Below are 87467 nucleotides of genomic sequence, written 5' to 3' on the forward strand. Positions count from 1 at the left end.
CCTCCTGCACCACGTCGCCCTGCAACGCCAGCTCCAGCACCAACCCGGCGGGCCAGTCGACCAGCACCGGCCCCAGCACGACGTGCAGCCGGTCGAGCGCGAGCCCATCCCGATCCGGCGCCCGCTCCGCCATCGCCAACCCGGCCACCACCCCGCCGTGGTGCTCGTGCCCCCCGCCGTGACCGCCGCCGTGGTCGGTGCCGTGGTCGTCGTGGTCGGTGCCGTGGTCGTCGTGCTGGTCACCGGTCCCCTGCTGCGCACCCGACAACGCCTCACCCCCGATCGCCAACCGCGCCACCGCATCGGAGAGCACGTCAGGAACGGCACCGGGATCGTCGACCACCACCCGGACCCGAGGCGCGGGCACCTGCCCCCACACCAGCTCGACGGCCTCGGCGGGCACCGAATCCCCGGGCCCGGCCAGCACCACCAGGTCGGCATCAGCGGGGCTCAACGCGGGGACCCACCCGCGGACGAGCACGAGATCCTCCACGGCCCACCGCACAGCGGCCCCACCCGGCACCTCGACGACGAACACGTGCGGCGCGCCGGCGGCGAAGCGGAGCAACCACCCGCTCACGTCCATTCGAACGCCCCCTCGCGCCAGGCGTAGAGGACACCCACCACCAGCACCCCGAGGAAGAGGAACATCTCCACCACGGCAGCCGCCCCCATCGAGGTCACGACCAGCGCCCACGGGTACATGAACACCATCTCCACCTCGAACGCGAGGTAGATCATCGACACCACGTACCACCGCACGTGGAACCGCGAAAAGGCGTGCTCCCCAGGCGCGGCACCCCCCTGGAAAGCAGCCACCGGCGACCCCCCGGACCCCACCGCGACCACCCGGGCGACCGCGTACAACCCCACCACCACGGCCACGCCCACCAGCAACAACGCCCCAGCAGCCGCGAACCCGCTCACGGTCACCTCCGGGATCGACTGACGGACCACCCTCCAGCCTGACCCACTACCCCACACCCCGCCCGCCCACACCCGGCGGCGGAAGGGCGGGCGGCCGTAGCCCGACTTTCCACGGAGAGCGACCGATGCACCCGCCGTTCACCCGCGTGTTCTCACACTTTCGGTCAGGCATGTCACCTAAAGTCAGACACCGTGAGCCTCGCCGACATCACAGGAGCCAGCGTCCACGCGGTCCTCTACGAGCCACCGGAGCGCGATCCGAGGGAGGTGCGGGCTCAGCTAGGCCTTCCAATGAACAAGGCCAAGTACTTCGTCAAGGGCCTGGGCCGGAAGTACCTCGACATCGTGGTGGTCGCGGACACTGCTCATCGGCTCGCTACGGGCTCGCCGCTGAGCGCGCACACGCAGGCAGAGGGCGACATCGCACGACAGCTCGCCGCGCTTGGGGTCGACGTCCGCAGCAAGGAGGCGGACCGAAAGACGGTCGCGGCCAACCTCGGAAGCGTGCCCGGCATTCGTGTTGGCGAGGTATTCGCAGGTCGAGAAGCCGTACGTGTCGCAGGCCTGCATCGCCACAACCAAGCCGGCATCTCTGGCAACGGTGGCACCGGAGCCGAAGCAATCGTGATCTCCGGCGGTTACGTAGATGATGAGGACCACGGATGGCTTGTCGTCTACACCGGCGAAGGTGGGCGCGATCAGAACACCAAGCGCCAAATCGCGGATCAAACCTTCAGCTCATCGGGGAACGCGGCGCTGAAGAAGAGCTGCCTCGAAGGGCTTCCCGTACGAGTGATTCGAAAAACCAAGGCGAAGCACGATACGCAGAACGAGTACCGGTACGACGGCCTGTACTCGGTTGAACGATACTGGCGTGAGAAGGGGCGGGACGGCTTCCTCATCTGTCGGTTCCGGATGGTTGCGCTTCCCGGCGCCGAGTTCGAACCACCGGCTGACGGCGAACGCAATCCTGATACCGCCGCGACGGAGCAGCCAACAGACCAAGTTCCCGCAGGTGTTCAGGAACCACGGCGGAGCCCGACCACAGCTGACCGTGTCCAGCGGTCAGCCAAGGTCGTCGCCCATGTCAAAGCGCTCTACAACAACGAGTGCCAGGCGTGCCGGACCAGGCTCGTAGTAGGCGACAGAGCGCACTCCGAAGGGGCGCACATCCGGCCTTTGGGGCGCCCGCACGATGGGCCCGACACACCCAACAACATGTTGTGCCTGTGCCCGAACTGCCACATCCAGTTCGATGGCGGCGCGTTGCTCGTCGACGACGACCTCGCCATGTGGCGCAACGGCTTGCGCGAAGACGAGCTCCACCTGCGCGAGGACCACCTCGTGAACACGGACTACTTCGCCTACCACCGGTCCATCCACCGCTGATCCCTCAACCCGCGGTGCCGAGGAAGGTGAGGGCTCCGAGGGCTGCGAGGGTCGCCACCGTCGCGGCGGCGAGGCGGCTGGGTGGGGGCCAGGGGACGGTGCGGAGGAGGGTGGTGCCGAACGGGACGAGGGCCGCGGCGAGGGCTGCCGCGGCGAGGATCGAGGTGGGGTCGGTGCCTTTGAGGACGCCGATCATGAGGATCGACGTGGTGGCGAGGGCGAGGGCGCGGAGGGGGCCGAGGACGCCTGCGCGGAACGCGCCGACCGCCAGGACGATCCAGCCCGCCAGGCACAGCGGTGCGGCCGGCGCGAGCGGGTGGGGGACGGCGTAGGTGTCGGCGATCGCCTGGTGGGCCGCTTCCGGTCCCAGGGCGTCGACCATGCGGAACGCCAGGTGGTCCTGGCCTGCGTGGAAGAGCCGGACGCCGAGGCCGGCGGTGGTGAGCAGGGCGCCCCAGCGGGCCCACCGGGGGTGGCTCGGGGCGATCGCCGCGGCCAGTGCGAGGACCGCGGGCACGAGCAGCAGGACGCCGAGCGCGAACGCGCCGTAGGACACCGACCACCGCACCGGGTGCCGGGCGTAGGCGGCGAGCTGCTCGGGGAAGAAGAAGTCGACGTCGGCGCGGAGCAGGATGCCGGCGAGCAGGGTCGACGGTCCGAGGAGGCAGCTCAGGCCGCCGATCCAGCGGCCGGGGAGGGCAGTGCGCATGGCGGCGACGCTAGGGCTCGCCGCCACCTCCGGTCTTGGACGAAACGCCCGCTCCCGGTAGGCCGGGGACCCGGGCGCGCAGCCACTCGGTCGGGGTGCGGCCCGCGTAGCGGCGGAAGGCCCGGTTGAGGTGCGCCTGGTCGTAGTAGCCGCTGGTGGCGGCGATCTCGGTGAGCGGTGCCGCGCCGAGCAGCCGGGTCGCGCGGTGGAAGCGCAGCAGGCCCGCGGCGGCCTTGGGGGTGAAGCCGGTCTGCACCGCGAAGCGCCGCACCAGCCGGTTCCGGCTCCAGCCGGTTTCGGCGACGACCTCGGCGACCGGGGTTCCCGCGCGCAGCATGGTCCAGGCGTGGCGGACTTCCGGGTCGGGTTCGGGGCCGCGGTGCGCCGCCTCGGTGAGCGCGGCGGCGAGCGTGGCGAGCCGGTCCGGTGCTTCGGCGAGCCGGTCCGGCAGCCCCGGCGGGAGGATCGCGTCGAGCGGCACCGGATGCCCGGCCAGGTCGTCGAGCGGGCCGACGAGGCGGTAGGCCGTGGTCGGGGGCAGGCGGGCCTGGACGTGGTGGGTGCTGCCGCGATGCGCGAGCACCACGGGCGCCCTCGGGCTGAGCACGGCGGCCGGCGGCAGGTCGTCGTCCGGCGGGTCGCCGAGCCGGACGAGCACCACCACGTGCGGGACCGGGAGTTCCCGGCGCACCACCGGGAATCCCGGGTCCTCGCGGTATTCGGCGCAGCGCAGCCCGCCGCGCACCAGGGTCGTGGACCGCCAGCTCATCCGGTGAACGGTCGGGCGGGCTGCACCGGGGTGCTGAGCAGGTCCTTGAGGTAGCCGAAGAACCCGGGGGCGTCGACGTCCTCCACGACGGTGGCGTTGGGCGCCTGGCCGTGGACGCCCCAGGACATCGCGGCGTAGCCGCGGGTGATCCGGCCTTCGGTCTCGACGTCGACGTGGTAGTCGGCGCTGCGCAGCACCAGTTCGGGGTGCAGCACCAGCGCCGCGGTGAGCGAGTCGGGGTGGGTGGTGCCGTCGATGCCGACGCTGCGGTCGAATTCGAGGGTCTGCGCGCAGATCCGGTCGAAGAAGCGGGACACCGGGGTGCCCAGGGCGGCGATCTCGTCGAGCCGGGCCGGGCCGAACACGGCGCGTTCCAGGGTGACCGGCGCCCAGGGCACCACGGTGACGCGGAATCCGGCGTCGAAGACGATCCGCGCGGCTTCGGGGTCGACCCAGAAGTTGAACTCGGCGGCGGCGGTGATGTTGCCGCGCCCGTTGTTGGACCCGCCCATCACGTGCAGCCCCCCGACGTTGCGCGCGAACGACGGGTCGCGGCGCACCGCGGTGGCGATGTTGGTGAGCGGGCCGATCGCGACGACGGTGAGTTCGCCGGGGTTCTCGGCCGCGAGCCGGATCAGCGCGTCCACCGCGTGCTCGTCCTCCGGCGCGCATCCGGTGAGGTCCATCCGCAGCCCGCCGACGCCGTCGCCGTGCACGTCCTGGGCGCCCTGCCACGGCCGCTCCAGCGGCTGCCTGCACCCGAGGTGCAGCGGGACCTCGCCGAGGCGCCCGGCGACGTTGCAGGTGAGGAAGGCGTTGTGCACCTGGTCGTCGAAGCCGACGTTGCCCGCGACCATGGTGATCGCGCGCAGGTCGGCGCGGGGGTCGAGCAGGCCGATCAGCAGCGCGACGCAGTCGTCCTGGGCGGTGTCGGTGTCGATCACGAGCGGGGTCATGGCCCTCCTGCCCTCGGCGGTGCCGCCGAACCTAGCCCAACGCCGCGGGGCTCCGGTAGAAGCCGGCCGGGTCGAGGTCGGCGAGCGGGATGCGGTCCGGGGGTGGCGCGGCGACGGGCGGGTGCGCCAGCCGCAGTTCCACGGCGAGCAGCGGGCGTTCGTCGACGTGCTGGGCGAGCGCGTACAGGGTGGCCAGCACGTGCGCGCAGCGCGGGGCGCGGGTGCGGCAGGTGCAGGTGGGGTGCTGCTGGTCCGGCGGCGGGGCGATGCCGTGCTCGGGGCGCAACCGGTCGGCGAGCTCGTCGGGCAGGTCGCCCGCGGCCAGCCCGGCGGTGTCGGCCTCGGCGACGAGCCGGTCCGCGCCGGGCTCCCACAGCGGGAATCCCACGGCGACGCGATGCCCGGCGACCTCGGCGCTGACCCGGCCCGGCTCGGTGGTGAGGCCGGTGACGGCGCCCTTGCGGGCGAGGCTGCGCGCCCGGGGCAGCGCCGGGTCGGGGCGCGAGATCGCGGTGGTCTCGACGGTGCGGACCCACGCCGCGCCCCACGCGGTCGCGCCGAACGTCGGGATCACACGTCACCTCCGAGGTCGAGCACGGCGTGCAGTTCGTCGTCGGAGAGCTCGGCCAGCGCCGTCGCCGGATCACCGGAGACGACGTCGGCCAGCGCCCGCTTGGTCTCGTGCATCCGGGCGATGTGGTCCTCGATCGTGCCGCCGGTGACGAGGGTGTGGACGGTGAGCGCGCGGTGCTGGCCGATCCGGTGGGCGCGGTCGGTGGCCTGGTCCTCGACCGCCGGGTTCCACCAGCGGTCGTAGTGCACGACGTGCCCGGCGCGGGTGAGGTTCAGGCCGAACCCGGCGGCGCGCAGGCTCAGCACCAGCACCGGGTGCTCGTCGCGCTGGAACTCCTCGACGAGCCGGTCGCGCCGGGCGCCGGTCAGCCCGCCGTGCAGGAACGGCACCGGCCGCCCGAGCACTTCGCCGAGGTGCCGCACCAGCAGGTCGCCCATCGCGCGGTACTGGGTGAACACCAGCGCGCGGTCGTCGTCGGCGGCGATCTCGGCGAGCATCTCGGCGGCGCGGTCGAACTTGCCGGAGCGCCCGGTCAGCGGACCGTCGTCGCCGAGCCGCTGGGCCGGGTGGTTGCAGATCTGCTTGAGCGCGGTCACCAGCGCCAGCACCTTGCCGCGCCGTTCCCGACCGCTCCCGAAGCCGGTGTCGAAGGCGTCCCGCACCGCCTCCCGGTAGAGCCGGGTCTGCTCGGCGGTGACGGTGCAGGCGACGGTGGCGTGCTGCTTGGCCGGGAGTTCGGCGGTGACCTCGGCTTTCGTCCGACGCAGCAGGTGCGGGGCGACGAGCTGGTGGAGGCGGGCCGCGGCGGTGGCGGACCCGCGCTGCTCGATCGGGACGGCGAACCGCTGCCGGAACCGGGCGCGACCGCCCAGCAGGCCCGGGTTGGTCACGCGCAGGATCGACCACAGCTCGTCGAGCCGGTTCTCCACCGGGGTGCCGGTCATCGCGATGCGGGTGGCGGCGGTGACCCGGGCGGCGGCCTTGGCCACGCGCGCGTCCGGGTTCTTGATCTGCTGCGCTTCGTCGAACACGACGATGTCCCAGTGGCGGGCGGCCAGCGCGGTGGTGTCGGAGCGCAGCACGCCGTAGCTGGTCAGCACCACGCCCGGTTCGTCGGGCAGGGCGCGGCGCGGACCGTGGTAGCCGTGCACCGGCAGGTCGGGGGCGAACCGGGCGAGTTCGCGGCGCCAGTTGCCGACCAGCGACGTCGGGCAGACCACCAGGTGCGGGCCGGGGCGGGTGGCGAACGCGCAGATCGCCTGGACCGTCTTGCCCAGCCCCATGTCGTCGGCGAGGACGCCGCCGTCGCGCGAGCACAGCCAGGCCACGCCGTCGGCCTGGTAGGGGCGCAGCGACACGTCGAGCCGGGCGTCGCGCAGGGCGTCGCGGGTGGCGAGCACCTCGCGGAACCGGCTCAGCAGGGCCGGCGCGGCGACGATCGCGTCGCCGTCGAGGACGGCGTGCGCGGCGGGCGGCATGGTCCGGGCGAGCGCGGCGAACGCGTCGTCCCCGGCCCGGTCGCGGGCGAGCCCGGCCGCGGTGCGCCAGGCGCGGACCGAGGCGTCGCCGTCGGCGTCGAGGGCGCTGTCCGGGTCGAGCAGCCGGGCGGGGACCTCGGCGGGCACCACCCGGTCGTCGACGACGGCGGCCAGCGCGCAGGTCCCGGCGCGGCCTTCGGGCAGTCCCCGGGCGCGCAACGCGGCGGGCACGTCGTCGACGCCCCACCACGCCAGCGCGCCTTCGGCGGGCACGAAGGTCGCCTGCAGGCGTCCGGGCAGCGCCGCCGGGGGCAGCGGTTCGGGCACAGCGGTCCTCCAGTCGCGATTCGGTGGCTTTTCGACGCTACCCGCGGCGAATCGTTTCCGCCAATTCCGCAAAACCGCTTGACAAATTCCGGGGCACCGAGTCCACGGTTCGCTGACCTGCTGGTTCGTCGATTTTCGGGTATTTCTGCTCATGTGCCTCGGAGCGCTGTCGGGAACAGTGGTTCCATGCAGAATTCGCCGATGTCGACCGCGTTCTTCGTGCAATCCGTGCTGTCGTTCGCGATCGCGCTGGGAGCGGCGGCGCTCAGCGTGGTGTTCCTCCCGGTGGGCGGCTGGGTCCGCGCGTTCCTGGCCCTGGCGCTGCTCTACGTGGTCACCTCCACGTTCTCGTTGGCCAAGTGCGTGCGGGACCGGCAGGAGGCGGCGAGCGTGGTCAGCCGGGTGGACCAGGCGCGGCTGGACCGCTTCCTCGCCGAGCACGACCTGCTGATCGGTGCCAAGACCGACGGTTAGTCGTTTTCCGGAAACTTCAGGCGGTTCCTGCGCGTTGCGAACGAATATCGCTGCGCCCCAGGCGTTTCCGCACGACCGCGCACCACGGTAGCGGGACGGGCGACGCCGGGACGAGTGGCCGCGGTGCGGGGAAAGGGTGATCGGGCACCGGGACCGTTGATCGATCCAGCGCCACCCCGCGACAGTAGCGGTGCGGGTCGCACGGGCCCGCGAACCCCGAAGGATCAAGGAGAACACGATGCAGGACTACATCGTTCCGGAGCTGACCGAGGTCGGCGAGTTCAGCGACGACACCCTCGGCGGCTGGGGCCACGGCTGGGACTGGAGCCACCGCCAGTGGCTGTGACCGGCCTCGGCTGACGCTTCGACGTCGGCGCGGTGCCGCCGGGAGGCGGACCCCGGCGGCACCGCCCGTCCCGACCAAGAACCACCCTCGACGAAGAGGAGAGCACCATGCAGGACTACATCGTTCCGGAGCTGACCGAGGTCGGCGCGTTCAGCGACGACACCCTGGGCCACAACGGCCACGGCTGGGACCACAACCACCGCTTCGGCTGGTGGTGACCTCCGCGAACGCCGTCCAGCGGTGCTCGCCCGGGCCGGGGTTCACCCCGTCCGGGGCCTGGAAACGAGGAGTGCACCGTGCACCACTACATCGAGCCGCGGCTCGCCGCAGTCGGTGATTTCGCGGCCAGCACGGAGGGGATCGGCCGGATCGCCTTCGATCTCGGGTTCCCGTTCCTCTCCTGAGCACGCGAACGAAAGGACATCCATGAACGACTACATCGCGCCGACGCTCGCCGAGGTGGGCGAGTTCACCGAAGACACGCTGGGCTGGGGCAACACCTACTGGGACAACGCCACGGAACAGATCTGATCCCGGCTCCGAGCACGTCGGCTTCCGCGTCGGCGTGCTCGGTTCCGCCGCGGGGCAACGCCGCCGGGTCCGGACACCCGCAAGCGTCCGGACCCGTTGCTGCAGTGGGTCGATCAGTTGAGGAAGTAGCCGTACCAGTCCCGCCAGAGCGGCAGGAGTCCGCCGAGGGTGTCGGCGCTGAACTCGCCGACCTCCACCAGCTCAGGAGCCGTGTACTGGGTGTCCATCACAACCTCCTTCGGTGTCTCTCCGGGTTCGCAGCGAATCGCTACGAGTCCAGTTTGACCGATTGTTTCCGCTGGTCAACGGCACTGTTCGGCGACCACCCGCCTTTCGCAGCACCCTCACCCGAACCAGCTACAACGGGGGTCACCAGGTCAGCGCGGCGAGCGCATCCCGTTGCCACAGCGGGGGAATCGTCCCCACGCTGATTCCGGAGGATCCGGCATCGGCGACGATTCCCCCGCACCGGCGCCGAATTCCCGTCGTGCGGCGCGAAGTCACCCGGACGCCCACCGCAGCCTTCAGAGCCGGTGGAGTCCGTCGAGCACCCGGACCAGCAATTCGGGGTCGGGCGCGCGGGGCGCCGGGACGCGCGGCAGCACGCGGGTGGGCTCGTCGGCGAGCGCGTCGGCGAGATCGCCGCGCATCGTGATCCAGCGCGGCGGCCGGGGCGCCGACGCGGGACGGCACTGCTCGATGACCTGCCAGGCCGAGGTCGCCCCGACCCCCGCGCCGCCGTGGCGTCCGCCGGAGCAGCGGCGCAGGGCCCACATCCCGGTCAGCGCGGCCACCGCCAACCCGGCGGTGAGCCAGCCCGCCGCGTTCACCAGGCACCGGCCTTGCGCTGCCGGACGATCTTGTGCGCCTCGGTGTTGCACGGCGCGCAGGTGCGCCACAGCCAGGCGAGCTCCGAGCGGTCGGTCTTGACGACGACCCCGCACAGCGTCTCGACCTCGGTCTGCTCCCCGCACTCGCAGCACCGAGGAGCGGTGGTGGCGTGCCGGGCACCGTCCCCGGGCACCCACCGGAACGGATGTGGTTGGTACGTCATGGTTCTCGCCCTTCGTTCGCTGTGGCGGAGCACGACGAGAATTGCGCAGGAACGTTCCTATTAACAACGTTCCTACTGCTGTTGAGCGTCCAATACGCTCGTTCCGGTTAAGAACATTCCTCTTCCGGGCGGCCCGTGCCAGACTCCGCCGCATGACGAAACCGATCGGCCCGAGCGTCCGGCGCCGCCAACTCGGTGCGATGCTTCGCCAGCTCCGCCACGGTGCCAACACATCCCGCAAGGAAGCCGCCGAGTGGATCGGTGTGGGCGAACCGACGCTGAGCAAGATCGAACTCGGCCGCCAGGCGATCAAGCAGCCGCACGTGCGGCTGCTCTGCCAGCTCTACGAGCTCGACGCGGGCACGCTCGACAACCTGCTGCGCCTCGCTCGCGAATCGGAACAGCGCGGGTGGTGGGCGGCGTACCGGGACACGGTGCCCGACTGGTTCCGGCAATTCGTCAGCCTCGAAGCCGACGCCACCGACATCTGGGAGTACGAGAACGAATTCGTCCCCGGCCAGTTGCAAACCGCCCGCTACGTCGAGGCGATCACTCGGGCAGCCCGGCCGGAGGCGACCGACGCGGACGTGACGCGCTCGGTCGAACTCCGCCGGGAACGCCAGCTGCGCAACAGCGACGGCGTTCCACCTCGGCTGCACGTCTACCTCGGCGAAGCGGTGATCCGGCACGTCATCGGTTCCGCCGAGGTGATGGCCGAGCAGCTCGATGCCCTCGTCGAGGCTTCCGACCTCGACCACGTGTCGCTGCGAGTGGTGCCGTTCTCCGCCGGGGCCTACGCGGCGATGTCCGGCGCGTTCGCCATGATGCAGTTCCCGGACGAAGACGCCCCGGCCTTCGTCTACCAGGACTACGAGCGAGGAGCCCTCTACCAAGAAGAACCCGGGGACATCGCTCGCTATACCCTGATGGTGCGACAGCTCGGTGAGCTCGCGCTAGACGAGAACAAGACCCGCGACCTCATCAAGCGTGTGCGCAAGGACCTGTGAGGCGAGCACACGAAAGGGGCGAGGGATGACCTTCCCCGCGGCCACCTGGCGCAAGAGCACCCGCAGCAACGGCAACAACGGCAACTGCGTCGAGGTCGGGTTCGGCCGCGACGGTGCGCGAGCCGTCCGCGACACCAAGGACCGCGCCGCCGGGCACTTCACCACCACCGGCGCGCAGTGGACCTCGTTCCTCACCGCCGTCAAGACCGGACGCTACGACACCTGAGCATCACCCATCGGGGACCTGAGTGAGGGGCACCCTGTACCGCGTTACGTGGTACAGGGTGCCCCTCACTCAGATCAACTTCACCCGGAAAGCGCAGCGGGCTCCGTGTCGCATGAGACGCCGATCACAGGCACAGTGGGTGGAACCGCGCAACCCGAGGGGAGCCCCATGGCGCAACTGATGTCGGAGCCGGTGAGCATCGCGTTCGACGGACACGCCCTGGCCGGTGATCTGGTCATCCCGGAGGCGGCGAGATCGGTGGTGCTGTTCGCGCACGGTTCGGGCAGTTCCCGGCACAGCGGCCGGAACCGCTCGGTGGCCGAGGCCCTGCAAGGTGCCGGGTTCGGCACCCTGCTGATGGACCTGCTCACCGAGGACGAAGCCCACCTCGACCAGCGCACCCAGCACCTGCGCTTCGACATCGACCTGCTCGCCGGGCGGCTCGGCGCCGCGCTCGACGCCCTGGGCGAGTGGGACGCCACCCGGTCGATGGGCGTCGGGCTGTTCGGGGCCAGCACCGGGGCCGCCGCGGCGCTCAAGGTCGCCGCGCGCCGGGACGGGCGGATCGGCGCCCTGGTGTCCCGAGGCGGCCGGCCCGACCTCGGCGGCGCGGAGCTCTCCGACGTGCGGGCCCCGACGCTACTCATCGTCGGCGGCTCCGACCGCGAGGTGCTGAACCTGAACCGGCAGGCCGCCGAGATGCTGACCTCCGCGCGGGTCGAGATCGTGCCCCGCGCGACGCACCTGTTCGAGGAGCCCGGGGCCCTGGAGCAGGTCTCCTCGCTGGCCGCCGGATTCTTCAAGGAGCACCTGGGCGCGAGCGTGCCGCGCCCCACCGGCCCGGACGGCGGCCACTTCAAGCCGCCCGAACCGCGCCGCCGCCCACCCCGCTGAGCAGGTCCTCGCGGCACACCGCCGGACGTACCGCGCACCGACGAGCGGGGGTGGGCGAAGCCACCGGAGCCCGGACCACCGCGACCCGAGAATGCGCGAACGCCGAGCTCCGGGCATCGACGGGCGAGCCGCCGCGGGGCCGGATCACCGCGATCCGAGGATGCGTCCGGGCATCGACGGACCGCCGCGCGGCGGGATCGGCGGACGTTGCCCGACGACGCGGCGACCTACCGGGGCATCCGCCGCCAGATCGGTTGCGGGACGAAGCGCATCGCGGCGAACACCCAGCGCAGGATGCCCGGCACCCACACCTCGCGGCGCCCGCGTTCGATGGCCCGCACCGCGGCGTCGGCCACCTGGTCCGGCGTGCTCGACCACGGCGCGGGGTCCATCCCGGTGGTCATCCGGCCGATCACGAAGCCCGGCCGCACGGTGACCAACCGGACCCCGCTGCCGACCAGCGCGTCGGCCAGCCCGCTGGCGAACCCGTCCAGCCCCGCCTTCGCCGAGCCGTAGACGTAGTTCGCCCGGCGCACCCGCACGCCCGCCACCGAGGAGAACACCAGCAGGGTGCCGCTGCCGCGCTCCCGCATCCGCTGGGCGAGCAGGGTGAGCACGTTGACGTGCGCGAGATAGTCGGTGTGCACGATCCGCACCGCGTGCGCCGCGTCGGATTCCGCGCGCGCCTGGTCGCCGAGGATGCCGAACGCGGTCACCGCGACGTCGACCGGTCCCGCCTCGTCCAGCACCCGCGCGTGGTCGTCGAGGTCGTCGGCGTCGAACTCGACCCGCGACACCTCGGTCGCCCCCGCCGCCCGCAGCCGCTCCGCGGGCTCGTCGAGCTCACCGCTGCGGCGCGCCGCCAGCACCACCTTCCGGTGCCCGCGCCGCACCAACCGCAGCGCCACCTCCAGGCCGATCTCGCTCCGGCCGCCCAGCACCAGCACCGTCCCGCTCATCCCGACAGTGTCCCAAGCCGCGACCACCGCGCCCGACGCAGCCCGCACACCCAGCCACGACCAGGCGTCACCCGTCGTAGCACCAGGTGAGGGGCACCCTTGTCCAACATACTTGGGCAAGGGTGCCCCTCACTCCGGGAAGAACCACCCGGGCGAGTGCCCCGTCGGCATGTCGGATCGGAAGCGCGGGCCGGTCGTCCGCCCGGCTGGTGCCGCGCTGGGGAAACCATCTGAAAACCATGATCAAGACGGCTCTTCCTCTGCGCCGCGGCGGCATCTAACCTTGTTGCCGACTTCCCTCCCGACCCGAACGGACCACGATGGCACGCACCGAGCCGACGATCGACACGACCAAACCCAGCATCGCCCGCGTCTACGACGCGTTCGTCGGCGGCAAGGACAACTTCGAGGCCGACCGGGAGGTCTACCACCAGGTCCTGCGCCTCGCGCCGGAGGCCGCGGAGGTCGGGCGGGAGTGCCGCGCCTGGTTGATCCGGGTGGTGCGGTTCCTGGCCGGGCACGCGGAGATCGACCAGTTCCTCGACCTCGGCTCGGGGCTGCCCACCGCGGAGAACACCCACCAGGCGGCGCAGCGGCTCAACTGCGAGGCGCGGGTGGTCTACGTGGACAACGACCCGTCGGTGGCCGCGCACGGCCGGGCGCTGCTGGAGGAGAACGAGAACACCCGCTTCGCGGTGGCCGACTTGCGCAACCCGGAGGAGATCCTCGCCGACCCCGTGGTGACCCGGCACCTGGACTTCGACCGGCCCATCGGCCTGATCCAGTGCAACACGCTGCACCACGTCACCGATGACGAGCGGCCGGCCGACCTCATGCGCACCTACGTCGACGCGCTGGCGCCGGGATCGTTCGTGGCGATCTCGCACCTGCACAACCCGGGCGACGGCAGCAGGCGCGCCGAGCTCGCCGCGGAATCGCAGGAGAAGTTCAACGCGCTGATGGGCAGCTGCTACTACCGCAGCCGCGAGGCGATCGAGGCGATGTTCCACGAGCTCGAACTGATCGAGCCCGGCTTGGTGCACCCGTTCCAGTGGTGGCCGGACGGTCCCCGGCTGACCCCGGCCTCCGACGGCGCGCACCTGCTCCTGGGCGGGGTCGCCGTCAAGCGCTGAGCACCGTCGGGCGGGGCCTCGGCGAACGGGCCCCCGCCCGACGGGAGGTCACTGCGGCTGCCTGCTGGTCCACACCCGCATCGCGTGCTCGACGAGCCCGATCAGCGTCCGCTTGGTCGATTCCCGGTCCCGCGCGTCGCACGGACCGATCGGCACCTCCGGCCCGATCGCCATCGCCTCGCGGATCTGCTCCACCGAGTGCAGCATCTGGCCGTCGAAGCAGTTCACGCCGACCAGGTAGGGCAGCCCGCGGTCCTCGAAGAAGTCGATGGCCGAGAAGGAATCGGCCAGCCGCCGGGTGTCCACCAGCACGACCGCGCCGATCGCGCCCTTGACCAGGTCGTCCCACATGAACCAGAACCGCTGCTGCCCGGGGGTGCCGAACAGGTACAGGATGAGGTCCGAGGCCAGCGAGATGCGGCCGAAGTCCATCGCGACGGTCGTCGTCTGCTTGTCCGGTGTCGCGTCGAGGTTGTCCACGCCCCGGCTCGCCTCGGTCATCACCGCTTCGGTGGTCAACGGCACGATCTCCGAGACGGAGCCGACGAACGTCGTCTTGCCGACGCCAAAACCACCGGCGATCACGATCTTCGCCGAGGTGGTGCCACCCCGACTTTCCGCCTGCGGCGGCACCGGGCCACCGCGCGACGCGCTAAAGCCGACGGAGTCCACTCAACACCCTTTCCATCAACACCATGTGTGGTGCGCTGCCGCTTTCGCTCACGGTCTGGTGCACGATCACCAGACCCAGTTCGGCCATGTCCGCCAAGACCACCCGCGCGACGCCGATCGGAACCGACAGCAGCGCCGCCACCTCGGCCACCGAGCGCGGCTGCCTGCACAGCTCGGCGATCGACTGGTGCTCCAGCCGGACCGCGGCCCCGTGCCAGTAGGCGTCGCCGGTGCTGACCAGGGTTTCGATTTCCAGCGCGTAGTTCGAGCGGGTCCGGCCGCCGGTCCAGGTGTAGGACCGGATGCTGGAGGCGACTTCGACCTCGTCCTGGCGCGGATCGGTCTCGGACCGGTCGGCCGGAGCGGACTCCGCGCTCCGGTGGCGGTCGTCCGCCTGGTCCTCCCTCCGCTTCCTGCGTTTGCTGCCGAACGTGAAGCCGTTGAGCACTTCGGCGAAAGCGTCGTCCCCGGATCTGTCCGAGTCACCACGCCCCGATGGATTCGCGCGTCTGCTCATGGTGGCCTCACACCAGATGGCTCTGCAGGTGCGAGCGGAGCTCTGGGGTGAGCATTTGCCCGACCCGCTCGACCAGCATGGTCATCTCGTAGGCGATCAACCCCATATCGCACTGCGGCGCGGCGAGGACCGTGAGGCACGAACCGTCGCTGATGCCCATCTGCAGCAGGGTACCCCGGTCCATTTCGACGACCGTCTGCACGACCTCCCCCGCCTCGAAGCAGGTCGCCGAGCCCTGGGTGAGGCTCAGCAGACCCGAGGCCACGGCCGCGAGCTGATCGGCGCGATCACCGGGCAGCCGCGCCGAGGAGGTCAGCAGCAGGCCGTCGGCGGAGACCACGACCGCGTGCGCCACGCCTGCCACGCGCTCGGTGAAGTCGGTGATCAGCCAGCCGAACCGGCGGGACATCATCTCCTGGGCAGTCATGCAACCTCCTGTTCATCGCCGGGACGGCCGAGGTCGTGCTCATTCGGCATCGGTCGCCCGGTGTCGGCCTCGGCTGGAGCCGCTCTGGAAATCCGCCAGCCGCCCCCGCATCTGCTCCGGATCGCGCTGGAAGAGGCTGCCGGAACCGCCGCCGGAGCCCGTGCCCGAGCCCCCGCCGACGCTGCCGGGCACCAGGTGCGCCTTGGGAACCCGGCGGGGCAGCCCCGCGTTGGTGAACTCCTCGGGCTGCGGATTGGCCGCCGCCTCCGCCGCCTGCCGCGCGTCGTCGGCGGCGAAGTTCCACGCGTCCAGCCCGGACGAGGCGGGTTCCTCCGCGGCGGGCTGCTCGGCGCCGTTGAGCCGTCCGAAGTGGACGCCGTTGTTGGCTTCGGCGATCTGCTTGCTGATGTCCCCGGGACTGCGGGAGTCGCGCGGTTCCCGTTGCGGCAGGCCCGACTCGGTGCGCTGCTCGTCGGGCTGGTCGGTCGGCCACTGGAAGTCGCCCTCGGACGCCGGCATCGCGGGCTGGAACCACTCCGAGGTGCTGGCCGGCGGGGCCGGGGCGCGCGGCGGCTCAGGCCGCGGCTCCGGCTCGGGCTGCGGCTCCGGTTGCGCGCTGGGCCACGCGGGCGCCGCGTCGATGGGGGCGTCGAACAGGTGCGCCGTCGGGCTGTCCTGCACGTCCGGGCGCACCGACGGCGCGAAGAGGTCGTTCCTGGGCTCGGGCTCCCGCCACGGCGACTCGACGCCGTCGTAGCCGTTCTTCCGCCCCTGGTGCGTCGGTTCCGGCGACGACACCTGCGGGAACGCCGGGAACGCGGGCTCCGGCGACTGCTGCGTCGGGACCGACGGCGTGCTGAACAACCCGAGCCCCGGCATCGACGGGATCGAGCGCTCGGCCGCCCCGGCAGGCGGGTTCTGGGACATCACGTGCTCGGCGGGGATGACCACGGTGGCCCGCACGCCTTCGACGTCGCTCCCGCCGTGCAGCTCGATGGCGACGCCGTGCCGGGCGGCCAACCGGCCGGCCACGAACAGCCCCATCCGGCGCGAGGACGCGATGTCGTCCTCGTCCACGTCGGCGAGCCGCTGGTTGGCCGAGTCGATGGCCTCGTAGGTCATGCCGATGCCCTCGTCGAGCACGTCGAGCACGACGCTGCCGTCCCCGGCCTGGTAGCCCGACACCGTCACGGAGGTCTCCGGCGAGGAGAAGTTCGCCGCGTTGTCGAGCAGTTCGGCGACCAGCCGCACCAGGTCGCTGGCGGTGTTGCCGCGCAGCAGGATCGACGGCGGCGGCTGCACCACCACCCGCGGGTACTGCTCGATCTCCGAGACCGCGGCCCGCAGCACGTCGGCCAGCTCGGTGGGCCGGGTGAACCGCCGGGCCAGGTCGCTGCCGGAGAGCACCATCAGGTTCTCGTTGTTGCGCCGCATCCGGGTCGCGAGGTGGTCGAGCTGGAACAACCGGCCGAGCTGGTCGGGGTCCTGCTCGTCCTGCTCCAGCTCCTCGAACAACCGGAGCTGGCGTTCCAGCAGGCTCTGGCTCCGCCGGGAGACGCCGACGAACACGTCGCTGTAACCGCGGCGCAGCTCCGCCTGCTCCGAGGCGAGCCGCAGCGCCTGCGCGTTGACCTGGTCGAACGCCCGCGCCACCTGGCCGACCTCTTCGCTGGTGGTGACCGGCACCGGGGTGACCGCCGCGGTGCCGGAGCCGCCGTGCCGGATCGCGATGACGGCGTCGGGCAGCTCGTGCTCGGCCGCGTCCAGCGCGCTGCGCCGCAGTTGGCGCAGCGAGCCGAGCAGCTGCCTGCTGATCAGGACGATCATCGCGGTGGCGGCCAGCAGCGCCGCGAGCAGCCACACGGAGTCCCACCCGGCCGCGTCGCTGGCCTCGTCCTCGAACTGCGCGGCCAGCGCCCGGACCTCGGCGGCCAGGTCGTCGTGACCGTCGTCGATGAGCGCGACCGAGTCCTCCGAGCGCTGGTTCCACTGGTCCCGGGTGACCGAGAAACCACCGGTGAACTCGCCGTCGGAGCTCTCCCCGATGATGCGGGCCAGCATCGCGTTGCGGTCGGCGATGGCGGGACCGGCCACCGTGGCGTCCAGCCGCTCCTGCCAGCGCGCGGCGACGGTGGCGCGGGCCTCGCTGATCTTGTTCAGCAGCCGGGCGCGCGAGCCGAGCAGGGCGTTGAGCGCGTCCGGGCGCATCGTGCCGTCGGTGAGGCCGGTCAGCACCCAGGCCTGCTGGATGCGGACCTCCTCCATCATGGCCAGCACGTCCTGCAGCGCGGTCGCCGAGCTCGACAGCCGCGGGTCGGCCACGGTGCTGGTCAGCGCCCGGTCCAGGGACATCACGCCGGTGACCACCGCGCTGTACTGGCCGATCACCTGCCCGGGGTCGATCTGCCGCTGCGCCACCCGCTCGCGCAGCGCGTCCAGCCCGTCGAGCATCGGCCGCAGTTCCTCGTAGCGGTCGCCGACCACCGGGCTGAACTCCGTCGGGCCCGCGAAGACCTGGTGCAGTTCGGCTTCCGCGCGATCGGATGCGGCCACCAGCTGCTGCGCCGAGGGGGCGTCACCGACCAGGTACTCGACCGACCGGGTGCGCTCGCGCTGCAACGCGAGCAGCATCGGTTCGATCCGGTCGACCGCGTCGAGCACCTGGGCCACCCGGTCGAATTCGGCGGCCCGGTCGACCTGCCACCGGATCTGCCCGATGCCGAGGCTGATCGCGAAGATCACCGGCACCAGCACCACGGCGGCCAACTTCGTCGGCAACGACCAGTTCCGCCATTGCAGCAGCGCATCCCGGCGACGAGCGCTCACCGGCGGCCTCCCCACCGCACCGACGGCGCGGTGCTCGGCCGGTGCCTCCTCGTCGGGCTCATGGTCAACGAACGGCGCATGCGTGCGATCCCGCAATCGTCGTCTGGGTTGGTCTGGAACGAAATCCAGTCGCGATCGAGCCCCACAGCGCGGACTCGCCAGACGCGCCGCCGCGGCGCGGACGGGCATTCCGGACACACACGGTTGCCGTCGCCGGCCCTTCTCGATCCACCGACTGTCTTTCAGTGCCCACGCACTATAGAGGCCCGGCCCGCGGAAAGCACCGGGGGCTTTTTCGTCATTCGCTTCCCCCGAACAGCCCACGTCACCATGTGTGGTCGGCCCGCGCGGTGTCGATCCGCCCCATTTTCACCCTTTCAGCCGCGCTACGGCCATTCGGACCAATGGCGGACCTGCGGAGATTCCGGCGGGAGCCGGGTCCCGCCCCGTGCCACGCTGCTGACCTGCCAGTACCGCACAGTAACCGAACGCGTTCGACGTTTCCGAATCGTGACCGACCCGGGCGCCCGCGACGACCGAGCGGGAGGCAAAATCGGCGTGCGCTGGTGGCGATCACCACACTGTCGTGACAGCTCGCGAGGTGGTTAGAATTCCCCGCCGGCGGTCACCACCCTGTTGGTCAACCGTTCACTTCCAGGAAGGATGCATGAGCAACGCAACGCAATCTGCGCTGCGCGGCAAGCCCCGTGACCAGGCCGGAAAAACGCGGACGACCTTCGGCGGAATCGACAAGAGCTCGGTGCGGCAGAGCGACGCACCGGTCGATTTCACCGCGATCCAGCAGAGCGCTGAATTCCAGGCGCTCCGGCGCCGGGTGAAATGGTTCGTTTTCCCCGCGACGGCGTTTTTCCTGATCTGGTACCTCAGCTACGTCGCGCTGGCCGCCTACGCTCCGGAATTCATGGCCACCCCGGTCTTCGGCGAGGTCAACGCCGGGCTGCTGCTCGGCATCGGCCAGTTCGTCACCACCGTGGCCCTGACCTCGCTCTACGTGGCCTTCGCCCAGCGCCGCGTCGACCCCGCGGTGGACGAGATCCGCCGCAACGCCGGTGGTGCCGACCGATGACCGAAACCACCGTCCTCCCCGAGGACAGCACGCTGCTCAACACCGTGATCTTCGCGGGCTTCGTGCTGGTCACGCTCTTCGTCGTCTACCGGGTGAGCAGTCAGCGCACCTCCAGCGACTACTTCGCCGCCGGCGGCCGGTTCACCGGTGCGCAGAACGGCATCGCGCTGTCCGGCGACTTCCTGTCCGCCGCCTCGTTCCTCGGCATCGCCGGGGCGATCGCGGTGCACGGCTACGACGGCTTCCTGTACTCCATCGGCTTCCTGGTGGCCTGGCTGGTCAACCTGCTGCTCATCGCCGAACGGGTCCGCAACACCGGCCGCTTCACGATGGGCGACGTGCTCAGCTTCCGGATGCGCCAGCGCCCGGTGCGGGCCGCCGCGGCGGTGTCCACGCTGGCCATCACCTTCGTCTACCTGATCGCCCAGATGGCGGGCGCGGGCGGGCTCGTCGCGCTGCTGCTCGGCGTGCACAGCGCGGGCGGGCAGGCGATCGTGATCGCCGTCGTGGGCCTGGTGATGATGGCCTACGTGCTCATCGGCGGGATGAAGGGCACCACCTGGGTGCAGATCATCAAGGCCACCATGCTGCTGCTGGCGGTCGCGCTGATCACGATCTTCCTGTTCGGCAAGTTCGGCTACGACTTCACCGCCCTGCTCACCGAGGCCGCCGCGAACAACCCGAACGGGCGGGACATCCTCGGCCCCGGCCTGCTCTACGGCGGATCGGACCTGGAGCACCTCGACTTCCTGTCGCTGTCGCTGGCCCTGGTGCTCGGCGTCGGCGGGCTGCCGCACGTGCTGATGCGCTTCTACACCGTGCCCAACGCCCGCGAGGCCCGCCGATCGGTCGTGTGGGCGACCTGGTCGATGGCGGGGTTCTACCTGTGCACCCTGGTCATCGGCTTCGGCGCCGCCGCGCTGGTGGGCTCCGAGGCGATCGTGAGCGCCCCGGGCGGCGAGAACTCCGCCGCCCCGCTGCTGGCCTACGAGATCGGCGGCACCGTGATGCTGGGCGTCATCTCCGCGGTGGCGTTCGCGACGATCCTCGCCGTGGTCGCCGGGCTGACGCTGACCGCCTCGGCCTCCTTCGCCCACGACATCTACGCCAACGTGCTGCGCCGCGGCAAGACCGACTCGGACCAGACGGTCAAGGTGGCGCGGATGACCGCGCTGGTCATCGGGGGCATCTCGATCCTCGGCGGAATCCTGGTCAACGGGCAGAACATCGCGTTCCTGGTCGGGCTCGCCTTCGCCTTCGCCGCCTCGGCGAACCTGTCGACCCTGCTGTTCGCGCTGTTCTGGCGGCGGTTCAACACCACCGGAACGCTGTGGGGCATCTACGGCGGGCTCGGCGCGTGCCTGCTGCTCGTGGTGTTCTCCCCGGTGGTCTCCGGCGCACCGGAGGCGATCCTGCCCGATGTGGACTTCGCCTTCTTCCCGCTGAAGAACCCCGGCATCGTGTCCATCCCGCTGTCGTTCCTGTTCGCGATCATCGGCACGTTCGTCGGCAAGGAGCGGCCCGACCCCGAGCGGCTGGACGAGATGGAGGTCCGCTCGCTCACCGGGATCGGCTCGCGCGGCGCCTGACCCGACCAGGGCCGGTGGCCTCCCGCGCCACCGGCCCTGTTCGGAGCGGGTCGATGTTGGCCGCGCTCCCCCACAGGAGCACCGCGTTCCCCCGCGCGGCGCGATTCCCCGTCGCGGCCGGTCACCACCGCGCCACCCACAAGCGCATTACCCTTCGGCGCACTGCGCGCGTTTCACCCCCCGAATAACATCGGAAACACGCCCGAAACGGATCAACGCGATACCCGCGGAATTCACTTCCGCGATCCACCGGGCACTGGGGGGTTCATAAAATGATACGTGCCATTCGGAACGGGTTGATCGCCGTCGCCATCGCCGCGGCACTGCCCACGACGGGCCTGGGCACGCAGGCGTTCACGCTGGCCATGGAGCTGAAGGAAGACATCGCCGCCGCGGCTGACCGGGTGGCGAGCAATTGGATCACGGACTTCACCGCACCCGGGGTGCGCCTTCGCGAAGCAGCCGGGACCGGCTCGGCTATCGTCGGCCACGGCAATCCGGGAGACGGCCTCACCACGCACCAGAAGGTCATCGGTGAGCCGGTGCGGTGCCCGGACGGAACCACCAATTCGGAATGGTTCGAAATCACCAATGCCCGCACGTCGGCGAAGGGATTCGCCTCGGCCTGCCACCTCGGCTAGAAGTCCTGCTCGGCGGCGTTCGGCCGGAACCGGCGCAGGTGCACGTGCCTGGCCAGCCGGATCACCGGCCGGATCGCCAGCTCCACGCTGCCCAGCAGGAACAGCACGGTCCCGGCGGTCGCGGTGGACTCGTCGAAGAACAGGACGCTGCCCGCCGCGAACCACAGCGCGATGAGGAAGTCGTTGATGATGCTCAGCACTTCGTAGCGGCGCCGGATCAGCAGCTCCTCGTGGCCGATCCGGATCGTCAGCGAGTTCGCGGGCTCAGGCATCCACCGAGTGTCGGTGCGGGCCGGACCGCGCGCACGACGCACGTCGGCGCAGGTGGCGGGGTCAGGCTACGGAGCGGGCCACCGCGCGCCCGACCTGGCGGCCGGAGAACAGGCAACCACCGAGGAAGGTGCCCTCCAAGGCCCGGTACCCGTGCAGCCCGCCACCGCCGAACCCGGCGACCTCACCCGCGGCGTGCACGCCCGGCAGCGGCGTGCCGTCGGCGCGGAGCACGCGCCCGTCCAGGTCGGTCTCCAGCCCGCCGAGGGTCTTGCGGGTCAGCAGCGACAACCGCACCGCCACCAGCGGTCCGGCGGCCGGGTCGAGCAGCTCGTGCGGCTCGGCCACCCGGATCAACCGGTCCACCGCGTACCGCCGGGCCGCGCGGATCGCGTTGACCTGCTCGTCCTTGCCGAGCCCCGAGGCGACCTGGCGGTCCCGCGCGCGGATCTGCCGCTCCAGCGCCGCCGGGTCGATCAGCTCCGAGCCGGCCAGCTCGTTCATCCCGCGCGCCAGCGCCGCCGGGGTGCGCCGGACGACGAAATCGGGCCCCTTGCGGAGGAACTCGGCGATCGGGCCGGGCGTACCGCCGCCTGCGCGCTGGGCCAGCAACCGCAGGCTGCGCCCGGTGAGGTCGGGGTTCTGCTCGGAACCCGACAGGGCGAACTCCCGGCTGATGATCCTGCGGTTGAGCACGAACCAGGTGTGGTCGTGGCCGGTCCCGACGATGTGCCGCATGGTGCCGAGGGTGTCGAAGCCCGGGAACAGCGGTGCCGGCAGCCGCCGGCCGGTCGCGTCCAGCCACAGCGACGACGGACCGGGCAGGATGCGGATGCCGTGCTCGCTCCACACCGGGGAGTGGTTGTGGATGCCCTCGGTGTAGTGCCACATCCGGTCCGGGTTGATCACCCGGCCACCCGCCTCCGACACCACCTCCAGCATCCGCCCGTCGACGTGGTCGGGCACCCCGGAGATCATCCGGCCCGGCGCCGGACCGGCCTCGGTCGGCCAGTTCCGCCGCACCAGGTCGAGGTTGCCGCCGATGCCGCCGGAGGTCACCACCACGGCCTGCGCGCCCAGCTCGAAGTCCCCGACCACCTCGCGCGAACTCCGCTCACCGCGCGCGGCACCGCTGGGCGCCAGCACCTCACCGCGCACGCCGGTGACCACGCCACCGGAGGTCGTCACACCGCTGACCCGGTGCCGGAAGCGCAGCTCGACGAGCCCGCTCTCCTGCGCCGCGCGGACCCGGCGCAGGAACGGTTCCAGCACGCCCGGGCCGGTGCCCCAGGTGATGTGGAAGCGCGGCACCGAGTTGCCGTGCCCGGTGGCCAGGTACCCGCCGCGTTCGGCCCACTGCACCAGCGGGAAGAACCGCACGCCCTGCCCGGACAGCCAGGCGCGCTTCTCCCCGGCGGCGAAGTCCACGTACGCCTCCGCCCACCGCCGCGGCCAGTGGTCCTCGGGGCGGTCGAAACCGGCCGAGCCGAGCCAGTCCTGCCACGCCAGCTCGACGGAGTCGTCGACCCCGAGCCGCCGCTGCTCCGGGGAATCGACGAAGAACAGCCCGCCGAACGACCAGTGCGCCTGCCCGCCCAGGGAGGACTCCGGCTCCTGGTCGAGCACCACGACGCGGCGTCCCGCATCGGCCAGCTCCGCCGCGGCGACCAGGCCCGCGAGCCCGGCGCCCACCACGATGACATCAGCGATCCGCGCCATTGCCGACCCTCCGTCCTCGGTGACCAGGATCGACTGTACCCGGCGCGCACGCGCCGTTCCGAGGGCTTTTTCGTGCGGTTTTCGCGGTTTTTTCGAGGAATTGCACCCGGTCGGGGTGTATCCGATGAATGTGCTGGCGCCGCGATCACGTCTTCGGGAATCTTGCCCCATCGGGCCCGTTCCGGTCCGTTCCGCGAAATCCCCGCTAGGGAAGGAGTTCCCGCATGTCCACGTGCGCCACGAACCAGGAGACCACCCGCCGCGCCGCGATCCGGTCGCACCGCTCGCCCGGTCCCGCGACCGGCCTGCGGCAGTTGCTCACCGCCCTGGTGCTCGCCCTCGCCGCCGTGCTGATCAGCAGTCCGACCGTCCACGCAGGACAACCGGAGAACCCCTGTCCCGCGCAGACGTTCTGCGCGTGGTCCGGGACCGGGCACGTCGGGCGCAGCCATCACGCGGAGGTACCGGGCACGGTGCTGGAGCGGTGCGTCGCGCTGCCGAAGGAGCTCGAAGCCCAGTCGTTCATCAACAACACAGGTCGCCCAGTCACCGTCTACCAGGACCCCACCTGCGCGACGGAAGCGGAGTTCGCCACGTTCCCGACGGGCTCGCACGTGCCCGAAGCGGCGTACGTGGCCAGGGCGATCCAGATCTGGACGCACTGAGGACTCGGCCGGACCCGAACCGCTCGCGCGGGCCGCGCGTCGTTCCGGCGGTCCGGCGGACCGGGGCCGGTGCTCAGCCGACGAGTCGGCGCATCAGCTCCAGCAGGCGGGCGGCGGACGACGCCCAGGTGAACTCCGCCGCCTGCCCGCGGGCCGACTCGACGAGCTGGTCCCGGACCTGCGGATCGACGACCTCGCGCACGGCGGCGGCGAAGCCCTCCGCCGAACCAGGATCGAAGAACGCCGCGTGACCGCCGGTCACCTCGTGGAAGATCGCCAGGTCGCTGCACACCACCGGGGTGCCCGCGTTCATCGCCTCGATGATCGGCAGGCCGAAGCCCTCGTCCCGGGAGGCCGTGACCAAGGCCGCGGCCCCGCCGAGCAGCTCCAGGTAGTCGGCCTCGCTGATCCCGCGCCAGAACACCACATCCGCACCGGCGGGCAGCATCGCGCGCAGTTCCGCTTCCCGCCGGGGCACGATCCGGCTCACCAGGTGCAGCCGGTGGCCAGGAAGGAGAGCCATGCCCTCGATCAGGGTTTCCACGTTCTTGTACGGCATGAACGACCCCATGTACACGAGGTCGCACCGCTGCCCCGGCGCCGCGGCCTGGTCGGTCCGCTCGGCCGGACCGCGGTCCACCGCCGCCGCGCCGGAACCGCCGCCACCGGCGGTCCGGGAACGCGCCCCGCCCCCGGACGACGGCGGGACGGCAGCGGTCGGCCCGGCGTCCTCCGCTCGGGGTTCGGTCCCCGGCCCGGTGCGGGACGGCTCGGCGTCCGTCGGCTCGGCGTCCGTCGGCTCGGCGACTGCGGGGGCCTCGATCCCGGCCGGCGCGGCGGCGGTCAGGTCGTCGGCGTCCGGTGCCACGACCGAGGTCGCGTCGTCGTCCGATGTGGACGGCGGACTGGGTGCGTTGGGGACGACGGTGATCGGGCGGCGGGTGAGCCGGTGCTCGGCCATCAGCGTCCGGGTCGTCTCGCTCACCGTCACCACGGCGTCGGCGCGGTCGAGCATCACGCGCTGCGGCCAGAACGCCTTGTGGTACAGCCGCCAGGCCAACCGCACCGGAGCGGGGAGGAAGCCCGGCGGGTCGGGATGCCGGTAGTAGATCAGGTCGTGGAGGGTGAGGATGAGCCGGTACCGGCGGCGGAAACCGCCGATGATCTGCAACGGGCTGAACACCACGTCGGCCCCGAGCCGGTTGAGCGTGCGGGACAACCAGAGCTCGCGCGGGGAGAACGGGCTGTTCACCTTGACGTGCGGCACCCCGCTGGGCAGCAGCGCGAGCTGGCGCTCGTCGTGGATCAGCATCGTCACGGGATGGAGGTGGTGCAGTGCCTCGATCAGGCTGGCGCCGTAGCGGCTGATGCCGTCGTGGGTGTCGGTGCGGGTCCAGCGCGCGTCGACCACCACCGTCATCGTGTCGGTGCGGTCGGACGCCCCGTCATCGGGAGCCGTGTCGTAGCCCGACGCTCCCTCGGACGCCGTGCCCTCGGACGCCGTACCACCGACGGCCGTGTCGCCGGGCGCCGTGCCATCGGCAGGTGTGCGGTCAGCTCCCGGGTGGCCGACCGACGCATCACCGGACGCCGTGCCACCGACGGCCGCATCACCGGACGCCGTGCCGCCGGGGGTCGTGTCGCCGGGCGCCGTGTCGCCGGGCGCCGGGTGCTCGGGCGGGGTTCCGCCGGGGGCAGCGCGGTTCATGCTTCTCCGAGGAATTCGGTGATGGCTCCGGCCGCCGCCTCGGGGGTCTCGTAGTGCACGAGGTGCCCGACGTCGGGCAGCACGACGAGCTTCCCGCGCGGGATGCGGGCGGTGAGCACCCGCTGCCCGTCCACCGGGGCGATGTCGTCGGTGGCCCCGGCGATCAGCAGCACGGGCATCCGCAGCGCGGCGGCGTGGTCGGCGACGGTGTACGACACGGACGCGTGGAAGGTCTCGCTGAGCACCTCCGGGCTGTGGAAGCTGCTGAAGTGCTGGAGGTGGCTGCTGTCGATGAAGGCGCGCAGCCGCGCGTCCTTCGTCCGCGTCATGGCGCGGCTGGCGCCGAGCACGATCAGCCGGTGGGACAGCAGGGCGGTACCCAGCCGGTCCGGCAGCGCCTTGCCCACCGCGTAGTAGCCCGCGGTGAGCTTGGACAGCAGCACCCGCGGTCCGCGCAGCGCGGGCGTCGCGATCGGGTTGACCAGCACCAGCCGGTGCACCAGCTCCGGGTGCTCGGCGGCCACCCGGGCGGCGACGATCGAGCCGAAGGAATGGCCCAGCAGCACCACGGGCCGTTCCCGCCCGCCGAGGTGCTCGATCAGCTCGGCGATCACCCGCGCGTACCCGGCCACGTCGTGCCGCCCGGTGGTCAGCGGGCCGGAGGCGCCGTAGCCGGGCAGGTCCGGGATCACCACGTTGCGGTCCGGCAGGCCGTCCGCGATCAGCTCGAGGCCGTGGTGGGTGCCGCGCAGGCCGTGCACCATCACGACCGGGGCCCCGTCCGCGCCCGGCGGGAGGTCGACGTCCGTTCGGGAGCCGACGTCCGGTGCCGCCGGAGCGGCGTCGCCGCCCGGGCGGCCGGGCTCGGTCGCCGCACCGGCCGCGGTCACCCCGCCCGCAGCCCCGGGCGCCGTGACCGCACCGGACGGCGCGGCGGGCTCCGCGGGGCGCGGTGCCGTGACCTCGGTGTCGTGCCGGCGCACGTCGGTCGCCGGGCCGCCGGCCGCGAGCGCATCGCGGTAGCTCCAGTAGTGCACGTCCGCACCGCCGAGACGGCAGGTGCGCTCCACGGGATCGGAGGTGGTCATCTCAGCTCGCCAGTTCGGTGCGCAGCTCGTCGAGCTCGGCCATGTCGTCGGGGTCGATCGCGTGCCGGTAGATCGACTCGAACCGGCCGAGCACGACGTCGATGTCGTGCTGGGAGACGAGGTGCTGGCTCGCCGCGCCCATCCGGTCGATGGTCTCCCGGTCGTCGAGCACGTCGTCGATGGCGCTGGCCAGCGCGTGGACGTCGCGCGGCGGGTAGAGCCACCCGTTCTTGCCGGGCTTGACCAGGTGCGGCAGCGCCATCGCGTTGGCCAGCACCACGGGCGTGCCCGCGGACATCGCCTCCATGGTGGCCAGGCTCTGCAGCTCGGCGATGCTGGGCATGCAGAACAGGTCCGCGCGCGCGTAGGCGTCCAGCAGCTCGTCCTCGTCGACGTACCCGGCGAAGTGGACCCGGTCGGCGACGCCGAGTTCGGCCGCGAGCTCCTCGAACGCGGCCCGCCGCGGACCGTCGCCGACGATCTCCAGCCGGGTCGGGGCCTCGGTGCGCAGCAGCGACATCGCCCGCAGCAGGTCGTCGATGTGCTTCTCCTCGTCGAGGCGCCCGACGAACAGCACGGTGCGGGTGGCACCGTCGGGCTGCTGCGCGCGGTAGGCCTCGGCGCGGCGCCGGTACAGCTCGACGTCCATGCCGCAGGACACCGGCACCGCCCGGTCGGTGAAGCCGTTGTCCTGCAGCAGCTGCACCGCGCGCGGCGTGGGCGCGGTGACCAGGTGCGCCTTGCGGTAGTGCTTGACCAGGTGATCCCACAGCAACCGGGCGGCGGCCTTCTGCAGCATGCCGGGCACCTTGAAGTACCCGAAGATGTTCTCCGGCATGAAGTGGTTGGTGGCCACCAGCCCGATGCCCCGCTTGCGGGCCGCGTTGATCAGACCGCGGCAGATGAAGAAGTGCGACTGCACGTGCACCACGTCGGGCTGCAGGTCCTCGAGGAGCTGGTCGGCCTCGGCGGCCGCGCGCCACGGCGGGCAGAACCGGATCGCGGGGTGGACCGGCGTCCGGTACGAACCGACGCGGTGCACCGTGACCCCGTCCTCCACCTGCGTCGTGCTCTCACCGGTCGCCGAGTGGCAGATGACGTGCACGTCGTGGCCGCGCCGCGCCATGCCCACGGCGAGGCGGTGCCCGAAGTTCGCTGCCCCGTTCACGTCGGGCGGGTAGGTCACCGCGCCGACCACGATGCGGAGCGAGCGCCGGCTGAACGGTTGCGAAGTCAAGGGGAACTCCCGTCAGGACGATCTGTCGAACTCGGTCCGGACAGCCCACTGCTGCCGGCCACGGTGGCGGGTACTCGTCGTTCCTTGGTCTCGGGGTGGTACCTGGCCAGGGCGAACACGCCCAGGCAGGCCACCACCGCGCAGCCGATCTCGCCGACGGCGGTCCAGGTGCCGACCTCGTCGGCCTCCCCGAGCAGGCCGATGCCCAGGCCGACGGCCACCAGCGGATCGATCACGGTCAGGCAGGCCACCACCAGCTCGGGCGGCCCGCTGGCGTAGGCGTGCTGCAACAGCCAGCCGCCCAGCACCACCGCCACCGGGATGCCCAGCAGCGGGAGCGGGTTGATGTCCAGCAGCTCGACGGTCCGCAACTGCTGGCTGACCGCGCGCACCAGCAGCGACACGTACGCGTAGGCCACCGCGCACGCCGCCGCGAACAGGACGCAGCGGATCTTGGATCGGGTCAGCGCCGCCAGCACGCCCAGCACGAGGACGGCGCCCGCCACCAGTTGGGTCGCCGTCATCTGGGCGTCCTGCGACACCGCGGTCGCCTTCGCGCTGCCCGCCGCGAGGAACACGAACGCGGCGACCCCGCTCGTGGCGGCCGCCACGGAGAAGATCACCTGGGCGTCCAGGTCGCGCACCCGGGTGCCGGAACTCCGCAGGCTGAGCAGCACGGTGATCGGCAGCGCCAGCACGCCCACCGGTTGCACCACCGACAGCGGCGCCAGCCCCAGCGCGACCGCGTGCAGCAGGGTGCCGCTGCCCAGCGCGAGCAGCCCGAGCAGCCAGCGCGAGTTGCGCACCAACCGCGCCTGCGAGCGCAGGCCGAAGCCCTGGTCGCCGATGGTGTCGTGGACCGCTCCGTGCTGCATGCGGGCGCCCGCTGCCTGCCCGATGGCGCCGAGCGCGGCGAGCAGCACCGCCAGCGCGGTCATCGCGGACCACGCCCGGCGTCGGGCGATCGGTGGAGCACGGTGGGGTCAGCCCTCTTCGGCGTACGGCGGAATCGTCCGGCTGCCGAACACCCTAGTGCGTGGATCACGGCGCTCGTCGAAACCGAACCCGATCGCGGGCCGCCCCGCCCGGGTCGGCGACGCGCTTCTGGGCCGTTCACCGGCGTCACTCGCCTTCGCTGCTCGTCCACACACATCAATCTCGCGTCTCGTACGGGGTACCCACATCCGGGGATCGACCCCTGATTACCCCGAGACGTTCCAGGGGCCGCCCCGGGACTACCCGGGCTCGCGCTGACCGGCGACCACGGCACGACCGCACCGCGCTCACCTCCCGGCACCGGGCACCGACCCGGCACGCGGGCCAGGGTGACCCCGCTCGATGAACAGGAGCCGACGTCCCGCCGAATCGGCGCGGAAGACCCCGCGCTGGACCACCGCGTCGACGCACGGCGCGCCGGACGCCACCGCGCGTGCGTGCGCGCTGCCCGCCGGATACACGTGCCCGACTCTAGAACAACGGTGCCGCCTGCTTTTCACGGAATGCACAAACGCCACTCCCGGTCTCTCCACCCCGAGGATATGCGGAGCGCGGCTTTCCCCGGCCCTTTCCGGCGAAACCGCTCCGAACAGCGGTATGGGCGAAAATGAAGATCAACTCGATGCGGTGACTGAAACGACATTCGTCGGGAACATCACCCGCCGGACTTCCTCGCCGAGCGGAACACCCCGACTACGACAGGTGAGCCGCCGCGCGGAACGACCGGCCCGCCGCGCCCGGCAGCGCATCCGCCGGTGGGACCATGCCCGGGTGGCCACCGACTCCGACGCAGCTCGGCGCACGTCCGCGCGCAGCCCGAAGGCGCTCGCCGTGGTCGCGCTGCTGGGCGGCGCGCTGCTGGCCGCGCTGCTCGCGACGCCGTCCGCCGGGACGGTCCCCGGCCTCGCCTCGCCGGACCCCGCCGTGCGGCTCGGCCTGCCGGTGGCCAGGGTGCTGCTCGACGTCGCGGCCCTGGCCACCGCCGGGCTGAGCCTGCTGCCCCGGCTGCTCACCGGCGCCCGGCCGTCCCGGACGGGCCCGGTGCTGCTCGCCGCCCGGCGGACCGCCGCGGGCACCGCCCTGGCCTGGATGCTGTTCGCGCTGCTGTCGCTGGTGCTGCAGGCCGCCGAGCTCAGCCCCGGCCGACCGGTGAGCGCCGAGCTGATCGCCGACTACGTCGGCACCGTGCCCGCCGGGGCGGGGCTGCTGGCCAGCGCGATCGCCGGGCTGCTGTGCGCGGGGCTGGCGCTCGCGGCGGTGCACCGCCCCACCTGGGTCTCCGCCGACCTGGCGCTGGTCGTCGCGCTGCTCGGGCACCTGCCGATCCCGCTGACCGGCCACGCGACCGACGCGCGGCTGCACCAGCTCGGCACGCTCGCGGTGGAGCTGCACGTGCTCGGCGCGGCCGTCTGGACCGGTGGGCTGCTGGCGGTGGTGCTGTTCGTCGCGCCCCGGCGCGGGCTGCTGGCCGAGGCGATGCCCCGGTTCTCCCGCATCGCCACCGCCGCGCTGCTGGTCGTCGGCGCCTCGGGGCTGGTCAACGCGCTGCTGGAACTGCTCGCCGTGCCGGGCGCGGGGCTCACCGGGCTGGTCACGACCGGCTACGGGCGGATCGCGCTGGTCAAGGTCGGCTGCCTGCTGGTGCTGGCGGCGATCGCGGCGCGGCTGCGGTTCCGGCTGCTCCCGCGGATCGCCCGGCACCGGCCGACCGCGCTGGTCGGCTGGGCCACCGCCGAGATCGCGGTGATGGGCGTCGCCTACGGCCTCGGCTCCGTCCTCGCCCGGTCGCCGGTCGTCCTCTGAGCGCGGCGGGGCGTCCCGTCAGCGCGGGATGCGCAGCACCTGCCCCACGTAGATGAGGTTCGGGTCGGTGATGCCGTTGAACTCCGCGATGGCGCGCCAGTCGACGCCGAGCCGCTGCCCGATCTCGCTGAGGGTGTCGCCGGGCTGGACGACGTAGGTCTCGACGGGCGGCGGCGGTGGTGGCGGTGGCGGCGCGGGCGCCCCACCGGTGAGGACGGCGAGGTCGACCATCGAGACGTTGAGGTCGGTGTTGCCCGCGATCCCCGGCACCTGCCCCTCGGAGGAGTGCTGGTGCATCACCACGCGGTCGGTGAGGTAACCGGGTTCGCCGGGGGCGCGGCCGTAGTGGGCGACCCACAGCGACACGCCGGGATCGATCCACGAGTCGGTGCCGAGCTTGCCGCTGAACCACGACGTCGAGGCGTAGACGACGACCTCGTGCCTGCCGGTGTGGCCCCGGATGGCGTCGATGAACCCCTTGACCCAGCCCGCCAGGTTCGGCGCGTCGGTCTCGATGTCCAGGCACGGCGGGAGGTTCCCCGGTGCGCTGGAGCCGAGCCGGTGGAGCTGCGCGGCGAAGTCGGCGGCGTCCTGCTGCGGGGTGTTGGTGTCCGGGCGGGCGTAGTGGTAGAGCCCGGTGACCATTCCGGCGCCCCGCGCACCGGCGAGCTGGGCGTCGAGCGTCGGGCTGACGTAGCCGATGCCCTCGGTCGCCTTGATGTAGGTGAAGGCGTATCCGGCCCCGCGCACCGCACCCCAGTCCGGCTCGCCCTGGTACCGCGCCACGTCGATTCCCGGAATGCGCACTGCCATGTGGTACCCCCTGTGAACGGCGTCGTGCTGAGCCAAACTATCGAAGCCGAACAGTTCCGGACTCCCGCCGTTCAGGTCAAGATCCCCACCCGGTCGGTCGATTTCCGCGCGTTTTCGGTGTGTCTTCTTCATTTTCGTTCCCGGTTGATCCGCCGCGTCCGCTATGCCCGCCTCCCCACGGACGGCCCAGGGTTGACCACTCGTTCGGTGGGCAACCCCGGTGCTGGTCGCGCGTCTCCCGAACAGCAGAACCGCACAGGATCCCCGCGGGAGCGGGGAAGTGGAGGTGGTCCCGATGACCTCGCGACGTCCGACGATCTCGCGCCGACCGTTCCGGGCCGGCTGGTGCACGACGGGAGCGCTGCTGCTGGCCGCCGCGGTGTCCGGGTGCGGCGCCTCGTCCGGGGAGCTGAGCGGGATGAGCATCCCGCCCGCCGAACCCCCGCCCGCGCCGGAACCGGTGTCGGCGACCGCTCAGCAGCCGGAGATCGGGAGCACCCCGGTCACCGAGGACGACTCGGAGCAGCCGGCCCGCCCCACCGACGAGACCACCCGCTGCCACACCTCGATGCTCAGCGGCACGGTCGAGGAGGGCGACGCGGGCGCCGGTCAGCGCTACGCCGAACTGGTGCTGCGCAACTCCAGCGGGCAGACCTGCACGCTCTACGGCTACGGCGGGCTGGAGCTGATCGGCCAGGACGGCGCGCCGCTGCCGACCGACCTGGAGCGGGTGCCGAACCCGGGCCCGGCGCTGATCACCCTGTCCCCCGGCGAGACCGCCAGCGCCACGCTGCACTGGACGGCCGTGCCGCACGGGGGCGAACCGGTCGACCAGCCGTGCCAGCCCACCCCGGCGCGGCTCGCGGTGATCCCGCCGGACGAGACCGACTCCCTGCGGGTCGACTGGCCGTTCGGCCCGGTCTGCGGCTTCGGCTCGATGGACGGCACCGCCTACCACCAGTGACGGGCGCGGCCCGGTCGGCGGGGAGTGCTGGCCGGGCCGGGCGCGGTGTGCTGGGGTGGACGCCATGAGCGAGGCGACCGAGCAGGAGTTCAGCGTGCCCAGCGGCGAGCTGCGGGTGCGCACCTGGGAGCCGCACGACCCCGCGTGGATCGCGCTGGTCGTGCACGGGTACGGCGAGCACTCCGGCCGGTACGGGTGGGTGGCCGACCAGCTCGTGGCCGCACGCGCGGTGGTGTGCGCGCCGGACCACGTCGGGCACGGGCACTCGCCGGGCGAGCGGGCGCTGATCGAGCACCCGGGGACCGTGCTCGCCGACCTCGACGCGGTGCTCGACCAGGTCGCCGCGCGGCACCCGGGGCTGCCCCTGGTGCTCATCGGGCACTCGATGGGCGGCATGTTCGCGGTCCGCTACGCCCAGCTTCACCGGGACAAGCTGGCCGCCCTGGTGCTGTCGGCCCCGGTGCTGGGCACCTGGCACGTGCTGGACCTGCTGGAGCTGGAGATCATCCCGGAGACGCCGATCGACCCGACCAGCCTGTCCCGCGACCCGCGGGTGGGCGTCGACTACGCGGAGGACCCGCTGGTCTGGCACGGCCCGTTCAAGCGGCCGACGCTGGAGACCGTCGACCGGTGCCTGGAGGACATCGGCATCAGCCCGGCGCTGGGGGTGCCGACGCTGTGGCTGCACGGCGAGGACGACGACCTGGTCCCGGAGGCCGACACCCGGCACGGCATCGACCAGGTGCGCGGCGAGGACTTCTTCGAGCACATCTACCCGGGCGCCCGGCACGAGCTGTTCAACGAGACCAACCGGGCCGAGGTGCTCGAAGACGTAGTGACCTTCGTCGGCAGGGCCCTGAGTAGTTGAGGGTGTCCGTGGTCCCGTTGCTTGGGGGTGCGGGTGGCGGAACCTCAGCGGCCTTCTCGCTCCGGGAGCCGCTCCTCATGTACAAGCGCGTACACAGCGTCGCGGCTGTCCTCGCGAGAAGACCGCTGAGAACCCGCGGCGGTGCAAGCTGCGAGGGTGGGGCAAAGCGGAAGCGGCTCGCGCCGCTTGCCTGACGGTGGTTCTGTTCGGCGCGTGCGTGGGTGCTTCGGCCTTGCCGCTTGCCTGACTGCGGTTCCGCCCTGGCGCGTGCGGGGGCGTGCGGCTTTCCCCTCCGGCTTTCCGCCCTGGAAGCTGAACGGAGCCTGCGGGGGTGGTCAAGGAATACCTCTTCGGGTGAGGCGTGTCGCTTGCGGACTTGCAGGTCAGCGACCTGGGGGGCACGTTGGGGCCAGCGGCGGCTGGTCCGCGACCACGGCGAGCGAACGGGGGGGCCATGAAGGATGTCGAGCGCGCCCAGGACCTGATCGGCACACCGGTCTTCGACCGGGACGGTGACCGGATCGGCCGGGTCGGCAACGTCTACGTCGACGACGTCACCCAGCAGCCCGAATGGGTGACGGTGCGGATGGGGTTGCTCGGCATCCGGGAGACCTTCGTCCCGCTCAACGGTGCCGCCGCCAGCGAGGACCGGCTGGACGTGGGGGTGTCCAAGGCGCGGGTGAAGAGCGCGCCGCGGGTCGACGCCGAGCACGGGCACCTCTCCGACCGGGAGGGCACCAGCCTGTTCGCGCACTACGGCCTCGACGACGCCGACGAGCCGCGCACCGCGGACGCGTAGGGATCACCTGATCAACCCTTCGTGTTCCGGGCTCCGTGCGGGACAATGCTCGCGCGATGGTTGCCCACTCCGAACTCGAACTGCTGATCACCGTCGTCGCCGCGGCCGACGACGAGCGATCCGCGCACGCCGCGTGCGGTCCCCTGGTGGAGCGCGTCGGCGGCCGGATCGTGCAGTCCGGCGACTGCTCCGACGAGGAACCCGGCTGCTGGTCGGTCACGATCGCGCGGGACTGCGCGGGCACCGGCGGGCACGTCGCCGGGCTGTCCCGGGCGGTGCGCAACTTCCTGCGCGAACTCGGTCCCGAGTACGCCCGGCACCACGTGGCCTGCGAGCCGCCGACGGCGTGGACGGTGGTGGAGCACCCGGAGCTCGTCACCGCGCTGGTCCCCGGCGGTGAGCGGATCCTGGTCGAGGCGTGGTCGGACGGGCCGCTGCTGACGCCCGCGCGGCGCGCCGAGCCCGAACCACCCGCCGCTGCGGAATCCGCTCCGGTGCTCGGCGAGCACGACGAGTCCGGCCGACCGCACCCCCGGCTGCGGCTGCGGGTGGAGGTGCGCACCGACCGGCCCGCCGGTGCCGAGTGGCCGGCCCGCGCGCTGGCCGCCCGGTTGTCCCGGACCGCCGAGCTGCTGAGCTCCCGCAGCGCCCCACCGGTGGTCCGGGTGGAGCTGGACCTGGGCCCGGCGGCGGGGGAACCGGCGGAGATCGCGGGCTCGGCCGCGGTGGTGCTGGGCGGCGAGGGCTGGTCGACGCCGGAGCTCGACGAGCGCGGCGCCGTCGTGCGGTGGTCCGCGCGACCGGTTCCGGCCGGCGGGGTGAGCGCCGTCGAGATCGTCGCCGCACGTTCCACAGTGGACGCACCAGCGGTCGCGGCGGGCGGCTCGCCGTGATCGGCCAGCCCGCACCGCCCTGGCTGCGAGCACGGGCGCCGCAGGCGCTAACTTGTTGATCGTTGCACCACCCGTCCCGCGAGCAGCCGGAGGGCCCAGAGACATGGCAGGCGTGGAAGAGGTTCGCGCAGGCATCGCGCTGGCCAACCAGAAGACGACCGAGAGCATCGCCGCGCTGCAACAGGCCGCGATGGGCCTGGAGGAGGCGCAGCAAGCCCTCGCCGAAGCGACCCAGGGCAGCGCGCAGGAGGAGATGCAGCACGCGCACGGATCGCTGGCCGAGGTGATCCAGACCCTCGTCGGCGCGCAGAGCATCCTCAACGCCACGATCGCCTCCACCGAGGGCTACGCGGGGCGGCTGTAACCGGTGTCGGCGCTGGGTGATGTCCTCGAAGCGCTGCGGCTGGTCGAGGAGCGCCTCGACGAGGCCCGCGGCCAGCTCGCCGGGAGCCGGGAACTGCTGGGGCAGGCGGTCACCGCGCTGACCCGGCTGGACCCGGAGAACCCGGAGTCCGTCGTGCCGCCGGGCTACGGCCGCGCGGACGACCAGATCGAGCGATCGCAGGCGGCGATCGAGCAGATCATGGGCACCCTGCGCGATTTCGCCGCCCGTCTGTAACCACCGGAAATCCCGTCAGGTGGCCAGCGGACTGCTCGGACGATCTCCTGGTGGTACTTTGCTCACGGTCCGTGACGAAAAGTCCCCGAGGTGAGGTGTGCGCAAACGCAACGAGCGGCGGGTCCGCATCGAGGCAGCCTTCGACCGCCTGCGCACGAGCATCGCCGCCGCGCTCGGTGCCGCCGAGAACGAGCACGCCCGCGTCGTCGCCGATCGCGCCGAGCAGGAGTTCGCGCTGCGGATCGCCCAGCACGGGGTGGCCGCGGTGCGGCGCGATCCGGCGCAGGTCACCGAGCGGCCCGACGACCCGGCGTTCCGCGCCGCGCTGAACACCGCGCTGCGGGAACGCGAGGAGAACTACGCCGAGTGGACCGAACGGGGCCCGGACGGGATCGGCGCGCTCGTCGACGCCGAAGCCCCCGGCTCGGCGGGCGAGCCGTGGCCGGACTGGCTCGGTCGGGTCGGCTCCGCGCAGACCCCGCCCGGGCTGTGGCGGATCGGCACCGCGACCGTGCCCGACGCCCCCGCCGCGCGCCCGTTCCCCGCCGCCGTCCCGCTGCTCGACGAGTCGCACCTGCGGATCAGCACCGGCGGCGCCTCCGCCGACGTCGCCGAGACCCTGGTGCAGAACCTGCTGCTGCGGCTGCTCAGCCACTTCCAGCCCGGCATGGTCCGGGTCCACGTCTGGGACGTCGCGCAGCTCACCGGCACCTTCCCCGGGCTCTACCCGCTCACCGGCGCCGGCCTGCTCACCGTGCACGACCCGACCCGGCTCGACGAGATGCTGGAAGTGCTGTCCGACCACATCCGGCGCATCCACACCGGGTCACTGCTGGGCGGGCACACCTCGCTGCGGTCGCTGGCCGCCGAGACCGGGCACCGCAGCGAACCGTGGCGGATCGCGGTGCTGCTCGGCAACGGCGAGGCGCTGCGGGAGGAACAGCAGCAGCAGCTCCAGCGGATCGCCCGCAACGGCCTGGCCTGCGGCATCCAGCTCATCGCGGTGGACCTGACGATGACGGTGAACAGCGCCGTCGAATCCATCACGCTGCTCGACGGCGAGCACGCCCGCGCCAGCACGACCGGCCCGGACGCGCTGGTCCGGCTGGACGACGCGCCGCCCGGGCCCGAGATCAGCAAGGCGTCCTCGGCGATCGCGGAGGTCTTCGAGGCCCGGCGCGCCCGGGTCCGCACCTTCGCCGACCTGGTGCCCGACCGGTTGTGGACGCAGCGCTCGACGGCCGGGCTGCACGCGCCGGTCGGCTTCGCCGAAGGCGAGCCGGTGTGGATCGGCCTCGGCGACGCCAGCCCGCACACCCTCATCGGCGGCCCCAGCGGCTCCGGCAAGACGAACTTCCTCTACGGGATGCTGGGCAGCCTCGCCGCCCGGTACTCGCCCGACGAGCTGGAGCTGTACCTGCTCGACTTCAAGGAAGGCGTGTCCTTCGCCCAGTTCACCCCGGGCCGCCGCGACCCGACCTGGCTGCCGCACGCCCAGCTCGTCGGGGTCAACGTCAACGCCGACCGCGAGTTCGGCCTGGCGCTGCTGCGGTTCCTGTCCGCCGAGATGCGCCGGCGCGCCGACATCGCCAAGGAGCACGAGGTCACCAAGCTGGAGGAGCTGCGCGCCGAGGACCCCGACGGGCGCTGGCCCCGGATCGTCGCGGTCATCGACGAGTTCCAGTACCTGTTCGCCGAACGCGACGCCGTGTCCGCGCAGGCCACCACGCTGCTGGAGGACGTCGCCCGGCGCGGCCGGTCGCAGGGCATCCACCTGGTGCTGGCCAGCCAGGACGTCTCGGGCATCGAGGCGTTCTGGGGCAAGCCCGCCATCTTCGAGCAGTTCATCCTCCGGATCGCGCTGCCCAAGGCGCGGCGGGTGCTGGCCGAGACCAACCAGGCCGCGCTGGAGCTGCCGCGCTGGCACGCCGTGGTCAACCACGAATCGGGTGTCAAGCACGGCAACGAGATCGCCCGCGTCCCCGACGCGACCGCCCGCGACACCCTCGACGTGCTCCAGCGCAAGCTCTGGGAACAGCGCGAACCCGGCGCCGCACCACCGCGCCTGTTCGACGGCTCGCACCTGCCGGTGCTCTCCGAGCTCGCCGACTTCACCGCGCTGCGCGCCCCGGCCCGCGCCCCCCGGGTGCTGCTGGGGCAGGTCATCGACGTCGCCGGGACCGCGGCGGCGGTGCGGCTGCCGCAGTCGCCGGGGCGCAACCTCGCGGTGATCGGCTCGGTGCGCGAGGACGCCACCAGCGTGCTCGGCGCCGCCGCGCTGTCCCTGGCCCGCCAGCACGCCCCCGGCGACGCCGAGTTCACCGTGGCCGGGCTGCTCGACGACGCCGCGGCCGATGCCACCGCCACCGCCGAGGCGCTGCGCGCCGCCGGGCACCACGTCGCGCTGATCGGGATGGACGGCATCGCCGCCGCGCTGGCCGACCTCGCCGCCACCGTGCGCGCCCGGACCGCGCCGCGACCGCACTACCTGCTGCTCTACGCCGCCGACGCGGCGCACACCGTGCTGGAGGACAAGCCCGGACCGGGGCAGCCCAGCGGGATGGACCACCTGCGGACCGCGCTCAAGCAGGGCCCGGAGCTCGGCGTGCACGTCCTCGGCTGGTGGCGCAGCGCCCAGCGGGTCAAGACCAGCGTCGGGATGGGGCCGGTCGACGACATCGGCGCGTGGGTCGCCTTCGACGTGCACGGCTCCGAGCTGTCCCCGTTCGCCGCCGGGCAGGTCGTGAGCTGGTCGCCGCGCGCCCGCCGCGGGCTGTTCTTCGACCGCGCGACGCATTCCCGTCCCGAAGTGATCCTGCCGTTCGACCTGGCGGCAGCGCAGGAGGCGACCGATGGCTGAGCAGTCCGCCGCCGCCCGCTACAAGGAGCTGACCGCGCTGGCCACCGCCGCGGGCAAGTTCCAGCGCCGCCACGAGCAGGTCAAGGCCGTCGAGCTCGGCGAGGTCGTGGCCCAGGGCAGGCAGCGCATCGAGGAGTCCGAGGCGCACCGCGACGAGGTCGTCGCCGAGGTGCGCAAGCGGTGGAACGCCGCGATGGAAGCGCTCTGGGACGAACGCTGGTTCCGCGGCGAGGGGATGCCCGCACCGGACCGCGACGCCCCCGCCGCGCCGGGCGAGGAGTCGGTGCGCATGGTCCAGCTCGCGTTCCTCGGCCTGCACGAAGCCCTGGGCAAGACCTCCCGCTTCTCCCGCCGCAACCGACGCTGACCCCGGAACCGACCACCGAGTCGGTTGCGGAGCGGTGCGGGTGCGGAACCTCAGCGGCCTTCTCGCTCCGGGAGCCGCTCCTCATGTACAAGCGCGTACACAGCGTCGCGGCTGTCCTCGCGAGAAGGCCGCTGAGAACCCGCTGCGGTGCAAGCTGCGAGGGTGGGGCAAAGCGGAAGCGGCTTTCGCCGCTTGCCTGACGGTGGCCGGGTTCGGCGCGTGCGTGGGCGGCTTCGGCTTCGCCGGTTGGCTGCTACAACCGGAAACGATCATCACAGACGGCTTTGAGGAATTTTTCCCACTGCTCATCGGAAAGCGCGAGATGCCCGGCCCCGTGGTCCTTGCTGTCGCGCACGGCGGTGCGGTCCCCGAGGCGGCCGACCTCCACGCAGGAGTCGTTCGGGTTCGAGCGGCTCGACTTGTGCCAGACCGGTTCCGGTTCTCTCACGATGCGTGGCTCCTCTCCCACTGCTCGGCGATGCCCTCCATGAGCTCCACCGATTCCTCCGGCTGCAGGGCCGTTCCGTCCATGTTGACGAGCGCTTTGCGATAGGCCTCGACGTCCTTCTGGTCGTAGAGGAACGCGGGGCCCCGGTAGTGCTCCAGGTGCACGATCGGCGCCGCCTTCTCGAATTCGAAGAGGACGAACGATCCGTTGTGCGCCAGCGTCCACCGCTGGCCGCCGCGCGGGATCAGCCGGACGCGGACCTCCCCGCCGCGCGCGACGTCGATCAGGTGCCGGATCTGCCCGCGCATCACGGCGGGGCCGCCGAGCCCTTCGGCGAGCACCCGTTCGGCGATGATCGCCTCCAGCCGTCCGCTGGAGAGCACCGCCGCGCCGCGCGCCATCCGCAGCTCGACCCGGACCTCGCGCTCGTCGCCGGACACGATGGACATCACCTCGTCGGCGTACTCCCTGGTCTGGAGCGGTCCGGGCACCACGAGCGGCGCGACGTGCACGATGCGGTCGGCGGCCCGTTCGAAGGCCGCGATGTTGAGCAGGTGCTTGCGGGGGCCGGAACGGGATTCGGCGGTGTGGGCGCCCAGCGCCCGGCGCCCCAGCGCCATCAGCTCGTCGTATCGGCGGGAATCGATGCTCAGCGCGGTGAGCAGCCGACCGAGGATTTCCTCGGACGGCGTTCGGATGCCCGTTTCGTAGCGGGATACCGCGGCGGGGCCCAGCCCGATGACCGCGGAGAGCGCGCGAACGGTGAACCCGGCTTCGGTGCGGAGCTGGCGCAGTTCAGCACCGAGCAGCCGGGCCTGCGGGGAATGGTGCTCGACATCTCCGGCCATAAGACCAGGATAGGCTGAAATTCGCGGTTCTCGATCACTCGACCGGGGAATTGATCAGCGCAAATCCGGACGCCTTTTTTGATTCCGGAACTACGCGATTCCGCGTCGACACCCGCCGTTCACCTGCGCGCCGCCCGGCCCGGTGTCGGCCCGATGCCGGTCCCGGCGCCGCCGACGCCGATGATCGGGGCATGCGCGAGTTGCCGACCCCCGCCGCCGTGGCCGACGCGACCGAGGACCCCCTGCTCCGCTGGGGAGCCCAGGCGCTCACGCCCGAGCACCCGCACGCCCGCGGGTCCGCGTGGTGCTCGGGCGCGGCGGTGGCCGTGCTGGCGCCCGGGCTCAACCGGGCGGACCGGCTGCTGTTCACCGGGCCCGCCGACGACGCGACCCGGCTGCTGGCCGGGCTGCTGCCGGGGCTCGGTCCCGGCCGGTGGCGACCGATCGCCTCGACCGCCCTGGCGCACCGGGTGGCCGACCGGCTGGAGCTGCCGGTGCGGGGCACCTTCGGCTGGATGGACCTGCGCGCTCCCGCCCCGGCCGATGTCCCCGTCGGCGTGGGCTGGCTGCCCGCCGGGTCCGCCGCGGAGGTGACCGCCCTGCTGCGCACCGCCAACCCCCGCTCGTACCTGTTCCCGGACGATCCCGGCGCGGTGCGCTGGGCCGGGGTGCGCGGCGCGGACGGGACGCTGCTGTCGGTGGGCGCCGACGCCTGGCCCGCCCCGGGCCTGCGCTTCCTCGCGGGCGTGGCGACCCATCCGGCGAGCCGCGGCCAGCATCTGTCCACAATGGTCTGCACGTTCCTGGTCCGGGAGCTGGCCCGGCACGGCGACGTGGCGCTGATGGCCGACGCCGACAACGCCCCGGCGCTGCGGCTGTACCGGGGACTGGGGTTCGAGTACCGGTCGGTCACCGCACTGGCCGTTCCCGAGCCGGCCTGATCAGCACATCGGGTCGCCCGCGGCGCGGCGCGCGACGGATGCCCGCACCGGCTGCGCGGCAGTAGTGTGGGGACATGCGGTCCCACCTGCCGAAGCAAAGCCGACCGCGGTGAGCACCACGCCGCTGCCCGCCGGGTCGCTGCGCGCCACCTCGCTGAACGCCGCGCGTCGCGCCACCGAGCTGTCCACAGTGGCCGACGATGCGGTCGACGTGCTGGTCGTCGGCGGTGGTCTGGTCGGCACCGGTGCGGCGCTGGACGCCGCGGCGCGCGGGCTGTCGGTGGTGCTGCTGGAGGCCGAGGACCTGGCCTGGGGATCGTCGCGCTGGTCCGGCAAGCTGCTCGGCGGCGGGCTGCCCGCCGCCGGGACCTCCGCCGCCCGCGTCCCCGCCGACCTGCGGCACGCCCGGGACCGCGCGGTCGAGCGCCACGTCCTGATGACCCGCACCGCGCCGCACCTGACCCGGACGCTGCCGCTGCTGACCCCGGTCCCGGCGGAGACCTCGCGGCGCACCGAGGCGCTGCGCACCGCGGCCCTGCACGCCGACGACGCGCTGCGTCGCGCCGCGCGCACCCCAGCCGACGTGGTGCCCCCGCCGCGGCGCATCCCGACCGCCGAAGCGCTCGCCCTGGTCCCCGGCCTGCGCACCGCGGACCTGCGCGCCGCGCTGCTCGGCTTCACCGGCCAACTGGTCGACGACGCGCGGCTGGTCGTCGCGCTGGCCCGCACCGCGGCGGCGTTCGGCGCGCGGGTGCTCACCCGGGTGCGGGTGCGGTCGGTCGACGCCGAGGGGGCCGACGCCGTCGACGAGCGCACCGGCGAAGCGCTGCGGGTGCGGGCCCGCTCGGTGATCAACGCCGCCGGCGCCTGGGCCGACCGGCTCGCCGAGGACCTGCGGCTCACCACCCGCCGCAGCGGCCACCTGCTGCTCGACGCCGACGCCGCCGGGCTCGCCGGGACCGGCCTGGTCGCGCCCGGCGGCCTGCTGCTGGTCCCGCGACCGGACGGCACCGCCCTGCTCAGCAGCGCGGAAGGCCCGGCCACCGGCGCCCCGGTCCTCCCGGAGTCCGATGTGGACGACCTGCTCGCCGCGATCAGCGCGGTGCTGTCCCGCCCGGTCGGCCGCGAGCACGTGCTCGGGACCTTCGCCGGGCTCGTCGCCCGCCCCGCCGACCACCCCGGCCCCGGACCGGTGGTGCGGACTTCGCCCGACCGGGTGGTCACCGTGCTCGACGCGGAGCTGACCACCTACCGCAAGGCCGCGGCCGAAGCCGTGGACGCCGCCGTGCGGGCCGCCGCGCTGCCCGCCGGACCGTCCCGCACCACCGCCATCGCGCTGGTCGGCGCGACCGAGCGCCGCCACCTGGCCGAGGTGCCCGCCGACCCGCGGCTGGTCGCGAAGTACGGCACCGAGGCGGCGCGGGTGGCCTCGCTGGCCGAACTCGACCCGGACCTGGCCGAGCGCGTCGCCCCGGACGTCGCGCTCACCGCCGCCGAGGTGCTGTGGGCGGTGCGGCACGAAGCCGCGCTGGACGCCGAGGACGTGCTGGACCGGCGCAGCAGGATCGGCCTCGACCCCACCCGCCGGGACGCCGCCCGGCCCGCGGTGACCGCGCTCGTCGAACGCGCCCTGCACGGGGTGCTCGCGGGGTAGCCGCCGCTAGGAGATGCGTTCACCCCCGGCCGCGGGCAGCATCGACTGCGCGGCGCAGGGGGCGCCGCGCGGAGACGGGGGGATCGATGGTGCGACGGACTTTCGGCGCGGTGGGCGCCTTCGCGGCGGTCGTGGCGCTCGGCGGGACGGCGACGGCGGGGGCGGTCGGCGGCGCGGAGCTCGGTCCGGAGGGGTACCGGACGCTGCAGCTCGGGCAGAGCGAGCAGCAGGCGGTGGCCACCGGGTTGCTTGTGGACCGGCAGCAGCCCGGGGACTGCGTCTTCTACCGGCTGCGCTCCGAGGAAGGCCAGGCCAACCCGGGCAGCGGCGTGTTCATCGACCCGCGGCTCGGCGTGGTGATGATCGGCGGCACCGACCGCATCCGCACGCCCGGGGGCATCGGGTACGGGTCCACCCTCGCCGAGGTCCGCGCCACCTACCCCGACCTGGAACCGGAAGGTCCGACCGGGTTCGTCCACGAGGCCGACGTGCCCGGCCACCACGCCAACGAGTACCGCTTCGCGTTCGGTCCGGACGACCGGGTCACCGACTTCGGCCTGGAAGGTCCGGAGCTCGGGGTGTGCGATTCGGACGGCCCCGACACCGAGGACGTCGACCCGCACGACATCGACACCGACGACCTGCACGACGACGACTGACCGGGCACGCTCCACCACGGACGGTGGCGAATCGGACACTTTTTCGCGTTCGCCCCATCCGCCGGTTCTGACCAGGCACAATGGCGCCGAATCGGACCGAAGGAGCGAGTGTGGGAACCAGCGGGTTGGAGATCGACCGGATCTCCAAGCGCTACGGGGACGTCGTCGCGCTGCGCGAGATGTCGTTCACCGTGGACGCGGGCGAGATGTTCGGTTTCGTCGGCAGCAACGGCGCGGGCAAGACCACCACGATGCGCATCGCCCTGGGGGTGCTGGCGGCCGACTCCGGCGAGGTCCGCTTCGGCGGCGCTCCGCTGGACCTGCGACTGCGCCGCCGGATCGGCTACATGCCCGAGGAGCGCGGGCTCTACCCGAAGATGAAGGTCGACGAGCAGCTCGCCTACCTGGGCGAGCTGCACGGCATGAGTCACCGGGACGCCCGCGCCGCCGCCCAGCGCTGGACCGAACGGCTCGGCATCGCCCAGCGCCGCCGCGACGCCGTCGAGAAGCTCAGCCTCGGCAACCAGCAGCGCGTGCAGCTCGCCGCCGCGCTGGTGCACGACCCGGACGTGCTGGTGCTCGACGAGCCGTTCTCCGGGCTGGACCCGGTGGCGGTGGACGTGATGAGCGGCGTGCTGCGGGAGAAGTGCGACGCGGGCGTGCCGGTGGTCTTCTCCAGCCACCAGCTCGACCTGGTGCAGCGGCTCTGCGACCGGGTCGGCATCGTCCGCGCGGGTGAGCTCGTGGCCAGCGGCACCGTCGCCGAACTGCGCGACAGCGGTCCGGTGACGCTGATCGTCGACGCCCCCGACGCCGCACCCGGCTGGGCCGATGCGCTGCCCGGCGTCACCGCGCTGGCCACCGACGGCACCCGCACCACGCTGCGGCTGGAGCCCGGCACCGACGACCAGTCGGTGCTGCACGCCGCCCTGGCCACCGGACCGGTGCGGGAGTTCACCCGGCACCGGCCCGCCCTCACCGAACTCTTCCGCAACGTCGTCACCGAGGAGCCCGCCGCATGAACCCGATCTGGTTGGTGGCCAAGCGCGAGATCAGCACCCGGGTGCGGACCCGGGCGTTCGTGCTCGGCATCGTGGCCACCCTCGCCATCATCGGCGGTTACGTCGGGCTGATGACGTTCATCGGCTCGCAGGCCGGTTCCACGACCGTCGGCCTCACCCCGTCGGCGAGCGCCGTCGAGCAGCCGCTGGAGCGCAGCAGCGCGGCCCTCGGCGGTTCCCTCGAGATCGGCATCGTCGACGAGCGGAGCGGGGAGCGCCTGGTCCGCGAGGGCGACCTCGACGCGCTGGTCACCGGCACGCCGGACGCGCTGCGGCTGGTCGTCGAGGAGGAACCGGACGGCGCGGTGCGCGCCGCGCTGGACGCCTACGCCCAGCAGCGGGCGCTGGACGCCGAACTGCTCCGCGCCGGTGCCGATCCCGCCCAGGTGCAGGCCGCCGTCGCGGCCTCGGCGGTGACCGTGACCAGCCTGGAGGAGGCCGATCCGCACCGCGGCGAACGGCTCGCGCTGGCGATGGCCGCCGGGGTGCTGCTCTACATGTTCCTGATCATGGCCGTCACGATGGTCTCCCAGGGCGTCGTCGAGGAGAAGTCCAGCCGCGTCGTCGAGCTGCTGCTGTCGACGATCCGGCCCGTCCAGCTCCTCACCGGCAAGGTGCTGGGCATCGGCCTCACCAACCTGCTCCAGCTCGTCATCATCGGCGGCGCGGGCGGGGCCGTCGCGGCGTTCTCCGGCGTGCTCACCCTGCCCAGCTCGGCCGTCGCCGGGACCCTGGTGTGGGCGCTGGTCTGGTTCCTGCTGGGCTACGCGCTGTTCTCCGCCCTGGTCGGCGCGGCGGCCTCGCTGGTGTCCCGGCAGGAGGACCTGCAGAGCGTGACCGGCCCGGTGATGATCCTGCTGGTCGCGCCCTTCGTGGTCGGCGTCGCGATCCTGCCCGGCGATCCGGACAGCACCATCGGGACGTGGTTGTCGCTGGTCCCGGGCTTCTCGTCGATGCTGATGCCGATGCGCATCGCGCTCGGCGTGGCGACGACCTGGCAGGTCCTGCTGGCGCTGGTGCTGTCCGTCGTCGGTACGGCCGGGGTGCTGGCCATCGGCGGCCGGATCTACGCCAACGCCATCCTGCGCACCGGCGCCCGGGTCAACCTCCGGGACGCCCTCCGCACCAGCTGACCACCCGTTCGAGGCATGAGTGAGGGGCACCCTTGCCCAAGTAACTTGGGCAAGGGTGCCCCTCACTCAGTTCCGTCCTCACCCGGACGGGTGGGGTGTGGAGCCGGACGAGGGCGGTGCCGGTCGGCACCGCCCTGCTGTACGCGGCTATCAGGTGTTCGCGGCTGTCAGGTGTACGCGGCTGTCAGGCTTGCGCGGTTCGCGGCCTCAGCGCTCGGTGATCGGGGCGTAGGCCCGCTCGCCCGAGCCGGTGTAGACCTGGCGCGGACGGGAGATCTTCCGGGCCGGGTCCTCCAGCATTTCGCGCCAGTGCGCGATCCAGCCGGGCAGCCGGCCGAGCGCGAACAGCACCGTGAAGAACTTGGTCGGGAAGCCCATCGCCTTGTAGATGAGGCCGGTGTAGAAGTCGACGTTCGGGTAGAGCTTGCGGTCGACGAAGTAGTCGTCGGCCAGCGCCTTCTCCTCCAGCCGCAGCGCGATGTCGAGCAGCGGGTCGTTGGAGCCGAGCCGGGTGAGGACCTCGTCGGCGGTCTTCTTGATGATGGCGGCGCGCGGGTCGTAGTTCTTGTAGACCCGGTGGCCGAAGCCCATCAGGCGGACGCCGGGCTCCTTGTTCTTGACCCGGTTGACGAACGAGTCGACGTCGCCGCCGTTGGCCTTGATGCCCTCCAGCATCTCCAGCACCGCGCTGTTGGCCCCGCCGTGCAGGGGACCGAACAGGGCGTTGATGCCCGCCGAGATGCTGGCGAACAGGTTCGCCTCGGACGAGCCGACCATCCGCACCGTCGAGGTCGAGCAGTTCTGCTCGTGGTCGGCGTGCAGGATGAACAGCTGGTCGAGGGCGCGGGCCATCACCGGGTCGACCTCGTAGGGCTCGGCGGGGAACCCGAAGGTCATCCGGAGGAAGTTCTCCACCAGGCCCAGGGAGTTGTCCGGGTAGAGGAACGGCTGCCCGACGGACTTCTTGTAGGCGTAGGCGGCGATGGTGGGCAGCTTGGCCAGCAGCCGGGCGGTGGACAGCTCCACCTGGTCCTTGTCGAACGGGTTCAGGCTGTCCTGGTAGAAGGTGGACAGCGCGGAGACCGCGGAGGACAGCACCGGCATCGGGTGCGCGTCGCGCGGGAAGCCGTCGAAGAACTGCTTGAGGTCCTCGTGCAGCAGGGTGTGCCGCTTGATGCGCTCGGCGAACTCGGCGTACTGCTGCTGGGTGGGCAGCTCGCCGTAGATCAGCAGGTAGCTGACCTCGATGAAGTTGGACTTCTCGGCGAGCTGTTCGATCGGGTAGCCGCGGTAGCGGAGGATGCCGGCGTCACCGTCGATGTAGGTGATGTCGGACTCGCAGGCCGCCGTATTGACGAAGCCCGGGTCCAACGTCACCAAACCGGTCTGGGAAAGCAGCTTGCCCAGGTCCACACCAGGGGCGCCCTCGGTGGGCTCCTTCACCTGCATTTCGTGCTCGCCGGCGTCATAGCGCAGCGCGACGGTACGTTTGGCGGTCACGTCGTCGGGCATTCGGGAACCTCTCGCGCTCATCGGGATAGCGCTGCCGGGCGACGAGCTGGGCGCACCGACCGCGGGCCGGGCCATGATGGTCGCTCGTGCGCTGGCCGGGGTGTCCGACCCGCCGCAGCACCACCCCGTTGGGGTCCTGTCAGTAGTCACGCTAGACCGCTGGGGGTGCCTCGCGCAGCAACCGCGTTTCGCCTTTTTGGCAGGTGGGACCACGATCACATCACAACGGGGCGCTCCGGCGGGGCCGCAATCCACTCTCCGGAGCCACCGAGCACCGTCAACGTGACCAGCGCTCGGCCGCCACCGGATGCAGCGGCGCGGCTCAGATCACAGGGTGTCGTCAAGCACCTGTCCAGGTGGTCTTTCCCGGAGTGCGGGGCACCTTCACCCGCCGGGGGCGAGTTCGGCGGACCAGGGCGGCTCGGCCCCGGGGCGCGACACGGTGATGGCGGCGGCCGCCGCGGCGTGCCGCAGGGCGCGGTGCCAGTCGAGCCCGGTGAGCGCGTCGGCGTCCAGCGCGCCTTCCCGGTGCAGCCAGGCCAGCAGCGAGCCCTGCACGGTGTCGCCCGCGCCGATGGTGTCGGCCACGGCGGTGGCGGGCGCGGGCACGCGCACCGGCTCCTCCCCCGCCAGCACGAGCAGCCCGTCGCCGCCCCGGGTGAGCACCACCGCGCGCGGTCCGGCGTCCCGCCACCGGCGCACCGCGTCCACCACGGGCTCGTCCGGGCTGAGCCAGCGCGCGTCCTCCTCGGAGAGCTTGAGCAGGTCGACGGCGGGCAACCAGGACTCGAACCGGGCCCGGTAGGCGTCGGGGTCGGCGATCATGCCCGCCCGGACGTTGGGGTCCAGGGCGGTGAACCGGCCCTGCTCGGCGGCGCGGAACAGCGCCTGCTCGTAGACGGTCGCGCCGGGCTCCAGGACCAGCCCGAGGGTGCCCAGGCACAGCGCGGTGCAGTGCGCGGGCAGTTCGGCGGGCCGGACCAGCGGGGCGGCGGTGTCCCGGGTGTGGAAGCTGTAGCGGGCGCCGCCGTCGGCGGCCAGGCCCACCACCGCGAGGGTGGTCGGCTCCGGTCCGCGCTGCACCAGCTCGGTGTCCACAGCGGACTCGGTGAGCCGGTCCAGCAGCGCCTCGCCCAGCGGGTCGGTGGAGATCCGGCCGTGGAACCCGACCGGAATCCCCTGCCGCCCCAAGGTGATCGCCACGTTGTACGGGCCACCGCCGAGCCGCGGGTGCAGCGGCGCGAGCGGACCGTCCGCTGTGGACGCGGGCACGAGGTCGACGAGCGCTTCGCCGCCGATGACGATCACTGCTGCTCCTCCTCCGGTTGGCCGGCGGTGAGCCCGCCGATCAGGAACCGCGACAGCGCTTCGAACGCCGCCGCGTCGGACAGCCCGGTGCGGGCGCCGATCTCGCCGCGCTGGATGCCGGCGATGGTGCGGCCGACCATCTCGGCGACCAGCGCCGCGTGGACCTCGCGGAAGGCGCCTTGGCGGACGCCGGCGCCGATGAAGCCGCGGATGCGGTCGGCCGCGGCGTGCGCGTTGGCCTCGTAGGTGGCGCGGGTGGCCGGGTTGGCCGCCATGTCGTCGATGAACTGGCGGGAGGCCGGGCGCAGCGCGGCCGCGGCGGCTTCCAGGTAGATCCGGATCCGGGCGGCCGGCGCGTCGACCTCGGCGATGGCACCCTCGATCTCCTCGGTGGCGCAGCGGAAGTAGTGCGCCACCACCCGCACGGCGAGCTGCTCCTTGCTGGCCGCCAGGGTGTAGAGCGTCGACTTGGAGCAGTGCAGCCGGGCGGCGAGCTCGCCCAGCGTGAAGTGCGCGAACCCCTCGGCGAGGAAGAGGTCGCGGAGCCGGTCGAGCAGCTCGGCCCGCCGGGCGCGCACCGCTCGGGGCGCGCTCGGGTGGTCGGGGTTGGTCACCGCCCGAGCTTGCCACAACGGGGGACACCCCTTCGGTGGGTTCCCGGCCGACCACCCGACCGGTACTCTGAGCCGTCCCGCAGTACCGATGAGAGTACCGAGGAGCCGCCGCACCATGCCCGCAGACCGCATGCCGCCGACCCCGGAAGCCGCCGACCTGCTGGCCCTGACGAGGGACATCGCCCGCGGCGAACTGGCCGACCGGGCGGCCGAGGACGAGGCGGCGGAGAAGTTCCCGCGCGACGTGTTCGCCCTGCTCGGCGAGACCGGCTTCCTCGGGCTGCCCTACCCGGAGCGCTTCGGCGGCGGCGACCAGCCGTTCGAGGTCTACCTGCAGGTGCTGGAGGAGCTCAGCAGCGCCTGGATGACCGTCGGCGTCGGGCTGTCGGTGCACACGATGGCCTGCTACCCGCTGGCCGCCTTCGGCACCGAGGAGCAGCGCGAGCGGTGGCTGCCGGAGCTCATCAGCGGTCGGCTGCTCGGCGGCTACGCGCTGTCCGAGGCGCACGCGGGCTCGGACGCGGCGGCGCTGAGCACCCGGGCCACCCGGGAGGAGGACGCCTACCTGGTCAACGGGACCAAGACGTGGATCACCCACGGTGGCGTGGCCGACTTCTACACGCTGATGGCGCGCACCTCCGACGACGGTGCCCGCGGCATCAGCTGCCTGCTCGTCGACGGCACCACCTCGGGCCTGGCGGCGGCGCCGCCGGAGCGCAAGATGGGCCTGACCGGTTCGCCGACCACCGAGCTGCGCTTCGTCGACGCGCGGGTGCCCACCGACCGGCTGATCGGCGCCGAGGGCGACGGGCTGAAGATCGCGCTGTCCGCGCTGGACTCCGGTCGCCTCGGCATCGCCGCCTGCGCCGTCGGCCTCGCCCAGGCGGCGCTGGACCTCGCCGTCGAGTACGCCAAGCAGCGCACCCAGTTCGGCAAGCCGATCATCGAGTTCCAGGGGCTGGAGTTCCTGCTCGCCGACATGGCCACCGCCGTGCACACCGCGCGCACCGCCTACCTCGACGGGGCGCGCCGCCGCGACGCCGGACGCTCCTTCGGCTTCCAGGCCTCGGTGGCCAAGCTCGCGGCGACCGACGCCGCGATGAAGGTCACCACCGACGCCGTCCAGGTGCTCGGCGGGGCCGGCTACACCCGCGACTTCCCCGCCGAGCGGTTCATGCGCGAGGCCAAGGTGCTGCAGATCTTCGAGGGCACCAACCAGATCCAGCGGATGCTCATCGGCAGGCACCTGGCCAAGTCCTGACCTCCCGCTGCGCCGGCACCACCCCCAGTCGATGCCGGCGCAGCGGGAAGCGCCGGTCGGCCCAGCGCTCCCGGGCGAACGCCGGAGCCCGTCCGCGAAGCCGCTCAGGCGGGCGGCGGCTCCAACCCTTCGCCCTCGCCCGGCCGACACGCCGGCGATTCCCGCACCTGCGAACCGGGGCGGGCCGACGCGAACCCGGCGCCGGACATCGCGAGCGCCGCGGCCCCCACCACGACGGCTCGGCTGACGCCTCGCATCGGTTCCTCCTCCTGCCCGATCGGGTCCGGCGATCCGCGCCCGCACGACCGGGAGGTCCGCGCGCCCCGTCGGCGTCGTCCACCGCGGGCGCGCGGACGAGTCTTCCACCGGTGAGCGCGGCACCGGAAGCGCTGGTTGATTCCCCGTCGAGCGCGATTGATAATTTCCACGTCATGAATGCCGCCGGAGGGATCCGCGTCGGGGACACCACCGAGCCGAGCATCCAGCAGCTCAGGATGTTCCTGCTGCTGGCCGAGGAACTGCACTTCGGCCGCGCCGCGCGCCGCGGCTACATCTCGCAGCCCGCGCTCTCCCGGCACATCAGGACGCTGGAGCGCAACCTCGGCGTCCAGCTCGTCGACCGCACCACCCGCGCGGTCACCCTCACCCCGGCCGGCCAGGACCTGCGCGAACCGGCCCGGGCCGTGGTGGAGGCCACCGCGGAACTGCGCGCCCGCGCCCAGCACGCCGCCGCGGCGGGAGTGGGCGACCTCGTGGTCGGCTCCCTCGACGCCCTCACCTCGATCGAGCCCGCCTCGTCGATCCTCGACGCGCTGCGCCACCGCCTGCCGGGCGTGAACGTGCAGATCCAGCGGGCCGGTTTCGACATCGCCACCGTGCTGCTCGAAGGTCTGGTCGACGCCGCCTTCCTGATCCTGCCCGTGCCCGAGGGGGTCCAGTACGTCGCGGTGGACAGCGGCCCGCGCTGCGCGGTGCTGAGCGTGACCGACCCGCTCGCCGACCGGGAGGTCATCACCCTGGCCGACCTCGCCGACCACACCCACATCGGCTGGTCGCCGCGCGTTCCCGAGGTGTACCGGAACTACTGGGCCTGCGACCCCCGCCCCGACGGCAGCCCCGTCCGCTACAGCTCGCACCAGGCCGTCGACTACGAGAGCTCGCTGCTGGCCATCGTGCGCGGCGAGGGCATCCAGCTCCCGCCGGCGATCGCCGAGCAGCTCTACCCGCGACCCGGCGCCGTCTACGTCGAGGTGGCCGACGTCCCGCCGTGGAGCATGGCCCTGGCCTGGCTCCCGTCGAAGCGCGACCACCCGCACGTCGCCGCGCTGCGCCAGGCGACCCACCAGGTCCTCGGCCACCGCTGAACCGCCACCACCGGGTGAACTTGAACGAGGTGAGGGGCACCCTTGCCCAAGTAACTCGGACAAGGGTGCCCCTCACTCCTGTCACGTCCGGGTGGGGTCCTTTCGGGATGCGGCGGAGCCGCATGCGGTGGGGCACGCAGCTTGCACCGCGGCCCGTGCTCGGACGTGACCGCTCAGCGGTCTTCTCGCGAGGACAGCGCCGACGCCGTGTACGTCGTTGGTACATCAGGAGGCGATCGGCGCAGCGAGAAGACCGCTGAGGTTCCGCCACCCGCACCGCCACGCAAACCGTGCCCCCTCACTAACCCGAACGTGAGGTCAGGTGCGGACGAGGTCGGCCAGGAGCTCCAGGTGCGCGGCCACGTCGATGTCCGGGTCCAGCAGCCACTGGTTCTGCAGGCCGTCGGCGGCCGCGATGAACAGGCTCGCCAGCGCGGCCGGGTCGCGCTCGGCCGGGATGCCGCCCGCCCGCTGCTCCCGCTCGATCTCCGCGGCCAGCACCCGGCGCAGCAGCGGGTAGCGCGCGGCGAAGTACCGGCGCTGCTCGCTGTCGGCGTCGGCCGAGCCCGCCGAGCCCGCCAGCACCGAGTACAGCGCCACCAGGCCGGGGACCGAGGTGTTGGCCCGGAGCGCTGCGACGAAGCCGTCGAGGACGCCGTGCTCGCCGCCGAGGACCTCGATCCCCTCGCGGCGGGCGAGCACGGCGGTGAGCAGCGCCTCCCGCGACCCGAAGTGGTAGAGCAGCCCGGCCTTGGTCATGCCGACGGCATCGGCGATCTCCTGCACCGTCGTCCCGGACAACCCGCGCTCGGCGATGATCCGCAGCGCCGCGTCGAGGGCCTGCTCGCGGGTGGCCGCCGTCTTGGCGTACGGACCCCTGCCTGCCATGCGGGTCATGCTAGCGCCCGACGAATTTCTACCAGAGGTCAGAATTCGGTGTTAGAGTTCCGGCCACCGCGCGGCAGCGGGGCCGCGCCGATCGCCGGAGGACCGCATGGCAGGCACGTTCGCCGACCTCGTCGACCGCCTCGACCTGGAGCGCAAGGTCGAGCTGCTCACCGGGCAGGACTTCTGGAGCACGGTGCCGATCGAGTCGATCGGGCTGCGCGGCGTGGTCCTGTCGGACGGTCCGGTCGGCGTGCGCGGCCCGCGGTGGGACGAGCGCGAGCCCTCGCTGAACCTGCCGTCGGCGACCGCGCTGGCCGCGGCCTGGGACCGGGAGCTGGCCCATGCCTGGGGCGCCGTCGCGGCGGCGGAGGCCCGGCGCAAGGGCGTGGACGTGGTGCTGGGGCCCACCATCAACCTGCACCGCTCACCGCTGGGCGGGCGGCACTTCGAGGCGTTCAGCGAGGACCCGGTGCTCACCGCCGACCTCGCCGCCGCCGTGGTCACCGGGCTCCAGGACAACGGGGTCGCCGCCACCCCGAAGCACTACGTGGCCAACGACTTCGAGACCGACCGGTTCACCGTCGACGTGCGGGTCGACGACCGGGCGCTGCGCGAGCTCTACCTGCTCGCCTTCGAGAAGGCCGTCGTCGAGTCCAGGGCGTGGGCGGTGATGAGCGCCTACAACTCGATCAACGGCACCACCGCCACCGAGCACGACCTGCTCACCGCACCGCTCAACGAGGAGTGGGGCTTCGACGGCGTGGTGGTCAGCGACTGGACCGCCGTGCGCTCGCTGGACAGCGCCCGCGCCGCGCAGGACCTGGTCATGCCGGGGCCGTCCGGCCCGTGGGGGCAGCGGCTGGTGGACGCGGTGCGCGCCGGGGAGGTGCCCGAGGCCGCGGTGGACCGCAAGGTGGAGCGGATCCTGCGGCTGGCCGCGCGGGTCGGCGCCCTCGACGGGCACGAGGCCCCGGCCGCCGAGCCGGTGGGGCCGGAGCGGGCGCGGGAGTTCGTCCGGTCCGCCGCCGTCGCGGGCACCGTGCTGGTGCGCAACACCGGCCTGCTGCCGCTGGGTCCGGTGCGGCGCATCGCCGTCATCGGGCACGGCGCGACCCAGGCCCGCACCCAGGGCGGCGGCAGCGCGACCGTGGTGCCCGACCGGGTCGTCTCCCCGCTGGAGGGCGTCCGGGCGGCGTTCCCGGACGCGCGGGTCGACCACGCGCTCGGCGCGGTGGTGCAGCAGGGCGTCGGCGCGATCCCGGTCGCGGAGCTGACCAACCCGGTCACCGGCGAACCCGGGGTGCACCTGTCGCTGCTCGACGAGGCGGGCGCCGAGATCCGCGCGGAGGAGCGCTTCGCCACCGAGTACGTGTGGCTGGGCGGCGACTCCGCGATCGACCGGACCGCGCGGCTGCGGGCGTCGACGACGTGGACGCCCACCACCTCCGGCGTCGTGCACCTCGGGTTCGCCGCGGTCGGCCGCACCGCGTTGCGGGTCGACGGCGCCGTGCTGCTCGACGAGCGCGCCGAGGTCGCCGCGGACCAGCAGCTCGGGGCCGCGTTCCTCGCCCCGCCCAGCGCCACCGCACCCGTCGAGCTGGTCGCGGGCGAGCCGCTGCGGATCGAGATCGAACACGACCGCGGCCCCGACGCGCTGCCCGGCGTGCTCACCTTCGCCTTCGGCACCGCCCCGGCCGACGACGATCCCGAGGGGCTGATCGCCGAGGCCGCGGAGCTGGCCGCCGAGGCCGACGCGGTGGTGCTGGTGGTCGGCACCCACAGCCGGGTCGAGAGCGAGGGCTTCGACCGGACCGACCTCCGGCTGCCGGGACGGCAGGACGAGCTGGCCCGCGCGGTGCTGGCCGCCAACCCGCGCACCGTCGCGGTGGTCAACTCCGGGGCTCCGGTGGAGCTGCCCTGGCGGGACGAAGCCGCCGCCGTGCTGCTGTCCTGGTTCGGCGGCCAGGAGTTCGGCAACGCGCTGGGCGACGTGCTCAGCGGCGCCGCCGAACCCGGCGGCCGGCTGCCGACCACCTGGCCCGCCGCGGCGGCCGACGTGCCGGTGCTGTCGGTGACGCCGGAGGACGGCGTGGTGCGCTACGACGAGGGCATCCACCTGGGCTACCGGGCGTGGCTGCGCGCCGGGGCGGAACCGGCCTACCCGTTCGGCTTCGGCCTGGGCTACACGACGTGGGAGCTCACCGGCTGCGAGCTGCCCGGGGAGGTGGCAGCCGGGGACGGCCTCACCGCCCGGGTCGCGCTGCGCAACACCGGCGAGCGCACCGGCAAGCAGGTCGTGCAGGTCTACGCCGCGCGGCCCGGTTCGGCCGTGGACCGGCCGGTGCGGTGGCTGGTCGGCTTCGCCGCCGTGACGGCCGCTCCCGGCGAGGAGGTCACCGCCGAGGTCGCGATCCCCGGCCGCGCCTTCGCCCACTGGGACGCCGGCTGGCGCTGGGAACGCGGCGAATACGTCCTGTCGGCGGGCACCTCGGTCCTCGACCTGCCGCTGACCGCGACGGTCCAGGTCCGCTGACCCGCGCTCACCGGGCCCGCAGGCCCCAGCTCCCGGTCCAAGTCTCGCCCGGCTCGACGTGCAGCAGGTCGATGCCGGAGTTGAGCGCGTCCGGCGGGCAGGTCATCGGCTCCACCGCGACCGCGCGCCCGCGCCCCGGGAAGTCGTCGGCGGTGTAGACCTGCACCCAGCCGAACACCGGGTCGGCCCACAGCTCGACCGCGGTGCCGTCGGGGGCGGTGAGGGCGTGCCGGACGCGGTCGTCACCGGGCGCCGGGGCCGCCCCGCCGAAGGCGGTGTCCAGCCACACCCCGGCCAGCGGTCGGCCGGTGCGGAAGTCCAGCTCGTCCCCCGCCAGCGAGCGCGGGGGCCGGGCGGGCAGCAGCGTGTCGGCGTCCAGCGGCAGCACGCTGCTCGCGGCGAGCCGCAGCGTGCAGTCGTCGGTGGCCGCCGTCCCGGCGCGCGGGAACGGGTGCGCGCCGACGCCGAAGGGGGTCGTCCGGTCACCCGCGTTGCGGACCTCGTGGGTCACCCGCAGGTCCTCGCCGGACACCGCGTACTCGACCGCGACCACCAGCGGCACCGGCCAGCCGGGCTGGGACGCGACCGGGGCCCGCAGCCGCACCGACGCCGCGGTGCGCTCCTCGACCTGCCACGGCACGTGGCAGAGCAGGCCGTGCAGGGCGTTGCCGCGCGCCGGCTCGGTCAGCGCGAGCTGCTGCGGCTCGCCGTCGAGCACCCAGCGGCCCCCGGCGACCCGATTCGGCCACGGGGCCAGCACCGCGCCCGCGCTCGCGGGCGGGCGGCGGTCCGCGGCGTAGGGCTCGGCGAACGGGACGCCGTCGACCTCGAACTCGCGCAGCGCCGCGCCGACCTCGGTGATGACGGCCCGCGCGGCGCCCGCGGTGATCTCGAACTGCTGACCAGAAGCCGGTTCGCGCATCCGGTCATTAGAGCACCGCGCCGGGGTCCCCGGCGCGGTGCCACCTCACTTGCCCAGCTTCGCCGCGTCGAAGTCGCGCTTCTCGCGGCCGTTGACCAGGTGGTTGATCCCCCAGAACAGCACGCCGATGGCCAGCAGCGCACCGGCGATCCCGTACTCCTCCACCGGGCGGCCGGACAGCGGGCTGGCGAAGAACGCGCAGGTGATCGCACCCAGCACGGGCACCCAGGTGGGCGCCTGGAAGTGCTCGTGCTCGACCTTCTCCTTGCGCAGCACCAGCACCGCGACGTTGACGATGGCGAACACCACGAGCAGCAGCAGCGAGGTGGTGCTGCCCAGCGCGGAGATCTCCAGCGTGCTGACCAGGATCATCGCGATGATGCTGGTGAACAGCACCGAGACCCACGGGGTCCGGCGGCTGCGGTGGATCTTGCCGAACACCGACGGGATGATCCGCTCCTGCGCCATGCCGTAGACCAGCCGGCTGGCCATCAGCATGTTGATCAGGGCGGTGTTGGTGACCGCGAACAGCGCGATGGCCGAGAACAGCACCGGCGGGAACCACGGCGCGGCGGCCTGCACGACCAGCAGCAGCGGCCCGTCGGAGGCGGCGAGCTCGTCGGTGGGCACCAGCGTCGAGGTGATCACCGCGATGATCAGGTAGATGGCCGCGGTGATGCCCAGGCCCATCAGCAGCGCGCGCGGGAAGTTCTTGGCCGGGTTCCGGGTCTCCTCGGCCATGTTCACCGAGTCCTCGAAGCCGACCATCGCGAAGAACGCCAGCGCCGTCGCGGAGGTCACGGCCAGGAACGGGCCGGTGTCGGTGTTGAACTCCAGCAGCCGGCCCGGGTCCGGCGACAGGGACGGGTTCGAGTTGAAGCCCGCGATCGCGATCACGCCGAACACGATCACGATGGCCAGGCCGAGCAGCTCGATGCAGGTGAGGACCACGTTCATCTTCACCGACTCGCCGACGCCGCGGAGGTTGATGCCCGCGAGCAGCAGCAGGAAGCCGATCGCCACCACCCAGGACGGGAACCCGTCGCCGAGGATCGCCTCCAGGTAGTCACCGCTGAAGGCCTGCGCGGCCGAGGACGCCGAGGTGATGCCCGAGCACATCACCGCGAAGGCGATGAGGAAGGTCAGGAAGTGCACGCCGAACGCCTTGTGCACGTACAGCGGCGCGCCGCCCGCCTTCGGGTACTTGCCGACCAGCTCCAGGTAGCTGAAGGCGGTCAGGAAGGCGACGACGAAGGCGACCAGGAACGGGATCCAGAGCGCCCCACCGACCTTGCCGGCGACCTTGCCCGTCAAGGAGTAGATCGTGGTGCCGAGGATGTCCCCCACCACGAAGAAGAGCAGCAGTTTCGGGCCCATGACCTTTTTGAGGCCTGGCCCTTGCGCACCGCCCGGCGCCCCGTCGTTCACGGTCGTCTCGTTGGCCATAGCTGGAAAGTGTGCACTTCGGCTGATCGCGGTGTCAGCCCACCCCTCGACGAACTGCACCGGCTCGCCCGTGCCCGACCCGTCACACCGCCCAACGTGGACGAGACGTGACGGATCGCCCACCTACCGTGCCCGCCCGCACGTCGCGCGGCGGTTGTCAACCCACCGGGCGGTCCTCGGCGTCCGGATCGGTCAAGGACTCCGCGGCGGTGGGCGCCCGGTAGCGCCAGAACGCCGGCAGGCAGCACGCCGCGGCCACCGCGCACACCACGACGAGCACCCCGCCGCCCGCCACCGCCGTCGAGGTGCCCAGCCCGGCGCCCGCGGACCCGTGCAGCACGTCGGCCAGCCGGGGCCCGCCGGCCACCACCACGGTGAACACCCCCTGGATCCGGCCGCGCATCTCGTCGGTGGCCGCCATCTGGAGGATCGAACTCCGGTAGACCATGCTCACCAGGTCCGCGCCACCGCCCAGCGCCAGGAAGACCACCGCGAGCCACAGCGAGTCCGACAGCCCGAAGCCGATCACCGCCACGCCCCAGGCCACCACGCCCAGCACCACGCCGACGCCGTGCCGGGCGAACCGGTGCAGCCACCCGGAGAACACCCCGAACGCGAACGCCCCGAGCGGGATCGCCGCGTACAGCCAGCCCAGCGCCGCACCGCCGCCGGGCGGATCCCCGAAGGTCCGCTCGGCCATCTCCGGGAACAGCGCGCGCGGCATCCCGAACACCATCGCGATGATGTCCATCAGGAACGACGCCAGCAGCACCGAGTGCAGCGCCAGGTAGCGGAAACCGTCGATCACCGCGCGCAACCCCGCCCGGCGCGGCGCGCTCTCCCCCGGCGGCAGCGGCGGCAACCGGAGCACCGCCCACAGCGCCGCGGTCAGCGCCACGGCGTCCACCAGGTACAGCGTCGGCAGCCCCAGGAACGGCAGCAGCACCCCGGCCAGCAACGGCCCGACGATCGCGCCGAGCTGCATCACCGTGGAGCTCAGCGCCTGCGCCGAGGGCAGCAGCGGCAGCGGGATCAGCCGCGCCACCGTCGCCGCCCGGGCGGGCATGTTGATCGCGAAGAACGTCTGCTGGGCGGCGAACAGCACCAGCACCAGCCACACCGAACGCACCCCGGCCGCCGACACCAGCCACAGCAGCACCGCGCTGAGCGCCAGCCCGCCGTTGCTCACCAGCATCAGCTTCCGGCGGTCCACCGCGTCGGCGATCGCCCCGCCCCACAGGCCGAACACCAGCAGCGGCACCAGCCCGAACAGCCCGGCCAGGCCGACGTAGGCGGACGAGCCGGTGAGGTCGTAGAGCTGCTTGGGCACCGCCACCGCGGAGAACTGCGCGCCGACGGAGGTGACCACGTTGCCCAGCCACAGCCGCCGGTAGGCGGGGTAGCGCAGGGGCCGGGTGTCGAGGAGCAGCTTGGCGAGCGAGGACTTCAGGCTCCAGGACACCCGTGCAGCTTAGGACCGCCCGCCCGCAGCATGAGCGGGCCGGTGCGACCCCGTCCGTTCCGCCCGGTTCCCACCACGCCCCGTTCGGGTGAGCAGACGTGAGTGAGGGGCACCCTTGTCCAAGTTACTTGGGCAAGGGTGCCCCTCACTCATGTCACGTTCGGGTGAGGGCCGTCAGGGGGCGAGGCGTTCGACGGTCCAGAGGTCGTCGGTGCGGCGGAAGCGCAGCCGGTCGTGCATCCGGTCCGGGCGGCCCTGCCAGAACTCCACGACCTCCGGGCGGATCCGCCAGCCGCCCCAGTGCGGCGGCACCGGCACCCTCTCGTTGTCGGCGAACCGGCGCTCGATGCCGTTGAGCGCCGACTGCAGCGCCGGACGCCCGCTGACCACCTTGGACTGCGCCGACGCCCAGGCGCCGAGCTGCGAGCCGCGCGGGCGCACCGCCCAGTACTCGGCGGTCTCGTCGCCGGGCACCTTCTCGACGGTGCCGCGCACGTTGACCTGGCGCTGCATGGCCAGCCACGGGAAGGTCGCCGCCGCCATCCGGGTCGCGGTGAGGTCGTGGCTCTTGGCCGAGGTGTAGTTGGTGAAGAAGACCACCCCGCGCTCGTCGAAGCCCTTGCACAGCACCGTGCGCGAGGACGGCACGCCTTCGGCGTCGGCGGTGGCCAGCACCATCGCGTTCGGCTCGGTGACCTCGGCCTCGACCGCCTCGTCGAACCAGCGCTGGAGCTGCTCGTGCCAGGTCCCGGCGAGCGAGGTCTCGTCGAGCGCACCGGCTTCGTAGGACACCCGCATGGACGGCAACGCGACGTTGGTCTCCGACATCCGCTTTCCTTCCTCGCTGCGCGCACGGATCGGCGGCTCGCCGCCCTGTCGGTACGACGGTAATCCCGAAGGCGGGCAGCGCCGAATCGGCTGCCGCTCCCGATCGATCACGCAATCGATGCAGTGATGGGAACAACACCCGTTCGGCGCTGTGACCTGGCCCGATGGTGTTCGGTGCGGCCCGTCCGGTTCCTCCGGAACGCCCGCTGCTCACCAACGCGCGGGTGCCGCGAACCCCACGTCCGGGTGGTGGGCGACGGCCTCGGCCAACCGGCGCCCGGCGATCACCGCGTCCGGTCCCACGGCCGTCGCCAGGGCGCCCCCGGCGGCCAGCGGCGCCAGCGACCACCAGTCGCCGGACGCGGGCGCGGCGGGGTCGTCGGCGCCCACCAGGACCTCCGTGGCCAGCACCCGCGCGCCCGCGAGGTAACCGGCGCTGGCGTCCAGCAGCGGATCGCCGATGTCGAGCCGCTGGCGCAGCAGCGGCACCCCGTCGCGCACCACGTCGGTCGCGGTGACCAGCCGCCCCGGGCGCTCCCCGGACCGGCCGAGCACCAGCACCTCGCGGCAGCGCAGCCGCGCGTCCGGCGCCAACCGGACCGACATCGCGGCCCGGTGGTCGGCGCGGGAGCTGACCACCGTCGGTTCCGGCAGGTAGTCCACGCTCGCCCCGGCGGCGACGTCGAGGTGCACCGCCGCGCTGCTCACCGCACCGTCGTGCCCGGGCAGCGCGACCGTGGCCGCCGTGCCGCGCAGCAGCAGCCGCGCTCCCGGCCCGACCCGCACCCGCAGGTCGACGACGTCCCCGCCGACCGGCGAGGTCGCCGAGCCGACCAGGTGGACCACGGCGGTGCCGTCCGCCGCGGTCGTCGCCGCCCGGCGGGGCACCAGCGTCAGCGGCGCCTGCGAGGCCAGCTCGCGGACCACGCTGCGCCCCCGCGCGCCGAGTTCGACGCCCAGCACCGCCTCGGCCCTCACCCGAGCTGCTCCCGGACCCAGGCCGCGACGTCCGGCGCCTCGGGCGTGCGGGTCAGCGACTGCGCGATCACCGGGAGATCACCGCGCATCCGGTGCGCGTCGGCGAGCATCACCTCCATGTCGGCGCCGACCCGCTCGGCCAGGTCCACCTTGTTGATCACGAGCAGGTCGGCCGTGGTGACGCCCGGACCGCCCTTGCGCGGCACCTTGTCCCCGCCCGCGACGTCGACCACGAACACCTGGGCGTCGGCCAGCCCGCGGCTGAACACCGCCGTCAGGTTGTCCCCGCCGCTCTCCACGATGACCAGCTCCAGGCCGGGGTGGCGCTCGGCGAGCCGGTCCACCGCGTCCAGGTTGGCGGTGATGTCGTCGCGGATCGCGGTGTGCGGGCAGGCGCCGGTCTGCACCGCCTCGATCCGGTCGGTGTCGAGCACGCCCGCCCGGCGCAGGAAGTCGGCGTCCTCGGTGGTGTAGATGTCGTTGGTCACCACGGCGAGTTCGACCTCGCCACCGAGCGCGCGGCAGAGCGCGGCGGTCAGCGCGGTCTTGCCGCTGCCCACCGGACCGCCGATGCCCAGCCGGAACGGCCGCCCGGACACCGCGGGCGCCGGGTGCGGATCGGGACCGCTCTCGGTGGGGTCGAAGCCGACCGGGTGCTGGTGACCGTGGCCGTGACCGTGTTCAGGACGCAAAGAGACGCACCTCTTCCTGGTGATGGCGATCGTGCGCTTCGGCGAGCAGGTCCAGCGCCGGTGAGCCGGGGGCGGGCAGCGCGGCTGGGTCGTCCCCGGCCACGGCCGCCGCCTCGTCGGCGATCCGGTCCAGCTCGGTGCCCAGCTCGGCGACCGCCGCGTTGGCGGCGAACGGGTCGAGCCCGAGCAGCCGGACGGCGGCCGACGCGGCTCCGCTCAGCGCCAGGTAGCCGGCGCTGAGCGCGGCGTCCCGCGGCGCGGCACCGGCCGCGGCGGCCAGCACGCCGAGCACGATCGGTTGGTGCGGCCGCGGGACCGCGGCCGTCAGTTCGGCGAGTGCCGGTGCGGGCCAGGCGGCCCCTCCGGCGCGCAGCATCCCCCGCCCCTGGGCGCGCGACGCGGCGCGCTGCGCGGGCGAGGGGGTGCGGGCGTCGAACTCGACGTCCAGCACCCGCCAGTGCTCCCGCGCGACGCCGCGCGCGGTCGCGTGGGCGGAGGCGGCGGCGAACACCGCCTGCGGCGCCCCGGCGCCGACCAGCCGTCCGCGCAGGAATCCGCGCAACTGCTCGGCATCGGTGAGCAGCCCGCGCGCGGCGGCCTCCTCGACACCGCCGGAATGCACGTGCCCACCGCCCGGGAACCGGGCGTCGGCCAGGGCCAGCACGGCGAGCCCACCGCGCACCAAGACCACCTCCGCATGATTCTTCTTCCAGGTGAGAGGCACCTTCATCCGGCTATGTCGGATGCAGGTGCCCCTCACTCACCCCTCATCCGAGTGACCCACCCCGCGCGTCCGCGCCACCGGAACCCCGCCGGGCAAGCGGCGAAGCCGCTTCCAGCCCACGCACGAGCCGATCGGCACCACCGCCAGGCAAGCGGCGCAGCCGAACGCACTCGCCACCCGCAACCCCCGCCAGGCAAGCGGCGAAAGCCGCTTCCGCCTCACCCCACGCACGCAGCTGACACCGCCGCGGGTTCTCAGCGGCCTTCTCGCGAGGACGGCGCCGACGCCGTGTACGTGCCTGGTACATCAGGAGGCGATCCCGCAGCGAGAAGGCCGCTGAGGTTCCGCCACCCGCACCGCCACGCAAAGCGACCACCACACCTTCCACCGCGAGAAGGCCGCTGAGGTTCCGCCACCGGCACCGCCCAGCAAAGCGAGCCCAGACGCGACTAAAAAAGGAAGTAGCGCTGGGCCATGGGGACTTTTTCCACCGGGGCCGGCTCCACGAGATCACCGTCGATGTGCACCGCGAAGCTGTCCGGGTCGACCTGGATGTCCGGCGTCGCGTCGTTGTGCGGCAGGTCCGCCTTGGTGATCCGCCGGGTGTCGCCGACCGGGACCATCCGGGTGCTGAGCCCGAGCCGGTCCGGCAGCCCCGCGTCGATGGCCTCGGGCGCGACGAAGAACAGCCCGGAGGCGGCCGCGGCGCGCGGCTGGGCGCCGAACATCGGCCGGGCCAGCGACGGCTGCGGGGTCGGGATCGACGCGTTGGCGTCGCCCATCGCCGCCCACGCCACGAAGCCGCCCTTGAGCACCAGGTGCGGCCGGACGCCGAAGAACTTCGGGTCCCACAGCACGAGGTCGGCGAGCTTGCCCACTTCCACCGAGCCGACGTGCTCGGCGATCCCGTGGGTCAGCGCCGGGTTGATCGTGTACTTGGCGACGTAGCGGCGGGCCCGGAGGTTGTCGGCCGCGCCGTCGCCGGGCAGCGCGCCCCGCCGCCGCTTCATCACGTGCGCGGTCTGCCAGGTGCGCATGACCACCTCGCCGATCCGGCCCATCGCCTGCGCGTCCGAGCTGACCATCGAGATGGCCCCGAGGTCCTGGAGCACGTCCTCGGCGGCGATGGTGGAGGGCCGGATGCGGCTTTCGGCGAACGCCAGGTCCTCGGGCACCGCGGGGTTGAGGTGGTGGCAAACCAGCACCATGTCCAGGTGCTCGTCGACGGTGTTGATGGTGTGCGGGCGGGTCGGGTTGGTCGACGAGGGCAGCACGTGCGGCTGCGAGGCGATCCGGATGATGTCCGGCGCGTGCCCGCCCCCGGCGCCCTCGGCGTGGAAGGCGCTGATCGACCGGCCGTTGATCGCCGCCAGCGTCGACTCGTAGAAGCCCGCCTCGTTGAGCGTGTCGGCGTGCAGCGCGACCTGCACCCCGGACTCCTCGGCGACCCGCAGCGCGCTGTCGAGCGCCGCCGGCGTGGCGCCCCAGTCCTCGTGGATCTTGAACCCGCCGGCTCCGGCGCGGAGCTGTTCGCGCAGCGCCTCGCCGCGCATCGTGCTGCCCCGGCCGAACAGCAGCACGTTGACCGGCATGAAGTCCAGCGCCTGCATCGTCCGCTGCAGGTTCCAGGCGCCGGGGGTGACGGTGGTGGCCTTGCTGCCCTCGGCCGGGCCGGTGCCGCCGCCGATCAGCGTGGTCAGCCCGGTGGCCAGCGCCACGTCGATCTCCTGCGGGCTGATGAAGTGCACGTGCGCGTCCACCCCGCCGGCCGTGAGGACCTTGCCTGCGCCGGAGATGACCTCGGTCGAGGGCCCGATCACCAGGTCCGGGTGCACCCCGGACACCGCGTCCGGGTTGCCCGCCTTGCCGATGCCGACGATGCGGCCGTCCCGGACGCCCACGTCGGCCTTGATCACGCCCCAGTGGTCGAGCACCACGGCACCGGTGATGATCAGGTCCGGGGTGCCCTCGGCGCGGGTCGCGTTGGAGTGGCCCATCGACTCCCGGATGACCTTGCCGCCGCCGAAGACCACCTCGTCGCCGGAGCCCTGCGGGCCCTGGCAGCGGTCCTCGGTGATCTCGACGAGCAGGTCGGTGTCGGCCAGCCTGATCCGGTCCCCGGTGGTCGGGCCGAACAGCTCGACGTACTGGGCCCGGTCGATCGATGCGCTCACCCCTGGTGTCCTTCCCCGCGTTCGCCGTACTCCGGTCCTGCCGTGGCCGGGCCGCGCTCGTCGAGCGCCCCGGCGTGCTCCAGGCGCAGCCCCGGCACCAGCCGGGCCCCGCCGATGGGCACCAGGTCGACCTCCCGCGCCACGTTCGGTTCGAAGCGCACGGCGGTTCCCGCGGGCACGTCGAGGCGGTGCCCCCAGGCGGCCGACCGGTCGAATTCCAGCCCGTCGTTGACGGCGGCGAAGTGGTAGTGCGAGCCGACCTGCACGGCGCGGTCGGCGCGGTTGACGACGGTGAGCCGGGTGCGGGGGCGCCCCGGGTTCAGCGGGACGGGGTCGGCGCCGGTGATGATCTCGCCGGGGCGCATGTCGGCTCCTCCTTCGGTGTTCCTGGTCGTTTGGTCCTCCTTCTTCCCATGGGCGGCAGGTCGGGCCGCTCGGGTCCTTCAGGTGATCGGGTCGTGGACCGTGACGAGCTTGGTCCCGTCCGGGAAGGTCGCTTCGACCTGCACGTCCGGGATCATCTCGGCCACCCCGTCGAGGACCTCGTCGGCGGTGAGCACCTTCCGGCCGCTGCGCATCAGCTCCGCCACCGTCCGGCCGTCCCGCGCTCCCTCGACCACGTGGTCGGTGATCAGCGCGACGGCTTCCGGGTGGTTGAGCTTGAGACCGCGGGCGAGCCGTTCTCCGGCCAACCGCGCCGCGACGTGTACGAGCAATTTTTCGCGCTCGTGAGGGGCTAAGTGCATGGTTCCTTTATTAACACACTCTCATCTGACCAGGTCACAGCGACCCTGGCGATTTACATCACCGAAACCGAACGGTCCCGCAGAATTGCCGGGGTTTCCGCTTCGCGAGAATTCTCCGCTTTCGCCAGTACCGTGATTTCACGTGATTTTTTCCTCGGCTAACTGCTTGTAGCAGGAAAAGCGGCGGTCCATCGTCGTTCCACCCGCCGGAGCCGCCGCGGTCGCCAGGAGAGGAGATGAGGCATGAGCGAGTTCAGCCCGGGTCTGGAAGGCGTGGTGGCCTTCCGCACCGAGATCGCCGAGCCGGACAAGGACGGCGGGGCGTTGCGCTACCGGGGCGTCGACATCGAGGACCTGGTGGGCTCGGTCCCCTTCGGGGACGTGTGGGGGCTGCTCGTGGACGACCGCTTCGGCACCGGACTGCCCGCCGCCGCGACGGCCGAGCTCCCGGTGCGCACCGGCGACGTCCGCGCCGACCTGCAGGCCTCGCTGGCCGCGCTGGCCCCGGCGCTGGGCTTCGAGCCGCTGCTCGACACCACCGACGAGCAGGCCCGCGACCAGCTCGCCCGGACCAGCGCGCTGGCGCTGTCCTTCGCCGCGCAGTCGGCGCGCGGCACCGACCTGCCGCCGGTGCCCGCGGCCCGGGTCGAGGCGTGCTCGACGGTCGCCGAGCGGTTCCTCACCCGCTGGCGCGGCGAACCCGACCCGGCGCACGTGCGCGCGCTGGACGCCTACTGGGTCTCGGCCGCCGAGCACGGGCTCAACGCCTCGACCTTCACCGCCCGGGTCATCGCCTCCACCGGAGCCGACGTGGCGGCGTGCCTGTCCGGCGCGGTCGGGGCGATGTCCGGTCCGCTGCACGGCGGGGCGCCCGCCCGGGTGCTGCCGATGCTGGCTGAGGTCGAGCGCACCGGTGACGCCCGCGCGGTGGTGGAGTCGATCCTCGACCGCGGCGACCGGCTGATGGGCTTCGGGCACCGCGTCTACCGGGCCGAGGACCCCCGGGCGCGGGTGCTCCGCGCGACCTGCGAGGAACTCGGCGCGCCGCGCTTCGAGGTGGCGCGGGAGCTGGAGCGGGCGGCGCTGTCGGTGCTGCGGGAGCGGCGACCGGACCGGCCGATCGAGACCAACGTGGAGTTCTGGGCCGCCGCGGTGCTGGACTTCGCGCGGGTCCCGACCGCCATGATGCCCGCGATGTTCACCTGCGCCCGGCTGGCCGGCTGGTCGGCGCACGTGCTGGAGCAGAAGCGCACCGGGCGCCTGGTGCGCCCGTCCGCCGAGTACGTGGGTCCGGCGCCCCGGCCGCCACGGCAGGTCGAGGGGTGGGAGTCGGTGCCCCGCCTCGCCGCGATCTGAGCCCGCTCCCCACCGCCAGACCGGGAGCCGGGGCGGGCGACCCCGACGCCCGCCCCCACACATCGGGTCGCGTCGCCGTCGGCGCGACCCGGGCCCGTCCGGACGCCGCACCCCCGGCCGAACGGCCGTGCGCGGGACCGGCCGCCCGGCGCCGCGCGTTGCTCCTCGTCGGAGTGACCCGGGCCACCGCGCACGGCTCGGCGACGCCGGTGGTGGCGCGGGGCGCGGCGGGTCGCGGCGGCCCTGCCCACGGCCGCCGATCAGCCCCGCACTACGCTCATCACCTGCACGAACGATCCAGGCGCGCGGTGCGGCCACCGGCCCGCGACGCGCCCTGCCGAGGCGGATCGCCGGACCCGCGCGGCGCGTCCCGTGCCGGTTCCGCCGGTGCTGGCCACGACGGGCGAGTCGCAGTAAGTTGCCGGGCGGCTGACTGCCGCGGCCGCGATCCGCACGGTCAGCGACAGCGACCCGGCAACGGCGCCGGACGTCCGCCCAGGTCCGGCGCGCGAGCGACCCGCCCGCGCACGGCACCGCCACCACCAACAACGCCCGGAGGCGCCGGCATGACGCAGGCCGAGACCAACCCGACGACCCTGAAGCTGCCCGCGGAGCTCACGCCCACCGACGGCCGGTTCGGCTGCGGCCCGTCCAAGGTCCGCACCGACCAGCTCGCCCGGCTCGCCGCCGACGGCGCCGCCGTGATGGGCACCTCCCACCGGCAGAAGCCGGTGAAGTCGCTGGTCGGCCGGGTCCGGGAGGGCCTGTCGGAGCTGTTCTCGCTGCCCGAGGGCTACGAGGTCGTGCTCGGCGTCGGCGGCACCACCGCGTTCTGGGACGCCGCGACGTTCGGCCTGGTCCGGGAGCGGTCGCTGCACCTGACCTACGGCGAGTTCTCGCAGAAGTTCGCCAAGGCCGCCAAGACCGCGCCGTTCCTCGGCGACCCGGTGGTCGTCTCGGCCGAGCCGGGCGACGCCCCGGAGCCGGTGTCGGACCCGTCGGTGGACCTCATCGGCTGGGCGCACAACGAGACCTCCACCGGCGTGATGCTCGCCCCGACCCGGCCCGCGGGCTCGGAGAACGCGCTGATCGCGGTGGACGCGACCTCCGGCGCGGGCGGCCTGGCGTTCGACCCGGCCGAGGTGGACGTCTACTACTTCGCGCCGCAGAAGTGCTTCGCCTCCGACGGCGGGCTGTGGCTGGCGGCGATGAGCCCGGCCGCGATCGAGCGGGTGCAGGAGATCGGCGCCTCGGGGCGCTGGGTGCCGGAGTTCCTGTCGCTGACCACCGCGCTGGACAACTCCCGCAAGGACCAGACCTACAACACCCCGGCGGTGGCCACGCTGTTCCTGCTGGCCGACCAGATCGACTGGATGAACGGCCAGGGCGGGCTGGACTGGTGCGTGCGGCGCACCGGTGAGTCCTCGCGGCGGCTCTACGAGTGGGCCGAGGCCTCCGACTTCGCCACCCCGTTCGTCACCGACCCGGCCAAGCGCTCCCAGGTCGTCGGCACCATCGACTTCGACGACTCGGTGGACGCCGCGGCCGTGGCCGAGGCGCTGCGCGCGAACGGCATCGTGGACACCGAGCCGTACCGGAAGCTGGGCCGCAACCAGCTCCGGATCGGGATGTTCCCCGCCATCGAGCCGGAGGACGTCACCACGCTGACCAAGGCCGTGGACTGGGTGGTCGGCGCGCTGCGCTGAACCGTCCCGCCGCTGGAGGGCGTCGGCCGCATCCCGCGGTCGGCGCCCTTCGTGCTTGGTGCTACCTCGGAAAATCACTCATCGTCACGGCATACTGCTCCAAATGAAGGTTTTTTCGCAGAACACCCGCTAGATGCGACCCCTTCAGGCTAAAAATAGCCACGTTCCGTGTATGCGGTGAAATATGAGTGCTTTTACTCGGATGCCGAGACCGCGTTCATCAGGCAAGATCGGGTCGGGGCAACTGCGGTCGGCGACACGACGGGGTCGGCGCGCCTCCCGCGTCAAGGCGGCGCGCCGGGTTAGTGTCACAGCTTGGTGACATGTGTCGGGAGGGACGCAACCTCGCTCCCGCCCATGCGCCGTACGGGGTGTGGCCGTCACGGGGTGCGGCCGTGAGGGTGCTGCGGATGGTGCGGCGAGCACACCCCGGTGCGGGTGTCCCGCAAGACACAGGAGGCTGGCGTATGCGAGCGCTGCGAGTGGTCGGGCTCGACGAGGACGGTGAATCCGTCATCTGCGAGGACCCGGATAACGGCGAACGCTTCACCGTGCCCGCCGACGAACGGCTGCGGGCAGCGGCGCGAGGCGACCTGACCCGGCTCGGCCAGGTCCAGATCGAGCTCGAATCCCCGGTGCGCCCGCGCGAGATCCAGGCCCGGGTCCGCGCCGGGGCGTCGGTGGCGCAGATCGCCGCCTCCTCCGGACTCCCCGAGCAGCGGGTCGAGCGCTACGCCTACCCCGTGCTGCTGGAGCGCGCGCAGATCGCCGAGATGGCCCAGCGCGCGCACCCGGTCCGCGAGGACGGCCCGGACGTGCAGACCCTCGGCGAGGTCGTCGCGCACACCTTCGGGATGCGCGGCCTTGAGACCACCGAGGCGAACTGGGACGCCTGGCGCGGCGACGACGGCAAGTGGGTCGTGCAGCTCCTGTGGCAGGCGGGCCGGTCGGAGAACGGCGCGCACTGGGTCTTCCACCCCGGCGCGCACGGCGGGACCGTCGCCGCTCTCGACGACCACGCCGCCGACCTGCTCGACCCGTCGCCGAACCGACCGCTGCGCACCGTCCGGCCGGTCACCGAGCTGGCCCGCGAAGCGCTGGAGCTCGACGGCCCGGAGACCGACGACCACTCGGTCCCCCCGCCGCGCCCGGAGGCCACCCCGGTCGCCGAGACCCCACCGCCGGGCCTGGAACCGACCGCGTCCCCGGAGCGGACCGCGCCGGAACGCCCGCTGGCCAGCCCGGTCGGCGAGGTCACCCCGGTCGACGAGGACGCCGAGCCGGACCCCGACGACGACGCCAAGGCCGAACCGCGCCGGGGCCGCAAGAACCACCCCATCGTCCCGTCCTGGGAAGACGTCCTCCTGGGCGTCCGCTCCCACCGCTGACCCTCCCACCGGACCGGCTCACCCCTTCGGAACCTGAGTGAGGGGCACCCTTGCCCAAGTAACTGGGACAAGGGTGCCCCTCACCTCGTCCACACCCCTCCCAAGCACCACCCGTCCGAGGACACTCTGAGTGAGGGGCACCCACGCCGACCCGCGGAGCGACCACACCTCCCACACGACCAGCACGAAGGCGCACCCGCACCCGGACCCGAGGACGAAGCGCTGCGCACTGCACGCCGCAACCACCGCCAGGCAAGCGGCATCAGCCGCTTCCGCTTTGCCCCACCCTCGCAGCTCGCACCGCCGCGGGTTCTCAGCGGTCTTCTCGCGAGGACAGCCGCGACGCTGTGTACGGGTGGTACATGAGAAGCGGCTCCCGGAGCGAGAAGGCCGCTGAGGTTCCGCCACCCGCACCGCTCCCCAAAAAGACCACCACAGAGGAAAGACTCAACCCAGGGTGCTGAGGATTAGCACTAGCCATGCCGCCCCGATCCCGGCCGCCGCGCCGTAGGCGATCCAGCGCCACACCGGGACGTTGCGGCCGAGCCAGATGGACGGGGCGAAGCCCGCCACCACGGCGAGGTTGACGCCGATGCCCAGCAGCACGCTGACGTCGGCCAGGCCGCGGGTGACCACGACGAGCGTGGTGGCGGCGATGACCGCGATGATGGCGCTGCTGGTGAGGCCGGGCCCCCAGGGTGTCGGGAGGTCCTCCAGCGGTGCGACGCGGGTGGCGGCGTGGCGGCGGCCGACGCGGTCGAGCCGTCCGGAGAGCGGATCGCGGAAGTCGATCTCGCGGCCGGTCTCGACGCTGAGCCGCGCGGCGAGCCGGCGGCCGCGGTGGGCGAGCAGCTCGGCGGTGTCCGGTTCGGCCGTGCCGGGGGTCAGCGTGTCGGCCACCCGGGCCCACTCGTGCAGCGCGGTGATCAGCGGCGCGGGCAGCGGCAGCCGGGCGGGGTCGACCTCGCGGCCGGTGTCGCGGACGAGCACCGGCCGCCCGGCGCGCGCGTGCAGTTCCCAGCCGGACGGCGGCATCGGGTCAGCACCCGCTCATGGCGTGGAAGGCGATCGCGCCGGCCGTGGCGACGTTGAGCGAGTCGACGTCACCGGCCATCGGGATGCGCACGGCGACGTCGGCGGCGGCGATGGCCTCCTCGGTGAGCCCGGGGCCCTCGGCGCCGAGGAGCACGGCGCTCCGGCCCCGGTGCAGCCCGGCCGCGTGCAGCGCCACCGAATCCGCCCGGGGGGTGAGCGCGGCGACCCGGTACCCGGCGTCGCGCAGCAGCTTGAGGTCGTGCGGCCAGTCGGTCAGCGGCGCGGCGGGCACCCGGAGCACGTGCCCCATCGAGACCCGCACGCTGCGCCGGTACAGCGGGTCGGAGCAGCCGGGGCCGAGCAGCACGCCGTCGACGCCGAGGGCGGCGGCGTTGCGGAACAGCGCCCCGAGGTTCTCGTGGTCGCCGATGCCTTCCAGCACCGCGAGGCGGCGGGAGCCGGCGATGAGGTCGGCGGCGTCGACGGCGGGCGCGCGGTCGGCGACGGCGAGCACGCCCCGGTTGAGGTGGAAGCCGACCACGCGCGCCATCACGTCGGCGTCGGCGACGTAGGCGGGCACGTCGAGGTCGGCGAGCTGCCCGGCGAGTTCGTCGATCCGGCGCCGGACGCCGAACAGCGCGCGCACCGGGTACGGCGAGGCGACCAGCCGTTCGACCACCACGACGCCTTCGGCGATCACCAGCCCGCGCCCGCCGGGTCGGTCGGGGCGGCGATCCGCGCGCGACAGATCGCGGAAGTCGTCCACCCGCGGGTCTTCGACATCGCTGATCTCGACGTAGTGCGCCACCCCACCATTGTCCCATCCGGTCGCGCCGATCGGGCCACCCCGAGGGCGGCGGCGTCGGCCCAGCGCAGGCCCGCGCCGACGCCCGCCGGTCGGCGCCGCGGCGGCCGGCGACGAGGCGTAGATCTCACCCCTCCGCCCAGAACCGTTCGCGCTCGGGCGTTCTCGCCGCCCCACCACGGGATTCCGGCGCGGTGACGCCGATCTTCGAGACGAACACCACGGCCCGCGGGCAAGATCTCGGTCGCGCCGGGCGGTCCGGTCCGGCACGATGGCCCGACGTGGGCACCTCAAGCGACGAAAACTCCGGACTGCGCAAGAAGATCCGCTTTGCGTTGATCTTCGGCGGACTGACGGCCTTCGGCCCGCTGTCCATCGACATGTACCTGCCCGCGCTCCCGCAGCTCACCGCGGAGCTCGGCGGCACGGCGACGCAGGCGCAGCTCACGCTGACCGCGATCCTGCTCGGCCTGGCCGCGGGGCAGCTCGTCGCGGGACCGGTCAGCGACGCGGTGGGCAGGCGCACCCCGTTGTTGATCGGGCTGGTCGTCTACGTGGTGGCTTCCGCGTTGTGCGCGATGTCCGATTCGGTGCTGGGGTTGGCCGCGTTGCGCGTGGTGCAGGGCTTCGGCGCCGCCGCCGGGATGGTGATCGCCCGCGCCGCGGTGCGCGACCTGTACTCCGGGATCGAGGTCGCGCGGTTCTTCTCCTCGCTGATGCTGGTCACCGGGCTGGCGCCGATCCTGGCTCCGGTGCTGGGCGGGCAGCTCCTGGAGCACACCACGTGGCGCGGGGTTTTCGTGGTGCTCAGCGGTTTCGGCGCGCTGCTGCTGCTGATCACGGCGTTCGCGCTGCCCGAGACGAAGCCCAAGCAGTGGCGCCAGCCCGCCCGGCTCGGTGCGACGCTGCGCACCTTCGGCCGGTTGCTCGCCGAGCCGTCGTTCGTGGGCAACGCGCTGACCGGCGGGCTGGGCATGGCGGCGATGTTCGCCTACGTCTCGGGATCGTCGTTCGTGCTCCAGGGGATCTTCGGGTTGTCGCCGCAGACCTACAGCCTGGTGTTCGGGATGAACGCGATCGGCATGGTGATCGCCGGGCAGGTCAACGCCCGCCTGGTCGGCCGGTTCGCCACCGAGACGCAGCTGCTGCGCATCGCGCTGAGCAGCGCCTCGGCCGCCGGGGCGCTGCTGGTCGGCGCGGTGCTGCTGGACCTGCCGCTGCCCGCCCTGCTGGCCGCGCTGTTCGTGATGATCGCCGCGCTGGGCTTCGTGATGCCGAACACGACCACGCTCGCGCTGGCCGAGCACCGCGAGATCTCCGGTTCGGCCTCGGCGCTGCTGGGGGTGAGCCAGTTCGTGGTGGGTGCGGTGTCCGCGCCGCTGGTCGGGCTGGGCGGCACCGGCTCGGCGCTGCCGATGGCGCTGGTGATGTTCGGCGTGGTCGTGGCGGCGCTGGTGGTGTTCAGCACCCTCGGCGGCGCGGCCCGCCGCACGGTTCCCGCCGGGCAGGAGCAGCGCCGGACCGACGCCTCGCTGTGAGGCCCGCCGCGGGCATGGGCCCCGGGGGCGCGCGGGTACGTTCTGGGCATGCGTCAACTCGGAAGCACCGATCTCACCGTTTCGCCGGTCTGCTTGGGCGGCAACGTGTTCGGCTGGACCGCGGGCCAGGACGACTCGTTCACCGTGCTGGACGGATACGTCGCGTCGGGCGGCAACTTCATCGACACCGCGGACGTCTACATGGCCCCCGCACCGGGCAATTCCGGCGGCGAATCGGAGACCTTGATCGGCGACTGGATGCGCTCCCGGGGCAACCGGGACGACGTCGTCATCGCCACCAAGGTCGGCATGTGGCAAGAACGTCCGGGCCTGTCGGCGGCCAACATCAAGGCGGCGGCGGAGGATTCGCTGCGGCGGCTGGGCACCGACCGGATCGACCTGTACTACGCGCACCTCGACGACCAGGACACCCCGCTGGAGGAGACCCTCGGCGCCTTCGACGACCTGGTGCGCAGCGGCAAGGTGCGGCACATCGGCGCGTCCAACCACACCGCCGACCGGCTCGCCGAGGCGCTGTCGGTGTCCCGGCGGGAGAACCTGGCCCGCTACGAGGTTCTCCAGCCGCACTACAACCTGGTGGAGCGCGGGTTCGAGTCCGAGCTGGGTGAGCTGGTGGCCCGCGAGGAGCTCGCGGTGCTGCCGTACTACGCGCTGGCCAAGGGCTTCCTGACCGGCAAGTACCGGCCGGGCGACGACACCGGCGACTCCCCGCGCGCCGAAGGCGCCCGCGCCTACCTGGACGAGCGCGGCGTGACGGTGCTCACGGCGCTGGACGAGATCGCCACGCTGCGGGGCGTCCCGGTGGCCGCGGTCGCGCTCGCCTGGCTGCGGACCCGCCCGATGGTGGCCGCGCCGATCGCCAGCGCCCGCAACACCGACCAGCTCAGCGCGTTGATCGACGCGGCCGAACTGGAGCTGACCGATTCGGAGGCGCAGCGGTTGACCGACGCCTCGGCGTGAGGCGGAACCCGGTCCGCACGTCGCCACGCGCGGCACCGTTTTGGCCCCTGGCCACCGGGGTAACGATGTGCCACGGTGGTTTCCCCAGCGCTCGCGCTGTCGTGCTGCCGATCAACCCGGGGAGACGGCATGGGAAGGCACGTGACGGATCGGGTGTTCACGCCGGTGGACCGGCAACGCTACCGGGACAAGATGCAGCGGGGGCTCGACGCCCTGGCCCGGATGCTCGCCGACGGCAACTTCTCCTTCCCCGCGCAGCAGATGGGGCTGGAGATGGAGCTGTGCCTGGTCGACGAGCGGCTCGAACCGTCGATGACCAACGCGGTGGTGCTGGAGAAGATCGACGACCCGGCGTTCACCACCGAACTGGGGCAGCAGAACATCGAGCTCAACGTCGAGCCCCACCTGCTCGCCGGGGACACCGCGCTGGACCTGGAGCGGCGGCTGCACAGCGCGCTGCGGCTGGCCGATTCCGGGGCGCACGACGCGGGGGCGAAGGTCGTGATGATCGGCACCCTGCCGACGTTGCGCAGCACCCACTTCGACCCGCACTGGCTGTCGCACCAGGTCCGCTACGCCCAGCTCAACGAGCAGATCTTCCTGGCCAAGGGCGAGGAGATGCTGCTCGACATGGAAGGCATCGCGCTCGGCGACGGCCCCGCCGAGCACTTGCGCTCCTACGCCGACTCGATCCTGCCGGAATCGGCCTGCACCTCGGTGCAGCTGCACCTCCAGGTCCGGCCGGAGGACTTCGCCGCGCACTGGAACGCCGCGCAGTGCCTGGCCGGGGTGCAGCTCGCCATCGGCGCGAATTCCCCTTTCCTGCTGGGCAAAGCGCTCTGGCACGAGACCCGCGTCCCGCTGTTCCTGCAAGCCACCGACACCCGCCCGGAGGAGCTGAAGAACCAGGGCGTGCGGCCCCGGGTGTGGTTCGGCGAGCGGTGGATCACCTCGATCTTCGACCTGTTCGAGGAGAACGTGCGCTACTTCCCCGCGCTGCTCCCGGAACCGGTCGAGGAGGACCCGATCGCCGCGCTGGAGGCGGGGCGGGCGCCGACGCTGGCCGAGCTGCGGCTGCACAACGGCACCATCTGGCGGTGGAACCGGCCGGTGTACGACCTCGTCGACGGGGTGCCGCACCTGCGGGTGGAGAACCGGGTGCTGCCCGCCGGGCCGTCGGTGCTCGACACCGTGGCCAACGCGGCGTTCTTCTACGGCGCGCAGCGGGCGCTCACCGAGCAGGACCGTCCGCTGTGGACGCAGATGTCGTTCGAGGCGGCCGAGGAGAACTTCTACACCGGTGCCCGGCACGGCCTGGAGGCCCACCAGTACTGGCCCGGCGCCGGGTGGATCGCCCCCGAGGAGCTGGTGCTGCGGCGGCTGCTGCCGATGGCCCGCGAAGGACTGCGCGCCTGCGGCGTGTCCGAGGCGGTCGCCGACCGCTACCTCGGGGTGATCGAGCAGCGCTGCCTGCGCCGCCAGACCGGGGCGAGCTGGCAGCGCGACGTGGTGGCCCGGCTGGAGAGCCGCGGCCAGGACCGCTACACCGCGCTGAACGGGATGTTGCACAGGTATCAAGAGATGTCCAACAGCGGAGAACCGGTGCACGCCTGGCCTGTTTCGTGATGTTGTCGGTCGGCTTGCATAGGGGTGCCGGTAGCGGAACCTCAGCGGCCTTCTCGCTCCGGGAGCCGCTCCTCATGTACAAGCGCGTACACAGCGTCGCGGCTTCCTCGCGAGAAGGCCGCTGAGAACCCGCGGCGGTGCCAGTTGCTTGGGTGGGGCAAAGCGGAAGCGGCTTTCGCCGCTTGCCTGGCGGGGGTCGGGTTTGGCTCGGGCGTTGCTCGTCAGACGACTCCGTCGATCTTGAGTTCGGGGCCTGGGCGGATCGTTGCGCGGACGCCGAAGACCTCGGCGAGGAGCTGTTCGTCGAGCACGTCGGTGGGTGGTCCGCTGGCGCGCACCCGGCCTTCGTGCAGCACCGTGAGGCGGTCGCAGAACTCCACCGCGTGCCGCAGGTCGTGCAGCGTGAGCAGCACCGCGAGCCCGTCGGCGGCGAGCTTGCGCAGCAGCGCCAGCACGCCGTACTGGTGCCGCAGGTCGAGGTGGTTGGTCGGCTCGTCGAGCAGCAGCGCGACCGGCCGCTGGGCCAGCGACCGGGCCAGCGCCACCCGCTGCCCCTCGCCGCCGGAGAGGGTGCGGACGTCGCGGTCGGCCAGCGCGTCGAGCTCGGCCGTGCGCAGCGCCTCGGCCACCGCGGCGCGGTCCTCGGCCCGCATCCGGTCCAGCAGCCCGAGGTGCGGGGTGCGGCCCTGCTCGACGACCTCCCGGACGGTCAGCGCCGCGTCGTGCCGCTGCTCCTGCGTGGTGGCGGCCAGCACCCGCGCCAGCCTGCGGCGCGGGGCGTGGCGGGCGACCCCGGCGACCTCGACCTCACCGGTGCCGGGTTCGATCGCCCGGTGCAGCGCGCGCAGCACGGTCGTCTTGCCGCTGCCGTTGGGCCCGACCAGCCCGTGCACCTCGCCCGGCGCCACCTCGACGTCCACATCGGACACGACGCGGCGGCCACCGAGGTCGGCGGTCAGCCCGCGCACCCGGATGCTCATCCCAGCTTCCTCCTCCGGCGCAGCATCACCAGGAACACCGGTCCGCCGACGAGCGCGGTGAGCACCCCGACCGGCAGTTCGGCGGGGGCGACCACGACCCGGGCGGCGAGGTCGGCGGTCACCAGGAACACGGCGCCGAGCAGCGCCGACACCGGCAGCACCCGCCGGGCGTCGGAGCCGACCAGGAACACCGCCGCGTGCGGCACCAGCAGGCCGACGAACGCGATCCCGCCCGCCACCGACACCGCCACGCCCGCCACCAGCGACACCGCCACCAGCGCGGCGTACCGGAACGCCCGCGCGTGCAGGCCCAGCGCCGCGGCGGCGTCGTCCCCGGCGGGCAGCACGGTGAGCCACCGCCCCGCCGCCAGCGCCACCACCAGGGCCACCAGCACCACCACCGCGGGCACCGCCAGCGTCTCCCAGCGCGCCGCCCCGAGCCCGCCCGCCGTCCAGAACATCACCTGCACGGCGTGGTCGGCGGTGGCGGCGGTGTGCAGCACCAGGGAGGTCAGCGCGGAGGCCACCTGCCCCACGGCGAGCCCGCCGAGCACCAGCGCCGTCGCCGAGCCGGAGCGGCCCGCGACGGCGAGCACCGCCAGCAGCGCCAGCAGCCCGCCGGCGAAGGCCACGGCGGGCTGGGTGAACGCGCCGAGCGCCCCGGCGCCGAACCCGAGCACGGTCAGCAGCGTGACGCCGAGCCCGGCACCACCGGCCACCCCGAGCAGGTACGGGTCGGCCATCGGGTTGGCGGTGACGAGCTGGGCCACCGCCCCGGACAGGGCGAGCGCGGCACCGACGACGACGCCGGTCAGCACCCGGGGCAGCCGGGCCCGCCAGACGATCGCCTCCCGCGCCGCCGACCAGTCCGCGTCGAGCCACGGCAGCGCCGGTTCGGCGATGATCCGCCACACCTGGCCCAGCGGCAGCCGCACCGAGCCGAACGACACCGCCAGCCCGCCGACCAGCACCAGCGCCGCCGCGAGGCCGAGGAGCACGGCGGCGGTGCGCGCCCTCATCGGCCGTGCAGGTCGCGGGCCAGCCGCTCCACCGCGTCCGGGAACCGGATGCCCTCGGTCAGCTCGACCAGCGGGATGGTGCTGAACCGGCCGTCGCGCACGGCGGGCGTGCCGGCGGCGAGCGGGTGGCCCTCCAGGTACGCCCGCTTGCCCGCCACCGGGGCGCCGAGGTAGTCGACGAGCACCACGGCTTCCGGCGCCCGCTCGGCGACCTGCTCCCAGCTCACCTCGGTGAAGTCCGCGGGCACGTCGGCGAAGATGTTGCGTCCGCCCGCCCGGCGCAGCGCGTCGTTGCCGACCCCGTGCCCGCCGAGGGTGAACGCGGCCTGCTCGCCGGAGTCGTAGACGAACACGTCGACCGGTTCGACGCCCGCCAACCGCCGCTGCACCGCCTCGACCCGGCCGCGGATCTCCCCGGCCAGCCGGTCGGCGCCCGCCCGCAGGCCGAGCACCTCGCCGAACATCGCGATGTCGGCGAGCAGGGTGTCCATCCCGGCGGGGCCCTCGGTGCACGATTCGGACAGCAGCAGGGTGGGGATGCCCGCGTCGGCGAGCACGTCGCGCCCCCGGCCCTCGGTCTCGTCGAACGCGCTGGCGTAGCCGCCGACGACGAGGTCGGGTTCGGCGGCCAGCAGCCGTTCGAAGGACGGGTACTCCTCGGCCAGCAGCGGCACCTGGGCGTATTCGGCGGCGACCGACTCCGGCGGGGCCTGGTCGTCGGGGTAGGCGGTGCCGACGAGCCGGTCGCCGAGCCCGAGCGCGATCAGGATCTCGGTGGCGTGCTGGTTGAGGCTGACCACGCGCTGCGGCGGGGCGGCGAAGGTCTGGGTGCGCCCGCAGTTGTCGATCCGGGTGCCGCCCGCGGCCGGCTCCGGCGCCGCCGGGGCGCATCCGGTGAGCAGCAGCAGTGCTGCCGCGACGAGCCAGGCCGCTGCGCTGCGCATCGTGCCTCCAGGTCGTGCGGCCTGGCGGCGGGCAGCACGGCGCGGCGGCGCGTGGTGACCCCGACCGCAGACCGCGGCGGTCGTTCGGAGCCTTCGCGAGCGCCCGGGTGATCGGGCTCGCCGCGCGGATGCGCGGCCCACCGTTGCGGGTCAGCGCCGGACTTCGACCGGACTTCCCCCGTTCGCTCGGCGGCTGATCCTTCCCGAACCGCCCGGCCCGGTCAACCGCCGCGACGACCGGGATCGCGCGCATCACCGCTGGTCAGCGGCCGATCGCCGAAAACGGGGGTGAGATCGACGTCTCGACGGGTAGGCATATAGTTGCCAGATCCTTGCAACAGCTAGACGATGGCACGAGAACACGTCACGCGGAGGAGGCCTCGATGGCGCAGCGGTACGAGCTGCCGGAGTTGGATTACGACTACGCGGCGCTGGAACCGGCGATCTCGGGCGAGATCAACGAGTTGCACCACAGCAAGCACCACGCGACCTACGTCAAGGGCGCCAACGACACGATCGACAAGCTGGCCGAGGCGCGCGAGGCCGGTGACTTCGGGTCGATCGTGGGCCTGGAGACGACGCTGGCGTTCAACCTGGCGGGGCACTCGCTGCACCTGGTGTGGTGGAAGATCCTGTCCCCCAACGGCGGCGACAAGCCGACCGGGGAGCTGGCGGCGGCCATCGACCAGGACTTCGGTTCGTTCGACGGGTTCCGGGCCCAGATGGAGGCGGTGTCCACCACGATCCAGGGCAACGGCTGGGGCGTGCTGGCCTGGGACCCGGTCGGGCAGCGGCTGATCACCCAGCAGCTGCGGGACCACCACTCCAACCTGTCGATCGCCACCACCCCGCTGCTGGTGTTCGACATCTGGGAGCACGCGTACTACCTGCAGTACAAGAACGTGAAGGCCGACTACGTCAAGCAGCTCTGGAACGTCGTGAACTGGGCCGAGGTGGCCCAGCGCTTCGCCGACGCCCGGGCGGGCAAGAACGGCCTGCTGCTGCCCTGACAGGTCCCCGATCTCGACGGTGAGTGCTCCGACAAGCCCGCCGTCGACGGGATCAGCCCCCGGCCTGCCGAGAGGCCGGGGGCTGATCTGTTCCCGAACTGACTGCCGCTCCCACCACGAAGCGGACATGTATTAGGTTAGCCTAACCTGCCTGATCTGACAACCCCCCGCCTCGCCAGCACCAGCGCCGCGACCACCGCCGCCCCGGCCGAGACCAACGCGCCGAGCAGCAGCGGCATCCGGGCCCCGAACAGCTCCGCCAGCCAGCCCGTGACCAGCGCGCCCAGCGGTTTGCCGCCCAGGAACAGCAGCATGTACAGGCCCATCACGCGCCCGCGCATCCCGGGCTCCACGGCGAGCTGCACGGTGGAGTTCGCGCTGGTCGTGAAGGTCATGACGGCGACGCCCACCGGGACCAGCGCCAGCGCGAACAGCTCGTAGGTCGGCATCAGCGCGGCCACCGCCTCCAGCAGGCCGAACGCCAGCGCCCCGAGCACCACCAGCCGCAGCCTCGGCCGCCCCCGGCCGCTGCGCCGCGCCGCCAGCGCGGCACCGGTCAGCGTGCCCACGGCCAGCGCGGTGATGAGCAGCCCGTAGCCCGCCGCGCCCCGGTCGAACTCGTTGCGGGCCAGCACCGCGAAGGAGTTCTCGAAGTTCATCCCGAAGGTGCCGACGCAGAACACCAGCACCAGCACCACGACCAGCTCCGGCCGCCCGCGCACGTAGCGCAGCCCGGCCCGCAGCCGACCGGACTCCTGGGTCGCAGCCGGTGCGCCCCGGTGCAGCGCGCCCGGGTCCATCAGCAGCAGCCCGCCCACCACGGCCGCCGAGCTCGCGCCGTTGAGCAGGAAGACCCAGCCGGTCCCGGTGGCGCTGATCATCACCCCGGCCAGCGCCGGACCCACGATGCGGGCCAGGTTGAACGTCATCGAGTTGAGCGCGACGGCGTTGGTGAGCTGCGCCGGACCGACCATCTCCACCACGAACGACTGGCGGATCGGCGCGTCGGCCGCGGAGAAGCAGCCGAGCACGAAGCACAGCACGTAGACCTGCCACAGCACCGCCAGCCCGGTGACGTCGAGGAGGCCGAGCACCACCCCGCACAGCCCGAGCGCGGTCTGCGTGGCGATCAGCAGCCGGCGCTTGTCGAACCGGTCGGCCAGCCCGCCGGCCCACAGGGTGAACAGCAGCGTCGGCAGGAACTGCAGGGCGATGGCGACGCCGAGCGCGGCCGGGCTGCCGCCGGAGAGCTCCAGCACCAGCCAGTCCTGCGCGGCGCGCTGCATCCAGGTGCCGGTGAGCGAGACGACCTGGCCGGAGGCGTAGTAGCGGTAGTTGCGCTCCCGCAGCGAGCCGAACATCGACGGCGGAGGATCGTGCTCCCCGCTGGGGCCTCGTTCCAGCCGGGTTCCGGATCGCTCCGCCACCTGTTCGCCTACCGCCCTTCAGCGCCTCGCCAGGCGATCGATGATCTCGGCCGCCTGGGACAGCACCTCGCGTTCCTCGTCGGTCAGCCCGGCGAGCTGGTGGTCCAGCCACCGCTCGCGCGCCGAGACCTCCTCGTCGATGCGCGCCCGGCCCGCCTCGGTCAGCTCGACGATGGCCTGCCTGCCGTCGGTGGGGTGCGCCCGCCGCGCCATCAGCCCGGCGGTCTCCAGCGCGGCGATCACCCGCGTCATCGAGGGCGGTTGCACGCCTTCGGTCGCGGCCAGCTCGCCCGGGGTCATCGACCCGGCCTTGTACAGGCAGAACAGCGCCGAGAGCTGGGTGAGCGTGATGGTCGAGTCGGTGCTCTGCGCGCGCAGCCGCCGGTTGAGCCGGACCACGGCGAGCCGCAACCGGCTCCCCAGGGTGCGCTCGCTGATGTCGGACACGTCGTTAGCCTACCAAACAATCCAGGGGAATCGGACAAACCACAGGTCGGCCCACCTTAGCTAGCTGACCGCCCGCGGTGAGCGGTGCAGCGATCCGCGCCGGATCCGCAGCCGCGTGCCCCGCCTCGGCTGGAGCGCAGGGCCTCGCATCACCGGGCACTCCCCTGACATCGGCCCGGGATGCTGTGCTGCGGTGGCGCACGACCCGAGCGAATCGTGACCGTCAGGAGCAGCGGTGACCGCATCGTCCGATCAACCGGAACGCGGACGGCCAGCGTGGAAGACGATCCTGCGGAGCAGCCTCGACGGGGCCTTGATCGGCGCAGGTGCCGGGATCGCCTACGCCATCGCGGTCGCGCTCTACGGCGCTGTTGCCTCGGCGCCGAACTGGGAGGGATTCGCGGGGGTGGCGGCGGTGGCCGGTCTGGTCGCAGTGCCGGTGGGGATCGCTCTCGGGACGGTCTTCGGCACGGCGTTCGGCCTCGCCGCGCGGCTCGGACTTCGGCATCTCCCCTGGGTCGAGTGCGCGGTCGTCGCGGTCTTCGGCGGTCTCGTCCTCGCTCTCGTGATCACCGGATCCGGTCAGGTGAACAGCGGGGTGCTGGTATGGGGCGCCGGTCCGCTCGTGGCCGGGGTGCCGGCAGCGGCGCTGCACGGATGGAGATTGCAACGCCGCACTGCCTGACACCGAGGCGTGCCGCCGAGCCACCCCCAACCCCCGTCAGGCAAGCGGCGGGAGCCGCTTCCGCTTTGCCCCACCCTCGCAGCTCGCACCGCCGCGGGTTCTCAGCGGTCTTCTCGCGAGGACAGCCGCGACGCTGTGTACGGGGTGGTACATGAGAAGCGGCTCCCGGAGCGAGAAGGCCGCTGAGGTTCCGCTACCCGCACCGCTAAGCAGAACGAGCCTGGAATCAAATTCCGAGCGCCGCGCTGACCGGGCCTGCTCCGAAGTAGAGGAGGAATGCCGCCGACACCACCCACATCAACGGGTGCACCTGGCGGATCTTGCCGGTGGCGGCCTGCAGCACGGTGTAGCTGATGAAGCCCGCGCCGATGCCGTTGGCGATCGAGTAGGTGAACGGCATGACCACGATGGTCAGGAACGCGGGCAGCGCGATGCTGAAGTCGGCGAGGTCGATCTGCTTGATCTGGCCGATCATCATCGCGCCGACCACCACCAGCGCCGATGCCGCCGCCTCGATCGGGATGATCTGGTAGAGCGGCGTGAAGAACATCGCCGCCAGGAACAGCAGGCCGGTGATCACGTTCGCCAGGCCGGTCCGGGCGCCTTCGGCGATGCCCGAGGCCGATTCGACGAACACGGTGTTCGAGCTGGCCGAGCCGAGGCCGCCGGCGACCGCGCCGAGGCCCTCGACGCCCAGCGCCTTGCCCACGTTGGGGAAGTTGCCGTCCTTGTCGGCAAGCCCGGCTTCCCTGCTGAGGCCGGTCATGGTGCCCATCGCGTCGAAGAAGTTCGCCAGGACCAGGGTGAACACCAGCATCGCGGCGGCCAGCGCGGGCAGCCGGGTCCAGGCGCCGAAGGAGATGTCGCCGATCAGCGACAGGTCCGGCAGCCCGATGATCTGCTCCGGCAGCGCCGGGTAGCCGAGGTTCCAGCCGTAGGGGTTGCTGCCCTCCGACGGGCCGACCTGCACCAGCGACTCGACGGCGATCGCCACCACCGTGGTGACGCCGATGCCGATCAGGATCCCGCCGCGGGTCTTGCGCGCCACCAGCACCGCGGTCAGCAGCAGGCCGAACACGAACACGGCGGTGGGCCAGGTGGCGATCGATCCGTCGATGCCCAGGCCGACCGGCACCGTGGTCCCCGCCGCGTCCGGGATGCGGCGCACGAATCCGGCGTCGACCAGCCCGACCATGGTGATGAACAGGCCGATGCCGACGGTGATGGCGGACTTGAGCGCGGGCGGCACCGCGTCGAACACGGCCTTGCGGAAGCCGGTGGCGACCAGGATCAGGATGATGATGCCGTTGACCACCACCAGGCCCATGGCTTCGGGCCAGGTCACCAGGGGCGCGATGCTCACCGCGACGAGCGTGTTGAGGCCGAGCCCGGCGGCGAGGGCGAACGGGAAGTTCGCGATCAGGCCGAACAGGATCGTCATCACCCCGGCGACCAGCGCGGTCGCCGCGGCGACCTGCGGCACCGGCAGGATGCCGCCCAGCACGTCCTCCTTGGCGCTGGGCGAATCCGCCGAGTAGCTGCCGAGGATCAGCGGGTTCAGCACGATGATGTAGGCGATGGCCACGAAGGTGACGACGCCGCCCCGGACCTCCCGGACGACGCTGGAGCCCCGCTCGCTGATCTTGAAATACTTGTCCAGCGCACCCTTGCGCGCTTCGGGAGTCTCCATCACGCTTCCCATCACGACACACCGCGCGCGCCCGACCTCCGCGCACGCGACCTCGAACTACCGGGAGTAGCCTGCCTGACGTGGCACAGGACAGCGAACCCACCCCCTCCCGAGCGGGGCACCGACCGGTGCCGCAGCTCCCGCGCCGACTGGCCGATCCGACGCCGGTCGTGCTGGCAGGGACGCTGCTGTGGCTCGTCGGCGTCGTCTGGTTCGGGGTGGTGGACCTCACCGACGGGCAGTGGGGCATCGAGTTCTGGACCAGCGCCACCGGTTGCGGACTGGGGATCATCGGTTACGGAGTGTTCCGGTGGCAGCGTTCGGCGGCCCGGCGCGGTTCCCGCGGCGCCTGGCGAGGCCTGTCCGGGCTGGACTGATTCCGCCCCGGGCGCTGGACCGGCGCGCTAGTCTGCTGGGTCGGAGGAACACCACTTCGCGCGGGGGATCACGACCAGTGCCGTCCAAGCTCGACGTCGACCGACTCGAATACGTCATTCTCGCCGGCTGGGCCGGCCTGACCCGGATTCCCGGCGTGGCGTCGTTCAGCCACTACGGGCGGACGCCGGAGAACATCAACGCCGAACTCGAAGCCGCCGACCAGCGGTGCCGCGAGCGCGGCCTGGTCGACCGCGGCGATCGCGTCAACGACGCGGTGTGGGATCTGATGGGGGCCTACGCGCACTCCTCCGTCGAGTACGACCTGCGGTTCTCGCACACCAAGGGCACCGAGCTGCGGGCCTGCGTCACGGTGGCCGGGCAGGTCGCGGTGCGCACCACCATCGACGGCGACCGGTTCACCCTGGAGCGGGTGCGGCCGGACGAGGCGCTGCCCGCGCTGATGTCGCTGCTGCCCGAGCACCGGCCGCACAAGATGCGCGCGCTCGGCGTGGACCTCGCCGAACTCCGCAAGGCCCGCGCCGACCTGGAGCGCCGCGGCGAGACCGACGAGCGCGCCCTGGACCAGTTGCTGCGCTCGCGCGGGGTCAACATCGCCGACTACCGGCAGATGACCAGGCTGCTCGACGGCAAGAAGCTCGGCGGCGGCGAGGTCGGCGTGACCATCTGGAACCGCCAGCGCAAGGAGTTCCGCGGCGAGCAGACGCTGCGCATCATCGACCTCGAACAGGGCCGCGTCGCCGTCTACAACAGCGGCGGTCAGCGCATGGTCGCGGGCTGCGACGCCGGAACGGTCAAGCGGGTCCTCGGCGGCCTCGCCGCCGAAACCCAGCGCGCCGCGGCCTTCTGATGCTGCTCCGAACGGAGCATTCGTGACCGAATCGGGAACTCGCACCGCGTGTCGTGCGCCGAACTACTCTGTGGTCGGCGGCACGCACCTGGCAAGCTGACACCGGAACACGCAGCACTGGAGGGAAGACCGTGTTAGTACCTGGGGTGGGCGGAGCAGTGGCGGCGGCAGGTCGCGCCGTCGTGCATACCGTCGTTAACACTGGTTCGGCCGGCGGCGGGGGTGCCGGCGCCGCACAAGCCTCGTTCTCCGTCGACATCGAGCAGATCCCCGGCCTCATCGCCAAGTACGAAGAGGCCCGGGATCTGTTGGTAGCAATCGGCGAATCTGCGGTTGAGACGGAGAACATCTCACGTCGGCGGGCAGGCGAAGACGAAGTCAGCGGGAAAGTCGCTGAGGCCATGGCCACAATGACGAGTAACGAGCCGGGAAAGCTCGGCTGGGCCGTTCAGCAGTGCATCACGCGAATCGAAGACCAGATCAGTCAGCTCAAGGCTGCCCAGAGCGGATACCAGACCGCCGACGAGGCCGCGACTCCCCGGCAAGTCTAAGGAACTCATCGTGTCACGACGTACCACGCTGCCCGCTCTTGCTCTCCTGGCAACACTCAGCGTTGCCGCATGCTCTTCCCCTGGAGCCGAGGGGCCGCAAGCCACGCCGCCTCCGGAAGAGTCAGCGACCGACAGCGGTACGGCTATCGAAGAGCCCCGGGACATTTCCACCGTCACCGACGCTTGCACTTTGCTCACCGAGGAGCAGCTTTCTGGACTCGGCGGCGCAGGCAGCACTCCTGCCGTGGAGGAATCCGAGTACGGGCAACCCAAATGCCGTTGGAGCAATGACAACTACTCCGTCAGTGTTGCTCTCTTCGACGGCGGCGGAGCTGACGTAATCTTTACGAAGCCGGATATCAACAGGGTCGATGTCGGAGGTTATCCCGCTGGCCATAGGCCGGGCAACGACAGGCTTTGCCGGGTCGAGGTTCTCGTCGCCGAGTACCAACAGATTGATGTGAGCTACTCACGCTACGGCGGCGAAACGCCCGAGCTCAAGGACACCTGCGGTATGGCGCAGAAGCTCGCTACCGAGGCAGTGAAGAACCTGCCCGCTGCCTCGTCCTGACGGCGCGGACAAGAAGCACGAGGGGGATCAAGAATGGTAGTACCGGCAATCGCTGCGGGCCTGGTCGGAGGCTACTTGCTCTCGCCGTCCGACGAGGGCAACCGGAACGCGATCATGCAGGATGTTGGCTTCAATCACCCGCAGAAGTACCAGCAGATCACCGGTGGCCGTGGCACCGCCGCGATCGAGCCGGTGATCGACGCGTGGCAGAACAACATCTCGAAGAAGTTCAACGAAGTCGCGAGCAAGCTCGAAGAGGCCAACTCCAAGGCGGGTGTCGCCTGGGAAGGACAAGCGGCCCAGGAGCACGGTGGTTCGCTCGCTCCGATGACGCAGTTCATCCACGACGCCGACACCATGTCGCAGGCGGTCAGCAGGACCGCCATGCAGCAAGCCGACAACTTCAGCACCGTCAAGAACTCCATGCCGGAGCCGGTGGAGGTTTCCGCGACGGATAGCTGGGTTGAGAAGGGCGGCGCCTGGCTGGTCGGCGGCGAGACCGACCTGCAGCAGCAGGAAAGGGAAGCCACCGAGAAGGCCCAGGAGGCCAAGCGGCACTACGACAACTACCAGCAGTCGTCCGAGGCCTCGGTCAACTCCTTGCCCACGTTCCCGGCTCCGCCGCGGATGGCCTACGAGCAGGGCGCTGAGCCCGGTGGGCAGGGCACCGCGGTGGGGACGCCGACGAGCCCGGGCAATGGCGGGAGCGCGCAGGGCATCGGCGGCGGTGGCGGCAGCATCGGCCGCGTCGGCGGCGGTGGCGGGCTGGGGCCGGATGGCCTCGGCAGCGTCTCGCCCGGTCCGGCCGGTAGCGAGTCGCAGTGGGCCGGTGGCGGTGGTGGCGGGTCGAACCCGCTGCCCGGCTACAACCCGTCGGTCCCGCCGGGTGGCGGGCCTGGCGGACCCGGTGGCATCGGCGTCGTTCCCCCGGGCACCACGCCTCCCGGCACGGGGCGCGGTGGCGGCCCGGGTGCGGGCGGTCGGGCCGGTGGTGCGGGCGGCGCGGGTGGGCGCGGTCTCGGCGCGGGCGGCGGCAAGGGTGCCGGTGGCGGCGGCGTCGGCGGCGCGGGCGCGGGCGGCGTCGG

At 72.6% G+C, this 87467-nt stretch carries 90 protein-coding genes (1 of these 90 only partly in view); 43 read left to right on the forward strand and 47 right to left on the reverse strand.

What is annotated here, in order from left to right; translation table 11 throughout:
- Positions 1–586, reverse strand: the 5' portion of a protein-coding gene (locus ABD976_RS24775; protein WP_345367262.1) for a hypothetical protein. Its footprint begins 419 nt before the window's first position; the window shows 586 of its 1005 coding nt (coding positions 1–586); it begins with the start codon at positions 584–586; its stop codon lies beyond the left edge, outside the window.
- Positions 577–927 (reverse strand): NADH-quinone oxidoreductase subunit A, encoded by a 351-nt coding sequence (locus ABD976_RS24780; protein WP_369774884.1) that lies wholly within the window; start codon positions 925–927, stop codon positions 577–579. The genes ABD976_RS24775 and ABD976_RS24780 overlap by 10 nt, the downstream gene beginning before the upstream one ends.
- A gap of 192 nt (positions 928–1119) precedes the next feature.
- Between ABD976_RS24780 and ABD976_RS24785 the strand changes: the two genes are divergently transcribed.
- Positions 1120–2316, forward strand: a complete 1197-nt coding sequence (locus ABD976_RS24785; RefSeq protein ID WP_345367266.1) for a YDG/SRA domain-containing protein — start codon at positions 1120–1122, stop codon at positions 2314–2316.
- 4 nt (positions 2317–2320) lie between these two features.
- Here ABD976_RS24785 and ABD976_RS24790 read toward each other — a convergent pair whose 3' ends face one another.
- Genes ABD976_RS24790 through ABD976_RS24810 form a run of 5 tightly spaced genes read right to left on the reverse strand, consistent with a single transcriptional unit; the run spans position 2321 to position 7129 of the window.
- Positions 2321–3025 carry a hypothetical protein gene (locus tag ABD976_RS24790; RefSeq protein WP_345367268.1) on the reverse strand — a complete coding sequence of 235 codons (705 nt, stop codon included), beginning with the start codon at positions 3023–3025 and terminating at the stop codon, positions 2321–2323.
- 10 nt (positions 3026–3035) lie between these two features.
- Positions 3036–3794: a helix-turn-helix domain-containing protein gene (locus ABD976_RS24795; protein WP_345367270.1), complete on the reverse strand. Its 759-nt coding sequence runs from the start codon at positions 3792–3794 to the stop codon at positions 3036–3038.
- Entirely contained in the window at positions 3791–4750 is a 960-nt protein-coding gene (locus ABD976_RS24800; protein WP_345367272.1) for a nucleoside hydrolase, read from the reverse strand. Before ABD976_RS24800 ends, ABD976_RS24795 begins: the two co-directional genes overlap by 4 nt.
- A gap of 31 nt (positions 4751–4781) precedes the next feature.
- Positions 4782–5324 (reverse strand): hypothetical protein, encoded by a 543-nt coding sequence (locus ABD976_RS24805; protein WP_345367274.1) that lies wholly within the window; start codon positions 5322–5324, stop codon positions 4782–4784.
- Positions 5321–7129 (reverse strand): DEAD/DEAH box helicase, encoded by a 1809-nt coding sequence (locus ABD976_RS24810; RefSeq protein ID WP_345367276.1) that lies wholly within the window; start codon positions 7127–7129, stop codon positions 5321–5323. The genes ABD976_RS24805 and ABD976_RS24810 overlap by 4 nt, the downstream gene beginning before the upstream one ends.
- Positions 7130–7330: 201 nt before the next feature.
- Between ABD976_RS24810 and ABD976_RS24815 the strand changes: the two genes are divergently transcribed.
- From ABD976_RS24815 to ABD976_RS24830, 4 genes are all read left to right on the forward strand, one after another.
- Entirely contained in the window at positions 7331–7603 is a 273-nt protein-coding gene (locus ABD976_RS24815; RefSeq protein ID WP_345367278.1) for a YiaA/YiaB family inner membrane protein, read from the forward strand.
- Between the two features lie 238 nt (positions 7604–7841).
- The gene (locus ABD976_RS24820; protein WP_345367280.1) at positions 7842–7949 is read left to right on the forward strand and encodes a lasso RiPP family leader peptide-containing protein; all 108 of its coding nucleotides are present in this window, start codon (positions 7842–7844) and stop codon (positions 7947–7949) included.
- Positions 7950–8056: 107 nt separating this feature from the next.
- A complete protein-coding gene (locus ABD976_RS24825) occupies positions 8057–8167 on the forward strand; it encodes a lasso RiPP family leader peptide-containing protein (RefSeq protein ID WP_345367282.1) in 111 nt (36 codons plus the stop codon).
- A gap of 208 nt (positions 8168–8375) precedes the next feature.
- Positions 8376–8480: a lasso RiPP family leader peptide-containing protein gene (locus ABD976_RS24830; protein ID WP_345367284.1), complete on the forward strand. Its 105-nt coding sequence runs from the start codon at positions 8376–8378 to the stop codon at positions 8478–8480.
- Positions 8481–8593: 113 nt separating this feature from the next.
- Here ABD976_RS24830 and ABD976_RS24835 read toward each other — a convergent pair whose 3' ends face one another.
- From ABD976_RS24835 to ABD976_RS24845, 3 genes are all read right to left on the reverse strand, one after another.
- Complete coding sequence (locus ABD976_RS24835) at positions 8594–8707, reverse strand: lasso RiPP family leader peptide-containing protein (RefSeq protein ID WP_345367287.1); 114 nt, start codon at positions 8705–8707, stop codon at positions 8594–8596.
- A 297-nt stretch (positions 8708–9004) separates the two neighbouring features.
- Positions 9005–9310, reverse strand: coding sequence for a hypothetical protein (locus ABD976_RS24840; RefSeq protein ID WP_345367289.1), 306 nt, complete (start codon positions 9308–9310; stop codon positions 9005–9007).
- Positions 9307–9504 carry a hypothetical protein gene (locus tag ABD976_RS24845; RefSeq protein ID WP_345367291.1) on the reverse strand — a complete coding sequence of 66 codons (198 nt, stop codon included), beginning with the start codon at positions 9502–9504 and terminating at the stop codon, positions 9307–9309. The genes ABD976_RS24840 and ABD976_RS24845 overlap by 4 nt, the downstream gene beginning before the upstream one ends.
- Positions 9505–9686: 182 nt before the next feature.
- Here ABD976_RS24845 and ABD976_RS24850 point away from each other — a divergent pair, with 182 nt between their 5' ends.
- The 3 genes from ABD976_RS24850 to ABD976_RS24860 all read left to right on the forward strand — a co-directional run bounded on the left by ABD976_RS24850 (position 9687) and on the right by ABD976_RS24860 (position 11661).
- Entirely contained in the window at positions 9687–10541 is an 855-nt protein-coding gene (locus ABD976_RS24850) for a helix-turn-helix domain-containing protein (RefSeq protein ID WP_345367293.1), read from the forward strand.
- Between the two features lie 25 nt (positions 10542–10566).
- Positions 10567–10767, forward strand: coding sequence for a DUF397 domain-containing protein (locus tag ABD976_RS24855; protein WP_345367295.1), 201 nt, complete (start codon positions 10567–10569; stop codon positions 10765–10767).
- Between the two features lie 168 nt (positions 10768–10935).
- The gene (locus tag ABD976_RS24860; protein ID WP_345367297.1) at positions 10936–11661 is read left to right on the forward strand and encodes a dienelactone hydrolase family protein; all 726 of its coding nucleotides are present in this window, start codon (positions 10936–10938) and stop codon (positions 11659–11661) included.
- A gap of 227 nt (positions 11662–11888) precedes the next feature.
- On the opposite strand, the gene dprE2 is transcribed toward ABD976_RS24860, so the two are convergent.
- A complete protein-coding gene (gene dprE2 / locus ABD976_RS24865) occupies positions 11889–12620 on the reverse strand; it encodes a decaprenylphospho-beta-D-erythro-pentofuranosid-2-ulose 2-reductase (protein ID WP_345367299.1) in 732 nt (243 codons plus the stop codon).
- A gap of 320 nt (positions 12621–12940) precedes the next feature.
- Between dprE2 and ABD976_RS24870 the strand changes: the two genes are divergently transcribed.
- The gene (locus ABD976_RS24870; RefSeq protein ID WP_345367301.1) at positions 12941–13753 is read left to right on the forward strand and encodes an SAM-dependent methyltransferase; all 813 of its coding nucleotides are present in this window, start codon (positions 12941–12943) and stop codon (positions 13751–13753) included.
- A 48-nt stretch (positions 13754–13801) separates the two neighbouring features.
- Here ABD976_RS24870 and ABD976_RS24875 read toward each other — a convergent pair whose 3' ends face one another.
- From ABD976_RS24875 to ABD976_RS24890, 4 genes are all read right to left on the reverse strand, one after another.
- Complete coding sequence (locus tag ABD976_RS24875; protein WP_369774887.1) at positions 13802–14425, reverse strand: GTP-binding protein; 624 nt, start codon at positions 14423–14425, stop codon at positions 13802–13804.
- Positions 14406–14873 carry a DUF742 domain-containing protein gene (locus ABD976_RS24880; protein WP_345367305.1) on the reverse strand — a complete coding sequence of 156 codons (468 nt, stop codon included), beginning with the start codon at positions 14871–14873 and terminating at the stop codon, positions 14406–14408. Before ABD976_RS24880 ends, ABD976_RS24875 begins: the two co-directional genes overlap by 20 nt.
- 76 nt (positions 14874–14949) lie before the next feature.
- Positions 14950–15369, reverse strand: a complete 420-nt coding sequence (locus tag ABD976_RS24885) for a roadblock/LC7 domain-containing protein (protein WP_345367307.1) — start codon at positions 15367–15369, stop codon at positions 14950–14952.
- 39 nt (positions 15370–15408) lie between these two features.
- Positions 15409–18195, reverse strand: coding sequence for a sensor histidine kinase (locus ABD976_RS24890; RefSeq protein ID WP_345367309.1), 2787 nt, complete (start codon positions 18193–18195; stop codon positions 15409–15411).
- Between the two features lie 667 nt (positions 18196–18862).
- Between ABD976_RS24890 and ABD976_RS24895 the strand changes: the two genes are divergently transcribed.
- From ABD976_RS24895 to ABD976_RS24905, 3 genes are all read left to right on the forward strand, one after another.
- Positions 18863–19282, forward strand: coding sequence for a DUF485 domain-containing protein (locus ABD976_RS24895; protein WP_345367311.1), 420 nt, complete (start codon positions 18863–18865; stop codon positions 19280–19282).
- Positions 19279–20871, forward strand: a complete 1593-nt coding sequence (locus tag ABD976_RS24900) for a solute symporter family protein (protein WP_345367313.1) — start codon at positions 19279–19281, stop codon at positions 20869–20871. The genes ABD976_RS24895 and ABD976_RS24900 overlap by 4 nt, the downstream gene beginning before the upstream one ends.
- Before the next feature lie 296 nt (positions 20872–21167).
- Positions 21168–21512, forward strand: a complete 345-nt coding sequence (locus ABD976_RS24905; protein ID WP_345367315.1) for a hypothetical protein — start codon at positions 21168–21170, stop codon at positions 21510–21512.
- Here the strand turns inward: ABD976_RS24905 and ABD976_RS24910 are convergent.
- On the reverse strand, positions 21509–21784 hold the full coding sequence (locus ABD976_RS24910; RefSeq protein WP_345367317.1) for a YrhK family protein: 276 nt from the start codon (positions 21782–21784) through the stop codon (positions 21509–21511). The genes ABD976_RS24905 and ABD976_RS24910 overlap by 4 nt on opposite strands.
- Before the next feature lie 61 nt (positions 21785–21845).
- Positions 21846–23501: an FAD-binding dehydrogenase gene (locus ABD976_RS24915; RefSeq protein WP_345367319.1), complete on the reverse strand. Its 1656-nt coding sequence runs from the start codon at positions 23499–23501 to the stop codon at positions 21846–21848.
- 224 nt (positions 23502–23725) lie between these two features.
- On the opposite strand from ABD976_RS24915, the gene ABD976_RS24920 reads away from it, so the two are divergent.
- The gene (locus ABD976_RS24920; protein ID WP_345367321.1) at positions 23726–24166 is read left to right on the forward strand and encodes a peptidase inhibitor family I36 protein; all 441 of its coding nucleotides are present in this window, start codon (positions 23726–23728) and stop codon (positions 24164–24166) included.
- A gap of 73 nt (positions 24167–24239) precedes the next feature.
- Here the strand turns inward: ABD976_RS24920 and ABD976_RS24925 are convergent, their stop codons facing one another.
- The 4 genes from ABD976_RS24925 to ABD976_RS24940 all read right to left on the reverse strand — a co-directional run bounded on the left by ABD976_RS24925 (position 24240) and on the right by ABD976_RS24940 (position 29137).
- Complete coding sequence (locus tag ABD976_RS24925; protein ID WP_345367323.1) at positions 24240–25577, reverse strand: glycosyltransferase family 4 protein; 1338 nt, start codon at positions 25575–25577, stop codon at positions 24240–24242.
- Between the two features lie 293 nt (positions 25578–25870).
- Complete coding sequence (locus ABD976_RS24930) at positions 25871–26962, reverse strand: alpha/beta fold hydrolase (protein WP_345367325.1); 1092 nt, start codon at positions 26960–26962, stop codon at positions 25871–25873.
- Position 26963: 1 nt separating this feature from the next.
- Positions 26964–28199, reverse strand: a complete 1236-nt coding sequence (locus ABD976_RS24935) for a glycosyltransferase (protein WP_345367327.1) — start codon at positions 28197–28199, stop codon at positions 26964–26966.
- Positions 28196–29137, reverse strand: coding sequence for a DMT family protein (locus ABD976_RS24940; protein ID WP_345367329.1), 942 nt, complete (start codon positions 29135–29137; stop codon positions 28196–28198). Before ABD976_RS24940 ends, ABD976_RS24935 begins: the two co-directional genes overlap by 4 nt.
- Positions 29138–29966: 829 nt before the next feature.
- Here ABD976_RS24940 and ABD976_RS24945 point away from each other — a divergent pair.
- On the forward strand, positions 29967–30998 hold the full coding sequence (locus tag ABD976_RS24945) for a copper resistance D family protein (RefSeq protein ID WP_345367331.1): 1032 nt from the start codon (positions 29967–29969) through the stop codon (positions 30996–30998).
- 18 nt (positions 30999–31016) lie between these two features.
- Here the strand turns inward: ABD976_RS24945 and ABD976_RS24950 are convergent, their stop codons facing one another.
- Positions 31017–31811, reverse strand: coding sequence for a GH25 family lysozyme (locus ABD976_RS24950; RefSeq protein ID WP_345367333.1), 795 nt, complete (start codon positions 31809–31811; stop codon positions 31017–31019).
- Between the two features lie 295 nt (positions 31812–32106).
- Between ABD976_RS24950 and ABD976_RS24955 the strand changes: the two genes are divergently transcribed.
- The 8 genes from ABD976_RS24955 to ABD976_RS24990 all read left to right on the forward strand — a co-directional run bounded on the left by ABD976_RS24955 (position 32107) and on the right by ABD976_RS24990 (position 39181).
- Positions 32107–32775, forward strand: a complete 669-nt coding sequence (locus tag ABD976_RS24955) for a DUF4232 domain-containing protein (protein ID WP_345367335.1) — start codon at positions 32107–32109, stop codon at positions 32773–32775.
- A 64-nt stretch (positions 32776–32839) separates the two neighbouring features.
- Positions 32840–33643 carry an alpha/beta hydrolase gene (locus tag ABD976_RS24960; RefSeq protein ID WP_345367337.1) on the forward strand — a complete coding sequence of 268 codons (804 nt, stop codon included), beginning with the start codon at positions 32840–32842 and terminating at the stop codon, positions 33641–33643.
- A 454-nt stretch (positions 33644–34097) separates the two neighbouring features.
- Positions 34098–34442, forward strand: a complete 345-nt coding sequence (locus ABD976_RS24965) for a PRC-barrel domain-containing protein (RefSeq protein ID WP_345367339.1) — start codon at positions 34098–34100, stop codon at positions 34440–34442.
- Between the two features lie 56 nt (positions 34443–34498).
- Positions 34499–35335: a hypothetical protein gene (locus ABD976_RS24970; RefSeq protein WP_345367341.1), complete on the forward strand. Its 837-nt coding sequence runs from the start codon at positions 34499–34501 to the stop codon at positions 35333–35335.
- Positions 35336–35438: 103 nt separating this feature from the next.
- Entirely contained in the window at positions 35439–35699 is a 261-nt protein-coding gene (locus ABD976_RS24975) for a hypothetical protein (protein ID WP_345367343.1), read from the forward strand.
- 3 nt (positions 35700–35702) lie between these two features.
- Positions 35703–35954: a hypothetical protein gene (locus ABD976_RS24980; RefSeq protein ID WP_345367345.1), complete on the forward strand. Its 252-nt coding sequence runs from the start codon at positions 35703–35705 to the stop codon at positions 35952–35954.
- Positions 35955–36051: 97 nt separating this feature from the next.
- Positions 36052–38814: an FtsK/SpoIIIE domain-containing protein gene (locus ABD976_RS24985; RefSeq protein WP_345367347.1), complete on the forward strand. Its 2763-nt coding sequence runs from the start codon at positions 36052–36054 to the stop codon at positions 38812–38814.
- The gene (locus tag ABD976_RS24990) at positions 38807–39181 is read left to right on the forward strand and encodes a hypothetical protein (RefSeq protein WP_345367349.1); all 375 of its coding nucleotides are present in this window, start codon (positions 38807–38809) and stop codon (positions 39179–39181) included. The genes ABD976_RS24985 and ABD976_RS24990 overlap by 8 nt, the downstream gene beginning before the upstream one ends.
- A 253-nt stretch (positions 39182–39434) precedes the next feature.
- On the opposite strand, the gene ABD976_RS24995 is transcribed toward ABD976_RS24990, so the two are convergent.
- Together ABD976_RS24995 and ABD976_RS25000 are read right to left on the reverse strand one after the other, a co-directional pair.
- Positions 39435–39629 carry a DUF397 domain-containing protein gene (locus ABD976_RS24995; RefSeq protein WP_345367351.1) on the reverse strand — a complete coding sequence of 65 codons (195 nt, stop codon included), beginning with the start codon at positions 39627–39629 and terminating at the stop codon, positions 39435–39437.
- Positions 39626–40477: a helix-turn-helix domain-containing protein gene (locus tag ABD976_RS25000; RefSeq protein ID WP_345367353.1), complete on the reverse strand. Its 852-nt coding sequence runs from the start codon at positions 40475–40477 to the stop codon at positions 39626–39628. The genes ABD976_RS24995 and ABD976_RS25000 overlap by 4 nt, the downstream gene beginning before the upstream one ends.
- A 191-nt stretch (positions 40478–40668) precedes the next feature.
- Here ABD976_RS25000 and ABD976_RS25005 point away from each other — a divergent pair, with 191 nt between their 5' ends.
- The 5 genes from ABD976_RS25005 (at position 40669) to ABD976_RS25025 (ending at position 45925) form a co-directional block, all read left to right on the forward strand.
- Positions 40669–41418: a GNAT family N-acetyltransferase gene (locus ABD976_RS25005; protein WP_345367355.1), complete on the forward strand. Its 750-nt coding sequence runs from the start codon at positions 40669–40671 to the stop codon at positions 41416–41418.
- Positions 41419–41527: 109 nt separating this feature from the next.
- Positions 41528–43072, forward strand: coding sequence for a glycerol-3-phosphate dehydrogenase/oxidase (locus tag ABD976_RS25010; RefSeq protein ID WP_345367357.1), 1545 nt, complete (start codon positions 41528–41530; stop codon positions 43070–43072).
- An 86-nt stretch (positions 43073–43158) separates the two neighbouring features.
- Positions 43159–43731: a hypothetical protein gene (locus ABD976_RS25015; RefSeq protein ID WP_345367359.1), complete on the forward strand. Its 573-nt coding sequence runs from the start codon at positions 43159–43161 to the stop codon at positions 43729–43731.
- Between the two features lie 179 nt (positions 43732–43910).
- Positions 43911–44753: an ABC transporter ATP-binding protein gene (locus ABD976_RS25020; protein ID WP_369774892.1), complete on the forward strand. Its 843-nt coding sequence runs from the start codon at positions 43911–43913 to the stop codon at positions 44751–44753.
- Positions 44750–45925: an ABC transporter permease gene (locus ABD976_RS25025; RefSeq protein ID WP_345367363.1), complete on the forward strand. Its 1176-nt coding sequence runs from the start codon at positions 44750–44752 to the stop codon at positions 45923–45925. Before ABD976_RS25020 ends, ABD976_RS25025 begins: the two co-directional genes overlap by 4 nt.
- 207 nt (positions 45926–46132) lie before the next feature.
- Here ABD976_RS25025 and ABD976_RS25030 read toward each other — a convergent pair whose 3' ends face one another.
- The 3 genes from ABD976_RS25030 to ABD976_RS25040 form a co-directional block, all read right to left on the reverse strand.
- Complete coding sequence (locus ABD976_RS25030; protein WP_345367365.1) at positions 46133–47437, reverse strand: citrate synthase; 1305 nt, start codon at positions 47435–47437, stop codon at positions 46133–46135.
- A 384-nt stretch (positions 47438–47821) separates the two neighbouring features.
- Positions 47822–48745, reverse strand: a complete 924-nt coding sequence (locus tag ABD976_RS25035; RefSeq protein ID WP_345367367.1) for a carbohydrate kinase family protein — start codon at positions 48743–48745, stop codon at positions 47822–47824.
- Positions 48742–49359, reverse strand: a complete 618-nt coding sequence (locus tag ABD976_RS25040) for a TetR/AcrR family transcriptional regulator (protein ID WP_345367369.1) — start codon at positions 49357–49359, stop codon at positions 48742–48744. Before ABD976_RS25040 ends, ABD976_RS25035 begins: the two co-directional genes overlap by 4 nt.
- Positions 49360–49474: 115 nt before the next feature.
- On the opposite strand from ABD976_RS25040, the gene ABD976_RS25045 reads away from it, so the two are divergent.
- Positions 49475–50620: an acyl-CoA dehydrogenase family protein gene (locus ABD976_RS25045; protein WP_345367371.1), complete on the forward strand. Its 1146-nt coding sequence runs from the start codon at positions 49475–49477 to the stop codon at positions 50618–50620.
- A gap of 104 nt (positions 50621–50724) precedes the next feature.
- Here ABD976_RS25045 and ABD976_RS25050 read toward each other — a convergent pair whose 3' ends face one another.
- Positions 50725–50877 carry a hypothetical protein gene (locus ABD976_RS25050; protein ID WP_345367373.1) on the reverse strand — a complete coding sequence of 51 codons (153 nt, stop codon included), beginning with the start codon at positions 50875–50877 and terminating at the stop codon, positions 50725–50727.
- A gap of 174 nt (positions 50878–51051) precedes the next feature.
- Here ABD976_RS25050 and ABD976_RS25055 point away from each other — a divergent pair, with 174 nt between their 5' ends.
- The gene (locus tag ABD976_RS25055) at positions 51052–51984 is read left to right on the forward strand and encodes a LysR family transcriptional regulator (RefSeq protein WP_345367375.1); all 933 of its coding nucleotides are present in this window, start codon (positions 51052–51054) and stop codon (positions 51982–51984) included.
- A gap of 318 nt (positions 51985–52302) precedes the next feature.
- On the opposite strand, the gene ABD976_RS25060 is transcribed toward ABD976_RS25055, so the two are convergent.
- A complete protein-coding gene (locus ABD976_RS25060) occupies positions 52303–52872 on the reverse strand; it encodes a TetR/AcrR family transcriptional regulator (RefSeq protein ID WP_345367377.1) in 570 nt (189 codons plus the stop codon).
- A gap of 106 nt (positions 52873–52978) precedes the next feature.
- Between ABD976_RS25060 and ABD976_RS25065 the strand changes: the two genes are divergently transcribed.
- Positions 52979–55405 (forward strand): beta-glucosidase family protein, encoded by a 2427-nt coding sequence (locus ABD976_RS25065; RefSeq protein WP_345367379.1) that lies wholly within the window; start codon positions 52979–52981, stop codon positions 55403–55405.
- A 7-nt stretch (positions 55406–55412) separates the two neighbouring features.
- Here ABD976_RS25065 and ABD976_RS25070 read toward each other — a convergent pair whose 3' ends face one another.
- The 10 genes from ABD976_RS25070 to ABD976_RS25115 all read right to left on the reverse strand — a co-directional run bounded on the left by ABD976_RS25070 (position 55413) and on the right by ABD976_RS25115 (position 65377).
- Positions 55413–56327 carry an aldose 1-epimerase family protein gene (locus ABD976_RS25070; RefSeq protein WP_345367381.1) on the reverse strand — a complete coding sequence of 305 codons (915 nt, stop codon included), beginning with the start codon at positions 56325–56327 and terminating at the stop codon, positions 55413–55415.
- Between the two features lie 45 nt (positions 56328–56372).
- Positions 56373–57773: an APC family permease gene (locus tag ABD976_RS25075; RefSeq protein WP_345367383.1), complete on the reverse strand. Its 1401-nt coding sequence runs from the start codon at positions 57771–57773 to the stop codon at positions 56373–56375.
- Between the two features lie 157 nt (positions 57774–57930).
- The gene (locus ABD976_RS25080; RefSeq protein ID WP_345367385.1) at positions 57931–59235 is read right to left on the reverse strand and encodes an MFS transporter; all 1305 of its coding nucleotides are present in this window, start codon (positions 59233–59235) and stop codon (positions 57931–57933) included.
- Positions 59236–59409: 174 nt separating this feature from the next.
- Positions 59410–60063, reverse strand: coding sequence for a pyridoxamine 5'-phosphate oxidase (gene pdxH, locus ABD976_RS25085; protein ID WP_345367387.1), 654 nt, complete (start codon positions 60061–60063; stop codon positions 59410–59412).
- A gap of 210 nt (positions 60064–60273) precedes the next feature.
- Complete coding sequence (locus ABD976_RS25090) at positions 60274–61041, reverse strand: urease accessory protein UreD (protein WP_345367389.1); 768 nt, start codon at positions 61039–61041, stop codon at positions 60274–60276.
- Positions 61038–61733: an urease accessory protein UreG gene (gene ureG, locus ABD976_RS25095; protein ID WP_345367391.1), complete on the reverse strand. Its 696-nt coding sequence runs from the start codon at positions 61731–61733 to the stop codon at positions 61038–61040. The genes ABD976_RS25090 and ureG overlap by 4 nt, the downstream gene beginning before the upstream one ends.
- On the reverse strand, positions 61723–62424 hold the full coding sequence (locus tag ABD976_RS25100; protein WP_345367393.1) for an urease accessory protein UreF: 702 nt from the start codon (positions 62422–62424) through the stop codon (positions 61723–61725). The genes ureG and ABD976_RS25100 overlap by 11 nt, the downstream gene beginning before the upstream one ends.
- Positions 62425–62906: 482 nt before the next feature.
- On the reverse strand, positions 62907–64631 hold the full coding sequence (locus tag ABD976_RS25105; protein WP_345367395.1) for an urease subunit alpha: 1725 nt from the start codon (positions 64629–64631) through the stop codon (positions 62907–62909).
- On the reverse strand, positions 64628–64996 hold the full coding sequence (locus tag ABD976_RS25110) for an urease subunit beta (RefSeq protein ID WP_345367397.1): 369 nt from the start codon (positions 64994–64996) through the stop codon (positions 64628–64630). The genes ABD976_RS25105 and ABD976_RS25110 overlap by 4 nt, the downstream gene beginning before the upstream one ends.
- 78 nt (positions 64997–65074) lie before the next feature.
- Complete coding sequence (locus ABD976_RS25115; protein ID WP_345367399.1) at positions 65075–65377, reverse strand: urease subunit gamma; 303 nt, start codon at positions 65375–65377, stop codon at positions 65075–65077.
- 243 nt (positions 65378–65620) lie between these two features.
- Between ABD976_RS25115 and ABD976_RS25120 the strand changes: the two genes are divergently transcribed.
- The 3 genes from ABD976_RS25120 to sepH all read left to right on the forward strand — a co-directional run bounded on the left by ABD976_RS25120 (position 65621) and on the right by sepH (position 69827).
- Positions 65621–66733 carry a citrate synthase 2 gene (locus ABD976_RS25120; protein WP_345367401.1) on the forward strand — a complete coding sequence of 371 codons (1113 nt, stop codon included), beginning with the start codon at positions 65621–65623 and terminating at the stop codon, positions 66731–66733.
- Between the two features lie 566 nt (positions 66734–67299).
- Positions 67300–68439: a phosphoserine transaminase gene (gene serC, locus ABD976_RS25125; RefSeq protein WP_345367403.1), complete on the forward strand. Its 1140-nt coding sequence runs from the start codon at positions 67300–67302 to the stop codon at positions 68437–68439.
- Between the two features lie 467 nt (positions 68440–68906).
- On the forward strand, positions 68907–69827 hold the full coding sequence (gene sepH / locus ABD976_RS25130; RefSeq protein ID WP_345367405.1) for a septation protein SepH: 921 nt from the start codon (positions 68907–68909) through the stop codon (positions 69825–69827).
- Between the two features lie 447 nt (positions 69828–70274).
- Here the strand turns inward: sepH and ABD976_RS25135 are convergent, their stop codons facing one another.
- Positions 70275–70862: a DUF2537 domain-containing protein gene (locus ABD976_RS25135; protein WP_345367407.1), complete on the reverse strand. Its 588-nt coding sequence runs from the start codon at positions 70860–70862 to the stop codon at positions 70275–70277.
- Positions 70863–70866: 4 nt separating this feature from the next.
- Positions 70867–71670 (reverse strand): TrmH family RNA methyltransferase, encoded by an 804-nt coding sequence (locus ABD976_RS25140; protein WP_345367409.1) that lies wholly within the window; start codon positions 71668–71670, stop codon positions 70867–70869.
- Between the two features lie 278 nt (positions 71671–71948).
- Between ABD976_RS25140 and ABD976_RS25145 the strand changes: the two genes are divergently transcribed.
- From ABD976_RS25145 to ABD976_RS25155, 3 genes are all read left to right on the forward strand, one after another.
- Positions 71949–73205: a multidrug effflux MFS transporter gene (locus ABD976_RS25145; protein WP_345367411.1), complete on the forward strand. Its 1257-nt coding sequence runs from the start codon at positions 71949–71951 to the stop codon at positions 73203–73205.
- 48 nt (positions 73206–73253) lie between these two features.
- A complete protein-coding gene (locus ABD976_RS25150; RefSeq protein ID WP_345367413.1) occupies positions 73254–74186 on the forward strand; it encodes an aldo/keto reductase in 933 nt (310 codons plus the stop codon).
- A gap of 129 nt (positions 74187–74315) precedes the next feature.
- Positions 74316–75812, forward strand: coding sequence for a glutamate-cysteine ligase family protein (locus tag ABD976_RS25155; RefSeq protein ID WP_345367415.1), 1497 nt, complete (start codon positions 74316–74318; stop codon positions 75810–75812).
- A gap of 221 nt (positions 75813–76033) precedes the next feature.
- Here ABD976_RS25155 and ABD976_RS25160 read toward each other — a convergent pair whose 3' ends face one another.
- From ABD976_RS25160 to ABD976_RS25170, 3 genes are read right to left on the reverse strand one after another with little or no spacing between them, the layout of a single operon-like run.
- Positions 76034–76792 carry an ABC transporter ATP-binding protein gene (locus ABD976_RS25160; RefSeq protein ID WP_345367417.1) on the reverse strand — a complete coding sequence of 253 codons (759 nt, stop codon included), beginning with the start codon at positions 76790–76792 and terminating at the stop codon, positions 76034–76036.
- The gene (locus ABD976_RS25165; protein WP_345367419.1) at positions 76789–77811 is read right to left on the reverse strand and encodes a FecCD family ABC transporter permease; all 1023 of its coding nucleotides are present in this window, start codon (positions 77809–77811) and stop codon (positions 76789–76791) included. The genes ABD976_RS25160 and ABD976_RS25165 overlap by 4 nt, the downstream gene beginning before the upstream one ends.
- Positions 77808–78755 (reverse strand): ABC transporter substrate-binding protein, encoded by a 948-nt coding sequence (locus ABD976_RS25170; RefSeq protein ID WP_345367421.1) that lies wholly within the window; start codon positions 78753–78755, stop codon positions 77808–77810. The genes ABD976_RS25165 and ABD976_RS25170 overlap by 4 nt, the downstream gene beginning before the upstream one ends.
- A gap of 383 nt (positions 78756–79138) precedes the next feature.
- Between ABD976_RS25170 and ABD976_RS25175 the strand changes: the two genes are divergently transcribed.
- Positions 79139–79765, forward strand: a complete 627-nt coding sequence (locus tag ABD976_RS25175) for a superoxide dismutase (protein WP_345367423.1) — start codon at positions 79139–79141, stop codon at positions 79763–79765.
- A 137-nt stretch (positions 79766–79902) separates the two neighbouring features.
- On the opposite strand, the gene ABD976_RS25180 is transcribed toward ABD976_RS25175, so the two are convergent.
- A complete protein-coding gene (locus ABD976_RS25180; protein WP_345367444.1) occupies positions 79903–81168 on the reverse strand; it encodes an MFS transporter in 1266 nt (421 codons plus the stop codon).
- Between the two features lie 42 nt (positions 81169–81210).
- Complete coding sequence (locus ABD976_RS25185) at positions 81211–81639, reverse strand: MarR family winged helix-turn-helix transcriptional regulator (RefSeq protein WP_345367425.1); 429 nt, start codon at positions 81637–81639, stop codon at positions 81211–81213.
- A gap of 235 nt (positions 81640–81874) precedes the next feature.
- On the opposite strand from ABD976_RS25185, the gene ABD976_RS25190 reads away from it, so the two are divergent.
- Positions 81875–82324, forward strand: a complete 450-nt coding sequence (locus tag ABD976_RS25190; protein ID WP_345367427.1) for a hypothetical protein — start codon at positions 81875–81877, stop codon at positions 82322–82324.
- 226 nt (positions 82325–82550) lie between these two features.
- On the opposite strand, the gene ABD976_RS25195 is transcribed toward ABD976_RS25190, so the two are convergent.
- A complete protein-coding gene (locus tag ABD976_RS25195) occupies positions 82551–84014 on the reverse strand; it encodes an NCS2 family permease (protein ID WP_345367429.1) in 1464 nt (487 codons plus the stop codon).
- Between the two features lie 80 nt (positions 84015–84094).
- Between ABD976_RS25195 and ABD976_RS25200 the strand changes: the two genes are divergently transcribed.
- The 5 genes from ABD976_RS25200 to ABD976_RS25220 form a co-directional block, all read left to right on the forward strand.
- Positions 84095–84391 (forward strand): DUF2530 domain-containing protein, encoded by a 297-nt coding sequence (locus tag ABD976_RS25200; RefSeq protein WP_345367431.1) that lies wholly within the window; start codon positions 84095–84097, stop codon positions 84389–84391.
- Positions 84392–84468: 77 nt separating this feature from the next.
- On the forward strand, positions 84469–85260 hold the full coding sequence (locus ABD976_RS25205) for an ESX secretion-associated protein EspG (RefSeq protein ID WP_345367433.1): 792 nt from the start codon (positions 84469–84471) through the stop codon (positions 85258–85260).
- 158 nt (positions 85261–85418) lie between these two features.
- Positions 85419–85811 carry a hypothetical protein gene (locus tag ABD976_RS25210; protein WP_345367435.1) on the forward strand — a complete coding sequence of 131 codons (393 nt, stop codon included), beginning with the start codon at positions 85419–85421 and terminating at the stop codon, positions 85809–85811.
- A gap of 10 nt (positions 85812–85821) precedes the next feature.
- Complete coding sequence (locus tag ABD976_RS25215) at positions 85822–86382, forward strand: DUF3558 domain-containing protein (protein ID WP_345367437.1); 561 nt, start codon at positions 85822–85824, stop codon at positions 86380–86382.
- 114 nt (positions 86383–86496) lie between these two features.
- A partial coding sequence (locus tag ABD976_RS25220; RefSeq protein WP_345367439.1) for a hypothetical protein occupies positions 86497–87467 on the forward strand: 971 nt, incomplete at its 3' end.

Origin of the sequence: Saccharopolyspora cebuensis (genome assembly GCF_039542665.1) — a bacterium.
GTDB classification, from domain to species: domain Bacteria; phylum Actinomycetota; class Actinomycetes; order Mycobacteriales; family Pseudonocardiaceae; genus Saccharopolyspora; species Saccharopolyspora cebuensis.

Excerpts from the sequence above, each read along its gene's own strand:
- ABD976_RS25120 (WP_345367401.1), top strand. The coding sequence starts at position 65,621 with ATGAGCGAGTTCAGCCCGGGTCTGGAAGGCGTGGTGGCCTTCCGCACC.
- ABD976_RS25070 (WP_345367381.1), bottom strand. The coding sequence starts at position 56,327 with ATGCGCGAACCGGCTTCTGGTCAGCAGTTCGAGATCACCGCGGGCGCC.
- ABD976_RS24835 (WP_345367287.1), bottom strand. The coding sequence starts at position 8,707 with ATGGACACCCAGTACACGGCTCCTGAGCTGGTGGAGGTCGGCGAGTTC.
- ABD976_RS24795 (WP_345367270.1), bottom strand. The coding sequence starts at position 3,794 with ATGAGCTGGCGGTCCACGACCCTGGTGCGCGGCGGGCTGCGCTGCGCC.
- ABD976_RS24900 (WP_345367313.1), top strand. The coding sequence starts at position 19,279 with ATGACCGAAACCACCGTCCTCCCCGAGGACAGCACGCTGCTCAACACC.
- ABD976_RS24950 (WP_345367333.1), bottom strand. The coding sequence starts at position 31,811 with ATGGCAGTGCGCATTCCGGGAATCGACGTGGCGCGGTACCAGGGCGAG.
- ABD976_RS24895 (WP_345367311.1), top strand. The coding sequence starts at position 18,863 with ATGAGCAACGCAACGCAATCTGCGCTGCGCGGCAAGCCCCGTGACCAG.
- ABD976_RS25045 (WP_345367371.1), top strand. The coding sequence starts at position 49,475 with ATGCCCGCAGACCGCATGCCGCCGACCCCGGAAGCCGCCGACCTGCTG.
- ABD976_RS24955 (WP_345367335.1), top strand. The coding sequence starts at position 32,107 with ATGACCTCGCGACGTCCGACGATCTCGCGCCGACCGTTCCGGGCCGGC.
- ABD976_RS25135 (WP_345367407.1), bottom strand. The coding sequence starts at position 70,862 with ATGCCGCCGTCCGGCTGGGAACTGCACGCGCGCGCCGGGCGGCCGGTG.
- pdxH (WP_345367387.1), bottom strand. The coding sequence starts at position 60,063 with ATGTCGGAGACCAACGTCGCGTTGCCGTCCATGCGGGTGTCCTACGAA.
- ABD976_RS24870 (WP_345367301.1), top strand. The coding sequence starts at position 12,941 with ATGGCACGCACCGAGCCGACGATCGACACGACCAAACCCAGCATCGCC.
- ABD976_RS25075 (WP_345367383.1), bottom strand. The coding sequence starts at position 57,773 with ATGGCCAACGAGACGACCGTGAACGACGGGGCGCCGGGCGGTGCGCAA.
- sepH (WP_345367405.1), top strand. The coding sequence starts at position 68,907 with ATGCGAGCGCTGCGAGTGGTCGGGCTCGACGAGGACGGTGAATCCGTC.
- ABD976_RS25000 (WP_345367353.1), bottom strand. The coding sequence starts at position 40,477 with ATGGCCGGAGATGTCGAGCACCATTCCCCGCAGGCCCGGCTGCTCGGT.
- ABD976_RS24830 (WP_345367284.1), top strand. The coding sequence starts at position 8,376 with ATGAACGACTACATCGCGCCGACGCTCGCCGAGGTGGGCGAGTTCACC.
- ABD976_RS25015 (WP_345367359.1), top strand. The coding sequence starts at position 43,159 with ATGGTGCGACGGACTTTCGGCGCGGTGGGCGCCTTCGCGGCGGTCGTG.
- ABD976_RS24800 (WP_345367272.1), bottom strand. The coding sequence starts at position 4,750 with ATGACCCCGCTCGTGATCGACACCGACACCGCCCAGGACGACTGCGTC.
- ABD976_RS24825 (WP_345367282.1), top strand. The coding sequence starts at position 8,057 with ATGCAGGACTACATCGTTCCGGAGCTGACCGAGGTCGGCGCGTTCAGC.
- ABD976_RS25110 (WP_345367397.1), bottom strand. The coding sequence starts at position 64,996 with ATGCGCCCCGGCGAGATCATCACCGGCGCCGACCCCGTCCCGCTGAAC.
- ABD976_RS24960 (WP_345367337.1), top strand. The coding sequence starts at position 32,840 with ATGAGCGAGGCGACCGAGCAGGAGTTCAGCGTGCCCAGCGGCGAGCTG.
- ABD976_RS25065 (WP_345367379.1), top strand. The coding sequence starts at position 52,979 with ATGGCAGGCACGTTCGCCGACCTCGTCGACCGCCTCGACCTGGAGCGC.
- ABD976_RS24910 (WP_345367317.1), bottom strand. The coding sequence starts at position 21,784 with ATGCCTGAGCCCGCGAACTCGCTGACGATCCGGATCGGCCACGAGGAG.
- dprE2 (WP_345367299.1), bottom strand. The coding sequence starts at position 12,620 with ATGAGCGGGACGGTGCTGGTGCTGGGCGGCCGGAGCGAGATCGGCCTG.
- ABD976_RS25005 (WP_345367355.1), top strand. The coding sequence starts at position 40,669 with ATGCGCGAGTTGCCGACCCCCGCCGCCGTGGCCGACGCGACCGAGGAC.
- ABD976_RS25165 (WP_345367419.1), bottom strand. The coding sequence starts at position 77,811 with ATGAGGGCGCGCACCGCCGCCGTGCTCCTCGGCCTCGCGGCGGCGCTG.
- ABD976_RS24850 (WP_345367293.1), top strand. The coding sequence starts at position 9,687 with ATGACGAAACCGATCGGCCCGAGCGTCCGGCGCCGCCAACTCGGTGCG.
- ABD976_RS25030 (WP_345367365.1), bottom strand. The coding sequence starts at position 47,437 with ATGCCCGACGACGTGACCGCCAAACGTACCGTCGCGCTGCGCTATGAC.
- ABD976_RS25025 (WP_345367363.1), top strand. The coding sequence starts at position 44,750 with ATGAACCCGATCTGGTTGGTGGCCAAGCGCGAGATCAGCACCCGGGTG.
- ABD976_RS25050 (WP_345367373.1), bottom strand. The coding sequence starts at position 50,877 with ATGCGAGGCGTCAGCCGAGCCGTCGTGGTGGGGGCCGCGGCGCTCGCG.
- ABD976_RS24965 (WP_345367339.1), top strand. The coding sequence starts at position 34,098 with ATGAAGGATGTCGAGCGCGCCCAGGACCTGATCGGCACACCGGTCTTC.
- ABD976_RS24940 (WP_345367329.1), bottom strand. The coding sequence starts at position 29,137 with ATGACCGCGCTGGCGGTGCTGCTCGCCGCGCTCGGCGCCATCGGGCAG.
- ABD976_RS25170 (WP_345367421.1), bottom strand. The coding sequence starts at position 78,755 with ATGCGCAGCGCAGCGGCCTGGCTCGTCGCGGCAGCACTGCTGCTGCTC.
- ABD976_RS25160 (WP_345367417.1), bottom strand. The coding sequence starts at position 76,792 with ATGAGCATCCGGGTGCGCGGGCTGACCGCCGACCTCGGTGGCCGCCGC.
- ABD976_RS24975 (WP_345367343.1), top strand. The coding sequence starts at position 35,439 with ATGGCAGGCGTGGAAGAGGTTCGCGCAGGCATCGCGCTGGCCAACCAG.
- ABD976_RS25150 (WP_345367413.1), top strand. The coding sequence starts at position 73,254 with ATGCGTCAACTCGGAAGCACCGATCTCACCGTTTCGCCGGTCTGCTTG.
- ABD976_RS25115 (WP_345367399.1), bottom strand. The coding sequence starts at position 65,377 with ATGCACTTAGCCCCTCACGAGCGCGAAAAATTGCTCGTACACGTCGCG.
- ABD976_RS24855 (WP_345367295.1), top strand. The coding sequence starts at position 10,567 with ATGACCTTCCCCGCGGCCACCTGGCGCAAGAGCACCCGCAGCAACGGC.
- serC (WP_345367403.1), top strand. The coding sequence starts at position 67,300 with ATGACGCAGGCCGAGACCAACCCGACGACCCTGAAGCTGCCCGCGGAG.
- ABD976_RS24885 (WP_345367307.1), bottom strand. The coding sequence starts at position 15,369 with ATGACTGCCCAGGAGATGATGTCCCGCCGGTTCGGCTGGCTGATCACC.
- ABD976_RS25060 (WP_345367377.1), bottom strand. The coding sequence starts at position 52,872 with ATGGCAGGCAGGGGTCCGTACGCCAAGACGGCGGCCACCCGCGAGCAG.
- ABD976_RS24990 (WP_345367349.1), top strand. The coding sequence starts at position 38,807 with ATGGCTGAGCAGTCCGCCGCCGCCCGCTACAAGGAGCTGACCGCGCTG.
- ABD976_RS25055 (WP_345367375.1), top strand. The coding sequence starts at position 51,052 with ATGAATGCCGCCGGAGGGATCCGCGTCGGGGACACCACCGAGCCGAGC.
- ABD976_RS25195 (WP_345367429.1), bottom strand. The coding sequence starts at position 84,014 with ATGGAGACTCCCGAAGCGCGCAAGGGTGCGCTGGACAAGTATTTCAAG.
- ABD976_RS24915 (WP_345367319.1), bottom strand. The coding sequence starts at position 23,501 with ATGGCGCGGATCGCTGATGTCATCGTGGTGGGCGCCGGGCTCGCGGGC.
- ABD976_RS24790 (WP_345367268.1), bottom strand. The coding sequence starts at position 3,025 with ATGCGCACTGCCCTCCCCGGCCGCTGGATCGGCGGCCTGAGCTGCCTC.
- ABD976_RS25020 (WP_369774892.1), top strand. The coding sequence starts at position 43,911 with ATGTCGTTCACCGTGGACGCGGGCGAGATGTTCGGTTTCGTCGGCAGC.
- ABD976_RS24820 (WP_345367280.1), top strand. The coding sequence starts at position 7,842 with ATGCAGGACTACATCGTTCCGGAGCTGACCGAGGTCGGCGAGTTCAGC.
- ABD976_RS24815 (WP_345367278.1), top strand. The coding sequence starts at position 7,331 with ATGTCGACCGCGTTCTTCGTGCAATCCGTGCTGTCGTTCGCGATCGCG.
- ABD976_RS25155 (WP_345367415.1), top strand. The coding sequence starts at position 74,316 with ATGGGAAGGCACGTGACGGATCGGGTGTTCACGCCGGTGGACCGGCAA.
- ABD976_RS24930 (WP_345367325.1), bottom strand. The coding sequence starts at position 26,962 with ATGACCACCTCCGATCCCGTGGAGCGCACCTGCCGTCTCGGCGGTGCG.
- ABD976_RS25175 (WP_345367423.1), top strand. The coding sequence starts at position 79,139 with ATGGCGCAGCGGTACGAGCTGCCGGAGTTGGATTACGACTACGCGGCG.
- ABD976_RS24920 (WP_345367321.1), top strand. The coding sequence starts at position 23,726 with ATGTCCACGTGCGCCACGAACCAGGAGACCACCCGCCGCGCCGCGATC.
- ABD976_RS24970 (WP_345367341.1), top strand. The coding sequence starts at position 34,499 with ATGGTTGCCCACTCCGAACTCGAACTGCTGATCACCGTCGTCGCCGCG.
- ABD976_RS24860 (WP_345367297.1), top strand. The coding sequence starts at position 10,936 with ATGGCGCAACTGATGTCGGAGCCGGTGAGCATCGCGTTCGACGGACAC.